Origin of the sequence: Pseudoalteromonas sp. SR41-4, from assembly GCF_014163985.1 — a bacterium.
Lineage (GTDB): Bacteria > Pseudomonadota > Gammaproteobacteria > Enterobacterales > Alteromonadaceae > Pseudoalteromonas > Pseudoalteromonas rhizosphaerae.
Window position 1 is genome coordinate 1 of sequence record NZ_JACJEI010000020.1, and the last position, 86,226, is coordinate 86,226.

General features: G+C 40.1%; 70 protein-coding genes and 5 tRNA genes. 43 read left to right on the forward strand and 32 right to left on the reverse strand.

Translation table 11 applies throughout. The features are described from left to right. The first annotated feature begins 620 nt into the window (after positions 1–620). Complete coding sequence (locus H5180_RS15405) at positions 621–1,169, forward strand: HdeD family acid-resistance protein (protein ID WP_182758530.1); 549 nt, start codon at positions 621–623, stop codon at positions 1,167–1,169. A 77-nt stretch (positions 1,170–1,246) separates the two neighbouring features. Here H5180_RS15405 and H5180_RS15410 read toward each other — a convergent pair whose 3' ends face one another. After that, positions 1,247–2,119, reverse strand: a complete 873-nt coding sequence (locus tag H5180_RS15410) for a mechanosensitive ion channel family protein (protein WP_145237382.1) — start codon at positions 2,117–2,119, stop codon at positions 1,247–1,249. Positions 2,120–2,299: 180 nt separating this feature from the next. On the opposite strand from H5180_RS15410, the gene H5180_RS15415 reads away from it, so the two are divergent. From H5180_RS15415 to H5180_RS15440, 6 genes are all read left to right on the forward strand, one after another. Then, complete coding sequence (locus H5180_RS15415) at positions 2,300–2,509, forward strand: hypothetical protein (RefSeq protein ID WP_145237750.1); 210 nt, start codon at positions 2,300–2,302, stop codon at positions 2,507–2,509. A 252-nt stretch (positions 2,510–2,761) separates the two neighbouring features. Continuing rightward, positions 2,762–4,894, forward strand: a complete 2,133-nt coding sequence (locus tag H5180_RS15420) for a M3 family metallopeptidase (protein WP_145237386.1) — start codon at positions 2,762–2,764, stop codon at positions 4,892–4,894. Positions 4,895–5,038: 144 nt separating this feature from the next. Further along, positions 5,039–6,466 carry an amidohydrolase family protein gene (locus H5180_RS15425; RefSeq protein ID WP_182758531.1) on the forward strand — a complete coding sequence of 476 codons (1,428 nt, stop codon included), beginning with the start codon at positions 5,039–5,041 and terminating at the stop codon, positions 6,464–6,466. Positions 6,467–6,557: 91 nt separating this feature from the next. Beyond that, on the forward strand, positions 6,558–7,403 hold the full coding sequence (locus H5180_RS15430) for a DMT family transporter (RefSeq protein ID WP_145237392.1): 846 nt from the start codon (positions 6,558–6,560) through the stop codon (positions 7,401–7,403). A 69-nt stretch (positions 7,404–7,472) separates the two neighbouring features. Continuing rightward, positions 7,473–8,798 carry a glycerophosphodiester phosphodiesterase family protein gene (locus tag H5180_RS15435; protein WP_145237395.1) on the forward strand — a complete coding sequence of 442 codons (1,326 nt, stop codon included), beginning with the start codon at positions 7,473–7,475 and terminating at the stop codon, positions 8,796–8,798. Between the two features lie 69 nt (positions 8,799–8,867). Then, positions 8,868–9,602, forward strand: coding sequence for a dienelactone hydrolase family protein (locus H5180_RS15440; protein WP_182717049.1), 735 nt, complete (start codon positions 8,868–8,870; stop codon positions 9,600–9,602). Positions 9,603–9,610: 8 nt separating this feature from the next. On the opposite strand, the gene H5180_RS15445 is transcribed toward H5180_RS15440, so the two are convergent. Further along, complete coding sequence (locus H5180_RS15445) at positions 9,611–10,534, reverse strand: LysR family transcriptional regulator (RefSeq protein ID WP_182758533.1); 924 nt, start codon at positions 10,532–10,534, stop codon at positions 9,611–9,613. 144 nt (positions 10,535–10,678) lie between these two features. Here H5180_RS15445 and H5180_RS15450 point away from each other — a divergent pair, with 144 nt between their 5' ends. From H5180_RS15450 to yghU, 3 genes are all read left to right on the forward strand, one after another. Further along, a complete protein-coding gene (locus H5180_RS15450) occupies positions 10,679–11,362 on the forward strand; it encodes a type 1 glutamine amidotransferase domain-containing protein (RefSeq protein ID WP_149980845.1) in 684 nt (227 codons plus the stop codon). 103 nt (positions 11,363–11,465) lie between these two features. Continuing rightward, entirely contained in the window at positions 11,466–12,062 is a 597-nt protein-coding gene (locus H5180_RS15455) for a rhomboid family intramembrane serine protease (protein WP_145237407.1), read from the forward strand. A gap of 235 nt (positions 12,063–12,297) precedes the next feature. After that, positions 12,298–13,137: a glutathione-dependent disulfide-bond oxidoreductase gene (yghU, locus tag H5180_RS15460; protein ID WP_182758535.1), complete on the forward strand. Its 840-nt coding sequence runs from the start codon at positions 12,298–12,300 to the stop codon at positions 13,135–13,137. A gap of 44 nt (positions 13,138–13,181) precedes the next feature. Here the strand turns inward: yghU and H5180_RS15465 are convergent, their stop codons facing one another. Further along, positions 13,182–13,685: a DUF6622 family protein gene (locus H5180_RS15465; protein ID WP_182731071.1), complete on the reverse strand. Its 504-nt coding sequence runs from the start codon at positions 13,683–13,685 to the stop codon at positions 13,182–13,184. A gap of 362 nt (positions 13,686–14,047) precedes the next feature. Here H5180_RS15465 and H5180_RS15470 point away from each other — a divergent pair, with 362 nt between their 5' ends. Next, positions 14,048–14,647, forward strand: coding sequence for an FMN-dependent NADH-azoreductase (locus H5180_RS15470; RefSeq protein WP_182758537.1), 600 nt, complete (start codon positions 14,048–14,050; stop codon positions 14,645–14,647). A 219-nt stretch (positions 14,648–14,866) separates the two neighbouring features. Next, positions 14,867–15,295 (forward strand): OsmC family protein, encoded by a 429-nt coding sequence (locus H5180_RS15475; RefSeq protein ID WP_145237444.1) that lies wholly within the window; start codon positions 14,867–14,869, stop codon positions 15,293–15,295. A gap of 107 nt (positions 15,296–15,402) precedes the next feature. On the opposite strand, the gene H5180_RS15480 is transcribed toward H5180_RS15475, so the two are convergent. Further along, on the reverse strand, positions 15,403–16,014 hold the full coding sequence (locus H5180_RS15480) for a flavin reductase family protein (protein WP_145237753.1): 612 nt from the start codon (positions 16,012–16,014) through the stop codon (positions 15,403–15,405). A gap of 94 nt (positions 16,015–16,108) precedes the next feature. On the opposite strand from H5180_RS15480, the gene H5180_RS15485 reads away from it, so the two are divergent. Continuing rightward, on the forward strand, positions 16,109–17,422 hold the full coding sequence (locus tag H5180_RS15485) for a DASH family cryptochrome (RefSeq protein ID WP_145237447.1): 1,314 nt from the start codon (positions 16,109–16,111) through the stop codon (positions 17,420–17,422). Positions 17,423–17,502: 80 nt separating this feature from the next. Here the strand turns inward: H5180_RS15485 and fucP are convergent, their stop codons facing one another. After that, positions 17,503–18,810: an L-fucose:H+ symporter permease gene (fucP, locus tag H5180_RS15490; protein WP_145237450.1), complete on the reverse strand. Its 1,308-nt coding sequence runs from the start codon at positions 18,808–18,810 to the stop codon at positions 17,503–17,505. Between the two features lie 288 nt (positions 18,811–19,098). On the opposite strand from fucP, the gene H5180_RS15495 reads away from it, so the two are divergent. The 6 genes from H5180_RS15495 to H5180_RS15520 all read left to right on the forward strand — a co-directional run bounded on the left by H5180_RS15495 (position 19,099) and on the right by H5180_RS15520 (position 25,725). Next, the gene (locus H5180_RS15495) at positions 19,099–20,256 is read left to right on the forward strand and encodes an ROK family transcriptional regulator (protein WP_220491209.1); all 1,158 of its coding nucleotides are present in this window, start codon (positions 19,099–19,101) and stop codon (positions 20,254–20,256) included. 462 nt (positions 20,257–20,718) lie between these two features. Then, positions 20,719–21,684, forward strand: coding sequence for a carbohydrate kinase (locus tag H5180_RS15500; RefSeq protein ID WP_182758538.1), 966 nt, complete (start codon positions 20,719–20,721; stop codon positions 21,682–21,684). A gap of 169 nt (positions 21,685–21,853) precedes the next feature. Further along, a complete protein-coding gene (locus tag H5180_RS15505; RefSeq protein ID WP_182758540.1) occupies positions 21,854–23,368 on the forward strand; it encodes a cryptochrome/deoxyribodipyrimidine photo-lyase family protein in 1,515 nt (504 codons plus the stop codon). Then, the gene (locus tag H5180_RS15510) at positions 23,358–23,510 is read left to right on the forward strand and encodes a DUF2256 domain-containing protein (protein WP_182731067.1); all 153 of its coding nucleotides are present in this window, start codon (positions 23,358–23,360) and stop codon (positions 23,508–23,510) included. Before H5180_RS15505 ends, H5180_RS15510 begins: the two co-directional genes overlap by 11 nt. 141 nt (positions 23,511–23,651) lie before the next feature. Continuing rightward, entirely contained in the window at positions 23,652–24,206 is a 555-nt protein-coding gene (locus tag H5180_RS15515) for a zf-TFIIB domain-containing protein (protein ID WP_182758542.1), read from the forward strand. Positions 24,207–24,582: 376 nt separating this feature from the next. Then, entirely contained in the window at positions 24,583–25,725 is a 1,143-nt protein-coding gene (locus H5180_RS15520; RefSeq protein WP_182758544.1) for a N(5)-(carboxyethyl)ornithine synthase, read from the forward strand. Between the two features lie 62 nt (positions 25,726–25,787). Here H5180_RS15520 and H5180_RS15525 read toward each other — a convergent pair whose 3' ends face one another. From H5180_RS15525 to H5180_RS15545, 5 genes are all read right to left on the reverse strand, one after another. Then, the gene (locus H5180_RS15525; RefSeq protein WP_182758545.1) at positions 25,788–26,051 is read right to left on the reverse strand and encodes a biotin/lipoyl-containing protein; all 264 of its coding nucleotides are present in this window, start codon (positions 26,049–26,051) and stop codon (positions 25,788–25,790) included. Positions 26,052–26,079: 28 nt separating this feature from the next. Continuing rightward, positions 26,080–31,401 carry a DNA repair ATPase gene (locus H5180_RS15530; protein WP_182758547.1) on the reverse strand — a complete coding sequence of 1,774 codons (5,322 nt, stop codon included), beginning with the start codon at positions 31,399–31,401 and terminating at the stop codon, positions 26,080–26,082. 81 nt (positions 31,402–31,482) lie between these two features. After that, positions 31,483–33,585 carry a flotillin family protein gene (locus H5180_RS15535; protein ID WP_145237480.1) on the reverse strand — a complete coding sequence of 701 codons (2,103 nt, stop codon included), beginning with the start codon at positions 33,583–33,585 and terminating at the stop codon, positions 31,483–31,485. Positions 33,586–33,647: 62 nt separating this feature from the next. Further along, on the reverse strand, positions 33,648–34,271 hold the full coding sequence (locus tag H5180_RS15540; protein WP_257325469.1) for a YqiJ family protein: 624 nt from the start codon (positions 34,269–34,271) through the stop codon (positions 33,648–33,650). Between the two features lie 217 nt (positions 34,272–34,488). Continuing rightward, positions 34,489–35,979 (reverse strand): dipeptidase, encoded by a 1,491-nt coding sequence (locus H5180_RS15545; RefSeq protein WP_182758549.1) that lies wholly within the window; start codon positions 35,977–35,979, stop codon positions 34,489–34,491. A 190-nt stretch (positions 35,980–36,169) separates the two neighbouring features. Between H5180_RS15545 and H5180_RS15550 the strand changes: the two genes are divergently transcribed. The 4 genes from H5180_RS15550 to H5180_RS15565 all read left to right on the forward strand — a co-directional run bounded on the left by H5180_RS15550 (position 36,170) and on the right by H5180_RS15565 (position 39,284). After that, positions 36,170–36,340, forward strand: a complete 171-nt coding sequence (locus H5180_RS15550) for a DUF2986 domain-containing protein (protein WP_145237486.1) — start codon at positions 36,170–36,172, stop codon at positions 36,338–36,340. Positions 36,341–36,637: 297 nt separating this feature from the next. After that, a complete protein-coding gene (locus H5180_RS15555; RefSeq protein ID WP_182758550.1) occupies positions 36,638–38,038 on the forward strand; it encodes a pre-peptidase C-terminal domain-containing protein in 1,401 nt (466 codons plus the stop codon). 128 nt (positions 38,039–38,166) lie between these two features. Further along, entirely contained in the window at positions 38,167–38,325 is a 159-nt protein-coding gene (locus H5180_RS15560; protein WP_182758552.1) for a hypothetical protein, read from the forward strand. 143 nt (positions 38,326–38,468) lie between these two features. Further along, positions 38,469–39,284 (forward strand): GyrI-like domain-containing protein, encoded by an 816-nt coding sequence (locus H5180_RS15565; protein WP_220493124.1) that lies wholly within the window; start codon positions 38,469–38,471, stop codon positions 39,282–39,284. A gap of 64 nt (positions 39,285–39,348) precedes the next feature. Here the strand turns inward: H5180_RS15565 and H5180_RS15570 are convergent, their stop codons facing one another. Next, positions 39,349–40,317: a TDT family transporter gene (locus H5180_RS15570; protein WP_145237495.1), complete on the reverse strand. Its 969-nt coding sequence runs from the start codon at positions 40,315–40,317 to the stop codon at positions 39,349–39,351. Between the two features lie 111 nt (positions 40,318–40,428). Here H5180_RS15570 and H5180_RS15575 point away from each other — a divergent pair, with 111 nt between their 5' ends. After that, a complete protein-coding gene (locus tag H5180_RS15575) occupies positions 40,429–41,307 on the forward strand; it encodes a LysR family transcriptional regulator (protein WP_182758554.1) in 879 nt (292 codons plus the stop codon). Between the two features lie 42 nt (positions 41,308–41,349). On the opposite strand, the gene H5180_RS15580 is transcribed toward H5180_RS15575, so the two are convergent. Beyond that, the gene (locus H5180_RS15580; RefSeq protein WP_261375587.1) at positions 41,350–41,751 is read right to left on the reverse strand and encodes a TonB-dependent receptor; all 402 of its coding nucleotides are present in this window, start codon (positions 41,749–41,751) and stop codon (positions 41,350–41,352) included. Between H5180_RS15580 and H5180_RS15585 the strand changes: the two genes are divergently transcribed. Beyond that, positions 41,750–41,932 (forward strand): DUF2986 domain-containing protein, encoded by a 183-nt coding sequence (locus H5180_RS15585; protein WP_145237760.1) that lies wholly within the window; start codon positions 41,750–41,752, stop codon positions 41,930–41,932. The genes H5180_RS15580 and H5180_RS15585 overlap by 2 nt on opposite strands. On the opposite strand, the gene H5180_RS15590 is transcribed toward H5180_RS15585, so the two are convergent. From H5180_RS15590 to H5180_RS15600, 3 genes are all read right to left on the reverse strand, one after another. Then, complete coding sequence (locus tag H5180_RS15590) at positions 41,929–42,810, reverse strand: DUF1444 family protein (RefSeq protein WP_182758555.1); 882 nt, start codon at positions 42,808–42,810, stop codon at positions 41,929–41,931. The two genes, H5180_RS15585 and H5180_RS15590, sit on opposite strands and share 4 nt — an antisense overlap. A gap of 135 nt (positions 42,811–42,945) precedes the next feature. Continuing rightward, positions 42,946–45,096, reverse strand: a complete 2,151-nt coding sequence (locus tag H5180_RS15595) for a TonB-dependent receptor (RefSeq protein WP_182758557.1) — start codon at positions 45,094–45,096, stop codon at positions 42,946–42,948. Between the two features lie 137 nt (positions 45,097–45,233). Continuing rightward, positions 45,234–46,100, reverse strand: a complete 867-nt coding sequence (locus H5180_RS15600; protein WP_182758561.1) for an MBL fold metallo-hydrolase — start codon at positions 46,098–46,100, stop codon at positions 45,234–45,236. Between the two features lie 104 nt (positions 46,101–46,204). On the opposite strand from H5180_RS15600, the gene H5180_RS15605 reads away from it, so the two are divergent. Continuing rightward, on the forward strand, positions 46,205–47,092 hold the full coding sequence (locus tag H5180_RS15605; protein ID WP_182734455.1) for a LysR family transcriptional regulator: 888 nt from the start codon (positions 46,205–46,207) through the stop codon (positions 47,090–47,092). 236 nt (positions 47,093–47,328) lie between these two features. Beyond that, positions 47,329–48,531 carry an MFS transporter gene (locus H5180_RS15610; RefSeq protein ID WP_145237506.1) on the forward strand — a complete coding sequence of 401 codons (1,203 nt, stop codon included), beginning with the start codon at positions 47,329–47,331 and terminating at the stop codon, positions 48,529–48,531. Positions 48,532–48,575: 44 nt separating this feature from the next. Here the strand turns inward: H5180_RS15610 and H5180_RS15615 are convergent, their stop codons facing one another. Both H5180_RS15615 and H5180_RS15620 read right to left on the reverse strand, forming a co-directional pair. Continuing rightward, positions 48,576–48,773, reverse strand: coding sequence for a helix-turn-helix transcriptional regulator (locus tag H5180_RS15615; protein WP_145237509.1), 198 nt, complete (start codon positions 48,771–48,773; stop codon positions 48,576–48,578). Continuing rightward, positions 48,770–49,204: a hypothetical protein gene (locus H5180_RS15620; protein WP_145237512.1), complete on the reverse strand. Its 435-nt coding sequence runs from the start codon at positions 49,202–49,204 to the stop codon at positions 48,770–48,772. Before H5180_RS15620 ends, H5180_RS15615 begins: the two co-directional genes overlap by 4 nt. Before the next feature lie 230 nt (positions 49,205–49,434). Between H5180_RS15620 and H5180_RS15625 the strand changes: the two genes are divergently transcribed. From H5180_RS15625 to H5180_RS15640, 4 genes are all read left to right on the forward strand, one after another. Further along, entirely contained in the window at positions 49,435–52,683 is a 3,249-nt protein-coding gene (locus H5180_RS15625; RefSeq protein WP_182758563.1) for a winged helix-turn-helix domain-containing protein, read from the forward strand. A 22-nt stretch (positions 52,684–52,705) separates the two neighbouring features. Then, positions 52,706–53,071 (forward strand): DP-EP family protein, encoded by a 366-nt coding sequence (locus H5180_RS15630; RefSeq protein ID WP_145237518.1) that lies wholly within the window; start codon positions 52,706–52,708, stop codon positions 53,069–53,071. Positions 53,072–53,250: 179 nt separating this feature from the next. After that, on the forward strand, positions 53,251–54,243 hold the full coding sequence (locus H5180_RS15635) for a sensor domain-containing diguanylate cyclase (protein ID WP_182734459.1): 993 nt from the start codon (positions 53,251–53,253) through the stop codon (positions 54,241–54,243). A 104-nt stretch (positions 54,244–54,347) separates the two neighbouring features. Next, a complete protein-coding gene (locus tag H5180_RS15640; protein ID WP_404936347.1) occupies positions 54,348–56,897 on the forward strand; it encodes a TonB-dependent receptor plug domain-containing protein in 2,550 nt (849 codons plus the stop codon). 65 nt (positions 56,898–56,962) lie between these two features. On the opposite strand, the gene H5180_RS15645 is transcribed toward H5180_RS15640, so the two are convergent. The 11 genes from H5180_RS15645 to H5180_RS15695 all read right to left on the reverse strand — a co-directional run bounded on the left by H5180_RS15645 (position 56,963) and on the right by H5180_RS15695 (position 66,881). Beyond that, positions 56,963–57,880, reverse strand: coding sequence for a tetratricopeptide repeat protein (locus H5180_RS15645; RefSeq protein ID WP_182758567.1), 918 nt, complete (start codon positions 57,878–57,880; stop codon positions 56,963–56,965). A 239-nt stretch (positions 57,881–58,119) separates the two neighbouring features. After that, positions 58,120–58,257, reverse strand: a complete 138-nt coding sequence (locus tag H5180_RS15650) for a hypothetical protein (protein ID WP_182732438.1) — start codon at positions 58,255–58,257, stop codon at positions 58,120–58,122. 173 nt (positions 58,258–58,430) lie between these two features. Beyond that, entirely contained in the window at positions 58,431–59,783 is a 1,353-nt protein-coding gene (locus tag H5180_RS15655) for a magnesium transporter (RefSeq protein ID WP_145237527.1), read from the reverse strand. Positions 59,784–59,897: 114 nt separating this feature from the next. Further along, complete coding sequence (locus H5180_RS15660) at positions 59,898–62,981, reverse strand: efflux RND transporter permease subunit (RefSeq protein ID WP_182758569.1); 3,084 nt, start codon at positions 62,979–62,981, stop codon at positions 59,898–59,900. Continuing rightward, positions 62,978–64,279, reverse strand: a complete 1,302-nt coding sequence (locus tag H5180_RS15665) for an efflux RND transporter periplasmic adaptor subunit (protein ID WP_182758571.1) — start codon at positions 64,277–64,279, stop codon at positions 62,978–62,980. The genes H5180_RS15660 and H5180_RS15665 overlap by 4 nt, the downstream gene beginning before the upstream one ends. Positions 64,280–64,281: 2 nt before the next feature. Next, positions 64,282–65,682: an efflux transporter outer membrane subunit gene (locus tag H5180_RS15670; protein WP_182758573.1), complete on the reverse strand. Its 1,401-nt coding sequence runs from the start codon at positions 65,680–65,682 to the stop codon at positions 64,282–64,284. Between the two features lie 506 nt (positions 65,683–66,188). Then, positions 66,189–66,264, reverse strand: a tRNA-Phe gene (locus tag H5180_RS15675). A gap of 133 nt (positions 66,265–66,397) precedes the next feature. After that, positions 66,398–66,473: transfer RNA gene (locus H5180_RS15680), tRNA-Thr, on the reverse strand. A 58-nt stretch (positions 66,474–66,531) separates the two neighbouring features. Then, a tRNA-Phe gene (locus H5180_RS15685) sits at positions 66,532–66,607 on the reverse strand. 50 nt (positions 66,608–66,657) lie between these two features. After that, positions 66,658–66,733: transfer RNA gene (locus H5180_RS15690), tRNA-Thr, on the reverse strand. Positions 66,734–66,805: 72 nt separating this feature from the next. Further along, positions 66,806–66,881: transfer RNA gene (locus H5180_RS15695), tRNA-Phe, on the reverse strand. A 513-nt stretch (positions 66,882–67,394) separates the two neighbouring features. On the opposite strand from H5180_RS15695, the gene H5180_RS15700 reads away from it, so the two are divergent. After that, on the forward strand, positions 67,395–70,166 hold the full coding sequence (locus H5180_RS15700; protein WP_182758575.1) for a hybrid sensor histidine kinase/response regulator: 2,772 nt from the start codon (positions 67,395–67,397) through the stop codon (positions 70,164–70,166). A gap of 49 nt (positions 70,167–70,215) precedes the next feature. Here the strand turns inward: H5180_RS15700 and H5180_RS15705 are convergent, their stop codons facing one another. Together H5180_RS15705 and mutY are read right to left on the reverse strand one after the other, a co-directional pair. Further along, on the reverse strand, positions 70,216–70,488 hold the full coding sequence (locus H5180_RS15705) for an oxidative damage protection protein (protein WP_145237543.1): 273 nt from the start codon (positions 70,486–70,488) through the stop codon (positions 70,216–70,218). A gap of 30 nt (positions 70,489–70,518) precedes the next feature. Continuing rightward, positions 70,519–71,586: an A/G-specific adenine glycosylase gene (gene mutY, locus H5180_RS15710; RefSeq protein WP_220493125.1), complete on the reverse strand. Its 1,068-nt coding sequence runs from the start codon at positions 71,584–71,586 to the stop codon at positions 70,519–70,521. A 166-nt stretch (positions 71,587–71,752) separates the two neighbouring features. Between mutY and trmB the strand changes: the two genes are divergently transcribed. The 5 genes from trmB to arcA all read left to right on the forward strand — a co-directional run bounded on the left by trmB (position 71,753) and on the right by arcA (position 76,656). Next, positions 71,753–72,478 carry a tRNA (guanosine(46)-N7)-methyltransferase TrmB gene (gene trmB, locus H5180_RS15715; protein ID WP_145237549.1) on the forward strand — a complete coding sequence of 242 codons (726 nt, stop codon included), beginning with the start codon at positions 71,753–71,755 and terminating at the stop codon, positions 72,476–72,478. Positions 72,479–72,511: 33 nt separating this feature from the next. After that, positions 72,512–73,537 (forward strand): 16S rRNA (guanine(1207)-N(2))-methyltransferase RsmC, encoded by a 1,026-nt coding sequence (gene rsmC, locus H5180_RS15720; RefSeq protein ID WP_145237552.1) that lies wholly within the window; start codon positions 72,512–72,514, stop codon positions 73,535–73,537. Positions 73,538–73,684: 147 nt separating this feature from the next. Further along, a complete protein-coding gene (locus H5180_RS15725) occupies positions 73,685–75,310 on the forward strand; it encodes a sensor histidine kinase (protein ID WP_145237555.1) in 1,626 nt (541 codons plus the stop codon). Continuing rightward, the gene (locus H5180_RS15730) at positions 75,307–75,831 is read left to right on the forward strand and encodes a YfiR family protein (protein WP_182758577.1); all 525 of its coding nucleotides are present in this window, start codon (positions 75,307–75,309) and stop codon (positions 75,829–75,831) included. The genes H5180_RS15725 and H5180_RS15730 overlap by 4 nt, the downstream gene beginning before the upstream one ends. A 108-nt stretch (positions 75,832–75,939) precedes the next feature. After that, entirely contained in the window at positions 75,940–76,656 is a 717-nt protein-coding gene (gene arcA, locus H5180_RS15735) for a two-component system response regulator ArcA (RefSeq protein WP_016709833.1), read from the forward strand. A gap of 27 nt (positions 76,657–76,683) precedes the next feature. Here arcA and arcB read toward each other — a convergent pair whose 3' ends face one another. Beyond that, positions 76,684–79,008 (reverse strand): aerobic respiration two-component sensor histidine kinase ArcB, encoded by a 2,325-nt coding sequence (gene arcB, locus H5180_RS15740; protein ID WP_145237561.1) that lies wholly within the window; start codon positions 79,006–79,008, stop codon positions 76,684–76,686. A gap of 213 nt (positions 79,009–79,221) precedes the next feature. Between arcB and folE2 the strand changes: the two genes are divergently transcribed. The 4 genes from folE2 to H5180_RS15760 all read left to right on the forward strand — a co-directional run bounded on the left by folE2 (position 79,222) and on the right by H5180_RS15760 (position 82,586). Next, on the forward strand, positions 79,222–80,142 hold the full coding sequence (folE2, locus tag H5180_RS15745) for a GTP cyclohydrolase FolE2 (protein ID WP_182732442.1): 921 nt from the start codon (positions 79,222–79,224) through the stop codon (positions 80,140–80,142). 91 nt (positions 80,143–80,233) lie between these two features. Beyond that, positions 80,234–80,827, forward strand: coding sequence for a DUF2726 domain-containing protein (locus tag H5180_RS15750; RefSeq protein WP_145237569.1), 594 nt, complete (start codon positions 80,234–80,236; stop codon positions 80,825–80,827). A gap of 102 nt (positions 80,828–80,929) precedes the next feature. Continuing rightward, complete coding sequence (gene mtnN, locus H5180_RS15755; protein WP_145237572.1) at positions 80,930–81,637, forward strand: 5'-methylthioadenosine/S-adenosylhomocysteine nucleosidase; 708 nt, start codon at positions 80,930–80,932, stop codon at positions 81,635–81,637. A 1-nt stretch (position 81,638) separates the two neighbouring features. Next, positions 81,639–82,586, forward strand: a complete 948-nt coding sequence (locus tag H5180_RS15760; protein ID WP_182758579.1) for a cobalamin biosynthesis protein — start codon at positions 81,639–81,641, stop codon at positions 82,584–82,586. A gap of 63 nt (positions 82,587–82,649) precedes the next feature. On the opposite strand, the gene tyrS is transcribed toward H5180_RS15760, so the two are convergent. Then, positions 82,650–83,849, reverse strand: coding sequence for a tyrosine--tRNA ligase (gene tyrS / locus H5180_RS15765; RefSeq protein WP_145237578.1), 1,200 nt, complete (start codon positions 83,847–83,849; stop codon positions 82,650–82,652). Positions 83,850–83,999: 150 nt separating this feature from the next. Between tyrS and H5180_RS15770 the strand changes: the two genes are divergently transcribed. Continuing rightward, a complete protein-coding gene (locus tag H5180_RS15770) occupies positions 84,000–85,313 on the forward strand; it encodes a peptidoglycan DD-metalloendopeptidase family protein (RefSeq protein ID WP_145237580.1) in 1,314 nt (437 codons plus the stop codon). Between the two features lie 366 nt (positions 85,314–85,679). Further along, a complete protein-coding gene (locus tag H5180_RS15775; protein WP_182734484.1) occupies positions 85,680–86,105 on the forward strand; it encodes a hypothetical protein in 426 nt (141 codons plus the stop codon). The last annotated feature ends 121 nt before the right edge of the window (positions 86,106–86,226 follow it).

Here is an 86,226-nt window from a genome sequence, read left to right on the forward strand (position 1 = left end):
TAGGCGTGAAGGTGCAGCACCTGTATTTGCGGGGCTGAGACACATCGCATTTAATCAGCTAAAAGCAGAAACAAGCTTTAATAAAGGCATGCCCGCAAAACAGAAAAAAGCTATGCGCAGTACAGATTACCTTGAAAAGGTATTGAAATAATAGACTTTTTTCATGCTCTTGCCCTGTCAAGAGACGTCGGTTTCTCTCATTTTTAACCTTAGCCAAACACATTATTAAGCTATTTAAGAAACGTATTACAAAACGACGTGGAAAAGTCTCAAAAACTTTATTTTGAATGAATAAAAGCGCTCATTAGGTAAAATCAGGGTCTATCAGCTCGAACGGTTTTGCCTAGGACGTTTAATTTTTTGTTGCCCGCATAGATGTAGATTAGAAACATGGGAAGATGCACAAACTTTGCTCTATTTTCACTTAGCCCACGTAGGTTACAAATCTAGCGTCATGATCTACTCGCCCCTAAAATGGAATGAATTTTAGCTCCCAAAGGTCAAAATGCCCCAACGCTATACACATAACGTGGAGTTTGACCTAAGTACCTACACAAGCTAACGTATATGCAGTATTTATGCTGTTAAATATAATTTTAGCGCTGTCATTAAGGAATAGAATGGATCTAACCACCACACTTTCAAAAAACTGGTCAGTACTGTTAGTACGCGGCCTCATTGCAATTATTTTTGGCGTTATTACTTGGTTTGCACCCAATGCATCTCTGAGTATTATGTTGTTATTTTTTGCGGGCTATTTTTTATTTGATGGCATGCTAAGAACATGGGTTGCTTGGAACTCTAAGCAACACAATCCCTATTGGCGCTGGTTATTGGCCGGTGGGGTGTTATCAATCATCGCAGGACTAGTTACCCTATTTGCACCAAACGTTACCGCGATACTATTACTTTATTATGTCGCTGCGTGGGCCATAGCGATTGGCGCTGTTGAAATTTTAATTGCGCTTAAATTAAGAGCGGAGATATCTAATGAGTGGATATTAATTATTACTGGGGCAATATCAGTATTATTTGGTTTATATTTAATCTTTAATCCTAGCGCAGGGATCCATACTTTACTTTGGTTAGTCGCCACTTACGCCGTACTATTTGGTGCTTTAATTGTATTATTTTCATTAAAGCTAAAAAAGATGGCACAACAGCAATAACTCATCAATAAAAACGAAGTAATTTGCTACTCGTTGCAGCAAATTACTTCTGCAAGACGATACCGGTACCGCTGGACTTATTTCGTTGCTCGTCCCCGCCTTAATGCAATTTCACCATCAATATGTATATCGCGTTGTGGGAAAGAAATAACGACATTATGCTCAGCAAATATTTTATATACGCTAAAACGAATATCACTGCGGACTTGGCGCAACATGGTTTCTGATTCAGCACAAACCCAAAAAATAGCATTGAACACTAAAGAGCTTTCAGCAAAATCATCAAATAACACTGAAGATGCCGGCGTCGGGAGTATTGCAGGATGTTCGCTCAACACTTGTTTGATCAGTTTTTCAACTAACAATACATCTGATCCATATGCCACACCAACACTGACAGACGAACGAGCATTGCGGTCAATCAAGGTCCAATTCGTCACTGTGTTTTCGAGTAGTTGACTGTTTGGTATAAGCATGTGCACACCATCGTTGCGACGAATGCGCGTGGAACGGGTATTAATCGTTTCAACCACCCCTTTAGCGTTGCCCACTTCTAAGAAATCTCCAATACGAATTGGCCGCTCCCACATTAAAATCCAGCCACTAATAAAGTTATTAATGATATTTTGTGCCCCGAATCCTACACCAATAGCTATAGCGCCAGAAACAAAGGCAAATGCTGTTAACGGAATATTTAACACTTCAAGGGAGGTAAATATTAAAATTGCGATACTTAACACTAAATAAATACGGGTAAATAAATGCACCGCATCAGGGTTCATTTTACGTGCGAGCAGAGTTTTTCGTATTAATCGACCAATCCATGTAACCACAAACCACATGGCAAAGAGTATCAAAGGCACTTGAATAACTTTAGCTACAGTAATTTCGATATTGTTATAACTAAAAATTACATACGATAAATAATGAGAGATTGACTCTAACGTCATACTTTTTCCAAAATTAATAAAACAAATAGCTATTCAGGGTTAAGTAAGTTTAGCACGCCATAATGGCATTTACGGAGAAGTTAAAGTTCAATATGTTTTTTATGAACAAATCATTAACATTTTCTTACAGGTAATGCTATATAAGAACTGTAAGCTTAAATAAAGCACGAGGAACGAATGATGTCACAACTGACCTTAAATCAAAAATTAGCCACGTTACAACCTTTAGTTGATTTGCAACTGTTTGAATCAAGTATTGAATACCGCAATAAAATTTTGTCTGTGCTTGCAGAGCAAGAACATACTCTTAATTGCATTAATAAAGAGTTTGGTCACCAACAACCGGCTAGTTTTGGTAGCGAAAAAAAGTTTGTTTTAGGTTACAACTAATTTTGCTACTTCGCGCATGCAACATAAACCAAAATTCCCAATTAAGTACCAACCTGTAGTAGCTTTAATACGTCCTACTGTTTAAGGCTACTATTTCTCGATTTGCACTATTTTTACCTAAAAACACGTTTTTTGCGCTTAATCCCCACCTTAAACCGATAAACTTAATTGTATATACATGAAAATTTGCTAAGTTATGGGTGTTTTATGTCTCGCCTGTTTTTCAAGGCTCACCTATTTTATGGAGTTCTCATGCGTAAGACCCTTATAGCAACTACAATTGCTAGTGCATTATTATTATCTGCTTGTAGTTCGCAAAACGATGCTGATACAAAAGAGCAAACGACTCAAGTACAAACAGTCAATGTAGACAACGTATTGATGAAACCAAGCCCATTACAATATATGGCACCAGAATTTGATAAATTTGGTACCAGTGATTATGAACCGGCATTTGATGCAGGTATTGCCCAGCAAAAAGCGCAAATCACGGCTATCGCAAACAACCCAGCTCCAGCTACATTTAAAAACACCTTAGTTGAATTAGAACTATCGGGCGAATTGCTTGATCGCGTTTCAACCGCTTTCTATAACTTATCTGGTTTGATCTCTAATGATGAGTATCAACGTATTGCAGCAAAAATGGCCCCAGTGTTATCTGCGCATTCTGATGATATTTATCTTAACAAAGCATTATTTTCACGTGTTGAAACCATTAATGGCAATAAAGCGAAGTTAAATGCCGAAGATCAGCGTTTAGTTGAGTTTTACTACACTAAGTTTGTTAACGCTGGTGCAAAATTAGATGAAGCACAAAAAGCCAAAATGCGTGAAATCAACGCTGAGCTTGCTAAGTTATCAACAGCCTTCTCGCAAAACGTATTAAAATCGTTTAAAGAGGACGTAGTATTAGTAACCGATAAAAGCGAACTTGCTGGCCTTTCTGACGCTGAAATAGCAAGCCTTGCCGCTGCCGCTAAAAAAGCAGGTAAAGAAGGCTACATGATCACGTTAGTGAACACCACGCAACAGCCGATTCTCAGCAGCCTAAAAAACCGTAAGTTACGTGAACGTATTTTTAAAGCATCAGCGACTCGTGCGCAAAATACCAATGGCCCTATCATTATCAAAGAAACCAATTTGCGCGCTCAAAAAGCAGCACTCCTTGGCTATAAAGATTGGGCTTCATATGTAATGACCACACGTATGGCTAAAACCACTGAAAACGTTTATGGCATATTAGATGACTTGGCACCTAAAGCTGTAAATAAAGCAAAAGCTGAAGCTGCTGAAATTCAAAAAGTAATTGATGCATCAGGCGAAACGTTTGCCGTACAACCATGGGACTGGGCATTCTATTCTGAAAAAGTGCGCCAAGCTAAGTACGACCTAGATCCTGCTTTAGTTAAGCCATACTTTGAAATGCAATCAGTGATCCATAACGGTTTATTTTTTGCGATGGAAAAACTGTACGGCATTACTTTCAAAGAGCGTAAAGATTTACCACTTTATCACGAAGATGTAATGGCGTTTGAAGTGTTCAACGCCGATGGTAGTGCTATTGGTTTATTCTACATGGACCCTTATGCTCGTGAAGGTAAACGTGGTGGTGCTTGGATGAGTGCATATGTTAGCCAAAGTGGCTTAAAGGGCACAAAACCTGTAATTTATAACGCACAAAACATCCCTAAACCTGCAGACGGTCAGCCAACACTGATGACCTTCTCTGAAGTTACGACTATGTTCCATGAATTTGGTCATGCGGCACACGGTTTGTTCTCAGATGTAAAATACCCAAGCCTTGCAGGCACTGCAACAGCTCGTGACTTTGTTGAATTCCCGTCACAAGCGAACGAAGATTGGAACATCGAACCAACTGTACTTGCTAACTACGCGAAGCATTACAAAACAGGTGAACCAATTCCTAAAGAATTACTCGACAAAGTACTTGAGTCACAAAACTTCAATCAAGGTTTTGGCACCACTGAGTATTTAGCTGCAGCATTACTTGATATGGAATGGCATTCATTTGGTGTTGATAAGAAAATAACTGATGTACAAAAATTTGAGCATGATGCGTTAGAGAAACACGGCATTGCTTACTACCCAGTACCACCGCGTTATAAGTCTTGTTACTTTAGCCACACCTTTGCTGGTGGCTATTCAGCAGGTTACTATGCATACCTTTGGACTGAAGTATTTGCAGCTGATGCCTTTGCACATATGACAAAGCAAGGCGGCTTAACTCGTGACAACGGTGATAGCTTCCGCAAAGAGATTTTATCAAAAGGTAACAGCCGCGACTTAATGCAAAGCTATATTGAGTTCCGTGGTCAAAAGCCAACTACCGACGCCCTACTTAAGCGCCGTGGTTTAGTTAAGTAAACCAAAATGATTATAATGGGAGTCCGTAATGGACTCTCATTTTTTATCGCCATTATTCATCCTTACTTTGTTACCTTCTAACTCAAATCAACACCTTACAGAAGATATATATGCTAATCTAAATAAAAAATTTAGAGTTACACAATGCAAAATATACTTTTATTTTCAACTTGCTTACTACTGACTGCATGTGCCACAGAACCAACTGAGCACGCCGATATAGTGATCGCTAATGCGACGATCATCGACGTAACAACCGGACAACTCAGCGTTGAACAATCCCTTGCTATTCGCGATGGTGTGATCATAAAGCGCGCTAACAACTCACTAAAAAATAACTACATTACTGATAATTACATTGATGCTAATGATCAATTTTTAATGCCAGGCCTTTGGGATATGCATGTCCATTTTGGCGGCGGTGAAGCGCTTATAGCCGAAAACAAAGCCCTGTTACCACTTTACCTCGCGTATGGCATTACTACAGTACGTGATGCTGCTGCTGATTTAAGTGAGTCAGTTTTAAGCTGGCGAGAGCAAATTAATAATAACCAATTAGTTGGCCCGACCATTTATACATCAGGGCCCAAACTCGAAGGTAAAGACTCTATTTGGCCTGGCGACTTAGAAGTTGAAACTGTCGAGGAAATGAATGCTGCTATTGATACGCTTGATGCTATGAATGTGGATTTTGTGAAAATAACCGATAGTGCATTAACACCTGAACTTTATTTAAAAGCAGTTAAAGAAGTGAAAAAACGTGGCTACCAAATATCTGGTCATATTCCGTTTTCGCTATCAGTTACAGATGTATCAAATGCAGGGTTAGATGCCATTGAGCATATGACCTACTTGTTAAAAGCCGCAGCAATTAATGAACCTGAAATATCAGCAAAAGTGGCTTCAGGTGAACTGAGTTACCGCAGTGCTTTGCCAATTATTACAGCAAATATTGATAACCAAACAGCTTTAAATAAATACGCCGTGTTAGCTCAAAATAACACGGCCGTAGTACCTACTTTAATTGGTGGTCAAATCACCGCTTATATTGATGAAGATAACCATCAAGATGATGAGTTTTTAAATTATTTAGGTAAAGGTCTTAAAGCCACTTACCAATGGCGTGTAGACAGAGCCAATAAAGATACCCAAGATCAAATCAAACAACGTAAAGAACGCTTTGTTAAAACAGCTCAATTACTACCTTTAGCACAACAGGCTGGCGTATCAATTATTGCTGGGACCGACGCTGGATTTTTAAATTCGTATATTTACCCTGGTTTATCTCTTCATCAAGAGCTGGCTATTTTTAGTGATTATGGCTTAACGCCATTACAAACATTGCAATCAGCAACACTTGCTGGACCACAGTTTTTAGGTAAAACGGCGCAGTTTGGAGAACTTACAGAAGGCAAAACCGCCGATATCATTTTCTTAACTGATAACCCATTAATTGATGTACGTAACACGCAAAAGCTCACTGGGGTTATTTCTCATAGTCGTTATTACAATCAAGCAGCACTTGAACAGCTAAAAGTAGATGCCAAGCAATTCGTTAGTTCACAACAGTAAATTAATCACCGGGCTCAGGTTACTTGACTGAGCCACTCCCTTTAATACTCGTTGTAGTATACACTCGCGCTTTTAATTTGGAGTAAGCACTATGGGCTACTTATTTGCCGTCACTCTATTATGGGCGTTTTCATTTAGTTTAATTGGCGTATATTTAGCAGGTCAAGTTGATGCTTGGTTTAGTGTATTAATTCGCGTAGCCCTAGCCACACTGCTATTTTTACCGTTTTTAAAACGAACACCTCCCCCACTTGCTTGCAAACTCATGCTGATAGGCGCAGTACAACTCGGTATTATGTATAGCTTTTATTACCACTCATTTTTGTTCTTAAGTGTGCCTGAAGTACTGCTATTTACCGTAATGACCCCGCTTTACATCACGTTATTAAACGATGCGTGCAACAAGTATTTTAACCCACAGTTTTTTATAGTCGCTTTTATTGCCGTGCTGGGTGCAATTACTATTCGCTATGAAAACTTAGACAGTAACTTCTTAGTCGGATTATTACTGGTACAAGGGGCTAATATTAGTTTTGCTGTAGGACAAGTAACCTACAAACGCTTAATGCTGGGTAAGCAGCTTGATGATAAAACTGTATTTGGCTGGTTTTTTATTGGTGCACTGATTGTTGCAAGTAGCTGTTATGTCTTATTTGGTAACTCAAACAAATTACCAAGCACCTCAACACAATGGGGCATATTGATTTATTTAGGAGTTGTGGCATCTGGTGTTGGCTATTTTATGTGGAATAAAGGCGCCACGCTTGTCAATGTGGGCGCACTGGCGGTGATGAACAACTTGCTTATTCCTGCAGGCATTGTTGTTAATGTACTTATTTGGAATAGAGACGCGGACATACTCAGATTAAGTATTGGCGCGGGGGTTATGCTATTTGCCTTAGTGGTAAACCAAATAATGGCTAAAAGAGTAAATTAATTACTCTGTAGTTAAACTGTCACTAATAATTAGTAAGGTAGCGTCCACTTTGATTTTTAAGGACAAATAATGAAGCGCATACCTTTACTGACTAGTTGTTTATTATTAATTACACTAGCTGGCTGCGATGACGATGTAGAAATAGTCGAAAAAGAAGTGGTTGTTACCAACACTGAGGTTGAAATTGTTAAAGTTCCTACCCCGGTTATTGTTGAAGTAGCGCAAGGTACGAATATTCAACTCGGTGCTCGCCCCGACTACTTAATTGACGATATGGCCACCAGCGCACTAAAAACAAAATTAGAATCGTGCAAAGACGGCCCTTTTTATCGTACTGATTTTTCAATTGGTCACCGCGGTGCACCTATGCAATACCCAGAGCACACTAAAGAATCTTACATTGCAGCAGCTCGTATGGGCGCTGGCATTGTCGAGTGCGATGTGACGTTTACAAATGATAAAGAGCTTGTATGCCGCCATTCACAATGCGATTTACATACCACCACTAATATTTTAGCGATCCCAGAACTTGCCGCTAAATGCAGCGTGCCATTTACGCCAGCGGATCCTAACAGTGGTACACCCGCTGCAGCTAAATGTTGCACCAGCGATATTAGCCTGGCGGAATTTTTAACCCTTGAGGGTAAAATGGATGGCGCGAACACCAATGCCACCAATGTTAACGATTATATGAATGGAACACCGAGTTGGCGCACTGATTTATACGCCACCTCAGGTACACTCATGACCCATAAACAAAGTATTGCGCTATTTAAAGAGCTGGGTGTAAAAATGACCCCGGAGCTGAAATCGCCTCAAGTGAGCATGCCTTTTAATGGTATGACTCAAGCGCAATATGCACAAAAAATGCTGGATGAATACACGCAAATGGACGTACCCGCAAACCATGTTTATCCGCAATCATTTAACCTAGCCGACGTAGAATATTGGATTAGCACTAATCCTGAATTTGCAGCGCAAAGTGTGTATTTGGATGGTCGCGACAGCAATGCAGGGTTTGATCCTAATAACGCAGCAACATGGCAGCCAAGCATGGCAGAGCTAGCTACTGATGGCGTTAAAATTATAGCGCCCCCTATTTGGATGCTGCTAACCATAGATAACGACAGTAATATTGTACCCTCACAGTACGCTATAGATGCTAAGGCCGCAGGGCTTAATATTATTGCATGGAGCCTTGAACGCTCTGGCCCTCTAAATGAAGGCGGCGGTTATTATTATCAATCTATTAGTGATGTTATAGATAACGATGGCGACATGTTAACTGTGGTTGATGTTTTAGCACAAGAAGTGGGGGTCATGGGGATATTTTCCGATTGGCCAGCAACCGTAAGTTACTATGCTAGCTGTAATAAAATGCCTGCAAGTATTTAAACTTTAAGGCGTGTTTATTTTATCGCGCTCAGTTACCATATATTTTATATTATTTAACTGAGCGCTTTTATGATCATCCAACACCACCATGCAGACTTGCCTACCCCAACAGGTTTAATGCGCACCACGGTTTACCGCCCCGAAATATCAGGGCAATTTCCCGCGATTATTTTTTATTCTGAAATATTTCAGCAAACCGCGCCTATTGCTCGCAGCGCTGCACTTTTAGCAAGCCATGGTTTTGTAGTACTTGTGCCAGAAGTGTTTCATGAGCTAAACCCTATCGGGACAGTGCTTGCCTATGATGATGCGGGTAAAGATAAAGGCAATAACGATAAATGGGCAAAACCGCTTGAATCTCACGACAGCGATACCCAAGCGTTAATCGACTTTGTACAAACACAAGATTATTGCACCGGCTCTGTAGGTACTATGGGTGTCTGTATTGGCGGTCACTTAGCTTATAGAGCCGCATTAAACCCACACATAAAAGCCGCATTTTGCTTATATGCCACCGACATTCATAGCGATACACTCCCCGCACAAGCCGGTAATAACTCGTTTGAACGCATGGCTGATATACAAGGTGAGATTCACTTTATTTGGGGAAAGCAAGATCCCCATGTGCCACAACAAGGTCGCGACAAAATTTATCAACAAGCTGTTAGTACGGGTATTAATTACCAATGGCAAGAAGTTAACGCCCAACATGCCTTTATGCGTGATGAGGGTGAGCGATACGACGGCGCACTAGCAATCACCATGTACCAGCAAGCCGTTGCATTATTTAACCGTACTTTGTAAGCCATAAATTAGACATTTTTAAGCATACCCAATGCGGTATGCCTTTTTATAAAATAATCCTTTAAATAATCGATAAATAAGCGCAACTTCTTAGAATCGGCGCCGCCGGGTGGAAATACGCCGTAAAGTTCTATATCTTTACTTTTATAGTCATCGAGTATAATTTCCAATAGCCCAGCTTGAACTTTTGGCCATGCATCGTAAAGTGGAATACGCCCGATACCATGGCCTGCTTCAACAAAAGCAGTTCGCGCAGCAGCGTTATTAGTCCTTAAACCACCTTGCATAGTTAAGTTATGCTTTTTACCATCTTTTTGTAGCGTTAATGTTTTACTGCCGAGCTGATACACCACCCATTGATGTTCGCTTAATTGCGCTGGAGTTTTAGGTTTACCGTAATGGGCAAAATAATCTGGCGAGCCACAAATACAGGTACTCATCGTAGTGAGTTTAGTCGCTTGTAAATTGGAGTCACTAAGCGCAACACCGCGAATCGCAAAATCAAAGCCATTTTTAATAATATCAATCACTTCATCACTTAACTGTAAATCAATATCGATTTTGGGATACTGACGTTTAAAATCATTGATTGCAGGCACAACCAACTGCATACCGACATTCACCGGGCAGCTAATTTTAAGTAAGCCTTGTGGTTCGCTTTTTATATTTTCTATTTGCTGTTTAGCCGCATTAGCTTGCTCAGTAATAATTCTGCAGCGCTCATAATAAGCAATCCCCGCTTCGGTCAGTGCCATAGTTCGCGTTGAACGATTAAGCAGCGTCACTTCCAGTTGGGTTTCTAATTTTTTTAAGTGATAACTTGCCACTGCACGAGTAAACCCCAATTGTTTGGCGGCCGCCGTTAAACTGCCCTGCTCTACAATTTGTGCAAATACCACCATACTTTTGAGTTGCTCAAACGATACCTTCATAAGATCTCCTATACTGACTTACTTTATTGTATCAATTATTAAACCAATAAAGTTGAATTTATCATCGTTGTTTAAAGTAACCTTAGTGCATATAGTAGTTAGTAAGATAAATTAAAAATTTAAATCATCAGAAGGAATATGGTTATGGCTAAAAAAATACTTATGGTTCTTACCTCTCATGCAGAGCTTGGCAATACCGGTCATAAAACGGGCTTTTGGGTCGAAGAATTTGCGGCTCCTTATTATGCATTTATTGATGCCGGTGCTGAGGTTACACTCGCATCAGTAAAAGGCGGGCAACCACCGATTGATCCAAATAGCGCCGCACCTGATGCCGCAACAGATGCTACAAAACGTTTTGATAACGACAGTGCAGCACAAACATTGATGGCCAATACAAAAGCGCTTGGTGATGTAAATGCCAGCGACTTTGACGCCGTATTTTACCCAGGCGGTCATGGCCCATTATGGGACTTAGTTGACAATACAGACTCAATTTCATTGATTGAAGACTTTATCAAAACAGAAAAACCTGTTGCAGCTGTTTGCCACGCAAGTGCCGTGTTTTTAAATGCTAAAAATTCAGATGGCAGTGCATTGGTTGCAGGTAAGAAAGTAACTGGCTTTAGCAACAGTGAAGAAGCCGCAGTGCAACTTACTGACATTGTTCCATTGTTGGTAGAAGATGAGCTGATCAAAAAAGGCGGTGATTACCAAAAAACGGATGATTGGGGTGTGCTCGCATTAGTCGATGGCTTATTGATCACCGGTCAAAATCCTGCCAGCTCTGAGCTTGCAGCGCAAAAACTGCTGACCCAATTAGGCTAATTCTTTAATATTGTAACTAAAGCCTTGCTTAACCCAGCAAGGCTTTTCAATTAAGCATCAGGATAGGTATACTCAGTCAAACATATTTAAAATTAAGTGATGTATGGCAAACCCAAAAAGCTCTTTGAGCATTCCTCCTCTAGTCAGTAAACGCTTTACGCTTATTGGTATTATTTTATTGTGTGTTTTACTGCAAATTATTAATAGCTTACCAGGCGTTAACTTAAATGGATTAGGTATTTACCCTCGCAGTCTAAGTGGTTTAACGGGTATTTTTTTCGCGCCTTTTTTACATGGCGGCTGGGCACATTTGCTTAGTAACTTAATCCCATTTGCAGTGCTTGGCTGGCTAGTCTGCCAATATAGCGTCAAACGGTTTTGGGCTGTATTTATCTTTACTGCTGTGGTTGGAGGATTACTGGTTTGGCTATTTGGTCGCGCTAATATTCACGTTGGCCTGAGCGGTGTACTTTATGGCTTGTGGGGCTTTTTAATTTGCTACGGCATTATGCATCGGTCATTTAAGGCCATTGCTATTAGTGTCGCGGTGGTATTTTTATATAGTGGTTTAATTTGGGGTGTTTTGCCACAGCGTCCCCATGTGTCATTTGAAAGCCACCTGTTTGGCGCACTCGCTGGTATTCTTATTGGCTATTATTTAGCAAAACAAGATAAGAAAAGCGCAAGTTATAAGCTTTAAAGTTAGCAAGGTTAAAGATAAAATATTAACCGTCATTATCTCGGATTAAATAAATTTGCGCTTTCTCTATTTCGGTTAGCGCTTTATACCCTCGTGGATAAGGCCATCCATGACCTCATCTAAATGATCTTCATATTACCAATGAAAGTTATCTTTGCTTCCCTTGCTCTAAATGATCAACTAGGATGGGTTGTTCGTAACCTTAATTAAAGTAACCAACGTTTAAGGAGTTTTGATGAGTAACAGCGAAAACTATACCCCGCCTAAAGTATGGCTGTGGGACGCGGAAAGTGGCGGTGACTGGGCAAAAATAAATCGACCAATTGCAGGCGCTACGCACCAGCAAGATTTACCCGTTGGTGAGCACCCTCTTCAGCTTTACTCACTGGCAACCCCTAATGGCCAAAAAGTCACCATCATGCTTGAAGAACTATTAGAGCTTGGTATCACTGAAACCGAATATGATGCGTTTTTAATTAAAATCGGCGATGGCGATCAATTTGGCTCAGGCTTTGTGGGTGTTAACCCTAATTCAAAAATTCCAGCGCTGATGGATCACAGTACGACCCCTATAACGCGGGTGTTTGAATCAGGTGCTATTTTACAATACTTAGCAGAGAAGTTTGATGCGCTAGTGCCAAGCGACCACACCAGTAAAACCGAATGCCGTAACTGGTTATTTTGGCAAATGGGATCAGCACCTTATTTAGGCGGTGGTTTTGGTCATTTCTATGCCTATGCACCACACAAAATGCAATATCCTATTGACCGATTTACGATGGAAGTTAAACGCCAGCTAGATGTATTAAACCGCCATTTAAGTGATCATGATTACATGGCTGGTAGTGACTATTCAATCGCAGATATTGCTATTTGGCCATGGTATGGCTCGCTGGTATTGGGATATTTATACGACGCCGCCGAGTTTTTAGATGTTGAATCATATACCCACGTGATGCGCTGGGCAAAACAGATTGAACGCCGCCCTGCAGTAAAGCGTGGTCGCAGAGTTAACCGGACTTGGGGCCCAGAAGATGAGCAACTAGCCGAGCGCCACAGTAAAAGCGACTTTTAACGAAAACCTAACAGCGCGATTAGTATGACTAACCGCGCTGTTACTTATGCTGGCTGTAAATCTATTTGGTTATTTCGCGCCTGCAGGATCTGTAAGCCGCGAGCTAAGAATATGCCACTTAAAATACCGTAAATCGCGCTGACAATAACCATAAATTCTGTACTTTGCGTAACTGCTAGTTGTATTGCCAACATCACTCCAACACAATATTTAGTAAAGAAAATGGCCATTATTAGTATAAATGGTACTTTGCTACCAGGTATATGAAACACATGCTGCTCACTTATGTAGCGCACTCCCTTTGGCAAACCGAATTGACGAGCGACTCCCCAACCAAGTACTAAACACACAAACCAAACTGCTAATGCAATTACACCAGAAAATGCGGAGTACACCCCAAAAACTGACAGGCCAGCCATTGCGACAGGTAACACACAAACACTGCGTAACGTGACCTCTCTTGCTCGGGTTTGTTTGACACCAAGCACAATCAGGCCGGCAAATAACGCGAACACCCACAGCGGTGTATGTTTAATTATATCAATCACTAAACTTCCTTTTTATTGTTGTTATTGCTTATTGTATTAGTGCCTTGAGCTTAATCTTATTTAAATAATTAATAAAGTTACAATTACATTTTTTTAACCTTTATATACGTAGTAAGCTTAATGGGCCATCTCGATGCTAACTTAGAGAATAGTAAAAGGCGACGACAAACAAATATCGCAGAGTGTAATCTGCCATCATTTCAGTCGTAGCAAAACAACAGCGCAATTTGATAACCAAAAACCACTCAGCAGCAAACTAAAACATTCTCTTAAATCGAATGGTTAAGCCATTAAATTGCATTGTTAATTTGTAATATAAAAGGATATGCTCTTATTAGTAATTTACAATTAAAGGAACGGCTATGAAGAACGTATTATTAATCAACTCATCACTCAACGGTGAAAACGGTAATTCACATCAGCTTAGTGAGCAGTTCATTGCTGAGCTTACACAAAAAACTGACATTACAGTGACTCGTCGTGATGTTGCCGAAAACTCATTACCACACCTAACTCAAGCTGAAATGGGCGCATGGATGACAGAGCCTGCACAACGCAGCGATGAGCAAAACAAACTGGCTGCTATTTCTGATGAGTTGGTCACTGAGCTGCAAAATAATAAGCTCATCGTGATGGGCGTCCCTATGTATAACTTTGGTATTCCATCTACATTAAAAGCGTGGATCGATCGTGTTGCTCGCGCTGGCATTACGTTTAAATACACTGAAACAGGCCCTGTTGGGTTAGTTGAAAATACTAAAGTAGTTATTCTTGCTGCTCGTGGCGGTATGTACTTAGGTACTGATATGGATACGCAAACTAAGTATCTAAAAGACTTTTTTGCATTTTTAGGTATCAACGATGTGGACTTTATTTATGCTGAAGGCCTAAATATGCCAGGTGGTGATGACAGCAAAAACGCCGCTAGTAAAGAAATTTCAGATTACGTATCGGCACTTTAATTTTTTGATAAACAAGCGGTCAGTAAGGACCGCTTTTTAGTTAGCCATGCTGATTTCATTTATTACACATTCTGATCGTCAGTGGATCCGTGTAACTCAACATTCAATACTTTTGTAAACTTGGTGCTTATGTTGCAACACTCTCTATAAACCGCCCATTTCGCTATGCAAAGGTGAAATCTTTTCACAGTTAGCGAAATTATTACAAAGGAGATGAGTATGACGATTAAGAAATCTGCACAATCACATTGGTCTGGCGATATTAAATCTGGTAAAGGTCAAATTAGCACCGAAAGCGGCGCTTTAGACAATCAGCCCTATGGTTTTAATACGCGCTTTGAAGATAAAGCGGGCACTAACCCAGAAGAACTAATAGCTGCGGCGCACAGTGCTTGCTTTAGTATGGCGCTATCACTTGCGTTAACTGAAGCAAATTACGTTGCTGATGATATCACTACCAGTGCAGTGGTTAGTTTAGATGAAGTGGATGATGGCTTTGAGGTTAGTCATATAGCCTTAAGTGTAGAGGCAAAAATTGCCGGTATTGCTGAATCAGAATTTAAAAAACTGTGCGAGCAAACCAAACAAGGCTGCCCTATCTCAAAATTAATGAATGCTGAGATATCTCTCACTATGGCACTCAACTAAGCTAAAAAATTAACCGTATATAAGCCAAGTAATTATTACTTGGCTTTTTACTGCACGGTTTTTACTATACGTAAAAGGTATAAACATAAAATAACGTAAAATTTCAGCTAAATCTCTGGCCTAGCCAAGCTAAATAAATCATGCGTTGTCGTAAAGTAATCTCCGCCCATTTTACCAACGGTATTTAAAGCTCTTGGGTCAATATAGCCGTTAACAAGTACACTTTCATCAATATAAATACCAACTACATTTAATAACATCATTTGCCCGCCACCTGCTTGTTCAGAAATAGTGACCACGTCACGTAAGCTACATTCATAACGAACCTTAGCTGCTGCCACCCCCAATGGAGTTACTGATTGACTTGCACATGATGCGATCCCCACAGCCGTAAATTCACTAGTTTGCGAAGAAAAATTACCGCAACTTTGATTCATTTGCTCCACCAGATTATGACTGACCACATTGATAACGCACTCTTTTGTGGCCAGTAAATTGTTTAAGGTATCCTTGTTTTGATTCTCAGCTGGATTTACCTGAGTCACACTCAACACTGGCGGGTTTACACTTGCCACGGTAAAAAATGAATACGGCGCAATATTCGCCACGCCATCACTACTTAACGTGCTTATCCATGCGATAGGCCTTGGCGTGATCCCACCAACCAATTTACTGTATGCCCCTTTTTGCTCGTCAGGATCAGTTAAATCAAAATACATCATCACCTCATTAAATTTAAACTCATTAAACTAAACGCCTTTTCACTTTGTTACGTATTAAAGACAAAGTAAATGGAAAAAACGCTTTATTACTATGACACACTCTTTGTACTGGTTTACTAACGATTTACGACTAAGCGATAACGCACTAATCTCTCTTGCTGCAAAGCAAGATACAGCACTTAGCTTTATATATTGTGTTGACCCTCAATGGTTTAAAAGCAATCACCATGATTGCCAATCAATGGGACAACATCGCTGGCAGTTTTTAGCGCAATCTTTACAACAGTTAAACAATACTCTGAAAGACTATGGGCAACATTTAGTGATCTACCATCAAGCTGCTCATGAGGTGATTGAACATTATTATCACCATCACAACGTGCGTACTCTATATTGCAGTGAACAAATTGGTTACGATGAGCAGCAAACGCTACTCAATGTAGCGAAAAATCATGGTGATCTTGTTATTAAACAAGCTAATACATTTACCTTATATGACAACCAGCAACTTCCTTTTACTATTAATGAACTGCCAGCAACATTTAGCCAATTCAGAAAGCTAATTGAGCAAACAACGCCCACTATAAATACACTTTTAGATCCTCCAGTGTACATAGCCAGACCTTTAATTGCTCCAATGCCTTGGCCAACTACATTGCCTAATGTCAGTAAAGAACGAACGTTATTCGCAGGTGGTGAACAAAGTGCGACTGATCATCTAGCTGATTACTTTTCAAGTGCTAATCCATCTACCTACAAAGAAACTCGCAACGCTTTAGCTGGTATTGAAAACTCAACCAAGTTTTCTCCTTGGCTTGCTAATGGCTGCATTAGTGCTCGGCAAATAGTCAACGCTTTGCGTAATTATGAGCACATTCATGGCGCAAACGACTCAACTTACTGGATTTATTTTGAATTACTGTGGCGTGAATACTTTCAACTATACAGCCTGCGTTATGGCAATAAGTTATTTTCTTTTGCCGGAATTACAAAGCGTAAGCCACTAACCAGTTTTTACCCACAGCGATTTAAGCAATGGTGCACAGGCACAACACCGTATCCCATTGTCAATGCATGTATGAAACAGCTGAATAAAACCGGCTATATGTCAAATCGTGGCCGGCAATTAGTTGCAAGCTGCTTGGTAAACGAGCTCAAGCTAGATTGGCGCTTTGGCGCTGCTTATTTTGAACAACAACTGATTGATTACGACGTGGCATCTAATTGGGGAAATTGGCAATACCTTGCAGGTGTTGGCGCGGATCCTCGCTCGGGTAGGCATTTCAATTTAGTAAAGCAAACCCAAACCTACGATGCTAATAATCAATTTATTAATCACTGGCAAGGTGATGAGGTACACGCCATAGACTCGTTAGATGCCGCAGATTGGCCGTTAAGCAGTTAATAATGCTTAAAGAATAGCGGTGGTGAGAATAAAAGTTGTAGCATACAAAACCGAGCCTTTTAGACTCGGTTTTGTACATTTTAGCAAGGTGCCACATTATTAAATGTTCTAATTTTTGTTTTTAAATCAAATGCTGCATAACCAGCCACAATAATAAAACAGCCTGCTGGCACAATATAAGAAAAAGCGACACTGAAGGTATCAATAAATACAGCCTGTACCACGGGTACTATCGCTCCACCTAAAATAGCCATTACTAATCCGGCAGCACCTAGCTTTGCATCATCGCCTAAACCATGTAATGAAATTGCGTAAATAGTGGGAAACATTAACGATAAACAAGCCGATATACAAACTAAAGCCCAAACCCCACTTATAGTTGGCATTTGCACCATATATAAACATAGTAGCGTCGCAATTACAGAGGTTGCCATTAATAGTTTTGCTGGTCTAATAAATCCCATAAGCCATGTCATCACAAACCGAGAGAACAGAAAAGTGATCATACTGTATTGCAAAAACGTTCCACCGGTCACTTCGTTTGTATCAAGTGCTTCCATAACGTATTGAATGGTAAAGGTCCATACACAGGTTTGCGCTGCAACATTAAAAAACTGCGCAATAACGCCAAAGCGATAATGTGTATTTTTAAATAATCGTTTAAAGGTTGCACGAAAATCGACATGCTTAGATACCTTTTTTTGCTTGCAAAAGTTAGGTGTTTTAGTAAATGCAATTGCCAGCCAAATAAGCACAAGTACGCAAGCCATACCCACATAAGGCACCATAACCGCATCTAGTTCTGCTTTTATTACCTGAGTTAGTTGCTCAGCGCTCATAGCTGCACGCTCATCTGAGGAAGCTATATTTAGGCTAGGTAAAATAAGGGTTGCGGCTAAAAACACACCGATATTAGTACCAACAGGATTGAAAGATTGCGCTAAATTTAATCTACGGGTTGCACTTTGCTGATTTCCCATTCCCATCACATAGGGGTTTGCTGAAGTTTCTAAAATAGATAGACCACCAGCTAACACAAATAAAGCGGCTAAAAAAAAGCCGTAAGTCATTGCTTGGCTTGCGGGATAAAACATAAATGCCCCCATCGCAGCCATGCCTAAGCCTGTCAATACTCCCGTTTTGTAAGAAAAGCGTTTATTTATATAAGCGGCAGGAATGGCTAAGCAAAAGTAGGCGCCATAGTAGCTAAACTGTACAAGTGCCGATTGCACTGAAGACATAGTAAATATTTTACTAAATACTTTAACTAACGGATCAGTCATATTTGCTGCAGCACCCCATGCTGCAAAGCAAAGTACAAGCAAAATAAAGGGAACCACCATCTCCTTAGAGACAAGAGGTGTTTTTGTATGTGTGTGTGTGGTCATTGCCATGTCTCAGTTGTTAACTTTGAGTAAAGCATTTAAACAGGTAAATATCACCTCGTCAATAAATCAACTATAGTTATTTATTACATTTAACAATACTTAATTGTACTCTGTCGTTAATTTAATATTAAATGATCAGCACAGTAATAAAACCAATGCTGTCGCCAAGTATGTCCGCTCAGTGTACAATTAGTTAAGTTATTCAAGACAATAACAGATTAGACAGGAATCATTATCAAAGCTAAAAACCCTCGACTCGTCTCACAAGAAGGCCGAAGCCAATCTGGCTTGCGTGCTCACAATGAACGTCGAATTATGTCTTTAATTCGTCAACAAGGGAGTGCGCCAAAAGCCGAGATAGCACAAAAAACGGGTCTTTCTGCACAAGCCGTTACAGTTATTATCAATAGCTTAGAAGCCGAGTCGTTATTAATAAGAAAAGAGCCACAGCGTGGCCGTGTTGGCCAACCTACGATTCCGTTTGCCTTAAATCCTGATGGTGCTTTTGGCATCGGCTTAAAAGTTGGTCGCCGAAGTTATGATTTAACCTTAATTGACTTGGTCGGAAATATTCGCGCAACCTTAAATGAATACTGTGCCTACCCTACTGTAAATAGTCTGCTCACTTTTCTAGAAAAAGGTATCAGCGTACTTAAAATGAGCTTAAGTGACGAGTTAGCCGAGCGTATTCTAGGTATTGGTGTTGCAACTCCTTTTGAAATTTGGAATTGGACTGAAGAAGCTGGCGCACCAAAGAAAGTAATGAATGAGTGGAAGTCTTTCGATTTTAAACAAAGAATCAATCAGATCATCTCTCTTCCTGTCTATGTATGTAATGATGATACCGCAGCATGCTCAGCAGAGCTGAGCTTTGGCAACCCAGCTCGCTTTACTGATTTTTTATACATTTTTATTGGCACTTTTATTGGTGGTGGAGTCGTTATAAATGAAACCTTATTTACCGGTAAAAAAGGCAATGCGGGAGCTATTGGCTCATTACCAAGGCCTGTACTCAATAGTGAAGGCCAACTAACATCGCAACAGCTGATCATGCAGTCTTCGCTGTATATCCTTGAAAAAATGCTTAAAGATGATGGCTACAATACCGACATAGTGTGGAGTTCAAAAGAATATTGGGGAGATTTAGGCCCTGTTTTAGATAAATGGATAGATCAAGTTGCAGATGGCCTTGCCTATGCAGCACTGTGCTCACTGGCTATTTTTGATTTTGAAGCCATTGTGATTGATGGTGCAATCCCTATCAATGTAAGAGAGAAAATAGTATTAGCAACAAAGTCAAAATTAAGCCAAGCCGATCATCGTGGCATTTATCGCTGTGCCGTACAAAGCGGCTCTATTGGTGCTAAAGCTCAATCAATAGGTTGCGCTAACCTACCGTTAATTATAAACTTTTCTCAAGATAACGTCAGCCTTTCCCACAACTAGCTTCCAATAAATTTATCAAGCAGCCGGCGCTATTCGCCGGCGCTTTAATATCCTGGATTACCCGCAAATAAATTCAATTAAATAACTCCATAAACTTGTACAAAAAAATAAGTAATAATAGTTGATTTATTACTTTTAGTTCTCTACATTCTATTTACAAATTTGCCCAAACTGGTGAGGCGGGTTGATAAAACAGCAAGTTTTTAATCACACGCAACAAAAGCAAAAAATGGTTTAGGATTTGGGCACATAATCGTAACGGGTACATCTGCTCAAGAAAGAGTGAATCTATCAATGCCATTAACCCAGCTAAGTTAGCTGGCTTGATTCGAGAAGATACATAAAGCGACGTATTTTTTGACACCAAAATCAATAACTGTCTTGGTGGTCAAGGCTTAGATTTAACCAAAGGTATCGTTTAAAACGAGACGATACCCTGACAATTTTTATAGGAATAACGTAATGGAAGTAGTTGCAATTGGTGAAGCCTTAATTGATTTACTCTCAAATGATTGTATAGATAAAACAGTATTAAACAGCGAGTCAGGATTCACTCAATTTGCAGGAGGTGCGCCCGCAAATGTAGCTGTCGCCGTAGCAAAGTTAGGCGGTTTGAGCTCACTGCTTGGTAAGGTAGGCGATGATCCGTTTGGTCGTTTTTTAATAAAGGCACTCGATACACATAATGTTAAAACATCACATGTTAGCTTTTCTAAAAAGGGTAAAACTGCACTAGCCTTTGTCTCATTAGATGAAAGCGGTGAACGTACATTTGATTTTTACGATAAAGACGCCGCGCATTATGATTTGCAGATTTCCGATTTAACCCCCTCTTTATTTGCAGCCCCTAAAATAGTGAGCTTTTGCTCAGGCTCTTTAGCTAAGGCTCACATATTAAATACTACGTTAAATGCACTAAAACACTTTAAAGAAGCAGACTCGGTTACATGCTTTGATATTAATTTTCGACCTGCCTTTTGGGATGAACCACTTACAGCCCCATCCATTATTAATGATATAGCTAAAACGGTTGATGTTATTAAAGCAAGTAAAGATGAGCTGATAGCCCTGTATGGCATTGAGCATATTGAAACCACAATAAAAAGCTGGGTAGACAATGGCGTGTCATTGGTTTTAATGACTAATGGTGGCGAGCCAATTACATTTTCCTCATGCTCATTTAGTGGTACATATCCTTGTCCACCAGCGAATGTCGTAGATACCACAGCTGCCGGTGATGCTTTTGTAGGCGGTTTTTTATACCAAGTAGCTTCGCTAGTAAGTGATAAAAACGAATTTACCGATTGGGCCAATAATTTTGAAAACGTATTAAAAGCAATCAACTTTGCAACTAAGTGTGGCGCCTCAACTGTCGCAAAGTTTGGTGCATTCGACGCTTTACCAACGCAGCAAGACCTGTCTGCCTGAGCACTTACAATCAACCAGCCTATTTGTAACCTCTATACTAACGACTAAAACTCATATTTTTAGTTTTAGTCGTCTAACAAAATCGCTTTTAAACTACTTTTACATTTAATACGTATAAAACCATTTATGCCTAATTATTTATAAACGATACGGTTTTGATATCACCAGTATGAAAGAAAAAATAAACATAGTCTGGTTTAAACGTGACTTACGCCTAAGCGATCATCAGCCTTTAAAAAATGCGTTTAGTAATGGCCTGCCCACACTATTAATTTATAACTTTGAACCTTTACTGCTTGACGATGGGCATTACAACGAGCGGCATTGGCGCTTTGTCTATCAATCAATTGTTGATTTAAATACCCAACTAGCTCGCTTTAATAGCCGCGTGTATATATTTAATGAAGACATGCAAACCCTGCTTGAATCGCTTCACTCGCAGTTTGCAATCACAAACATGTTTAGCCATCAAGAAATAGGGCTAAACAACACTTTTGAACGTGATAAAACCATTAAAACATGGTGCCAACACCATCATATTAACTGGTTAGAGTCGCCAACCGGGGCTGTGATACGTGGCAAAAAAAATCGCCACAATTGGAACGAACGCTGGCAACAAACCATGCAAGCACCTATTGCTATACCTAATTGGAAGCAAATAAAGCCACTCACCCTTACTGACTATAAAACACCCAAGCTGCCTAGTTCCTATACGCAAGATAATGAACATTTTCAGCATGGGGGCCCACGACTTGCCCGTGAAGTAATGCAAAGTTTTTTTGCTGAACGCGGTAAGGGTTATCAAAAAGGAATATCTAGCCCTAGTTTAAGCCGTACTCATTGCTCTAGGCTATCGCCCTATTTAGCGTGGGGAAATATCAGCCTGAGGCAAGTGTATCAAATGGCGATTGACGCATACCATAGCACTCATGCTGATAAAAAAGGTTGGAAGCGCCCGCTTGCTGCATTTGTATCTCGCCTGCACTGGCATTGCCATTTTATGCAAAAGTTTGAAAGCGAATGCAGCATGGAATTAAAAGCATTAAATCCGGGGTACCATGCATTTCCATATCGTGATGACGCACAAGTTACTAGCGATATTGAACGCTGGGCACAGGGGCAAACCGGTATTCCTATTATTGATGCCTGTATGCGCTGTTTAAAAGCCACCGGTTATATTAATTTTAGAATGCGCGCTATGTTAGTTAGTTTTGTTACGCATCATTTAAACATCAGCTGGCAACATGCAAGCCTGCCGTTGGCTAACTATTTTTTAGACTTTGAACCGGGGATCCACTACCCGCAAATACAAATGCAAGCATCGGTTACGGGCATTAATACTATTAGACATTACAACCCGATTAAACAATCTGAGGATCAAGACCCGAGCGGTGAATTTATAAAAAAATGGTGCCCAGAGCTTGAAAAGCTGCCTGTAGAATACTTGCATGAACCTTGGGAGCAAACACCCATGGAAGCATTATTTAACGACTTTAAACTAGGTGACGATTACCCTGCACCGATGATTGATTTAACCAAAGCGTCTAAAGAAGCGAGAGAACGGCTTTGGCAATATCGCGAACGTATTGAGGTTAAGCGCGCTATTCCTGCGATTTTAAAAAAGCATGTAAGCATCGCCCCTAGAACAAAAAGTACCAAGACAAACCATCACAATGGCTCATAAAAAACTAACTTTACCGCAAAAAACCTGCCCCACTTGCAAACGTGATTTTGCTTGGCGTAAAAAATGGCAGCGCGACTGGGATAACGTTATTTACTGCTCGCAGCGCTGTAAACGCAGTAAAAACGAAGAGTCAACGCGCTAGCTAAAATTTGCAGTTAAACAGAACAAAGCTTTGTTATTGATTCTAAAAATACGGTAACATCATTGTTATTATTAATAATAAATAGCAATAATTATCCTAACGGTGGTTTTTCAGGGTAAGTAAAATAAATTAAGGGATACTATGAATTGTACTAATTGTGGTAAAGGTTTACTTAAACCGAGTTTTATTGAAGGTCAATTTCGTTCGCACACATGCACGCACTGTAATGGCCACTGGATACTAATCGAAGACTTTGCAGCTTGGAAAGAGCGTAACCCAAACTTTGCATTTGCTGACAATATCTCATTCGAAGCCGACGCTAAAGACACTAAAAAAGCGTTAATTTGCCCAGTATCGGGGGTCATTATGCGTAAGTTTCGTATTTCATCAGCAACTGACCACCGTATTGATTACAGCGCACCAGTAGGTGGGATCTGGTTAGATGCAGGTGAATGGGAATTACTAAAAGAAGAAGGCTTAGCTGGTACATTGAATGCAGTAGTAACACAGCAATGGCAAAACCAAATTAGAGAGCAAAGTACCAAGCAAAACTTTAGTGACATATATGCTGATAAATTCGGCGCAGACACTTATACAAAAGTGAAAGAACTCAGAACATGGCTTAATGCACAACCGCAAAAAGCAGATTTGAGAGCCTACCTAATGGCTGAAGACCCATATTCTGCAGAAAAGTAAGCTGCTAGAAAAAGTGGGACTCGCTGTATCGAGTCCTTTTATCACAAAAAATACCACAGTCATTGTACTTGTTTAATTTTCTTATTGCTGTGTTAACCGCATGCGCCACTGTTTTACTGTTATACTCAAACGCTAATACGCAGAAGCCAATCGCGGCTATGTCATATTTACTTTCAACTTGTCATTCTATGCAAGTTAACCACCTGATTTAAAACCGCTTTACATTAAAAATACTAATTTAGTAAATAACAAAACCCTTTACTGAGACCATTGTTTACAGTCAAGTGTTTCGCTTGCCTGAAAAACAGCCCACAGTTTGTTGGCGAAGTAGCATCATTCGTTTATGAACTCAGCATACTTTAAACAAGGCGATAGCATGAGTGAATTAACTATTGGCGTAATTGGTACGTCACGCAAGACAGATGAACGACGTTACCCTATCCACCCAGACCACCTTAAGCGCATTCCAGAACAACTTAGAAAACAACTGATCTTTGAACAAGGCTACGGCGAAGCTTTTAATGTGAGCGATGCGCAAATAGCCGCATTAACCGGTGGTGTTGCAAGTCGCAGTGATATTTTAACCAAAATAGGCACCGTGATCATCGCCAAACCGGTGCTTGCTGATTTACAGGAGTTACGTGAAGGTGGAACCCTTTGGGGCTACGTACATTGCGTACAACAACGCGAAATAACCCAAGCTGCACTTGATAGAAAACTCACTCTCATTGCGTTTGAAGATATGTTTGTATGGTCGCCGCAAGGCAATGTTGGTCGTCATACTTTTTATAAAAATAACGAAATGGCCGGCTACTGTGCGGTGTTACACGCACTGCAGCTCAAAGGTATTGATGGACATTATGGTGATCAGCGTAAAACCATCATCTTTAGTTTTGGTGCTGTTAGTCGCGGTGCAATTTATGCACTCAAAGCCCATGGTTTTAGAGATATTACGATTTGCATCCAGCGCCCCGATCACGAAGTACGCGAAGAGATCCTCGACTGCCATTACGTTAAAGTTCGCCAAGGCCAACACGATGAAGCACGGATGATGGTGGTTGAACACGATGGGACGCAACGACCACTAACGGAGCTCATTAGCGAAGCCGATATTATCGTAAATGGCACTTTTCAAGAAACTGCAAACCCAGTTAATTTTGTTATTGAATCTGAAGCGGACTGCCTAAAAGCAAACAGTTTAATTATAGATGTAAGCTGTGACGAAGGTATGGGGTTCTTTTTTGCTAAACCGACCACATTTGCAAATCCGATGTTTCGCTATGAAACCGTTGATTATTACGCGGTTGATCATACACCTAGTTATTTATGGGAAAGCGCAACACGTTCAATCTCAGCCGCAATGATTGTATACTTACCTACAGTATTAGCAGGCAAGGCACAATGGCAAAAAAATGAAACCATCCGTCGTGCGATTAATATTGAAGACGGTATAATCAAAAATACTGCGATTCTAGCGTTTCAAAAGCGCCAATTAAACCCGCCTTATAATGCACTTTAGTTATTAAACATCAATAAACACGCCGAGCAGCTAATCCTGCTCGACGAGTTCATCTGTAAGAGTCATTGTTCTGATGTTGTTTGCTCACCAGCAACTTTTTCTCTCAGTTGCATCACCACTTGCTCTGATATAGCTAAATCGCCTTGCTTGGCACTAAAGCTATGAACAACCCCGGCAGAGGCAGCAACCACTTCCAACACCACTTTATCAAAATCAACATCAAATAAAGTTTGGTCTCGTACTACGGCATCCCCCTCATTAACGTAAATTGCCGAAATCGTAGCCTTACCCATCATTCCTTGTAGTTCAGGTACTTTGATATCCATATTGCTTCCTTTGTGGTTAATTTAAATGCTATTTCGCGCCCCATGCAGCAATCAATTTTTCAAACTGAGCCTGCACATTGTTATTATTGATACCTTGAGTTTGTTGGTTAATTGCATTAACAAGCTCAGTAAATGACGTTTGGTTATTGTTACTGGTAACCGCTGCAGTTAGCGCATTCACAGCCTCTTTATTATCAAGGGCTGCAAGTTGCTCAATTAACGCCTGCAAGTGTGACTGATAGTTATTACCAGCTATAGCAAGGCTTAATTGCTCTAAACTTGCCATATAAGGCGTTTGCACAAAACCATTATCAAGCGATTGCGCTATGCTACTAATTGCTTGTTTATTATCTAAACCTTGAATATTCACACCAACACTTTGTAATAACTGGCTGTAATCGTGGCTTAGGTTGTTTTTACTGAGTTTACCGGCAATCTCTTCCAGTGATTGATGCAAATAACCCATTTGCTCCACCGCCATCATCACCGGACTGCCGGCGCCATCAAGTTTATTTAAACGTACAAAGTCACCTTTAATTTGACTAAAGCGCTGCTGCTGCTCTGCGCTTAAGGTGCCACGCAGTTCACCGAGTTTAAGTAAGTTCTCTTCAGAGCCTTTACTGAGTGTTTGCGCTTCACCACGATAATGGTCACAAATCAAGTTTTCTAGCTCTTCGTCATTCATGGCAGCAACGACTTTTTCTGCCATTTTATTCATATTACGGTAGCTGCCCTGCAATTTAAATGGCGGCTCTGTGCGGTAATTATTATCTTGCGCGGCTGAGGCAATATACTGGGCGTTCACTTTTAGTACGGTATTACGAATAGTGATTAGTCGTATAAGTACCGCTTTAATTTCGTTAACTTCCGCTTGTGAATAGCCGTGTTCAAGCTCATTTAATGAAATATCTTCGCCTTGACACATCCGCACTAACTTATATAAATCTTCCATGTTGCGGTTAGCCAATGGCGCTAATACTGCATTAGATGTTAGCGCATTTTCTATAAAGCTCATGGCAAACTCTTGCTCACACCCGGCTAAGGTATCGCCAAGATTATAAATATCGGCGCGGTTTGCCAACATATCAGGAATTTTAAAGCTCTCACCAGATTCTGTATACGGGTTACCTGCCATCACTACGGCAAACTTTTTACCGCGTAAATCATAGGTTTTACTTTTACCGTTCCACACCCCGTCAATACGTCTTGAGCCATCACACAAAGAAATAAACTTTTGTAAAAACTCAGGGTTAGTATGCTGAATATCATCTAAATACAGCATCACGTTATTGCCCATTTCAAAGCTCTGATTGATTTTTGCAATCTCTTTTTCAGCAGTAGCATTAATGGCTTGAGCAGGATCGAGTGACACCTGATCGTGCCCTATCGACGGGCAATTTACTTTTACAAAAGTCAGCCCTAAACGGTTAGCAACGTATTCAACTAAGGTTGTTTTACCGTAACCTGGCGGCGAGATCAGTAATAGCATGCCCATTAAATCAGTGCGTTTGTTTTTACCTGCTGAGCCAATTTGTTTTGCTAAGTTATCACCAATAATTGGGAAGTACACTTTATTGATCAGCTGATTACGTACAAACGAGCTAAGTGGCCTGGCTTTAAATTCCTCAAGTTGCAGGCGCTCTTTTTGCGCCGCTAAAATATCACTGCGCAGTGCATGATACTGCTCAAAAGCCGGTACTTGCTCAGTGATGTATTTACGAGTTCTGGCATAAAACTCTGCATAATCAACATGTAAAGTTTGCTCTTGCACTCGTTTATGCTGCCCCATTAAACGCTCAACTTGGGTGTTTGGGGTGACGTCCAACACAGTGTATTTTAATGTTGTGGTGGCACTGAGATGCAAGTAGTTAGCCGCTTCCGCCTGCACCATCGCCGACACTTTAGGATTTTGCATGCAGTACGCATTAAGCCAACTTAAAAATAATAATGCCCGCTCATCAGTTTGCTTTACGTTTTCACAGGCCTGAGCAAGCTCGTTGCTATAACCTTTGGCTTTAGCGTCACTGCTAAACTGTTCAGCTAAATTTTTAGCTTGTTGAGAAACGATAAATAGCTGTTGCTCTGCCGTTTTTTGTTGCGCTAATTGTTGCACTAAATAAGCTGCGGCCAAGTCAGTGGATAAATCAGCAAAACGTGCAGATAATTTGCTAACTTGAGTTAAAAAGGCATTGATCTGTTCACTTAACTGCGCAGTTAACGTGCCGATAAAACTGGTCGCAGCAAAGTGTTTATCCATCAAAATAGCATTGCTCGCTTGATGGAAATATTCGTTCAGTTGTGCAGATGACAATTGCGCACTAAATAACTGCGCAATAATACGACAACTAGCCGGATAAATAAGTAAGTCCAGACTATTTTTTTGCGTCAATAAGGTGTCAATAATTGCCCATGCATCGTGGTCATGAATGCCTTTTTCATAGCCTTCTTGATAGCGCGGTTCAGCAAATTTTTGCACCAGCTGCAATAATTGTTTATCTCGCTGTGCCTGCTCTAATTGTGCAAAAGTCAGCGAATGCTCACTGTTTTCACAAGCGAGTAATATTTGCGCAGCTAAATACTCACCACGATAAACCACCTCACTTTCCGAAACTAATGTTTGTTGCCACAAATGACGGCTTTGCTGTAACGTTTGTAAGCTTTTCTCATCTGTTATTGGCTCAAAATAATCAGTACCCGTTAAGTGCAGCATCAGCTGCTCGTCACGCGGCAATAAGGTTAAATCGAGTAATTGCTTATTAACACTAAAAGCGTGCTTACCAATACTGACTGTATTGCCGCCGTCAGTGAAAATATCTTGTTTATCACGTAACGAACGTATGCCCTGATCTTTACTGGCTTTTAGCTTTGATTGGATATCATCGGCACGAATTTCATCGCCTAACTCTTTAAGCTCACTAGTCAATGCACGAAGCTTGCTGATCATAGGATCGGCGGCAAAATAAGTATTTAATGCATCAAGCTCAGTAAAGCTTTGCGCACGGCGGTTAACGCCTTGCAATATACGCTCGGCGGCATTGGCTAAATTCAATGCGCGGCGCTGACGGGTATCAATTAAGCTTTGTTTATGCGCTTCAAAGCTTTCGTATACGTCATCACGTTTGGCAATGATCTCTGTCAGATATTCGTCAAAATCACTAAATTGCGATTCCAGCTCTTCAAGCTGAATAAGCAAACGTGAAAGTTGCTCGTCACACGCCTCTGGGGTTTTAGCATTATTTAGTGCGTTGGTAATACTTTGCGAAAAAAGCTTAAAGCGTGCGGCAAATTCAGCTTTAGCTTCAACACTGCCAAGGCTCTTTTGACGGATTTCAATGCTCGCTTTAGCACGATTAACCAACGCATAAACAGCGCTGATATCTTCGAGGATTTGCGTGCGCACACGGCTGTCGTCGATGTCTAAATCAAGCATAGTGTGGTTAAGTAAATCCAGCTCTACACTTTGCGCATCTAACTGTGCGATATAGGTCTTCAGCTCGCTAACGCTTTCGCTTTTACTGCTTAGCTCTTCAAGCTCTTTAAGTTTTTCGTGGTACGGCGCCAGCGCGCTGTCTTGTTGTAAAAACGCGGCAGTTGCTTGGCTTACTTCAACCAGCCGTGTATCAATTTCACTTTGTAAGTTATTCAGTGCAGCAATATCTATATATTTAATATCTTCAAGGCTTATTACTTGCCCTTTGAGCATTTTTAATGCATCAATACCTTGCACAAATTGCGGTGCGACTTTAAAGCTATCAGGACGTACTTCTCGGGTTACATCAGTGTATTGCTTATTAATATCCACCAAGGCTTGCTTGGCTTTGTTTTGAATCTCGGTGACTTTTTCAAACTCATCAAGCACTTGCTCAGCGGTTTCATTGATGCTGTGTAGGTTTTGTGCGATTTCAGCAAATTCGCTTTCGTTAAGCCAATGGTAACGGTCAAAGATATTCCGGCTAAGGGCAATTAAATCTTCGTAATGAAATAAAGTCGGGCTTTGCTCGCTAATGGCTTTACAGACACTGTATAAATCAGAAATACCGCGAACTAAATCGGGGTTACCTATTTTACCAAAAAAGCTAGTAAGTGGCGGCGCATTGGCTGCAAATTCAGCCGATACAAACGGGCTTTGCCAAATTTGAATCGGGTGTACTCGCTCCGCTTGGTCTTTATCGGCTTTAAAAGTCAGCGTTATACCATCGTTGTAAATAGCATAACCGTGACAATAAATTGGATTTTGCAGGTTTTTATCAATAATATTATAGGCAAATAGCGCGTAACGGCCTTCACTTGGCTCGTAAAACACGTATAAAACATCTTCGCCGTTTGGTGACTTTATATGTCGGTGAAATTCTAAATCTTCTATTTGCTCTTCAAACGAGCGTGCTTGCCCTGATTGTAAGTAGTAACCGCCAGGGAAAATAATGCCGTGATCTTCAGGTAAAGTAACACATGCACTGCCGATTGCATCTTGGCGCATGACCTGCTGAGTGCGGGTGTTATAAATAAAGTAACGCCATGTTTTTTCACGGTATGGGAGAATTTTTAGCAGCACTAAGTCGCCTACCAGCGCGTACTCAACTTCGCTGTCAGCAAGGGATTGGTTTTTATCATCAACAGCTTCTTGATAAATCCCTTCACCGGTGTCAGTGCTGTTTTCTATTTTAATGGTCAGTGAACCGCCAATGGTTTCAACAAACACTTGGTCCGCGATGTTGATATGAGCGTGGCGCCCTTCTATGTGGTTACTTCGGTCAGTTTTGAGCCATTCAAAATCATAGTCATGTGCGTGTTGAATATCACGCTCACCGCGGTTATCGATATAATTAATGGTGTTGTCTGGGTGAATTTCCCAGCGAAAAACCCGCACATCCGATAACTTGTCACCGATTTGGAATAGAGCAAATAGCTTGCCATTTTGTTGATATAAATGCTGTAGGCTGGTTTGTTTGTAGTAGGTATACAGTTCTTCAAAATCACGAATAAAACGACTATCGGTTAAAAAACGCGTTGTCTCTGGGTAAGGCTCAATTTCGTAATGGTCGTCTTGCTCCACCAACTTTTGTACACTAAATACATCACTGATTGCGGTTTCTTTTTTTAATCCCAAAAATACGTTGTAAGCAAAGATAACTTTATCGCCAATAATCACGATATCGCGCGGGGTACAATTTTGCTCCGTACGAACGCGAACACGCCCTTTTACTTGTAGATCAGTGCTACCAAACTCGTTAATACGCTGTGTATTTACATCATCTATTTGCGTTTTTAAACTAGCACCAAAATTATTTAAGCGGCGTTTAATTAAATCGTACGAGCCTTGTTCTAGCGCTTGTTGAGTTGCGTCCGTCATGAAACCTATCCTGAAATTTAATAGAAGTTAGCCGCAATAGTTAAACTATTGCGGCTACAACGAGAGAACTTAGAAATTAAGCTAGTCTTTTGGATCTAGTTTAATTTTCTCATCTAACCCACCACCTAAGTTACCGCCTAACATGCTTAGTAATTGGCTTTTTTCAGCCGCAGAGGTATTACTTAACTGCTTTAATAACTTACTCATGTTGAAGTTTTTAAGTGTTTCGGCTGAGCCATTCGCCCCAGCTAACACCCCTTTTAGGTCTTCAATTAAATTACGATCACCATTTAAGTGATCTTTAAATACGGTTTGTACGGTTTTACTTTCATCAACTAAGCCATCAATTGATTTACCTAAACTAATTGCACTCATAAATTGATTAAAGAACTGACCATCGCCGCCCATAATATTAATATCAGCATTACCTAAGGCTTTCGCCATAATATGTGCTTGGTGCTCAGCAATGTCTTTGCTGGCCGAAATTTTTGCCAATACGAGCTCTTTTTGCTGGTTAAGCTGCAGCGTAAAGCTTTCGTAATCGCGAGCATCTTGATCCATTGCGTTCAAGGCTTGTAGCTTCTCTTCAAGGCCTTTTGCTTCGGCGCGCATCTTACGCTCTAGGTTAATCGCTTCCACTTCACCTTGTTTCTCATTCGCATCAGCCATGGCTGTTTGTACTTGCGCCTGAGATAAACCAATTTCACGATTACCTTGTGCTTCAGCTTCAAGTTTTTGACGCATTACTTTAGCATCAGTTTCACCTTGAATTGCATTTGCTTCGGCCTTCGCTTTAATAACATCCGCTTCAGCAAGCCCTTTAGCAGCTGTTTCAACTTGTTGCGCATGCGCCAAAATCTTTTTCGACTCAGCTTGTTGATTAGCAATTCTAAGCTCTGCATTGGCCATTGTTTCAAGCTCACGAGCTTTATATTCTGCGGCTTGCTCTTGCGCTTTTGCAGCTTCGATATCTTTTACTAATGACTGTTCGGCTTCGGCTTTGGCACGAATGATCATCGCACTCTTCTCGCGCTCTGCACCTGCGAGTACCTTCACATCTTTAATGCGCTCTTCTTCTTCAGCCACTGATTTTTCAACAATCACGCGATCACGCACTACATCGGCAATTTCTTTACGTTCTACTTCCAGTGCTTTTTCTTTATTGATGCGCAGGATTTCGGTTTCTCTTTCACGTTCGATCACTTCAATTTCACGTGAACGAGCAACTTTCTCTTCTTCAATACCCAAAACGCGTAATCGGTTTTGTTCGGCAATATCAAGCTCACGTTGCTTATTTTGCTCGCTAATGCCAATCGCTTCTTCTGTTTGAATGCGGGCTTGCTCTGATTTTAAGCGCTCTTCTTGGCGTACTTTTTCAGCTTCGGCATATTCGCGGGCTTTCACGGTTTCAATTTCGCGCACTTGACGTGACATTGCATCTTGCTTTTGACGCTCAATTTCCAGTGACTTTTCGGTGGCTTCTTGATTTTGAATCTCAATTTTAGCGCGTTCATCACACTTCAATTGATTGGTAGATACATTTTGTACTGCTGTCATTTCAGTGATGCGGCGAATACCTTCGGCATCGAGAATATTTTGCGGATCGAGCTTATCAATTGACGTTTGTTCAAGGTAATCAATAGCAACATCTTCAAGTGAATAACCCGATAAATCTTGGCCAATCACTTCTTTAATATTATCGCGAAATTCATTTCGGTGAGTAAATAACTCAACAAAATCCATTCGCTTACCAACAGTTTTAAGTGCTTCTGAGAATTTCGCTTCAAACAATTCTTGCAATGTGGCGTGCTCTGATGCACGGGCGCAACCGACTTGCTTAGCAACGCGTAAAATATCTTCTTTGTTTTCGTTAACACGAATATAAAAAGTAATGGCGATATCGGCGCGAATATTATCTTTACAGATCAAACCGCCTTTATCTTTACGCTCAAGCACCATGCGCTTGGTTGAAATGTCCATCACTTCCATTTTATGGATCACAGGATAAACAATTCCGCCCGTAGTGGTGACATCGGGCTCGTTCTTCATTTTATTAATGATCAGTGCTTGGCCTTGCTCTACCTTGCGATAAAACTTGCCGATAATTAGCAAAATAGCAAAAATAACAGCGATTGCTATACCTACAAATGTCAATATAGGTATGAGATTATCTAAAAATTCCATGTTATGTCCTAACGTGATTATCGATTTATTATGTGTTACTTACCCCTAAATAAACTAGGGTATTACCAAGGTTTGGCGGTAATAATGTAACAGTGTTGCTCTTTGAGGTGTTCAAGCAACACCGCTGTGTCACCTGATGTAAATTGCTCGTCATTTTCAGCTCTAACTTCAAGTAACTGCTCAGTACCTTGAAATTTAACCCGTGCTTGGCCAAATGTATTAGTTACTTTGCCAGTAACAACAACACATTCTAAACCCAGTAAATCTGAACTTTGCGAGGTTTGTGCGCTGCTAAAAAAGCGCTGTAATGGCCGAGAAATAATGGCCGCAATTGGCATAGCAATCAGCAAACAAACGCCCAGCATTAGCACGCCAAAAATATAAAACCACATACCATCGCCTAACAGGTAGGCAAAAAACTTATGGGCATAGATGCTGATCAACCAGCTACTCATCACTACGAGACTAATAGATACAGTAATTGGGATGCCACCAAACCCCATGCTAAACCATGAACTCAAGCCTGAGCTTTGCGACGCATCGGCTTCAATTTCTAGATCTGATTCAAACATGTCAATATCAGCAAAGCCAATAAGGGTTATTAGCCAAAACAACATCACAACTAACAACAGGGCTGAAAAAATAACGGTGGGGAAAGTAAGCGCTAAGTTTAAAAATTCCATCATTACAACTATCCATTTATTTTAAACGCAGTAGGCGATAAAACTTTTTATCATTTAGTCGCGTAAATGTTAAGTGTTTTATGGAAAATCAACGTTGTTAATATAAAAAATTGTAAATGAACGACTACTTTAAAACGTTAACTTAGCTTAATTAACGACTTAGAAGTAAAAAAACGCCGCAATTTAGCGGCGTTTTACTTTGTGTGTATGACGACCTAAGTTACATATTACCCAGCTTTATCATCATTGCTGTATACATTTTAAGATTGAGCTTAAGTTGTTCAACTGTAATAAACTCATGCTCTGAGTGACCGGTGTAGCGCTTGCCTGGCATTGATGGCCCAAACGATACCGCATTATCAAATAACTTGGCATTGGTGCCACCACCAATAGATACAAACCCAGCCTCTTGATCACCGGTAAAATGTTTAAAAATATCTAACAATGCTTGTGCATGAGGTGCGCTGTCGAGCAACATTGGCGTGCCAATCACCACATCAACACCAGATAACTTTACGTTATTTCTCACTTGCCAATTACTCAGTGCGGTATCAATTTGCGTACGCAATACCGCTTCATCTTTACCCATTGGGCGACGTAAATTCACAGCGAGTGTGAGTTCATTACCATTACGTTCAATAAGCGTTGGTGCTACTGTCATAGGTCCCATAAAGTCATGTTTATAAGCAATATCACCAAACTGTTTGCCATGTATATCAAGACCAATTAGCTGATTAATAAACGCAATTACTTGGCCATCACTGTTATTCTCAAGCTCAACACCTTTAAAAACTTCTGCTAAGTAAGCAATGGCGTTAACCCCAGATTCTGGCTCTGATGAATGAGCAGACAACCCTTTTACGCTGATAACAACACCATCAGCTTGCTCGCTAAAGTTAAATTCCACAGCGTTAAGCGCACTCGCTGCATGTTTAAGTTTGCTGACTAACGCAGTATCGGCGTTATGTAACACCACACTCGCATCTTCTGGTATTTGGCTTTTAAAAGCGCCGCCAGTAAGTTCACTTACATACACTCCTGTTTGTGCTGAGGTAGCATTAAACGTTGGTGCAATTAAGCTCCAACCTTTTTCCGCGACAACCACCGGGTATGACGCATCAATAGTAACCGCATATTTAGGCTGCTGATAGCTTTTCATAAACTCTTCAAGCGGACCCCAATCAGATTCTTCAGCTAAGTAAATCATCAACTCAATACGATTATTAAGTGTGATCTGTTGATCTTTTATAGCTTTCATTGCATATAAAGCGGTTGCGATAGCACCTTTATCATCTTCTGTTCCACGCGCAATTAATTTACCTGGCTCTGAGGTACTATCTATTTCAAACGGGCTTTTTTTCCACTTACTTGCGTTGGCAGGTTGCACATCGCCATGGGTTACTATGGTTACTTTATCTGTTTGTTGACCCATACCAATTAAGACTATGTAACCTAAATCTTGGTAATCAAAACCAAGTTCAGCAGCTTTCATTTTTAACAAAGCTTTAAAGCCAATAAAGTCGGGATTATCAGGAGTATTGATGCCGTCTTTATTAACCGTCGGGAATGATACTAAATTAGCTAAGGTATGAATTTGTGCACTTTGATATATATTGACCGCATATTGCGCCGCAGCATCGCTGCGCGTATCAAGGTTAGCATGTGCATTGGCGGCCAAAAGTGCCAAACTGGCTAAAATAAACTGTTTCAAAACAAATTCCTATTTTTAAAAGACCGAGAATTGGATAAACCAAACGACTCTGCAATTGTAACGTTGTTAACCTTTATTAAGCCAGCACTGTACCTATCACAGCAAGATTCAGAGCAAAATATTTAAATAGCTAATGGCTGCAATAAGGCTGTATACTATGCCACCAATTTTAAGCGCGTGAAGATAAACCATGAACCGCAGAAAAAAGATCGTTACTAAATTTAATCAAAGAGATAAGCGCGCTAACGCTAAATTACACAAAAGTAATAAGCCTGCTTACGTTTCTAAAGCTGAACGTGAAAGATTGGCTTTACTTGTTGAGGAACAACCAGTTGCTTTAGTAAATGATGAAGCGAATTGATAAACCAATAAAAACATAAACTTGAGATTTAAGTAAAATAAAAGTTAATAAATAGCTGCAAATTGCACACCTAACTGTAATATTGAATATTCAGCAACAATACTGAAACACACCAATAATCACTTAGGAGGCATAAATGAACAAATTATTTATTATCGCTCCTAGTGCTCCTCAAGAATGTTCTGTCAACTATCATTTAAGTGAATGGTTCGACGAATAAAAAAACCTGAATAATTTAAAAGCAATAATGCCTCGCAGTAGGAAGGCTTCTATGTAATTAAAATTCAGGTAACAATAATGAAAAGAAAACTCTCAATTCTTAATGGATCACTAGCCGCGTGCATGTTTTTTTCGTTTGCAAGCAATGCTTGCTTAACAAACGAAGTTGAATCAAACGACACTGAAAGCAATGCAAATACCCAACTTTGTAGTAATACCACCATTGCAGGCTCGTTGAGCCGCAATGATACTGATTGGTTTAGCTTTGAAGTAACTCAAGTCGGGCCTATTGAGGTCAGCCTTGAGCACAACACTAACGATGATTTTGACTGGGCATTATACCAAGAAACAGGATCTGCTGTTGCCGAAGGGGCAACTAGCAATGTACCAGAAACAGGCAGTTATAGTGCACAATCAACGGGTACTTATTATGTAAAAGTAACGCGTTACTCCGGTACAGGTTGGTACGATTTAACGGTCAATTTTGGTGAAGGTAGTAACACCGGTGGCGGAAGTGGCAGCGGTGATTGTGGCTATAGCTCTCGCCCTGCAAAGCCAGGTTCATTACAAGCATATTTACAAGGTGGCAGTGCTGATTCATGCAACACATTAACAGCTGATCAAGGTGCTGTATTACTTATGGGCGGTGGCAGCGATGTTGATCAAGCATTTAGTAATCGCGTTGCTAACCATGTTGGCAGCGGTGCCGATGTTGTTGTGCTTAGAACCTCTGGTACTGACGCTTATAACGATTATTTACTGAACTTAATGAATGCCGACTCAGTAGAAACACTGATCATTGATACTCGCAACAAAGCGAATGATGACTATGTTGACTGGGCTATCCGCAGTGCCGAATTTGTATGGATTGCAGGCGGTGACCAATCTGATTATCTTAATCAATGGCAAGGTACAAAAGTACAAACCGCTGTGCAACACGTTTTTGATAAGGGCGGTGTCGTTGGCGGAACGTCTGCAGGCATGGCATTAATGGCAAACAGCGTGTACGATCCAGATGGCGTTGCTGGCGCAGTATCAGATGAAGTAGTCACTGCCTTTTGCCACGAAACACTTAACTTCAGCAGTCGATTTATTGATGTGCCTGTATTAAACAACAGCTTAACCGATACACACTTCCAAGAACGTGACAGAATGGGGCGTGCCATCGTGTCTTTAGGCCATCACAGCAATCAGTATTTTTCTATTGCAGCCAGTGAGGCAACCTCACTGTTCATCGATGCCTCTGGTACAGGTGTTGTTGACGGCAGCAATGAAGTTTACATCTTTAAAGAAACGGCTAATACGCAAAGAGTGACATTGCAATGTGGGAGCCCAGTAAACTATCAAAATATTAATAGAGTAAAGCTACTACCTGGTGATAATTACAATGTGGTTAGCCACGCTCATAATGGTATGCAACTAGACGTGAGCATTAATGGTAATAACAATAACTTCTACTCCCCTATCAATCCTTATTAATTCCCCCAGTTAAGAGCCCTTTGGGCTCTTTTTTATTTAAAAAGCAACTTGAGCAATTTCAATCAGGCAGGCATTCTCTTACTTTGTCACACTGACGCCACTTCTGAATAAAAGTATAACGAGTAACTATGAAAAACACGCACCTACAGCGCATCCATCATGTCTGTGGTTACGTATACCCAAACCACCTCAAGATGCAAGTTTCAGTTGGAATTAAAAGCGATTTAGGCAAGGCATTGATTGCAAGTAATAGTGGCTCTATTATTAAAATTAATAACGCAGTATAAATCGCTTTTAAACCAACCCGTTGGGCGTTTCACAGGCACATACTCTCATCGTTGTTACTTCTTAAAAGGGACTGCCATTCTTGCAAAGTAACGCCTTGATATTAAGCACCTGTGAAACGCTGAATTCTGCATCTTGAGGTGGCTTGGGTATAAACCATATTGATGAGCCACTTACATTAGATAGTTTAAGTGCCGTTGCCTGTTGTTCTAAATTTCATTTTCATCGTTTATTTATCTCAATAATGGGGGTAAGCGTTACTAAGTACACGCAATTTGCTCGCTTAAAGCGCGCCTCTTATCGGCTTGCTTTTGAGCATCACAAACGCATTATTGATATTGCATTAGAGGCAAGTTTTGAAAGTCCTGAAGCTTTTAGTCGTGCTTTCAAACGTGTTTTTGCTCAATCCCCAACTCAGTTCAGAAGCACACCAAACTGGCCACATTGGCATGCGCAGTTTGACTTTAAAATACCTGAATTAAAGGTTAGTAATATGAAAGTAGAAATTGTTCACTTTGCACCGCAAGCTGTTGCGTTGCTTACCCACAACGGTTCGGCCACTAAGCTTATGGAAACAGCCGCACAGTTTATTAAATGGCGAAAAGAGTCAGGCTTATCACCGGTAAAAACCAGTGATACTTATGGCATCCCTTATAGCGATCCTGCGGTGACTGACGACAACGATTTTCGCTTTGACTTCGCCGGCAGCGTCAAGCAACCAATTAGCGATAATCAATACGGCGTAAAAAATGGTGAGATCCCGGCAGGTCGCTGCGCTTTAGTCAGGCACTTTGGCAGTCATGACACTATCAGCGACACTGTTTATTATCTATATCGTCAATGGTTACCAAACAGTGCTGAAGAAGTTAGAGATTTTCCGTGCTTCTTTCATTACTTAAATCTCATTCATGAAGTAGATGAGTGTGATTTAATAACTGATATTTACTTGCCGCTAAAATAATAATTAACCGCAGAGGCAAAATCTCATTATTGCCTCTTCGTTCTGTATTCAAACTATTACAATTTCACACCCTCAAGCCGTTTAAAGCCAAGGAACTAAAATAATGCGTATAACGGATCGCTACATAGCCAACCACAGCGCTTGCTACTAGCAATTCAACTACCGCTAAATGATGTATTTGGTTTATAAACTGTACATCAACATTCATAGTTAGCATCCAATCCGCGAGTTTAAATAACGCCGTAGCACCAATGACCATGGGAAAGGTAAATGCAGCAAACCCAGGGCAAAACCTGCGGCGTAGTAATTTAAAAAATGCCGTATAAATAATTAATGTCATTAGTATGGCAATACCAAATAACCCCCCAATTATCAATGGCGACGGCTGGGTCACTACAGTGAAATACCCCGCCAACGATAAGCTTGCCGGCGCCGCTAATATAGCTAATGTGGGCTGTGCAGCATCAGGAATTTGCTCAGCAAATATTATCCGGTAAATCATTAACGGCAACATAACTGCGTACATTAACATGCCAAAATAAAGTGCTGCTTGTGCTAAAAACAACAGTGCTGGGTTACCCGAGAACGCTACATCGGCAACAATAATACCCACAGGTGGTACAAACCAACTTGGCACCATGTGTTCAATTTTAAATTCACGAACACGATGAATAACAAAGCTCAATAAAAATCCTAAGTGCAATAAAAATGCGCCTACCCAAAGCACATCCCCTGCTAATGGATTAACGTGCCCTAACGAATTAGATACCACCAACGTTGCCATAGCAAAAGTAGGCACAACGCTACCTACAACAGGGTGCGCTAAATCGGCTTTTAGTAATTGCGGGTGCAGTAAAAATTTTAAGCCAAGTATTAATAATAATACGCTCGCAATTGCCGCCCCAGTGTATTGCGCTGCGCCATTTGCATTAAACATGTTTTCCCAAGCCCAACCAAGGCTGGCTATGCCTAATGCTAATCCACCCATTGGGGTAGGTGCGGTTATTACTTTGGCTTTTATATAATTAAACATGTTTATACTCCACACTCATTGTTTATCTTATACAGAAGTTTAACCTTGCATTTTGTTTAGTTAAATCTAATTATATAGAACACATGTTCATAAAAACTAAACATAAAACTCATGAATATTTCTCTTAAACAACTTAAAGTGTTTGTAGGTATTACTCAGCATGCAACACTTACCGCAGCCTCAGAGCGGCTTTATCTATCTAAAGCGGCAGTCAGTATGGCGCTTAGCGAGCTTGAAAAGCAGTTAGGTCACCCACTGTTTGACCGAGTAAATCATCGCTTAATTTTAAATCAAGAAGGGCAAAAATTACTGCCCTTGGCCGATGAATTACTGCACAGAGCAAATGATATTAATACGCTTTTTTCGCCCCAAGCAAAAGCCAGCGGCACCTTAAGAATAGGTGCCAGCGATACCATTGGTAATCATGTGTTGCCCTTTATACTCAGTGGATTTCGCCAACAACAGCAGCATTATTCACAGCAAGTTTTTATTTCAAATTCTGAGCTTATTTGCCAAAAACTGCGCGATTTTGAGCTCGACATTGCACTAATAGAAGGCCAAGCCCAGCAAAGCGACTTAGTCTCAACCGTGTTTAGCCAAGACTCTATGTGTATTATTGCACCGCTATCCCACCCTTTAGCTGCAAAATTACAGCTTAGTTTTAATGATTTAACAAACAGCGAATGGGTATTAAGGGAAGCTGGCTCTGGTTCACGCTCATTCTTTTTACAAAACCTCGCTACGCATATCGATAATTGGAGCCAAAGTTTTGAACTCAACACGACAGAGGCACTGATCAACAGCGTTGCTGAAGGGTTAGGGCTGGGGTGTTTATCGTCACTCGCGGCACAGTACGCTTTACAAGATGGCCGCGTTACGCAGCTTAACTTAAACCACCCCATGCAAAGGCGGTTTTGGTTGGTGATGCATAAAGACAAATACAAAAATCCGTTGTTAACGCAGTTTATAGATTTTTGTGATCAGCTGTAATTTAGCCATGCTAAACATCATGGCTACATTTAGGTAATTTACTTAAAATGCGTAGCTGATACCGGCATTAACCGAGCGACCTTGTCCTGCTAATTGGCTGAAGCCTTCGCTCATATCTGTTTTAAAATCAGCAATACTGACTCCGCCTAACGGCTGTTGATAATACTGATCAAGTAAATTAGTAATTGCTAACTTAACTGTTAGCTTATCCCATGTCGCCTTGGTTGCTAAATTCACTAAGCTATAGTTGGCTGTTAGATTTTCAATACGACGCGGATCTACACGCGTTTTACTATCTACCCACTGCCAGCTTAATGAGTTTTGCCATTTACCGAGTTGTTGCTCAAGGGCTATTTTGCTATGCAGTGGCATTATTTGATATAACGGCTCATCACTGTCATCACGCTCGCCATGGGTGCTAGTAAGCGCGTGAAGATAAACCATTAACCGCAGAAAAAAGCTCGTTACTAAATTTAATCAAAAAGATAAGCGCGCTAATACTAAATTACACAAAAGTAATAAGCCTGCTTACGCTTCTAAAGCTGAACGTGAAAGATTGGCTTTACTTGTTGAGGGACAACTGATGAAGCGTGAAAGTGAACACGCTTCTCTCGTAAGCCTCTAAAGGTCAATTTGCTGCCAGCTATCGTCTTTGAGTGTATAGATATTGGGTGATATTGCATAAGCAAGCTCAGGGAATTGACTGTAAGTGATTCCTGCTACAGACATTACTGCCTTATTATCACTTTTACTGGCGATAAGTAAAATATTGCGACTAGGTATACCAATAACAACCTCACCAGGAATTTTTTGTTTAAGTAACTTTTTGAATGATGGCGTAAGAATAGCTGTTGCTTCATAATTTTCATCAGCAACTAACATATAAACATCACCATGCTCTCCGATGTCTAATTTTTCTATTTTGGCATTAATGGTATTTAAATATTTATCTAAGTTAGCGATTGCTTTACTTCTTAAGTTACGACTTGATATCGCTAAGCTTTGAAAGTCTTGTTGAGTAAGAAAGCGTAAACTATCAGGTGAATCTATTGCATAAAACACCAATAGCTCACCTGTTAACTTTTCATAATAAGGCAGCTGTATTTCGTTCACTCCCACAGCTGCTAGCTGACTTTTCACTCCATCTAAATAACTTTGTGATTTTATCACTGGGCGTAACTGGCTAATATTAAGTACATCTGATTCATCTAAATTTTGATATTCAACTTGACTGGCGATAAAGTCTGTTAACGCTTCATCCATACTTGCTTGCCCTGAAATATAACGTGCATAGCTATTTGCTAAATAACTCGTTACTTTTAAACCATTTTTAAACTCAATTTCAATGACAAGATTATCTACATGATTGAAGGTTGCTTGCTTGAGTGCCAATTTCGCACGTTCAGTATACTGACGTGTAAATTCTTGCTCCGAAGTGCTAGCGGCAAACCCGGGGATGCTAAATATACTTATTAACACAAATAAAAGAGGGTAAAACTTCATAGCTTAGATCCTTTAACTATTCATTATTTTAAATAAGCTAATAGTATGTTTTAAAAATAACATTAACAATGTTTTTTAGGTACGAAAAAGGCCAAATTATTTGGCCTTTAAAAAACTTAACTAATTTTCTATTTATTAAAATGCGTAGCTGATACCGGCATTAACCGAGCGACCTTGTCCTGCTAATTGGCTGAAGCCTTGGCTCATATCTGTTTTAAAATCAGCAATACTGACTCCGCCTAACGGCTGTTGATAATACTGATCAAGTAAATTAGTAATTGCTAACTTAACTGTTAGCTTATCCCATCTCGCCTTGGTTGCTAAATTCACTAAGCTATAGTTGGCTGATAGATTTTCAATACGACGCGGATCTACACGCGTTTTACTATCTACCCACTGCCAGCTTAATGAGTTTTGCCATTTACCGAGTTGTTGCTCAAGGGCTATTTTGCTGTGCAGTGGCATTATTTGATATAACGGCTCATCACTGTCATCACGCTCGCCATGGGTGCTAGTAAGCGCGGCGGTTAAATCCCATGTGCCTGCATTTTTACTATCAACAACACGGATAATACCTTCAAGCTTAGTGCCATAAAGTGTGGCGTCTAAATTGGTAAATTGCAGGGGATTACGCTCAGTTAATACCTTATCTGTGCGGTTAGTACTGCCAACAACAGTAACATCAATATAATCATTTACTTGGGTATACCAAGCGTTAGCTGTTATTTGCCACTGTCCATCTTTTGCCGATTTAGTGTAACTGGTGCTGATGGTATGCGCGGTTTCGGTTACTAAGTCTGGGTTACCAATATAACCATTACCATCACCAAACCAACCAATCATACTGGTCGACATTGTGCTGACACCCCAGCTATAACGTTCATATAAATTAGGCGCACGATTTTTACGTGCTAAGCCAAATTGTAGTTCATCTTCATTAGTAATTTGGTAGCGTAATAATAGGCTGGCATCCACAAGCGTGTCACTGCGCGCGCGATCCATGGCATTAAACTCTTTTGCAGCATCTTTATTTGGATCTGCCATATTCATTGCTGGCATACTTCCCATACCTGACATTCCATTCATGCCATCACCCATGTCTGAATATGGCTGCACTTCACCGGTATCCGTTTGCACATATTCAATACGCGTACCAGCAGAGACCCACCACTTGTTATTTAGCTGCTTTTGCAGCTCAGCAAAACCGGTGTAGCGGTCACGTTCACCGTCATTAATATTTACATAGTCGTTAGGCCCCATCATCATTGAGCCTTCAATCGCAGGCCACCAATCATCAATGCGGTAACCATAGTATTCTTGGCCGAGCAGTAATACAGTGTCAGCATCAAAGTCTAAACGCCAATTAAGTTGATAACTGATATCTTGCGCGTCGGTATTCATCGGCATCATGCCGGTTTTTTCAGCGCTGAAAAAACCCATTTCGTGCTTTACATCATTAAAGTTTATTTGCGCTCGAAACTCACCACTTTCAAGCTGGCGTTTATACTGAGTGACTATGCCATAACTGGTGTTATCCGTCATATCCATATATTGATTAGCAAAGCCCTGAAAGGGTATTTTTTGATGCGTTAATTTAACCACTAGCTGTTGTTTTTCATCTCGCAGCGCTGCAGTTAATGCATGATTTTGCACGCGATATAGAGTATCTAATACTAAATCACCATTACCATCGTCATAACTATCAGCGTCTTCAAAGGCACCTTGATAATTTAAACTCAAGCTGCCACTGGCAAGTCGTGCGCCAACACCTACCGCTTGCGCATTATTTACACTGCGATACTGCGCCGACACATAACCTGAATGCCACGCTAACGTATCACTCTCACCATATTGCGCAGCAATGGTGTTTACTACAATAACGCCGGCAATGTTATCGCCACCAGCGCTTACTGGCGAAATACCTGCAATCACTTGATAAGACGATAGCTGATTAGCCGAAATATAAGATAATGGTGGGTTCATCTGATTGCCACAGGCCGCAGTAATATCTGCGCCATCAACCAGTACTTTAACTCTATCGCCCATCATGCCATTTAATATAGGTAAACTAGAAACGCCACCTGCCGCAGAGAAATCCACCCCCAACTCAGTTAAAAGCTGTTCAGCAGAACCTAAATTTGCATGGCTGTTAACGTTTTGGCCTTGTACCTCAATCACTTCAATTGAATCATCAGCAAGAACGTAAGGAGAAACTAAACTCGCTATGCAAAGTGCTAACGGAGAAAGTGCATAACGTGAATTGATAAGTGGATTGTGGTTGCTCATTTTATTCTTTAATTACAGCAGGTTTAAGATGAACAAAGTATATAGTGTGCGACGTTGCCTGAACACGTGACAAATTGTCGCACCTATAATGCTATAAACTCAGTGCTGAGAATATCGTAACTAGATAAGTAAACACCTTACCAGATCATTTCACCCATATGCACTTTAGCGCCTAATTCTAAACTACTGGTATCAGTAAATTCGGGATAAAGCGTAACCATTTTGGCGATTAACTCTTGGCTATTGTGACTGTGCTGTTTTGCTTTCACAAACGCAGTTATATAGTTAAAGGTAAAATCAATGGCGCTAGCATCTAATGCAGAGCCTGCTTCCATATGCCCAGGGATCACCATTGCTGGTTCAAGCGCTTTCATTTCATTGAGCTGTTTTAGCCACGCATCAATACTTTGCTGACTTTGCGTATCAGCCATCCATACATGGTGCCCAGCTGAAACGGCTACATTACCTAAAATTGTTTTATTTGCAGGGATCCATAAATAAGGACGATGCGCTAACACCCCAGCTTGCATTCTGATCTGAATTTCATGCCCTTCAAGCTGCAATGTTTGTAGTGAGTAACCTTTTGGAACAATGGGGTTTGCTGGCGTATTGCTGCCCATTTTAGGCCCCCAAAATGCGATTTTATTAAGACGATTTTTTGCAATTACTTGCGCCACAGCCTCGGGAGTTATTAACTTTGCATTGGGGAATAGTTGCTGTAACAACTGCGCACCAAAGTAATAATCAGGATCTGCTTGGCTAATAAAAATGGTGGTTAACTCTTTACCTGAATCATACACTTTAGCTGCAATTCGCAGTGCATCCGCATTCGTAAAGCCACTATCGACCACAATAGCTTGCTTATCACCGTAGACGATACTTGAGTTAACCGTAAAACTATTACTATCAGCGTTATAAACATCCACCGTTAATTGCGACTTAGCCTGCGTACTTGCAGCCAGCATTAACAATGAAACAGATAGCGACTTTACTAAAACCTTCATTTAAGATACCTAAAATAAATACTGTTAGGTGAATAATAAAGAATTGATTAACTCAAATAAACGCACAACAATAAACATCATTATTTCAAAAAACGATCTAATTAATGGATAGAGTCACTGCCGCAAAAGTATTTTTGGATGTTGCTCACTCAGGTAGTTTTACAGCATCCGCTGAGCGCCTAAACATGTCACGAGCAATGGTAAGTCGCAGCATCGAAACAATGGAAAACTGGCTGCAAACAAGGCTACTGCATCGCACTACCCGTAAAGTTGCCTTAACTAGTGCTGGTAAAGCATGTCTTGAAAATATTGAAAACTGGTATCAGCAAAGTGAACAACTAGTTTTACACGCAACTCCTGATGCAGCGCTGACTGGCAGTATTCGCATTGCCACGAGTATGTCGTTTAGTCAGTCACAATTAATGCCCGCATTAAAACCATTTTTACAACAACACCCATTAGTGAATATTGAACTAGAATTAAATGACTCAGCAACCAATTTGGCGCAAAAACAAATAGACTTAGCAATTAGAATTGCTGCAAACCCAGACCCATCATTGATCGGCAAACCTATTGGTATTTGTCACTCTGCGATTGTTGCATCAGCTGACTACCTTGCTAAGCACGCGCAAATAACTCAACCTAGTGACTTATCTGAGCATACCTATTTGGCACATAAACATTTTGCTAATCATGTTTTGCATTTAAAAATGCCCCAGCAACTTGCTTCTATTAACGTAACCAGTCGCCTTTGCGCTAATGAAGCAACCACCTTATTAAGTGCCGCGATTAATGGCTTAGGTATTGCGGTGTTGCCAACCTATTTAGCTAATGACTATATAGCACGTAACGAGCTTGTGCACATTTTGCCTGATTGGCATCCTGATGCACTAAACATTTATGCTTTGTATAGTTCCCGTAAGCATTTATCTCCAGCTATTCGGGCACTCATCGATCATTTATGCACGTACTTTAAAACAGAACACTGGTAATACTGGCAGCTTAAATGTAAAATCTACCCATTAAAACTGGAACGTTCCTATTAAAGTAAGAACGCTTGAATCTAACGTTATATTTAAAAATCTAAGTACGCCATTTTTCGTGTAATACGCTGACTTATTTTTATCATACAATCGCGGTTTAATTGGTTCTTCAAAATTGCAGTTTCCTGCTTTTTATTAAATAAATCATTCATATTTTTTCGTCAGTCTTTTTACAAGGGTTATCTATGTCACCTGAACCTAGCGTCGTGAACAATACGCTAAGCACTACCGCTATTTTGTTAGTACTTGCACTGGGTACTTTTATTTTAGGATTATCGGAATTTTCGATGATGCCAATGCTGCCATTGTTCAGCGAAACATTTGCCTCAACACCAGCACAAAGCGGTTATACCATTAGCGCCTATGCGATTGGCGTAGTGATCGGTGCACCGTTTTTTATGATCACCACAGCAAATATGCGCAAGCGTAATGCCTTGCTATTATTTGTGTCGATGATGTTTATATTTAACGGCTTAAGCGCATTTGCTAATTCGTTAGAGCAGCTTATATTATTTCGCTTTTTAAGTGGTTTACCCCACGGAGCTTATTTTGCTGTTGCCATTTTATTAGCCGCAGATATAGCACCTGCCAATAAACGCGCCAGCTTTATGTCTAAAGTATTTATGGGCCTTACCATAGCAACGATTGTTGGCGTACCTATGGTTACTTTAGTCGGTCAAAATTTTAGTTGGCGTTATTGTTTAGCGGGCACCGCAGTGCTGGCACTTGTTGCGTTAATTCTAATTGTAAAGTTCATACCAAACACAAAAAATTCAGCCCCTTCGTCGTTATTAAGCGAGTTGAGCGTACTGAAAAATAAGCTGGTTTGGTCAATTTTAGGGATCATTATTGTTGGCTTTGGCGGGGTGTTTTGCATTTATACTTATATTGCCGATACAATTTTAGTGGTCACCCACACACCAGCCTACACTATATCAATTGCGATGGTTATGTTCGGTATTGGTTGTACGCTGGGCAACTATATTTTAGGTAAGGCAGCGGATCATTCGCCCCTTAAAACCACCGGTATAGCACTTGTTGGCGCAATCATTTTTGCTACAACTTATGTAATGGCAAGCCATAACATTTGGTTACTTTATGCGGTTATATTTTTTATTGGTTTTAGTGTCGGACTTGGCACAGTTATTCAAACTATGTTGATGGATGTATCTCCGCATGGGCACGCAATGATTGGCGCACTTGTACAATGCGCATTCAATACTGCAAATGCAATTGGTCCTTGGGTTGGCGGCTTAGCAATTGCACAAGGCGCGCAACCTAATCAAACCGGCTATGTCGCCGCAGTGTTATTTGCTGGTGGATTTATTATGTGGTTACTGAGTGCATTGCAAATGGGTAAACAAAAACCGCAACTAGTTGCCCCATAAACAGCACTACACTCTGCGTACTTTAAGCACGCAGAGTGTAGAATTTATACCTCTTCATCTTGAAAGATATCTTCAATTTTTAATTTAAATAAACGAGCTGCTTTAAACGCTAATGGTAAACTAGGATCGAACTTGCCTTTTTCGATAGCATTCACCGTTTGCCTTGATACATCAAGTAGCTCTGCTAATTTTGCCTGAGTAAGGTCATGCTCCGCGCGCAATACTTTAAGGCGGTTTTTCATTCTTCGTCCTCAGCGCCAAGTTGTTTATTCATCACTACGACAGACACTAAATAAGTTATCCCCATAAACATCACTAAATGGGAAATCCCTTGTCGAAACGAAATTACCCCGCTCGTTTGTAATACCGAGTATGCTAAACCAAATACTAAACTCCCTCCTAAGGTAATCGCCATCGCATTTAAATGTAACCGTTGCTGCAATTCATCTAAACCAGCTAAATGGCGTTTATTTGCCATAATCATCATAATACCTGCGAAAACATTGACCATAATTGCCACTATACTAAGTAGCGTGTTCTGCTCGCCCCACAGCAACAATGGCCCGAATGACGCAAGCGCCAAAGTTAAAACCCACGCCAGAGTCCACTTTGCTAAATAAACTGTGTTTAGTTTGTTACGTTGTTTGAATGTTAATCCTGTTTGTTGTTTCATGTTCTCACCTTTTTAGTCAAGTAAACTTGACTAAGTATTATTGAAGAATACATTTAAGTCAAGCAAGCTTTACATAAAGTAACGTAGATTAGACACAACCTATACTATAACTGTTTAATTAAGATTCTTAACGTTTGACTCAGAATATTGTATTAACTTATTGCTTGCAGTAGGATAAAAAAACCTGTTGAAGTAACCTCAATTTTAACAATAACAATGATGAGCCCTGCATGAGTAAATCCGTTTTCTTTGTCGGCGAATGGCAAGTAACAGCTACCACCAATAGTTTAATACGAGGCGCGCAAATCAAACAACTTGAGCCCAAAGCGATGGATGTTTTATTGTTATTATGCGAAAAACAAGGAGAGTTAGTTAGCAGTGAAGAGATCCTTAACCACTGTTGGCGCACAGTTGCAGTGGGCGATAATCCCCTGCATAAAGTCATCACGCAATTGCGTAAAGCATTTGACGATAAAGCCAGTGATCCGCAATACATAGAGACAATCCGCAAGCGCGGCTATCGCGTTATCGCCAAAATAGAGCTCCCTCTTGATGATGAGCAAAAAGCCAGCCATAGTAAGTGGCAAGGTGATTCGCCATTTGTTGGGTTAAGCGCGTTCACCCCCAATGAAGCCGCGGTGTTTTTTGGCCGCAGCAAGCAAATAAACACACTATTACAGCGGGTATCTGCGCAAATTAATTATGGCCGCGCATTTTGCTTATTGCTCGGCTCAAGTGGCTCAGGTAAGTCATCACTGGTCAATGCAGGTGTATTACCAGCACTAATGAGTGAAGCAGGCTTTGATGGCTTTCGAATTAAGTCATACTGCTTGCTCGACTTTGCAGACGTAAGTAAAGGTCGGCTATTTCTCGATCTAGCCTCTACTTTACTTGATTTAGAAATCAACGATGCGCCAGTTTTAACAAATATCAGTGCCGACTCCCTCAGTGAGTTATTACTCTCAACGCCTGAGCAAGTTATTGAGCGTTGCCAAATGGCTTTAAAGCAAGGGCAAACAACCCATATAAAACCGTATTTATTTTTATTTATCGACCGCCTTGAAGTATTGCTGTCGTCGCCAGTATTTAGCGAGCAAGAGCGCAGCCAGTTTTTAACAATTATAGAGTTACTGGCCACCAGTAACTGCATTATTATATTTAGCGCCTGTCGAAATGACTTTTACCCCCAAGTGGTTAATCAACCCAGTTTAATGGCTGGTAAAGCCAATGGCGCGCATTTTGACTTGCTACCGCCAACGCGTTCTGAATTAAAACAGATGATCCGCCTGCCAGCTTTAGCCGCAGGGCTTAGTTGGCAGCTTGACCCTGAGCACCAAACACCACTGGATGAAATGCTCTGTAACGACACCGCCAATAACCCCGACGCCCTGCCAATGCTGCAATACACTTTGCAACAACTGTACTTACAGCGCAGCGAAAACGATGAGCTATTAGTCTCTGAATACCAAGCATTGGGCGGTATTGAAGGCGCGATTGGCCAAAAAGCTGAGCACGTTTTTACACAACTGCCCAAGCAACAACAAGCCCAGCTGAGCTTGGTATTATCAAAACTAATTACCCTGCACGCTGATGGCGAAACCCTCACCAGCCGCGCAGCCCGTTGGGATGAACTCACCACCCCTGCACAAACACAACTTGCACAAGCGATGGTCGATAGCCGCTTATTTGTGTCGCACCTTAAAAACGAGCAAGCCTGTTTTAGTTTGGCACACGAAGCACTACTACGTCAGTGGCAACGCGCCATAGACTGGATAAACCACCACCAACAAAGCTTAGCCATTAAAAGTCGCTTACAAATCGCCACCGAGCGTTGGTTAAATGAGCAAAAACATGCCGACTTTTTATTAGCCCAGGGCAAGCCGTTACAAGAAGCACAAAGCCTTATAAATAACCCGATGTTTAGCCTCAGTCCTGCTGAACTGAGTTTAATTAAAGCATCAAACCGCAGGGCAAAACGTAAAAAAAGAGTGTTACAAGCCACCGCGGTTGCACTTATTTTACTCAGTTTTATAGCCACCTTTATGAGCGTACGCAGCTACCACGCCGAGCAAGTAGCGCAGCAAAGACGCTTAGAAGCCGAAAGCCTACTTGGCTTTATGGTGGGTGAATTTGCCGATAAACTGCGCAGTGTAGAACGTATGGACTTACTCGATGGTATTAGCAATAAAGCGCTGGAGTATTTTACTAATCAGGCTGATGAGGACAACTCTCTCTTTCGCTTTACAGACCAAAAAACCGAATTTAACAACCGCTTTCAATATGCACAAACCCTTGAGGCAATGGGGGAAGTGGCCTATTCCCGCGGTAAAACCGACGAAGCATTTACCGCGTTTGAGAGCGCCCGCACCCGACTTGAGGGATTATTAAAAACCCAACCTAGCAACTTAGAGTTACTTACGCTTGCGGGTGCCAATGCCTTTTGGTTAGGGCAACTTCATTATGATAAAAGTGATTACGCTGCCACAGAGCCAATGTTTAAAAAATACCAAGCCTATAGTGAAACAATGTACTCCCTAGCACCCAATGATTTTAACTCCATTATGGAGTTGTCTTATTCACATAACTCTCTCGGCTCGTTATATTTAAAACAATTTAACTATGCTGCTGCAAAACAAAGCTTCACAGAGTCGCTAAATCTTAAAAACAAAGCACTCGAGCTTAAACCCAACAATAAAAACTTATTACGTGATAAAACAGATACAATTAGCTGGCTTGCCAGTACAGAAGAAAATTTGGGTGATTTTAATACGGCATTAACAATGTTAGAAAATGCATCTAATGAGTTGAATAATATTTTGGCACAATATCCCAATGATGCCAGCGTATTAAGCAATCTTACTTATATTTATATGCAACAAAGTTTCCTACTAAGTTATTTCTCGGATAAGCAGCGCTCTTATGAAAAAGCTAAGCTAGCAAATGACAGTATACGTAATGCTCTTCTTCAAGATCCAAATAATAATAAATTCCAGAAAATATATTACCGTTCTTTATCTTATAAATTGATGTTATCGAACGAGCAAGATCTTAACGATAACATAAAAGAAATATTAAACTTTTTAACAGAGCAGGATTTAAATGATACTGAAACTATTAATATATTTATCAGTATTATTCATTACTACATCAACATAGGTATAAATTCCAAAGCAAATGAACTACTAATTAAACTTGAAAAAAACAATGATTACAAAGTACAAATAGGAAAACTATGGCAAACAGCAAACTCCTTAGTTTTAGCAAGGATATATTTAATTAAAGCTAAACTTGCAACAAATAATGATGACCGAAGCTTATTTTGTGAAAAAGCAATTAAAATAATTTCATTCCGAGAAAATAAAAGTATAAAAACAACGTACCCTTTGGTTCAAGCATATAGCTGCTCAAATAGAAAAAATGAAGCGAAAGAATTAAAAGAAAACCTAATACAGTTAGGTATTGATGACTTTAGCCTATAACAAAAATGATAGAGGAAATAACATGAATAACAACCAACAAGTTGTTAACTTTTCAGTAGAAATCGAGCTTGTAGATAACAAAGCAAATTTTACATACTATATAGGAGATGACCAAGTCTCAGGTGGAGGTGAGGTAAGAACCAAAACTGCTGCTATTTACACTTTAAAACAAGACACATTTAATAAAGGCTTCTTATTTAGCAGCGCAACAATCACTGGCAACTGTGCTGATGACTTCCTTTACGTAGTTAATAATAACGGTAAGTCTATTACCATTACAGATACCGATGAAACCAGCGGTACAGCATCAATCATTTTTAATGTGGAATGTAATGGCACCTCTTACAGCAGTAGCGACCCTCAGGTTATAAACAAAGAAGAAATTTAATTACTGCAACCTATCCCTTTCTTTCTCTTGCTTCGCAGGCGTTACCTCACCTGCGTATTTTCATTTTATTATTAAAAATCAAAAACTTAAAACCAGAAGGTTACCAGAAGGTTTATTTGCACTTTTTTAAGTAAATTTATAGACACCAAAAACGTATAGCAAAACGTAAAGGATTAAACGTGTCTAACCAAACAAATAATAACCAAACACTTAACGCAAATAAGCAATCAGCTACTATTGGCAAAACCCTTTCAGCCTGTCTTTCTCACTTACAGTTTGGTTCTTTAATTGAATTATTCAACGGCATCAGTGAAGGTATTTTTATCATCGATGAGCAAGGTACGTTTGAGTTTGCAAACCCAATGGCGGCACAGTTTTTAGGCGACTCCCAGCAATCATTGATTGGTCAAAGCCTACTACAGTTTTTACATGAAACTGACCGCGATAAATACATGTATACGTTACTAAACTGGTTAGATATAAAAGATACTCGCCTTAACTTTGGTCCTAATGAAGTAAAAATAAACAAAACGGATGGCAATATAATTGAGGCCGACTTATCTATTTCTAATATGCCTTCGAGCATTGCGTCAGCGCAAAAACTTTATGTGTGCATATTACATGATTTAAGTATTCACAAAGCAATATATAACAAATTAAAAGTACAAGCTTCAATAGATCATTTAACTGGGCTTGCTAATCGCTTCACGCTCGATGAATCATTAAAACAATACTGGCAAGAAAGTATTCAAAGCCACCAGCCATTAACTAGTATATTAATTGATGTCGATCATTTTAAGAGATTCAACGATACCTATGGCCATATTAAAGGCGATAAGTGCTTACAAAAAATAGCCAAGATTATTTTGCAATGTATACCATCAAGAGATTGTTTAGCCGCTCGCTATGGCGGTGAAGAATTTGCTGTTATTCTGCCACGCTGCAACCGCGATAGCGCCGCTGTTGTTGCCAGACATATTCAACAACAAATAAATGCGATGACGTTTACTGATATAGGCCTGCCGCCAGAAGTTAAAGTAAGTGTGAGCCAAGGTATAGCCTGTGAACTTGATAATCAATACCGTACCTGCGAAGCACTAATATGTGCTGCTGATACTGCTTTATATAGAGCAAAATCTGACGGCAGAAATAAAATCAGCATCAGCTCATAAACACAACATTAACAAGATTTGATTTATTTTAACGAAATGCATTAGTTACACATATACTATATTTTAATGTTATTTGTTTGTTCCCAATACGCTATATAAACTAGATGGCGTATGACAACAACTCGGGATCAACAATGAAACTATTTAACAAGTTACCTTTACAACTTGCTATTGCAAGTACATTGGCAACCTCAGCGACTGCAATCGCTGTTGAGCAAACAGCTGACACAACAGCACAAGATATTGAAGTTATTTCGGTTACCGGCACACGTCGTAGTTTACGCAGCCTGTCGGAAAGTACAGTTCCTGTAGACTTGCTAACCAGTCGTGATCTGGCAACCACAGGCCAGCTTGAAATAAGCCAAGTGCTTGCGGCTCAATTACCTAGCTTTAACTACCCAAGTGCAACCCTCGCTGATGGTACAGACCATGCAAAACCAGCAGTATTACGAGGCCTAGCTCCTGATCACACCTTAGTACTTGTCAATGGTAAACGCCGTCACTCTGGTGCTTTATTAAATTTAGGTGGCACAGTTGGCCGTGGCTCTACGGCTGTTGATTTAAATAATATTCCAACCTCTGCGATTAAACGCGTTGAAGTACTGCGTGATGGTGCAGCTGCTCAATATGGCTCAGATGCCATCGCCGGTGTGATCAATATTGTGCTCAAAGATGCCGATGAAGGCGGCAGTGTAAGCTACACTTATGGTCAATATGATTCGCAAATGGCAGGCTCTGCACAGTTAAAAGAAACAATCATCGACTCGCAAGGTAAGCTTGGTTTTGTTAAAGGTGATGACCGCCGCGTTAACGATGGTATTACCCGAACTGCAAGTGCCAATGCGGGCTTTTCGCTTAGCGAGAATGGCTTTATCAATATCTCAATTGAAACCCGTAACAACGAGCCAACTAACCGCTCAGGTATTGATGAGCGAGAACAATATAATCGTAATGAAAACGGCGCGCTTGATCCAAAAGAGCTAACGTTTGACCGTTATAATCACCGTTTTGGTAAAGCCAATGTTGAAGATATCGCGCTATTTTATAATCTTGGCTACGACTTTAGTGATGACTTATCACTTTACTCTTTTGCCAGCTATTCAAATCGTAAAGGTAACTCAGGCGGTTTCTATCGCCGTGCCAAAGACAACCGTAATGTGCCAAGCGTTTATCCAGATGGTTTTTTACCAAACATTGACACTGATGTTGACGACTATTCATTTGCTATCGGCTTAAATGGGGTTAGTAATGATTGGACATGGGATATCAGCACTAATTATGGTCGCAATGATTTTGCATTAGGTGTTAGCAATAGTATCAATACCTCTATGGGTGCTAACAGTCCGACAGAGTTTGATAATGGCGCATTAGTGTATGAACAATTCCTTGTTAACATGGATGCCAGCAATAGCTTTGACTTAGGCTTGCCTGATGACGTGTTTGTTACCATTGGTACTGAATATCGCCATGAAAACTACCAAATCAAAGCCGGTGAACAAGCTTCGTATTTAACGGTACTTGATGCACAAGGCGTACCTGTTGCCGCCGGTGGTGCACAAGTTTTATCAGGTTTTTCACCCGATAGTGCAACTGATAAAAGCCGCCATAACATTGCCCTATTTGCTGAATTTGATACCTACCTCACTGAAAATTGGAATGCTGTGCTAGCAGGTCGATTTGAAGACTATAGTGATTTTGGCAGTACTTTTACAGCGAAACTTGCCAGCCGCTATAGCATTACTCCTTCATTATCGTTACGTGGTGCTATCAGTAGTGGTTTTAGAGCACCGTCTCTTGCACAAACATCTTATAAATCAGTCAGCACTGTATTTGAAAATGGCGTACCTAGAGAAGTCGGATTATTTCCAAGTAGTGAGGCTGCTGCCAAAGCGCTTGGCGCAAAAGATTTAGACGCTGAAGAGTCTGTCAATATGACCGCTGGTTTTATCTTCACAGAAGGTAATTTTAGCTTCACGCTTGATGCTTATCGTATCGATATTGATGATCGCATTGTGCTTTCTGAAAACTTAGAAGGCCCTGCTGTTGAAGCTATTTTACAACAAGCCGCTGAGCTTAATACCCAAAGTGTGCGCTACTTTACCAACGCTATCGATTCGCGTACTCAAGGGGTTGATATTGTTGCCACCTATTTACTCGGTTTAGCTGATTATGGTGACTTACGCTTAAGTGCCGCTGTAAACTTTAACGATACAGAAGTTACTCATGTGAAAGACAATCCACCAGAACTCGAAGCGTTAGGTGATGGATATCAATACTTTGCACGACGTGAAATTTCTCGATTCGAAAAAGGCACACCAGCAGATAAATGGAACCTGTCTGCAACATGGGATTATGAAAATATACAGGCCACGCTTCGTGCAACTCGCTATGGTGAAGTAGCTGATACCTCAAGTAGTGCTGAGGGCGATGAGCTTCTTAAGGCGAAATGGCTCACTGATATTGAAGTGGCGTATCGCCCAACCGAGCAATGGAAACTTGCTTTAGGTGCTAACAATCTATTTGATCAGTACCCGCAAGATACGGTAAGTAATATTGGTTATAGTGATTTCAACCAAATTTTCACTTACAGCGGGTTCACGCCATATAGTTTAGATGGCCGCTTTGTTTATGCGAATGTAACGTTTAACTTTTAATTAAACAAGTAACTACGGCCCATATAAATATGGGCCGTCTTATCGGGGATGTATAGTTACAATCGCTACAAAGTTAAGGCTGTAGCTAATTGCTTATAGACTATTTTATGGTTACGATTTAAATCACTCTCTTTAACTGTTTTAAACCACTTAGTAGCCTGCTGATTATCTTTTGCTTGCCAGCATATTTCTGCCAACCTTAATGTATGCGCAGCTTTTGCAATATCATCACTACCTTCTACCATATAACTCAACGAATCTACATAGTACTTAATAGCAAGGTCATACTGTCCGAGCAATTGATATGTGCGCGCTAAATTCCCCTGTGCCACAATAATTTTGCCTTGATGCTGGGTTGGTAGTATCCAATCAAGCGCTTTTTTTCTGCTCTCTCTGGCATTTTCTAAATCGCCATAAGCGTGATAAATATTTGCTTTATTAGACTGTAACTCAAAATTAAAAATTGGATCTTTACTCTTGCCAAACTTTCGTTCGGTTTTGAGCAGCATCTGAAAAGCGGATTCCTTATTACCAAAAACATACTGCAAATTAGCTAACTCGAGCATTCGCATTGGATCTGCAAACGCATCGTACATCAACTTTATATCTGTAAATGCCTTATTTGCATAGATTTTTGCACGCTCATCATCGTGATAAAAATGCAAAGCTTTGGCATAGTAAAAATAAGCTTGGACTTTAAATACTTCAGGTAAATCATCTCGTTCTGCGAATGGTTCAACAATGATTTTTAAGGTTTCATAATCATTTTTATCGTAGTAATAATCAAATAAGTAAGACTTGGTTTTATACCACCGAGTTGAATGTAGCTCTGATTGCTCTATACGTTCATTAATATAAACTAAGCAGTCTTTCTCTGGCTGTTGTAAGCAGAATTGTTCGTGATCACTAAAGTGTTCAGACGCATTAGTTAGCGTAGAAAAAATACAGATAAAAATAGCGATTGTTAAGTGATTTTTTATCATAAAGTTTAAGCAAACGCTTAATGCTGTAAAGTATATACATAGATTAAAACATATTTGCATAAAATTATTAACAAATATTGTGCGCTAGCAGATCATGGCGTGCTAGGAGTGGAGGTAAAAAACTGGCTTGGCAATTACAAAAGTATTTTATAATTGCCTAAGCATTTGAAAAGTATAATTATAACCTTTACTGATAGTGCAGAATAACTGATCACACAGCAATATTTTCGTATGCTAAATTAAGCTGCTTTTTTCAGCGCTTTTTTAAGCTTACCTATTTTGGATTTTTGTTTTGCGACTTTATCTTTACGAGCGCTGATTTCTTTTTTAATCGATTTTACTTCTTTACTGATTGCTTTAGCTGGTTTCTTTGACATTGAGTATTTCCTTTTTAATTATGTAACTCGCTATTGCGAGAGCTGTACTTTATGATAAAAAAGAACCAGATGATACGCGCCAACCAGTTCTTCACTAAAAATTCATACAACAGAAATAAAACTGAAATTAATCAAATGCCTGTAAAAGCTATCATACTTCCTACACTAAAATACTAAAGTAGTAATAAACTACCTAACCCTAAGAAAGTGACAAAGCCAACGATATCGGTCACTGTTGTCAAGATTACTGAACCTGACAGTGCGGGATCGATTTTCATTTTATCTAAAATAGAAGGGATCACCACGCCAGACAAAGAGGCTGCAATTAAATTAAACAAAATAGCCACTGTAATGGTAATACTGAGCATTACATCACTAAACCAAAAATAGGTAAGCACACCAATTACCATAGCCCACACACAGCCATTTACGGCACCTACCCTAAGCTCTTTTTTAAGTAGCGCCTTACGGTTTGAGTCAGTCACCTGACCAAGCGCTAAACCGCGCACGATTACGGTTAACGTTTGGCTCCCTGCTATACCGCCCATTGACGCAACTACCGGCATTAATACTGCCAATGCAACCACTTGCTCAATGGTTGCGCCAAATAAGCCAATAAACCAGGATGCTAAAAATGCGGTTGCTAAATTAATGCCTAACCAAATACCACGGTTCTTCGCACTTTTTCGTACGCTGGCAAATAGATCTTCGTCTTCACGTAAACCACCCGCTTTTGCCGCTGCTTCATCGGTGACCTCTTGGCGTAATTCGTAAGCTGAGGTAACTTTTAATCGCCCCAGTAACTTATTATCGACATTGACAACGGGCATTGCCATTTTTTCACTGTGGATCACCACTTCAGCTGCTTCGTATAAATCATCGTCGGCATGCAGTGAAGTTATATCGTGATCAGCAAAACTTAATAAGGTGTCTGAGTCCTTAGCTTTAAATAACGTGTTAACCGATACCTCACCAATTAGCGTGCCTTTGCGGCTCACTAAATAAATAACCTCGGTATATTGCGGTAAGCCTTTTTGCAGGATTTTTCGTGCGCCACCGACCGTTAGTTTGTCTGAAACCTTAAGTGAATCAAAATCAAGCCAGTGACCAAGTTGCTCTGGCAGATACTGCTGCGCTAATTCATATTGCTTGGTTTGTACTTCATCAAGTTGACGGCGAGCGTATTCAACAAAGCGCTCAGGGATCACTTCTTCAAGTTCAAGTAACTCAGCAACGCTTACTTCATCAAGTAATTTAAAACCGTCATCTTCATCGAGTGTTTGTAATAACCAACGACAGCTATCGGCGCCTAAATTAATGAATATTTCATGCTGGGTGTCTTCATCTAATAACTGCCAAATATCTATACGCTGATCTTTTGGTAAGGCTTCAAATAATAACGATAAATGTTCTGTCGAAAGTATTTCTTTGGCGTCAGCTAACAGCTTATTTTTACGCTCTGTGGTATCACATTGTAAAAGCTCATCAATAAGCTGTGGGAGTTGATCAATCGGGTATTCAATCATGTTGAAGCCTTTGAATTTAACTACTTTGTGTTTAGTTTACCTCAGCTTGAAAAAATAGTTTGAGAAATTTTCGTAACAATACCCACAGCTCAAAAAGCTGCGGGTATTTATTATTTACTTAAACCAGCTTTGTGCTCGCTCCATCAGCAAGTAATTAACTGGTACTAGCAACAAGGTAATAAAGGTCGCAAAAATAATCCCAAAGCCTAAACTTACAGCCATTGGGATTAAAAATTGCGCTTGAGTGGCTTTTTCAAACAACAACGGCATTAAGCCTATAAAGGTGGTTAAACTGGTTAACATTACAGGGCGAAAACGTGACGCGCCAGCCAGTTTTACCGCTTCCAGTAATTCGCCGCCTTCACTGCGTTTTTTATTTATAAAATCAACTAATACTAGCGAGTCATTAACCACTACACCGATCAGGGCCAACATCCCAAGTAGGCTCATAATGGTTAATTCCATTCCCATAATCCAGTGTCCTACCACGGCGCCTATCATACCAAACGGGATCACACTCATGACGATCAGCGGCTGTAAGTAAGATTTAAACGGAATAGCTAATAACGCATAGATAATGAAAAATACAAATACCAACGCCCAAGCAAGCGAGCCGAACGATTCACGTTGTTCTTTCGCCTCACCTTCAAGAGAGTGACTAACGCCAGGATATTGCTGCACCAACTCATCAAGGTAAATTTTTAAATCGGCTTGCAGCACTGTCATATTGGTGTTTTCTTTTTCGATATCTGCCGTAACATTCAGAGTCCGATAGCGGTCGATACGATTAATCGTTGAAGGACTTTGCCCAGACACTAGTTTAGCTACATGTGATAACGGTACTGTGCCACCGGTTGGGGTGTTAATAAGGATATCTTTTAAGTCAGCCACCGAGCGACGTTCATCAAGAGGTAAACGCACCATAACTCTGACGTCATCACGACCACGTTGAATACGCTGTGCTTGAGCACCAAAAAACGAGTTACGTACTTGCTGTGATACATCAACCCGATTTAAACCCAGTGCTAAGCCTTGCTCTGTTAGCTCAATTTGCAGCTCTTCTTTACCATCAGACATGCTATCAGCAATATCAAATACTGTTGGGTAAGTCGCCAAACGCGCTTTGACCTGCTCAGCCACTTCTTGCAAGGTTGATAGCGAGGTTGCTGTAAGCTGGACATCAATTGGATCTGAACTGCGACCGATTTCAGCCCTAAAAGTTAAGCTTTCAGCGCCAGGGATCACACCTATTAAATCGCGCCATTCACTGGCAAGCTCCCGCGAGCCTATATTAGAGTCACGTTTTTCAGCAGGGGTGATTTCAAAGCGTACACTCCCTGAGTTTGATGCACCACCACGACCACCCGTGGTGGCTAAAATGTTTAGAATAACACTTTCGCCTGTATTTTCATCACGGTACTTATCTTGTAATTGACGTGCTTTATCCGACATATCAATCACGTATTTATTAGTCACTTCAAATGGAGTACCTGTCGGTAATGTTAAGCTAACACGCACCGTTTCGCTCGGAATACGAGGGAAGAAAATAAACTTAGTCCACCCACTGGTAACCATAGTTAAAATAATTAAAAAGATCCCCACAAACAAGCTTACCGTGGCTAGCTTATGGCGTAAGGCCAAGTTTAATAACGGTTGATAATACTTTAAAATTGCATGCTCAAAACCATCAGCAAAACGCTGTTGAAATTTATCAAACTTAGATGGTTCGCCTTTTTGATGGCGTAACTTTATATATTTTAGGTGCGCAGGTAATACAAATTTAGATTCAATCAGTGAGAATAATAATACCGGGATCACAACTACAGGGATCTGTGCAAACAGAGCGCCACGACTACCTTCTATAAATGCTAACGGTAAAAATGCCGCAACCGTGGTTAAAACACCAAAAGTCACAGGGGTAGCAACTTCTTGGGTGCCACGAATAGCTGCCTGCTCGCCAGATTCAGCGGTTTTTAAATGGGTATAAACGTTCTCACCGGTAACGATTGCATCATCAACCACAATCCCTAGCACTAAGATGAAGCCAAACAAGCTCATAATATTTAGCGTTACCCCAAACAATGGCATGGCTAAAAATGCGCCCATAAATGATACTGGAATACCAATGAATACCCAAAAAGCGATGGCGGGACGTAAAAATAGCGTCAATAACGCCAGTACCAAAATACCACCTTGTAAAGCATTGGTGGTGAGTGTGGCAATACGACTTTTAACCAGCTCTGAATCATCATCCCAGTAACTTAAATCAAACCCTTGTGGTAATTTACTTTGCTGGCCTTCAATATATTCTTTTACTTCATCGGCTACTGTTATGGCACTTTGTGGACCAATACGATATACATCGATAAAGGCCGCTTGCTTACCATTAAACCGAGTCCGCACTGGGGTTTCTTCAAAGTCATCGCGGATAGTAGCAATATCACCTAGACGAATAATAGTACCATCTCTTTGATTTTTAACTGCAATGCGAGCAAACTCGTCTTTGCGATATGCTTGCCCTTTAGAGCGAATAAGTACATCTCCCCCTTGGGTTTTTAAATTCCCCGCTGAAATATCAGTACTTGAGTTTGATATCGCCCGTGAAATATCACTTAAGCTCAAACTGTATTGACGCAATGTATCTTGGCTTACTTCAATTGCTAATTCGTAATCACGCACACCACTGAGTTCAACTTGAGTAACACTGGGTAAGCGCAGTAATTGGTCGCGCACTTGCTCTGCATATTCACGGGTTTCTTTTTCACCGTAGTCACTGGCAACGGTAACCGCAATAACCTCACGTTTACGCTCAGCTAAGGCAACAACTGGCTTTTCAGCATCTGCTGGGAAGGTATTAATTGCATCGACTCGGCTTTTTATATCGGCCAATAACTCTCGAGGATCGTAACCGCTGTCGACCTCAATACTCACTGACGCTGACCCCTCAGATGAGCGACTCGATATTTGTTTGATGCCTTCTAAATCTTGTACTGCCTCTTCAATGCGAATGGTCACCCCTTGCTCTACATCTTCAGGAGTTGAGCCTCGCAAGGAAACACTGACGCTAATACGATCGGTTTCAAAAGACGGGAAAACTTCTAAAGGAATTTGCGTGGTAAGGCTAAATAAACCCGCAAAAACAATGCTGATCAGCAATAAATTAGCTGCAACATGGTTTTTAGTAAACCAAGCTATCATGGCTTATCTCCTTGCGAGCGAGCAGCTTTACGCTTTTGCATCAGCTCTTCAACAGTGATCCCTTGTTTTTTAGCCATCGCTGCTAACTGTTCACGTGACGGTCTTTTGCCAGTAGGCTGACTGCCCTCTTTATCAGCTTCACCAATAACTTTAACAGCAGTACCTGAACTAACTTGACCAAGTGGTGTAAGCACTAACTTATCACCCATGTTCAAACCATCGGCAATAATTGCTTGCGTGGCATTTTGCCACGCTAAGCGGATATTTTTACGCTGTAATACACCTTGATCAACAATATATACATAAGTACCTTGGTAAATAGCACTGTTTGGAATAACCAAGACATCAGCGACTAATTTGCCACTGATCTGCGCTTTAATATATTGACCAATCTTAATTGGGTATTGGTTTTGAGCAGTTGCTTTGTAAGGATCATTGATTTGGGCAACAACATAAAGCTGCTGAGCATTTTCATCGATGGCCCCTTCAGTTCTGGCAACTTGTCCTTGCCACTTTTGCATACCAACTAGGTCAGAGCTAAATTCGACAGTTGAGCCATTGGCATTTTTCATACCATCTCGAAATTGCTCTGGCAAATCAATAAAAGGTAAGTCTTTGTTTTTAATTGGCAACCGTATTTCAACACTATCTATGGCGTAAATAGTTGCCAATTGTGTATTGTTACTCACCACTTGACCAAGATCCACACTGCGACTTAATACTCGCCCTGCATAAGGGGCTGTTATCTTTGTGCGCTCTAAGTTTAAATTCGCTTTTTCAAGTATTGCTTGTGCTGAAAGTACTTGCGCTTGAGCTGCGGCTAGTTGCGGTTCTCGCAGTACTAAATTACTTGCCTGCTCACCATTACCTAAACGCTGCCAATCGATAATAGCCTGACGACTACGTGCTTGTTCTTCTTGAAAGCCTTGCTGCGCAGTGAGTAAATTAGCTTGCGCTTCTTTCACTTCAGCGCGGTGATCTCTGTCATCAAGCTGTAAGAGTACATCGCCTTTTTCAAAAAAGCCCCCCTCTCTAAATTGCTCACTGCTGGCGATGATCTGTCCTGAAGCTTGAGCGACCAAGATACTTTGAGTGCGCGGCTTTACAGTACCAAAACTGTCAACCATCACTTGATACGGCTGTAACTGTAAAGTTTGCACCGCCACACTTATTTGCGCTTTAGGTGGTGAGCCAAAACGCTTTGCTTCTGGTGGGTTTGAGCTAATAAACATTACTAACAAGGCAGTAGCTGCGATTATAGCCGCAGGGATAATAATTTTGGTTTGTTTAATATTCATAATTATTGCTCAGTTGACTCGTTGGTTGGCTGTGAAAAATCGCCACCAAGGGCAATATGGAGATTAATTCGGTTAATAATTAATTGGTTCTTAATTTCAATGACAGAGCTTTGTGCGTCAAAGGACCTATCTTGCGCATCGAGTACCGTAGTGTAAGTTACTAAGCCACTTTGATATTGCTCAAAAGAAAGTTGCTCTGCTGCAATGGCATTTTCTTGTGCCTTAAGTGTAGCTAAGTAGCGAATTTGCAAAGATTGCTCTTGCGAAATAGCTGTTTCCACCTCATTAAATGCATCATATAGACTGGCTAAATATACTTGCTCCTGACGTAACACAGCTAAACGGGCAGCTTCTTCATCAGCACTTAGCCTACCAGCATCAAAAAGTGGCGAAGAAATACTACCCACTAATGACCATGCTAAGTTTGATGGTGAAAATAAATCACTGACACGATCAGCACTGTCACCTAACGTAGCGCTCAGATTTAAACTTGGAAAACGCTGCTTGTGAGCATAAGCTAAATTAGCATCAGTACTTAATAATTGATACCAGCTCGCCATTAAACTTGGTTTACGTGTGATAAGCTCTGACGGTAAACCTAAAGGGATAGATTTATTTAATAGAGGTAAGTCAGCCTCAACACTTAAAGCACCGCGCGGGTAGTCGCCAGTTAAACGCTCTAAAGCGCGAATTGCTTGACTGAGAGTGGCTTTTTGACCAGCAATACGTGAACGCTCATTGTTTAACTCATTACGCGTTAAATAAACATCTAAGGCATCATTTATACCTTGACGATAACCCGACTCAATAATTGCTAGGTTCTGCTCTGCGTTTTTTTCTCGTTGCTGGTACAGCGCCAATAATTTTTGCGCCGTTATTACATTAAACCAACCACTGACCACATCACCTACTAAGCGTTGTTTTGCTTGTTGAAAATTTGCCTGCTGCGCTAGAAAATCAAGGTTTGCCTGGCGCTGCGCATCAGAAAGCTTGCCCCATAAATCAACTTCATAATTAAGTGTTAAATTTGCTGAACTGACATTGCTATAACTAACTGGACGATTGTTTTTACTGCGATTAGTTCGCGCAGATAAATCTAAACTCGGCCAAAGAGCCGCGCCCGACGCAATTAATTGCTGCTGTTTAATTGCAACATCATACCCAGATTGTAAAATCTCTTGGTTACTTGCTAATGCTTGTTCAACCAATGCAAATACCTGTGGGTTTTCTAATTGTTGAAGCCAATTATCTTCAACCTTAAATGCTGACGCCTTTGCTTGTTGCCATTGCTCAGGAGCATTTGCTGTATGTTGCACTCGTTCAGTTGGATTTAGCTGATTGCTGCATGCACTGAGCAGCAAGGCACTGACTAACACTAAACTCGGCTTAAGTTGCCAAATCATATAAAAACCTGAATTACTTATATTTATGAGTGTAATTCAAGCACCAGTTCACAGATAGCTCAACTGACTTTACATAACATTACAAATATCACAATAAAGAGTCGTTTTTGAGGATTGAGTTTGCCAATTTATATTTACTAGTGGGAAATGCAAGCCGGTGTTTACGTTTAGAAAGTCAAGCTTGCCTTAATACCAATCGTTTTAAGTTACTGACCATTTGATAACAAGGCATAAATTTTGACATCTAGTTGTTCTGCATGAAAAATTTATAACACAGTTAGCGCTTTGTTTAGCTCGCTAGAATAGTTAAATATTTAAGTCGATTGGTATAAATTATAAGAGCGCTAGTTTGCACGTTATTTATAAAAGGCGCGAGTTTTTGAGATTACAAATTAAAGAATGGTATTGTACAAGAGTCAGAATTGACGCTGTTTTTCTTCGTAAACTGCTAGCTTAGTTTATTTCAGATACAAAAAAGCCCTGCAAATGCAGGGCTTTGATATAAATGGTGCCTCGACCCGGAATCGAACCAGGGACACGAGGATTTTCAATCCTCTGCTCTACCAACTGAGCTATCGAGGCACATAAACTGTGCAAATTAATTGTTAAATTAAACACTTAATCTAAATAAATGGTCCGACTAACCGAGTCGAACTGATAACCTGAACGAATTACTGATTACAAGTCAGTTGCTCTTTCAAATTATCTAAATAAATGGTGCCGACTAACCGAGTCGAACGGTTGACCTACTGATTACAAGTCAGTTGCTCTACCAGCTGAGCTAAGTCGGCACACTAAACTGTGTGCTAAGGCACGTTTCAATTTTAAAGATTGATAACTTTTAATAAATGGTGCCTCGACCCGGAATCGAACCAGGGACACGAGGATTTTCAATCCTCTGCTCTACCAACTGAGCTATCGAGGCACATTAACTGTGCAGATTAGTTGTTAAATTAAACACTTAATCTAAATAAATGGTGCCGACTAACCGAGTCGAACGGTTGACCTACTGATTACAAGTCAGTTGCTCTACCAGCTGAGCTAAGTCGGCACACTAAACTGTGTGCTAAGGCACGCGTAATAATGTTTTAATCATTTGATTTAAACACCACTACTTAAATAATGGTGCCCAGAGGCGGAATCGAACCACCGACACGAGGATTTTCAATCCTCTGCTCTACCGACTGAGCTATCTGGGCAATTTCAGTATTAATAAAAAATCACAAGGGATTTTCAATGCAATTCCCACTTAGCTCTACTGACTTAGCTATCTGGGCGATTTCAGTTTTAATAAAAAATCACAAAGGATTTTCAATACAATCCCCACTTAGCTCTACTGACTGAGCTATCTGGGCAATTTCAGTTTTAATAAAAAATTATAAAGTGTTTTTATACACTTTCCGCTTAGCTCTACTGACTGAGCTATCTGCGTGTGCGGCGTATTAAACTGGTTTTGCCCTTTCAAGTCAACTTTTTTTTTATTCTTTATAACTGTTTGCACGGTTTTTCAACAAACTGTTTAATAAACGTAAAAAACGCTGTTTATTACAACAGCTGTTTGTAGTTTAACGTAACTTTCTATTAATTTAGGCTCCTTGTAAACAACAGCACTAAAAACGTAGTGAATTATTTCTGGTAAATGGTAGGATTGATTTCCAGTACACAAGCGACTGTTTAGATTGCGGTTGATAATAGATTAAGTTGGATAATAAATGCAGAGTAAATTTTCTTCTCCTGTAAAAGGGCTGTTACCTCTTTTTATACTAATAAACTTAGCCGTAACAGCACTCGCTGTGGTTGCTTATTCTTTTTACCCTAGTAACACTGAAGACTCAAAAGCACCACCAATTTCACTAAGCTTAATAACGTTAGCTGAGCAATTAGACACACCTTTGGTTAATGCATTGACTCGAACAGGACAAGATAATGCCACTCAACTACTAAATTTAAGCGCTTCGCTAAATAATCAATTTGATTACTACTTATATAGATATACACCTACTGCTCAAACACAATTGGTTTTTGCCAGTAATAAACCAGCAATTGCACCGCTAAAACTTGATCAACATTTAGCTGAGCAAGGTATTATCCATCATCAATTAAATTTAAATGATCAACCCGTTGGTGAATTAATCATTAAACAAAAAATCACTGCCCCCCCTCTACTGCCAAATTATTCCATCGTGCTTGCATTGGCTATTGCAGGAGTTGCTGGAGTAAGTTTATTTTTACTAGCGCTGTTTTTTAACGTTTATCTTAATACGCGGATCCGCAAAAGTAGTGACACTCTTGCACATGAATTAGAGAGCATCACTAAATCTGGCAGTTACAATACACATATCGACGAACAATTAGATATCGGCCTTGGCGTTGTAGCTAAAAATATCAATCAACTATTACAGCAAGTACAAGATGCTATCAATAGTAATGACGTAGCCCAAAAAGATTTGCAAAAACTGCAAAGCAGTCTGGAAACTGAAGTGCAAAACCGCACTTTAGCGCTTGAAAAAGCGAGCCATAGAGCTGAGCAAGCTAGCGAAGCCAAAACCACGTTTTTAGCAACTATGAGCCATGAAATACGCACCCCAATGAATGGCGTTATTGGCACCATTGATTTACTAAGACAAACAGATCTCAATGGCGCTCAGCATCGCCTAAGTACAATTATTCGTGAATCAGCCTTTTCACTATTGGGGATTCTGGATGATATTTTAGATTTTTCGAAAATTGAAGCGGGTAAACTAAATATCGACCCAACTCCTTTTTCGGTCTCGGATACTATTGAGGAAGTTGCCAGAGTATTATCATCGGTTGCAAAAAAACGTCAGCTTGATTTAGAGCTAGCTATAGCACCTGATATACCAGTTAATTTAATTGGTGATACTGTTCGCGTTCGCCAAGTACTTTATAACTTATGTAGTAATGCAATTAAATTTACTAGCACCGATGAAAATCGTCTAGGTCAGGTACGCATTGCTGTAGAAGTGGCACAAAATACTGCTGACCATTTTACTCTGCGTTTTAGCGTCAGCGACAATGGTAAAGGTATGAGCCAAGCTCAACTGCGTGAAATATTCAATCCATTTATTCAAGCTGAAGGATCAATTACCCGTGAGTACGGTGGCACAGGCCTAGGTTTATCTATTTGTAAAAGTTTAACCGAGTTAATGTTAGGGTCCATTAGTGTTACCAGCGATATAGGTATTGGTAGTGACTTTGTGGTGGAATTGCCATTTAGTACTGAAAACACCATAAAGTATGCCCATAAAGGTGCGTTGAAAGATCATTCTGTAATACTCATCACTGAGCATCAAAGCAGAAAACAAACGCTTTCTCGTTATTTATCATTTATGGGGGCAAACACAATTACGGCGCAAACGGTGCAAGAAATTGAACAATCTCAAGATAACCCTGGCGTTATCTGGTTGCTTGATGGGATCGATTCAATGGATAGCATTAATTACTTATTACGCCGTTTACTGTACACCCTTGAAGATAATAACCAACAGGTGATCGTACTTAGTAAATTAGATGAAGCCGCAATAAATCATAAAAACATCTTCTATCTCAATGCGTCACCATTGTGTAAGTCAAACTTTATGATGTCGTTATTGGTTGCTGCGGGGCTGCATACACCAAAACAAGTTAAACCTGTTAAAACCCTTAATAATTATTTAAATATTGAACAAGCACGTGAAGAAAACAAACTCGTGCTACTTGTTGAAGACAATGTTTTGAATCAACAAGTACTTACCGATCAACTACATTTACTTGGGTTTGGCGTTGAAGTTGCTGATAACGGCGAGCAAGGTTTAAAAATGTGGCAAAGCGGCCGTTACCCGTTAATTTTAACTGATTTACATATGCCTAAAATGTCAGGTTACGACATGGTTGAAAAAATTCGCGACGAAGCTGCACAACTTGAAGACATCAACGCTCAGCCTTATGTTATTGCAATAACAGCAAATGCCTTAAAGGGTGAAAAAGAACGCTGTTTAAATGCTGGCATTAACGATTTCATTACTAAACCAGTTGAATTAAATACGCTAGAGGCAACTCTTAATAGTTGGAGTGAAAGCAAGCAAGGACCGATTACGGCTTCTCCTAATAAGCCGTCAGCACCAATTAACTTTGAAATGCTCGCTAAATACATAAACAATGATGAAGCAAAGCAGTTACGATTCTTTAAAATGTACTTAGAGCAAAGCCATACGTTAGCTAAAGACATTAACACAGGGGTAATGACCAGTGATAAAGAAATAATAATTGCAGCTTGCCACCAACTTAAATCTATATCAAAAACAATTGGCGCAGAAAAAGTAGCTGAGCTAGCTGCTGACTTTGAAGATAACTGTAAAGAACAAGACTTAACCAGTGATCAACTAATTGAACTGCGTGACAATTTAGAGATTGAGTACTCCCGTGTTGCGCAGTTTTTAAAAGAACAAGTTAGTAATGCCCAAGAGCAAGATGATCTGATTTAATTCAAGCAGTAAAAAAGGGCTTATTGCCCTTTTTATTCGCATGTGAAAATTATTTTTCTGGCGGACGGTAGCCTTCGATTTCTACATCTTTATCTTCGAACAAAAAGCCAACCATTTGCTCTTCTAGAAAAGTACGATGCTCTGGGTCCATCATATTTAAATGTTTTTCATTGATCAGCATTGTTTGCTTGTGCTGCCACTGTGCAAATGCTTCTTTAGAAATATTATTAAAAATCCTTTCACCCAACTCACCAGGGTAAAGTTGGAAACCAAGCCCTTCGGCTTCTTTTTGTAACTTTTGACAAAATACAGTGCGTGCCATGATTGCTCTCTTGTGCTCTTAGAAACGATATCAGTTAGTGTAAACTATTGTAGCAATTTGTTTAACTAGCTTTTTAGTTGGGGCGGCTAAACCAACCTCTATTGACTGGTCCAACGGGTACCAAACTAGTTGTCGCTCATTCACCACATCAGGCACTTTATGCAAAGTGAGTACATGCGGATTAATAGTTAATTCAAAGTGCGAAAATATATGCGTAAAAGGCTCAATTGGCACAGTTGTAACAGCAAGCCCTTGCTGCGCTAAAAAAGTATCTAACTGAGATTTTTGCTCAAATTCAAAAAAACTAAATAAACCGCCCCATATTCCTGAGTTAGGCCTTTTTTCCATCAATACTTGATCATTACATTGAATAATTAATTGATGGCACACTTTCTTTGGCACTGCTTTTTTAGGTTTTGAATGAGGGAACTGTTTTACCTGCTCAGTCTTATACGCTCCACAACGCGAACGCAACGGGCAAGGTTGGCAGTCAAACTTGCTACGTGAGCAAAGGCTTGCTCCTAAATCCATCATTGCTTGGTTAAACTCAGTCACTTGTTTTGCTGGAGTTAACTGCTCTGATAGTTGCCATAATTGGTTTTCAACTTTTTTGACTCCGTACCAACCTTCAATCATAAAAAATCTGGCAAGCACACGTTTTACATTACCATCTAATATAGGATGATGTTGGCCAAGAGAAAGCGATAAAACAGCTCCTGCAGTCGAGCGCCCAATACCTGGCAAAGCGACAACCTCGTCTAACGTTGTTGGAAACTCACCTTTGTATTGATCTCGAATTATCTTTGCGGTTTTATGTAAATTGCGAGCTCGAGCATAATAGCCCAATCCGGTCCAGTGATGCAGCACGTGATCTTCATCTGCATTTGCTAAAGCGATAATATCTGGAAAACTTTGCATAAACTTTTCAAAGTAAGGAATAACTGTGACTACCTGAGTTTGTTGCAACATCACCTCAGACACCCACACCTTGTAAGGTGTTTTATTTAATTGCCAAGGTAAGGTTTTACGCCCATGTAATTCATACCAATCGACTACTTGCTGAGAAAACCAGCTTGCTTCACTGTTGTTTAACTTCAAAATAATTACTTTTTAAACCCGACTCTTAATGGCGCTCAGTCTATTGCAGTGAGTTAAAATATCAAGTTATAAACATACACAAAAGATAAGGCCTTGTGATCAACGCCGTGGTCAGGGATAATACGCCACCATTTTAAGACATGTTGTTTTCATCAGGCCAAAATATATGAGTGATTCAAGTAACGATAACCTTGAGCAAGCGATGCAAGAAGGTAAATATATTCGTACCATTCGCAGTTTTGTTAAGCGCGAAGGTCGTTTAACCAAAGGACAAGCTGCGGCAATTGAAAAATGCTGGCCAACCATGGGGCTTGAACATCAACAAGGCATGCTTGATCTAGCCCAAGTATTTGGTAATGACAACGACGTTGTTTTAGAAATTGGTTTTGGCATGGGTAAATCATTGGTCGAAATGGCCAAGAGCGCACCACACCTTAACTTTATTGGTATTGAAGTACACCGCCCAGGTGTTGGCGCATGTTTAATGGATGCTGATGAAGCAGGCATTACAAACTTACGTATTTTTGAGCATGACGCTGTTGAAGTATTTGCTGATTGTATTGCAGAGGGCAGCATTACTACGGTGCAACTATTCTTCCCTGACCCATGGCATAAAAAACGCCACCATAAGCGTCGTATTGTGCAACCTGCATTTGTAGAGAGCTTGCGTAGCAAATTAAAAATTGGCGGTGTATTCCATATGGCAACAGATTGGGAAAACTACGCTGAACATATGCTTGAAGTAATGCAAGCAGCGGAGCATTTTAAAAACCAATCTGAGACTAACGATTATGTACCACGTCCTGATTTACGTCCCTTGACGAAATTTGAGCAACGCGGCCATCGTTTAGGTCATGGCGTTTGGGATTTAATGTTCGAGCGTATTAGCTAAATTAATCAAAACAACTTTAAGGCAAAGCCATTTATGAGCGCATTAACTAATCCAAGTTCACTTTTACTACGCAATAGTGCAAACCTAATGGCGGACTCTATTTTAGTAGTTAATTTTGTGCAAGATGGCTTTTTGTCACAACTGCGCCAGTTAAATCCAAACAGCAAGATCAGCGCTTTTAGTTACAACCATGCTAATGGTGAGTTTGCTAAAAATATCAACAGTATTGATGTTTGTGTTAGCCATGAGATAGCCGGTCAACACTTTGACCTCGTTATTTATTATTACCCAAAAGCAAAACCTGAAGCATTGATGACGTTGGACAATATTCGCGCGGTTATCAACCCAGACGCTGAGTTACTGGTGGTTGGTGAAAATAAAAGTGGTGTGAAATCGATTGAAAAGCAATTTAGTAGCCACTGTGAATACAGCAATAAAATCGATAGTGCCCGCCATTGTGCTTTGTATTTATTCACCGAGATAAAAACCTTAGCTGAGTTTGTTATTACTCGTTACCATAAGCAATTTAATGTTGATGTTGCTGGCGTTAGTTTTAATGCCATCAGCGTACCTGGTGTATTTAATCACGGTGAACTTGATGGCGGTACTAAAATACTGTTAGAGAATGCACCTGTAATTAAATCTGGCAATGTACTGGATTTTGGCTGTGGCGCGGGTCTTATTGCGACCTTCTTAGGTTTAAAAAATCCAGCTTTGAATTTTACCTGTACGGATGTTAGTGCTCTTGCAGCTTATGCAACCACGCAAACATTGGCACTTAACGGTGTTAACGGTAGCGCTTTACTGAGTGATGGGTTAGCAAATGTAACTGGAAAATTTGAGCTTATTATTTCAAATCCACCATTTCATACCGGTATTGCCACTGATTATACTGTTGCTGAACAGTTTTTAAGTGGTGCTAAACAGCACTTGACTAAGCAAGGCAAGTTAACCATTGTTGCAAACTGCTTCTTGAAATACCCGCCAATTCTAGAAGCTCAGTTCGGTAGTTATCAAGTAGTACACAAAACCAATAAGTTTTCAGTGTATAGCAGTTAATTGCTGCTATAACCTCACAAACGCTGCCAAATAATATAAATGGCAGCTTTTCAACAAAGTTATTATATTTTTTAGTCACTTTGATAGGTCTTTGCTAGACTTACAGCAACTAGATAAAAATTAAATAACTTGGCCTTCATTACAATAATGTCTAAATCAACATCGCCAACAAGTATTCGCAAAGCACTGATAAGCGCAGTCATGCTTGTTACTGCCTTGTGTTTATCGTTATCTATTTCTATTTCAACCTACCTAGATGTCAAAGAGCAAAAGCAATTAATCGTCAACAAGCTCAATATTCTCGCTGAAATAATCGCTTTTAATGCACAAGTAAGTGTACTGTTTGATGATAGGAAAACCGAAGAGCAACGCCTTAAATCTTTCGAAAAAATTCCACTCATTAAAAACATACATATTTATGCAATCGACGAAATATCAAATAAAGCAGTATTTTTTACCAGTTTCAATGCACGAAAAACCCCACCAGTGCCACTTCGAGTTGATAGTATTGAGCAACTTCAAGAACCTAGAATCACTGAAGACTACATAGAGCTAATCAAACCAATTACTTACGAAGGTGATATTAAGGGTTATGTGTATATTCGTGGTGGCTTAGAGCGCCTTAACGCCTATATTAACCAAAAAATTCTTATTGATATCCTTTTAACGCTATTCGTTTTAATACTGGTTTATTTTGTCGCAAAACGAATTCAAAAGCGTATTGCCGACCCCATTGACCAATTAAGTACGTTGCTGCAAGATGTTTCGAAAAATCATAATTATAGCGCCCGAGCTCCGAAAACTAATATTACCGAAGTCAATATGCTTTCGAATAGTTTAAATATCATGCTAACTCGCACACAAAATCAAATAGAGCGTCATAAGAATGATAAGCAAGAAATTAAACAGTTAAACCAAAGCCTAGAAGAAAAAGTAAATCAACGTACAATCGCACTCCGAGAGGCAAATCAAGAGTTGCTAACAACCCTTGAGCGAATGCATCAATACCAAAACCAAATTGTTGAAAGTGAAAAAATGGCCTCTTTAGGGCAGATGGTTGCAGGTGTTGCACATGAAGTAAATACACCGATTGGTTTAGGGATCACTGGTTCTACCCTGCTTCGCGATAAACTGGCAGAAATAAGTCTAGGGTTTGAGCAAAAAACCTTAACCTCAAACCAATTGAAGCGCTTTATCGACAATGGCATAGAAAACTTAGACCTTATCTATCGAAATTTAAATCGTGCTGCGGAACTGGTATCCAGCTTTAAAAAAGTAGCAGTAAACCAAGATGGTGAGCTTAATTCGCTGATCAATATGCATGATCTTATAACTAACGTAATGCTTTCTATGCGTACTGAACTAGAGATCAAGGCTCCTAAAATCGTTATTCATTGTTCTGAACAATTGATGATCGAAAGTAAAGCGGGTCCCCTACAACAGGTATTACAGCAATTATTAAGTAACTCGATAATCCACGGCTTTAAAGATAATAAAAATAACGAAATAGAAGTCACAGTGGAACGTAACGAAAGTAGCTTGATCATCAACTATTACGATAATGGTATCGGAGTTGATAAAAGCGTTAAAAAACGCATTTTTGATCCCTTTGTTACCACTAAGCGCGGCGAAGGTGGCAGTGGTTTAGGTATGCATTTAGTTTACAATTTAGTCACACAAGCCTTAGGAGGCAGTGTTTACTTTGATGATCAAAATATAGAAGGTACGCGCTTTATAATTACCTTGCCATTAACAGAGGCAAGTAAAGTATGAGATTAACAGGTTTATTACTGGCTCTGATGCTGCTGTTTCCTACCTTTTTACAGGCCAAATCCCCTGAACAAGTCAAATCGGCGTTCCTATTTCAGATTGCAAAATTCGTCGAGTTCCCTAAAGTTAACAATAAACAGGCTGTGACTTTTTGTTTTTATGACGTTGAACATGGGATTGGTGAGCTATTAAAGGATAATTCGAATCTTAAAATTAACGATATACCGATTGAAACCTTATTAATTAATAAAAAACAGCAAATTTCTGAACTTTCTCGCTTTTGTGATATCACATACATTGATGAAACAATGGAAGATGATATAATTCCACTTTGGATCGATACCATTTCATTAAGTACCTTAACAGTTGGTGAGAGTATCAGTTTTTTAGAAAAAGGAGGCGTTGTCTCTTTGGTCCAAGAAGGGAATAAAATCCGACTGTATATCAATAAGCAGCAGTTGTTGCGCAGCAGTTTTAAAGTGCAATCTCGGTTATTAGCTGTTTCTAAATTTCATCCGAATTGATTTTACTTGTTAACAATTGGATATACTCCTATAATCACTAGTATTCGGTTTTATAATACAATACCGAATTAATTGTAAATAAAATATTCCGAAAAAGGTTAATTAATAATGCAAACGCCAGTCATTCTGATTGTAGAGGATGAAGACGTAACTCGACTAAACCTCGTTAGTTTATTTGAAGCTGAAGGTTACAAAGTTATTGAAGCCATTGATGGCGATGACATGCATGACAAGCTTACAAATAATGATGATGTGAACCTTGTAGTTATGGACATCAACCTGCCAGGCAAAAACGGGCTAATACTAGCGCGTGAATTACGTCAAAAGCGTAACGTTGGACTTATTTTCCTAACCGGTCGTGATAATGATGTAGACCGTATTTTAGGCCTAGAAATTGGCGCGGACGACTATATTACTAAGCCGTTCAATCCTCGTGAATTAACTATTCGTGCTCGTAACTTGCTTTCTCGTACTGCCCTTGGTGGTGAAGAATCAAGCCTTGAAACAAATGGTGTGATCACATTCAATGGCTGGGAACTTGACGAAAATAGTCGCTGTTTAACATCGCCAAATGGTGATGCCAAACGTTTACCTAAAGGTGAATACAGAGCACTGCGTCTAATGCTTGACTCTCCGGGCCGTATTTTCAGTCGTGAGCAACTAATCAAGCATATGACTGGTCGTGAGTTACGTGCGAATGACCGTACCGTTGATGTAACGATCCGTCGTATCAGAAAGCATTTTGAAAGTGATAACAGCACATCTGAGCTTATCAGCACCATCCATGGTGAAGGTTATCGTTTCATTGGTAAAATTGATAGTTAATATCTGTTTTACCAAGTAATGACAGCATTAACGTTCTAATTGCTGTAAGAATAAATGAAGGGCATGTTGCCCTTCATTTATTTTATCTGCCAATATTACTAACCAAGTCTTTAATACTTCATCACTTTCTTCAATAGAACCATGCTCCATGGTCTTAGCGTGTAACTGTACATCATTTAAACCAACTGAACCTGCAGCACCTTTAAGCTTATGTGCTACAGACTTATACTCTTCACGGTCACCGGCTGCTAATGACGTTGCTAACTCTTGCTGATACTGTGGATTTAGCTTTTCAAATAAACTGCTGCTGCGCTTAAATGTTACTATGCCCATCGAATTAACAAAATCTTCAATGGTTTCAACATCAAGTAACTCTACATTGATATTTTCACTGGCTTCTTTGCTAACCGTCAGGCGTGTTTCATCAGACTGTTGTAGATGTTTAATATCAAATAGTTCAGCCAGCATTTTATCAAGCTTCGTGGTATTGATAGGTTTAGCTAATGCGCCTTGAATTGAGATCCCTTGCAACTCTTCTTCGGCGCTACGCACATTAGCCGTAAGCGCGACAATAGGTAACTTATCAAAATGGCTATCGGCACGGATCTGTCTTGCTACTTCATCGCCATTAATATCTGGCAGTTGCATATCTAGCAGTACTAAATCCAGATCATCCTCAGTTTCAACAAACGACAATGCATCTTCACCGGTTTCAGCCCAGATAACTTCATGACCACGTTGCTCAAGTAAGTTAGTGGCGATTTCAGCATTAAGCGGCACATCTTCAACTAGCAAGATATTCAAACTACGGCCAACATAACTTTGTTCAGCCGGAGCGATACAAAGCGCCAGCGGTATTTCAACCACAAAACAGCTGCCCTCTCCTTCGGTACTGCTTACATGTAATTGTCCTTTCATTGCTGTAACCAAAGCCTTGGTGACCGCTAAACCAATACCTGATCCTATCGCATTAGTACCATTTAAATCCGGCGCTTTATAATACATATCAAAAATACGATGTAATTGCTCTTGTGGAATACCTTGCCCGGTATCTGTTACTTTCATGACTAACCACGCGCCATCCGCACGATTTTCCCGAGCACACGCTAATTGAACTTTACCTTTTTGGGTAAATTTAACCGCATTATTTATTAAGTTCCATACCACTTGGCGTAATCGGGTCGGATCTAGCTGCGCATAAATATCCAGCATGCCTTTGCGCTTAATTTCAAACTCTAAGTCTTTTTGCTCAGCGATCAATCCTGCAAAGTTAACCACATCATTAATAAAATCAGAGACGTTTATTGAGTCGGTAACAATATCGAGTTGTTCGCGATCTATCTTATCTAAATCTATAATATCATTAAAAATATTTCCTAATGTTTCAGCACTAGAAAATACGGTGTTACACCAACTACGTTGCTGCTTATCCAAGTCGGTGTCTAGTAACATACGGGTTAAACCCACAATACCATTGAGTGGAGTTCGTAATTCATGACTTAGGGTGGCAATAAATTTCCCTTTGTCTTTATAAGCGGTTTCAAGTGCTTGAGCTGCTTCTTTGCGGCTGGTGATATCACGCCCAAATGCTAATAAGCCAATGTAATCACCGTCATCATTAATAAATGGGAGCTTGCGCATTTCAAACCAACGGTTTTCATTGCCTACAGGGTATTCAACATCAAGCGTTAAAGCGGCGTGAGTTTTTTCGACTTTGTTATCAGTTAGTAATACTTCCGGTAAGAATTGCGTTGGGTAAATCTCCTCTGCAGTTTTACCTATTAACTCGTCACTTGATTTCCCCATAACCTCTTCAAACATTTTATTACAGCCGGCAAAAACACCATTGTTATCACGGTAATAAAATAAATCAGGGGATGAATCAACAATAGAGCGCAGTAACATGCCTTGTTGAGCAAGCTCTTGCTGGGTTTTTTTACGTTCAACTATTTCTCGCCTGAGTTCTTCGATTGCACGGTGCTTGGCATGAAATGCCATTTTACGTTCATCTATCTCTACATTTAAGCGATTGATATTATCTTTTAAAGTTTGATTTAATAATTTTTCTTGCTTAGTGGCACTATCTAAATACGCATAGGAAGCATCTAACTGGCGGATTGAATTGATCAACACACTGATAATAATGGGCGACACTACTGCAGTAAAAAATATCACGGCAAGCACATCGACAAGCATCACCTCGCCTACTGCAACATAATAAAACATACACGATAATATTAATGCCAGTACTAATAGTAAGACATAACAAATAGTTGCGGTTTTGAATTCACCAAATCGAGTAATTAAACTAGAAAGTATTCGAGCCCATGGACTCAAAGAGGAATCGATCATATATAAATCTGTCTCTTAGCTATACATATAAGTATATAAAAAATCAGCTGACTACACAGCTATAAAAAAACGACTAGTGTTAGGATTTTAGCACTTTTGCATTAACTATTTTCATGTTCCGCGACGAAAACAGAAAATTTTCATCTACCACGTATTTTTTATTTATTTCGTGTAAAATATTGCGCTTTACAATTGCCAATAACGAGATTTTCCATGCAAAGCAACATGCCCGATATAGCAGATACGGCTCCCGCCTTACAAACAGGTAAATTAGACTGGGTTGGTATGGCTGATATTGAACTGCCTTTTTTATTTGAATCTCGTGATCTTGCGCCTATTAATGTCAACGCTAAAGCTCGTGCTTTTGTTAATCTTCACAAAGAAGACGCAAAAGGTATTCATATGTCGCGGTTATTTTTAGCGCTCGATACCCTGTCAACTGAGCAACACGTTAACCCGCAAACTATTGCACAAGCGCTCGATAGCTTTATCTCTAGTCACACTGGATTAAGCGACCAAGCTAAAATTGAATTTAAGTTTGAACTACCGCTGCGCAGAAAATCACTCCTTAGCGGCAAAGCGGGTTGGAAAAGCTACCCGTTGACCATAGTGGCAAAAATTGACCGCGGTGTACTTAGTTTTGAATTAAGCCTTGATGTAACTTACTCATCAACTTGCCCATGCTCAGCGGCATTAGCTCGCCAACTTATTCAACAAGCCTTTGTTGAAAAGTTTCAGCAGCATACTCTTAGCCATGAAGAAGTGGTCAACTGGCTTGGCAGTACCGATGGCATAATCGCCACACCGCATTCTCAACGCTCTATTGCCAATGTAAAAGTCAAACTAGATAGTAGCATCCGTGAGTTTGATATTTTAAGCTTGATCAATACTCTTGAAGATGAGCTTAAAACCCCTGTACAAGCGGCAGTTAAGCGTGAAGATGAGCAAGAATTCGCCCGTTTAAATGGTCAAAATCTGATGTTTTGTGAAGATGCTGCGCGTAAAATCAAAGCCGTGTTAGAAGATGCACAATACGCCGATTACTGGTTACAAATAAACCATTATGAATCTCTGCATGCCCATGATGCTGTAGCGATTGCAGTAAAAGGAATTGCTGGCGGATACCAGCCATAACTTAGCTGTTATAAAGTGTAACTTCATTACAACTGGGCACGTAAATTGCTAAGTAATTTATAGTGTCAATTTGTTGTTGTGGAGTTACCGTATGGAATTCGCTTTATTATCAATTTTAGTATTAGTCGTAGGGGCATCTGTTGTTGCGTCAAAGTTTACCGATGATGGCGGAAACCCTTACCCATTCACGCGTAAAACCAGTGTATTTACGCAAGTTGAAAGCTCATTCTTAAACCTTTTAGAACGTGCTGTAGGCGATCAATATAAAATTGTTAGCCGTGTAAAATTAATCGATATCATCGATTGTAAAAAAGGTTTATCTGCTAAAGCTAAACGTGCTGCAATCGCTAAAGCAAAAAACAAACAACTGGATTATGTGCTGATTGATAAAGAAAAGATGACGATTGTGGCAGCGGTTGACTTAGTAAACAACGCCAATAAAGATGGTCATAAAGCACAACGAGACTGGTTTGTTAATGGTGCACTTGAAGCTGCTGGCATTCCACATATCCGTATGAAAGTTAAATCTGGCTATCGGCCATCAGAAGTACGCGAAGCAATTATGTTTAAGCTTGGCAAGCCGACAGCACAAAGTAGTCGCCCGACACGCAACCGTGTTACTAAGCCGGCGGTACTATCTCCTTCGCAAGCTAAAGCCCATTCCACAGCTTTAGCTGAAATATAAGTTTTCTTAAACGATAAAATGCGAGCTTTTAAGCTCGCATTTTTGTTTTTTATCGCTAACTTCACGTATAATCTAAACATCTAATTAGAGGAATTTAAAATTATGAATGTCGGTATTATTGGCGCGATGGAGCCAGAAGTTAAAATTTTGCGTGAAGCAATGCAAAATCCACAAATTCTAACTAAAGCAGGTTTCACTTTTTATACAGGTGAATTAGCTGGTAACACTGTGACTTTAGTGCAATCAGGTATTGGTAAAGTCGCCTCTAGTATTGCAACAACGTTATTAATTGATAATTTTCAACCAGACTGTGTGATCAACACAGGCTCTGCCGGTGGTTTTGATCCATCTCTGAGTGTTGGCGACGTGGTAATTTCATCTGAGGTACGTCATCATGATGTTGATGTAACCGCTTTTGGTTATGAAATTGGCCAAGTACCACAGATGCCTGCTGGTTTTGCCGCTCACCCTAAATTAATAGAGGCTGCACAACTAAGTGTTGAAAGCATCAGTGACGTGAAGACCCTGATCGGCTTAATTTGTACTGGCGATTCATTTATGTGTGATCCGGTGCGTATTGATAAAGCCCGCGCGGACTTCCCTACTATGTTAGCTGTAGAAATGGAAGGCGCTGCCATTGCACAAGTATGCTTTTCTTTAGCTACACCGTTTGTAGTGATCCGTTCAATGTCTGATATTGCAGGTAAAGAGTCACCACAGTCATTTGAAGAATACCTAGAAACCGCTTCAATAAACTCATCAAAAATGGTGGTCGCATTACTAGAAAAGCTGACTACGGTAACGCTCTAACGTGTTACTCAATTTAGTTCAGCAACATTTGGACTTTATTGTATTTATATTAGCGCTCCTTGCTGAGCGCTTTTTACCTTTGGTAAGCTGGTATCACCCAAATACATTTTTAACTGCGGTATTTAGAGCTCTTGGGAAACGCGTTTTTCGAAAGAGTGAACCTGCAAGTTACCAATATTTGTCATCCTCGTTGTGTTTCACCTTAGTCATTTTAGTGATCATGACCTTGGTAGTCTTACTGCTTGAATTCGCCTATTACCCTGAACTATTAGCTGGGTTAATTTTATACCTCAGCCTAGAGTGGCGAAGTGTAGAAAGTAAAGCGCTGCGCATTGCACGACTCGTTAAACAAAATCAAAAGTCTACAGCCCGAGAGTTATTAAAACCGCTACTTGCTCGTCAGGTAGATAAATTATCAGGCCCAGGTCTTTGCAAAGCTATCATGGAAACGCTGATCTTAAGAGTTGCTCGTCATTACTTTAGCGTTATTTTCTTTTATCTACTATTTGGCCCTATGGCTGCACTGGCTTATCGCTTACTGACTTTGATCCACCAAGCTTGGCGCAAAGATATTATGCCTAATAGCCCATTTTTAAAATCACTTAGTTGGCTATTATATATTCTTGAGTGGTTACCTACGCGGATATTGGCGCTGACTATTGCAGCAAGTAAAGCCAGTAAATTGAGCATTCATTATATCAAGCATTATGGACGACATTTTTATCAAATAAATAGTGGCTGGTTATTAAGTTGTTGTTCGGCCTCTGTTGGTGTGCAACTCGGTGGCCCTGCCATATACCAAGATACTCGATTTGATAAAATGCGTATTGGTACTGAACGTTTACCGCAGGCTGATGATATTACTGTATTGATCAATAGGCTAAATCAAGCGCGTGGCTTTTGGTTACTGGTTATATTTGGCATCGAAATCATTAAAACAATGTTGTAGATCACAAAGAGTAAAAAACCAGCCGAAGCTGGTTTTTAAAACTGAATTTTCATTCTTTACCTATTAAGCACAGGTAATATTTGCAAACTTACGCTTACCAACTTGATAAATAGCTGTGCTGCCTTTTGCAATTTCAAGCTTAGTATCAGTGACCTTTTCTTCGCCATTGATTTTAACTGCGCCTTGTTTGATCATTCGCATAGCTTCTGATGTACTCGCAACTAAGCCTGCTTCTTTAAGCAAGTTAGTAATAAATACGGTATCTTCATCAATCGTTACAGTCATATCTGGGATATCATCCGGTAAGGCATTTTTTTGAAAACGTTTAATAAAATCTTCATGCGCACCAACAGCTGCCGCATCGCTGTGAAAACGAGCAATCATTTCTTTTGCTAAATCGATTTTAATATCACGCGGATTAGTACCTTGTGCAACCTTTTCTTTAAGCGCAGCAATTTCGTCAATTGATAAGCTACTTAGCAAATCATAATAACGCCACATCAGCTCATCACTAATAGACATGATCTTACCAAACATATCGTTAGGGGCATCAGTAATACCAATGTAGTTACCTAATGACTTAGACATTTTTTGCACACCGTCAGTGCCCTCAAGTAAAGGCATCATTAATACGGTTTGTGGCTTTTGGCCTTCGTCTTTTTGTAGCTCTCGACCCATTAATAGATTAAAGCGTTGATCAGTACCACCGAGCTCAACATCAGCTTCAAGCGCAACTGAATCCCAACCTTGCACTAATGGATACAAAAACTCATGAATCGCAATTGATTGTCCGCCAGCGTAACGCTTTTTAAAATCATCACGTTCTAGCATACGAGCAACCGTTTGACGTGCTGCTAGCTTGATCATACCTGCAGCGCCTAAATTCTCCATCCAAGTTGAATTAAAAGCAACCGTGGTTTTAGCCGGATCAAGAATTTTAAATACTTGTTCTTTATATGTTTCAGCATTTGCCAATACATCTTCACGGGTTAGTGGCTTACGAGTTACATTTTTACCCGTTGGGTCACCAATCATACCGGTGAAATCACCAATTAAGAAAATCACTTCATGACCTAAGTCTTGGAAGGTTTTCATTTTATTAATTAGCACAGTGTGACCTAAGTGTAAGTCAGGTGCAGTTGGATCAAAACCAGCTTTGATCTTTAGCTTTTTACCAGACTTTAGCTTTTCGACTAACTCGTCTTCAATTAATATTTCTTCAGCACCGCGTTTTATCTCTGCTAGAGCGGTTTGTAAGTCCACTATGTATTACTCCAAAAAATTCAGTCAGTCTGGTGATTCTAGCGTAAATCCGCGCCAGTTTAAATCTACAAAACACTGGTATTAACGCTTTATTAAGTATATCCTGCAATATTAGTGATTAATTATCTTGACAGCAGGAAAAGGCACGTTATGGTTCGCGTTGTGCACACTCTCCCAAAAAAACACAAATTGCTTATTTTAGGCTTGGTTTCTGCTATTGCTGCTTTAACACTCATTCCTTCAGAAAAAGCCACCGCCTCTAAAGACAATAGCGCTGATGCGTTAGAAATTGGCAAGCGCTACGAATTACAAATTAAAGTTGATGACGTTGAGCAATTAACTGAATTAAATTCGCAAGAAGATGCAGCAAAACTCCCAGAATACGATCTCATCGATTTCGAAGTTAAAAACGGTGACAATTTAGCACTTATTTTCAAACGCGCCGGATTCTCGGCGCAAACCGTTCATAAACTGCTTAATACCAATGCAGAAACACGTAAACTTAGTAAAATTCACCCTGGTGAAACATTAAGCTTTGCTACCGCCGAAGATGGTTCTTTGGCACAGTTACGTTATGTGATTTCAAAAACAGATACCCTGTTCGTTACATTAAATGAAGAAGGTAACTACGATACGTCTATTGATAGTAAAGAAATTGAAACATTAACTAAATCAACAGGCGGAGAAATTACTAACAGCTTTTGGACCTCAGGTATTGCTGCTGGTTTAAGTGAACGGCAAATAATGAACTTTGCTGATATATTCGGTTGGGATGTGGATTTTGCCAATGATATCCGTAAAGGCGATCAATTTGGTTTAATCTATGAATCGCATTATGTTGATGGCGAGTTTATTGGCACAGGTAAAATTATTGCCGCTGAGTTTATTAACCAAGGTCAACGTTACGCGGCTATCCGTCACAGCGATGGTACTTTTTACACGCCTGAAGGGCGTAGTATGAAAAAAGCATTTTTACGTGCACCAGTTAACTTTAAATATATTAGCTCAAGCTTTAATCCGCGTCGTTTACACCCTGTAACAGGACAAGTAAGAGCACACCGTGGGATTGACTACGCAGCTCGTACTGGAACGCCAGTAGTTGCCTCTGGTAATGGTAAAGTAATTAAAGCTGGTTACAGTAAGTATAATGGTAACTATATATTTATTAGTCACGGCACACAGTACGTCACTAAATACCTACACCTTAACAAGAAACTAGTTAAAACGGGTCAAAAAGTTAAGCAAGGTCAAAAAATTGGTACTGTCGGCTCCACCGGTCGTGTAACAGGCGCGCACTTACACTACGAGTTTTTAGTTAACGGCGTTCACCGTAACCCTAAAACGGTTAAGTTACCGAAGTCAGAGCCTCTGCCTCGCGACGAGCTTGCTAAGTTTAAACCAATAGCAGATAACTTCTTAGCGCAGCTAGAGCGCAACCGAGAGCTACAGTTAGCGCTTAAGTAAAGCGGCCAGAAAATATAAAACCGTTGCTATGCCAATAGCAACGGTTTTTTTGTGGAGCTGTAGCCATAAGCCATAAGCCATAAGCCATAAGATTGTGTGTTCTGACCCCGATAAAATAGTCACGCGTTAATTTACAATAAAACAAAACTAATCAGCAACTAACTGTATACATCAATAGCAGCTTGAATTTTGTCCAATGTTACTGCTCTCTACCATTTGGGTGTATTGCTGCATTTAGAAAAGTGAAACGAAGTTACTAATTATATACAGCTGTTTATTTGATGACTAAGATAAATACATCGTAATATGGAGATTTGTCGGTTTATAAAACGACAAATGTCGTAGATAAAATTATTAGGCAACCCTATGTTTAACATCTTCAAAAAGGTAAAGTTTGAGCCCGAATTCCCAATCATAGAGTTGGATTTAACTCCTGATAAAGTATTCAGAAAGCTATCGACTTTCTCATCAGTAGAAAGGATTGAAGATTCAAGTAAAAAAGACATAGATTTTGAATTTGTTGTTGAAAATGACGTAACTCGTATTCACGTAGGCTTTGCGAATGATAGGGTTTCATACATAAACTATCTCACAGATCAGTTTAATAGCAGTGAGAATGAAAAGGCGGAGAAGCTTAATTGGTTTTTGGAATATTACGGCAGCAAGGAAGAGTATGGTGAGCCAAATAACACTGCCTATATGATATTTTTTCATAACACCAAAAGTAAACTCTCAATTGTATACGGGCTTCACATGGGAGCTATTCGTGTCAATAACCTTGCAGATGCCTAACACATATGAGCCTTAACTCTGTCAATAGGCAGTAGTGTTTTTTTTGACCGTTTTTATAAATTGACGGTCAATTAAAAATCAATAAACAAATTCGTTTACTTCGCCTGTCGATGTGGCTGTT

What these genes read in the sequence shown, in the direction of transcription:
- H5180_RS15455 (WP_145237407.1), top strand. Translation starts at nt 11,466, where the DNA reads ATGGCAAACCCAAAAAGCTCTTTGAGCATTCCTCCTCTAGTCAGTAAA.
- H5180_RS15405 (WP_182758530.1), top strand. Translation starts at nt 621, where the DNA reads ATGGATCTAACCACCACACTTTCAAAAAACTGGTCAGTACTGTTAGTA.
- H5180_RS15510 (WP_182731067.1), top strand. Translation starts at nt 23,358, where the DNA reads ATGGCTCATAAAAAACTAACTTTACCGCAAAAAACCTGCCCCACTTGC.
- trmB (WP_145237549.1), top strand. Translation starts at nt 71,753, where the DNA reads ATGAGTGATTCAAGTAACGATAACCTTGAGCAAGCGATGCAAGAAGGT.
- yghU (WP_182758535.1), top strand. Translation starts at nt 12,298, where the DNA reads ATGAGTAACAGCGAAAACTATACCCCGCCTAAAGTATGGCTGTGGGAC.
- H5180_RS15530 (WP_182758547.1), bottom strand. Translation starts at nt 31,401, where the DNA reads ATGACGGACGCAACTCAACAAGCGCTAGAACAAGGCTCGTACGATTTA.
- H5180_RS15705 (WP_145237543.1), bottom strand. Translation starts at nt 70,488, where the DNA reads ATGGCACGCACTGTATTTTGTCAAAAGTTACAAAAAGAAGCCGAAGGG.
- H5180_RS15505 (WP_182758540.1), top strand. Translation starts at nt 21,854, where the DNA reads ATGAAAGAAAAAATAAACATAGTCTGGTTTAAACGTGACTTACGCCTA.
- H5180_RS15575 (WP_182758554.1), top strand. Translation starts at nt 40,429, where the DNA reads ATGAATATTTCTCTTAAACAACTTAAAGTGTTTGTAGGTATTACTCAG.
- H5180_RS15590 (WP_182758555.1), bottom strand. Translation starts at nt 42,810, where the DNA reads ATGAAGTTTTACCCTCTTTTATTTGTGTTAATAAGTATATTTAGCATC.
- H5180_RS15645 (WP_182758567.1), bottom strand. Translation starts at nt 57,880, where the DNA reads ATGATAAAAAATCACTTAACAATCGCTATTTTTATCTGTATTTTTTCT.
- arcA (WP_016709833.1), top strand. Translation starts at nt 75,940, where the DNA reads ATGCAAACGCCAGTCATTCTGATTGTAGAGGATGAAGACGTAACTCGA.
- H5180_RS15665 (WP_182758571.1), bottom strand. Translation starts at nt 64,279, where the DNA reads ATGAATATTAAACAAACCAAAATTATTATCCCTGCGGCTATAATCGCA.
- H5180_RS15555 (WP_182758550.1), top strand. Translation starts at nt 36,638, where the DNA reads ATGAAAAGAAAACTCTCAATTCTTAATGGATCACTAGCCGCGTGCATG.
- H5180_RS15595 (WP_182758557.1), bottom strand. Translation starts at nt 45,096, where the DNA reads ATGAGCAACCACAATCCACTTATCAATTCACGTTATGCACTTTCTCCG.
- H5180_RS15445 (WP_182758533.1), bottom strand. Translation starts at nt 10,534, where the DNA reads ATGAAGGTATCGTTTGAGCAACTCAAAAGTATGGTGGTATTTGCACAA.
- H5180_RS15630 (WP_145237518.1), top strand. Translation starts at nt 52,706, where the DNA reads ATGAATAACAACCAACAAGTTGTTAACTTTTCAGTAGAAATCGAGCTT.
- H5180_RS15730 (WP_182758577.1), top strand. Translation starts at nt 75,307, where the DNA reads ATGAGATTAACAGGTTTATTACTGGCTCTGATGCTGCTGTTTCCTACC.
- H5180_RS15770 (WP_145237580.1), top strand. Translation starts at nt 84,000, where the DNA reads ATGGTTCGCGTTGTGCACACTCTCCCAAAAAAACACAAATTGCTTATT.
- H5180_RS15600 (WP_182758561.1), bottom strand. Translation starts at nt 46,100, where the DNA reads ATGAAGGTTTTAGTAAAGTCGCTATCTGTTTCATTGTTAATGCTGGCT.
- H5180_RS15475 (WP_145237444.1), top strand. Translation starts at nt 14,867, where the DNA reads ATGACGATTAAGAAATCTGCACAATCACATTGGTCTGGCGATATTAAA.
- arcB (WP_145237561.1), bottom strand. Translation starts at nt 79,008, where the DNA reads ATGATCGATTCCTCTTTGAGTCCATGGGCTCGAATACTTTCTAGTTTA.
- H5180_RS15450 (WP_149980845.1), top strand. Translation starts at nt 10,679, where the DNA reads ATGGCTAAAAAAATACTTATGGTTCTTACCTCTCATGCAGAGCTTGGC.
- H5180_RS15430 (WP_145237392.1), top strand. Translation starts at nt 6,558, where the DNA reads ATGGGCTACTTATTTGCCGTCACTCTATTATGGGCGTTTTCATTTAGT.
- H5180_RS15440 (WP_182717049.1), top strand. Translation starts at nt 8,868, where the DNA reads ATGATCATCCAACACCACCATGCAGACTTGCCTACCCCAACAGGTTTA.
- H5180_RS15640 (WP_404936347.1), top strand. Translation starts at nt 54,348, where the DNA reads ATGGCGTATGACAACAACTCGGGATCAACAATGAAACTATTTAACAAG.
- H5180_RS15410 (WP_145237382.1), bottom strand. Translation starts at nt 2,119, where the DNA reads ATGACGTTAGAGTCAATCTCTCATTATTTATCGTATGTAATTTTTAGT.
- H5180_RS15580 (WP_261375587.1), bottom strand. Translation starts at nt 41,751, where the DNA reads ATGGTTTATCTTCACGCGCTTACTAGCACCCATGGCGAGCGTGATGAC.
- H5180_RS15485 (WP_145237447.1), top strand. Translation starts at nt 16,109, where the DNA reads ATGACACACTCTTTGTACTGGTTTACTAACGATTTACGACTAAGCGAT.
- folE2 (WP_182732442.1), top strand. Translation starts at nt 79,222, where the DNA reads ATGCAAAGCAACATGCCCGATATAGCAGATACGGCTCCCGCCTTACAA.
- H5180_RS15420 (WP_145237386.1), top strand. Translation starts at nt 2,762, where the DNA reads ATGCGTAAGACCCTTATAGCAACTACAATTGCTAGTGCATTATTATTA.
- H5180_RS15560 (WP_182758552.1), top strand. Translation starts at nt 38,167, where the DNA reads ATGAAAAACACGCACCTACAGCGCATCCATCATGTCTGTGGTTACGTA.
- H5180_RS15625 (WP_182758563.1), top strand. Translation starts at nt 49,435, where the DNA reads ATGAGTAAATCCGTTTTCTTTGTCGGCGAATGGCAAGTAACAGCTACC.
- rsmC (WP_145237552.1), top strand. Translation starts at nt 72,512, where the DNA reads ATGAGCGCATTAACTAATCCAAGTTCACTTTTACTACGCAATAGTGCA.
- H5180_RS15520 (WP_182758544.1), top strand. Translation starts at nt 24,583, where the DNA reads ATGAGTGAATTAACTATTGGCGTAATTGGTACGTCACGCAAGACAGAT.
- H5180_RS15500 (WP_182758538.1), top strand. Translation starts at nt 20,719, where the DNA reads ATGGAAGTAGTTGCAATTGGTGAAGCCTTAATTGATTTACTCTCAAAT.
- H5180_RS15725 (WP_145237555.1), top strand. Translation starts at nt 73,685, where the DNA reads ATGTCTAAATCAACATCGCCAACAAGTATTCGCAAAGCACTGATAAGC.
- H5180_RS15750 (WP_145237569.1), top strand. Translation starts at nt 80,234, where the DNA reads ATGGAATTCGCTTTATTATCAATTTTAGTATTAGTCGTAGGGGCATCT.
- H5180_RS15610 (WP_145237506.1), top strand. Translation starts at nt 47,329, where the DNA reads ATGTCACCTGAACCTAGCGTCGTGAACAATACGCTAAGCACTACCGCT.
- H5180_RS15525 (WP_182758545.1), bottom strand. Translation starts at nt 26,051, where the DNA reads ATGGATATCAAAGTACCTGAACTACAAGGAATGATGGGTAAGGCTACG.
- H5180_RS15775 (WP_182734484.1), top strand. Translation starts at nt 85,680, where the DNA reads ATGTTTAACATCTTCAAAAAGGTAAAGTTTGAGCCCGAATTCCCAATC.
- H5180_RS15415 (WP_145237750.1), top strand. Translation starts at nt 2,300, where the DNA reads ATGTCACAACTGACCTTAAATCAAAAATTAGCCACGTTACAACCTTTA.
- H5180_RS15535 (WP_145237480.1), bottom strand. Translation starts at nt 33,585, where the DNA reads ATGGAATTTTTAGATAATCTCATACCTATATTGACATTTGTAGGTATA.
- fucP (WP_145237450.1), bottom strand. Translation starts at nt 18,810, where the DNA reads ATGACCACACACACACATACAAAAACACCTCTTGTCTCTAAGGAGATG.
- H5180_RS15540 (WP_257325469.1), bottom strand. Translation starts at nt 34,271, where the DNA reads ATGATGGAATTTTTAAACTTAGCGCTTACTTTCCCCACCGTTATTTTT.
- H5180_RS15550 (WP_145237486.1), top strand. Translation starts at nt 36,170, where the DNA reads ATGAACCGCAGAAAAAAGATCGTTACTAAATTTAATCAAAGAGATAAG.
- H5180_RS15435 (WP_145237395.1), top strand. Translation starts at nt 7,473, where the DNA reads ATGAAGCGCATACCTTTACTGACTAGTTGTTTATTATTAATTACACTA.
- mtnN (WP_145237572.1), top strand. Translation starts at nt 80,930, where the DNA reads ATGAATGTCGGTATTATTGGCGCGATGGAGCCAGAAGTTAAAATTTTG.
- H5180_RS15670 (WP_182758573.1), bottom strand. Translation starts at nt 65,682, where the DNA reads ATGATTTGGCAACTTAAGCCGAGTTTAGTGTTAGTCAGTGCCTTGCTG.
- H5180_RS15570 (WP_145237495.1), bottom strand. Translation starts at nt 40,317, where the DNA reads ATGTTTAATTATATAAAAGCCAAAGTAATAACCGCACCTACCCCAATG.
- H5180_RS15605 (WP_182734455.1), top strand. Translation starts at nt 46,205, where the DNA reads ATGGATAGAGTCACTGCCGCAAAAGTATTTTTGGATGTTGCTCACTCA.
- H5180_RS15650 (WP_182732438.1), bottom strand. Translation starts at nt 58,257, where the DNA reads ATGTCAAAGAAACCAGCTAAAGCAATCAGTAAAGAAGTAAAATCGATT.
- H5180_RS15470 (WP_182758537.1), top strand. Translation starts at nt 14,048, where the DNA reads ATGAAGAACGTATTATTAATCAACTCATCACTCAACGGTGAAAACGGT.
- H5180_RS15700 (WP_182758575.1), top strand. Translation starts at nt 67,395, where the DNA reads ATGCAGAGTAAATTTTCTTCTCCTGTAAAAGGGCTGTTACCTCTTTTT.
- H5180_RS15480 (WP_145237753.1), bottom strand. Translation starts at nt 16,014, where the DNA reads ATGTATTTTGATTTAACTGATCCTGACGAGCAAAAAGGGGCATACAGT.
- H5180_RS15660 (WP_182758569.1), bottom strand. Translation starts at nt 62,981, where the DNA reads ATGATAGCTTGGTTTACTAAAAACCATGTTGCAGCTAATTTATTGCTG.
- H5180_RS15615 (WP_145237509.1), bottom strand. Translation starts at nt 48,773, where the DNA reads ATGAAAAACCGCCTTAAAGTATTGCGCGCGGAGCATGACCTTACTCAG.
- H5180_RS15425 (WP_182758531.1), top strand. Translation starts at nt 5,039, where the DNA reads ATGCAAAATATACTTTTATTTTCAACTTGCTTACTACTGACTGCATGT.
- H5180_RS15515 (WP_182758542.1), top strand. Translation starts at nt 23,652, where the DNA reads ATGAATTGTACTAATTGTGGTAAAGGTTTACTTAAACCGAGTTTTATT.
- H5180_RS15655 (WP_145237527.1), bottom strand. Translation starts at nt 59,783, where the DNA reads ATGATTGAATACCCGATTGATCAACTCCCACAGCTTATTGATGAGCTT.
- H5180_RS15620 (WP_145237512.1), bottom strand. Translation starts at nt 49,204, where the DNA reads ATGAAACAACAAACAGGATTAACATTCAAACAACGTAACAAACTAAAC.